The organism is Desulfocastanea catecholica (assembly GCF_054657295.1).
In genome coordinates this window covers 1-115,343 of sequence record NZ_BAAHYZ010000002.1, presented here as the reverse complement: position 1 = coordinate 115,343, position 115,343 = coordinate 1, and the positions used below count along the sequence as shown (strand labels likewise).

Below are 115,343 nucleotides of genomic sequence, written 5' to 3'. Positions count from 1 at the left end.
AGCGACAGCGCCGGTTTACCACTCAGGTTATAGAGATAGGTAGGCAGCAGAAAAGTCTCGACCCGGGTGAAATGATTGACGACGAAGATGGTCGGTCCTGAGGGGATATTTTCCTTGCCATGAACAACGATGGACGCCCGGGACAGCTGAGAAAGGAGTTTGATCGCCAGACCGGTTGTAAAATATGCGGATCGGTTCATTTCCTGCCCCGGGGTTATTTAAATAACTGAAACAGCATAATAACTGTATTGTAGGAGTATTTTTAAACAGGGTCAAGCTAATCAACCGACTGTGTCTGGAACTCATGTTGCTTTTTATCAATATCCCGCCTATACTATCGAAAATTGTATACAATCAGAACAACCACTACAGTGAGGTCGTTTATGAAGCTGGATTTCACCTATTCTCCCCCGGATTTTGAGCAATCCCATCTGAAAAACAGCCCCCCGGCCGCACTGCAACCCTGTCCGGCCGATGGTATTTCTCCAGCAAACTATCACGCGACATCCAACCATCCGGAGTATGTTAAAATAGAGGGAAACCGTTGGCTCCTTGCCCCGGAAAGCCGGATGGATGCGGTCTTTGTCGTCAGAGATAACCGGATCGAAGTGGTTGAAGCGAGAAACCTCAAAAAAGGCGATATGGTGGTTACCGGACGAACCGAAAACGGCGAGGAAGGTATCCTGGTGCATGAAAAAGGGTTTGAACAGCACGCCGCCAATGTCGATAAATTTTCTTTTCGCGCACGGGGTACACGGGAGACGCCCTTTTCTCATTCCTACGACGCGCTGTACGAAATACTCAAGCACGATAGAGACTATGGACATATCGTCTGGGTGCTTGGTCCGGCGGTGGCCTTTGACAAGGATTCCAGAGCATCGATGCAGGGACTCATCGAAAATGGCTTCTGCCATGCCCTGATGGCCGGCAACGCCCTGGCCACCCATGACATCGAAGCGGCAATCTACAACACCGGGCTCGGGCAAAACATCTATACCCAGCTGCTCCAGCCGATGGGCCACTATAACCACCTCGACATTCTCAACGAAGTACGCCAGGCCGGCTCCATCGCCAAGGCCATCGACACCCTGAACATCGACAACGGCATCATGTACGCCTGCGAAAAAAAATCTATCCCCTATGTCCTCGCCGGCTCCATACGTGACGATGGCCCGCTGCCGGAAACCATCGGCAACGTCTATGAATCGCAGGATAAAATGCGAGTGCATGCCCGCCGGGCTACCACGGTGATCACCATGGCTACCCAGCTGCATTCCATTGCCTTTGGCAACATGACCCCGGGCTACAAGGTCCTGGAAGATGGTTCGGTGCGACCGGTCTTTTTCTATGTGGTCGACATGTCGGAGTTCAGCGCCGACAAACTGGCCAACCGCGGTTCCGCCCAGGCGCAGGCCATCCTCACCAACGTGCAGGATTTCATCGTCAATTTATGGAACCATCTTTCTAAAGTGAGCTGACGCCCGCAACCCAAAGGTACTAAGAACGAAGCGCACAATGGTTAAAGCAGAGAAGGCTGAACAGATGAAAAAACCCGTCCGCATCATCGGCGTGCCCATGGACCTCGGCCAAAACCACCGGGGAGTCGACATGGGGCCCAGTGCCATTCGTTACGCAAACCTGGCGCGAAACCTCAGGGCCCTCGGCTACACAACGTGTGATAGTGGCGACATCACCATCCCGGGTCACTATGCCCTGACCAACACCAGCCTGCAGGCGCGACTGCCCTTTATCTGCAAGGCCTGCCTCGGTGCCTATGAACTTGGCAGGAAGGCTATTGCGGCTGGAGAAATCCCCATCTTTCTCGGCGGTGATCATTCCGCATCCATCGGTACGGTCGGCGGCGTGACCCACGACGCCGAGGTCGGCCTGCTGTGGATCGACGCCCATGGCGATTTTAACACGCCGGAAACCTCGGGCAGCCAGAACGTGCACGGCATGGCCCTGGGGGTACTGCTCGGTCTCGGCCCGGATGAGCTGGTGCATCTGGGCAGGCCCGGCCCTAAAGTGAAGGCGGAAAATGTCGTCCTTTTGGGCATCAGGGATCTCGACGATGAGGAGAAGGTCCTGATCAGGGCTTCCGGTTGTACGGTGTATACCATGCGCGATGTGGATGAAATCGGTATTCGCGAAGTGTTGATTCGAACCATGTATAAATTCAGCCACCTGAGCGGCATCCACGTCAGTCTTGATCTCGATGTTATGGATCCCCTGGACGCCCCCGGGGTCGGCACGCCGTCCCAGGGTGGGTTGACGTACCGGGAAGGGCAACTTATCATGGAAATCCTCGCCGATACCGGCAAGCTGCACTCCATCGATATCATGGAAATCAACCCAATCCTTGATATCCAGAACCGGACGGCGCAGATAGGGGTCAATCTCGTCTCCTCGCTCTTTGGCAAGAAAATAATCTGAGCCTGACAAACGAGACACACCGTGCTTTTTTTTGGATTTTACGGTGCCTCAGGTTCTGACACTAAAGTCACCAGAGGCTGATTGTCCTTCTTTATCTCTCTCCAACGTGAATTGTTATAGGATGTTGTCTTCTTTCGATTCGTGTATTACATATGATGTCGTTAAAGGTACATCGACAATCTATTACAGCTAGGCAGGCAGTAGGCAATCCGCCTCGTTTTTTCCTGGGGCAATGAACATTCATTTACCTATTGGAGGAGAATATGAAACCTGTTGGGAAAATCGCCCTTGTACTCGCAGCTTGAATATTGATAGCCTCACCCGCCATTGCAGAGACGAAAAAGGTCCGCTGGAAACTGGCCATGACCTAGTCAAGCACTTTAACTCCGCTCGCCACACCCGCACCAAAACTTACTCAATTGGTCAGCGAAATGACCGGCGGGAACTTTGAAATTCGGGTGGAAGGTGCCGAAAAGCACAAAGCCCTCCTGGGTATTCTCGATATGGTGAAAGGCGGTCAGTTCGAAATGGGACACACCACCTCCTATTACTGGAAAGGCAAAGATATCACCTCGGTCTTTTTCACCACCGTACCCTTCGGCATGACTTCAGACGAGCAGTTCGCCTGGCTCTTCTACGATGACGGCATGAAACTGCAGCAGAAGCTGTATGATAAATTTGATGTCTACTCCTTCCCTGCCGGCAACACCGGGGTGCAGATGGGTGGCTGGTTTCGCAAGGAAATCAAATCACTCGACGACCTGCAGGGGCTGAAGATGCGTATTCCCGGCCTGGCCGGAGAGGTCTTCGCCAAACTCGGCGTCAATGTCACGAATATCGCCCCAGGGGAACTCTACACCTCGCTTGATCGCGGCACCATCGATGCCCTGGAGTGGGTAGGACCCGGCATGGATATCAAAATGGGCTTTCATAAAGTCGCGCCGTTCTATTACGCCGGCTGGCATGAACCTGCCTCGGATATGCAGTTTTTGATCAACAAGCGTGAATTCGACAAGTTGCCAAAGGAATACCAGAAATACTGCATACCGCCATAAAGGCCGTATCCGCTGATATGCTCGGGGATAACTTCGACTCCAGTGCCCGCGCCTGGGCACAAATGAAGGAAGAATTCCCAAATATCAAGGTGATGATCTTCCCGGAGCCGGTCCTCAAAGCGATGAAGAAAGCCACCGACGAAGTTATGGAAGGATATGCCGCGCAGGATGCAGCCTTCAAGGAAGTGTATGAATCACAAAAAGCATATATGGCCAAGGCCCGCGAATGGACGAAGATGTCGACACAATACTACCTGCAGACATCTGAAATGGTGGCGGAATAGCTGCATGTCACCGCAGCAATGCTTCAGCGGTCCACCCTCGAAGGAGAGAGGGTGGACTGCATTTTTTATTTTCATCCAGGGAATAACATTGATTTGCAGCATGGTTTTTCCTGGATTTTATGGCTTTGAGCACAGACTGATTCGCCGGAAGAGATGGCGCAATTGACAGAATCACCAGAAGACGACAGGAATGGCTCAGCTGAAGTGATATTGTTCCCTTCAGCGTGTCCTGAAATACTCCTGAACATAATGGATGTGCGTACGCATGGCCTCAAATGCACCCTGGGATGATCTTTGCTGAATTGCCTCGAAGATGGCCCTGTGGTGAACGATGACATCTTCCAGTGCTGCCCGGTCCATATACATATGGGTCAAATTCTTTTTGATGCCGACAAAAAGAAAATCATAAAAATTGCGCATCAGGTGAATGAGCACCGGGTTCTTTGTCGAAAAGGTTATGGCCATATGAAAAGCGGCATCAGGCTCGGTACCAATTCGATCAGTGGTTTCCAAATCATGTTCCATTTCCTCCAGACACTTCTCGATTGCCTTGAGATCGGTATCGGTGGCCCTTTGCGCCGCCAGCATTGCCGCGTTGCATTCCAAGCCCATCCGCACTTCGAGCAGGTCGGCAAAGGTTGCCTCATCCGTGGCCATGGCTGCGGCCAGCGGATTACCTGACCGATTATCCGGCGAGCTGACAAAGGTCCCCTGCCCCTGTCGATGCTCGAGCAGACCCATGGTGACGAGTTTATTGATGGCGTTTCTTACGGAAGTTCTACTGACCGCCATGGACAAGGCTAATTCCCTTTCCGGCAATATCTGCTGACCGGCTTTAAAATCACCTTTGTAAATCAATTCACGGATCTGCTCAAAGACCTGATCTGAAATACGTTTTGGTTTAATAGGTTTGAGATTCATGAATGTATTTTAAATTATAGAAGTAAAATTAACTTGTCATCCCCTTGTTGCAGAGGGATGAACTCAATACAAAGCTGCTGTGCCTGCGTAGAGTATTTGCTCGCAGTATCTATTTGCTTGGCGCTTGGGGCGCGGTCCAGCCAAAAGGGACAGAGGTTATGAGAAAAACCATAAAAACGCAACGCTAAATCTTGCAAACCTGTGAACATAGGCTTTTCGACAGCGCCTTGTGCCGTAATCCACTGTCTCACCCTTTTTTCCCGCAGACCAATCTCATTCGTACCTGCCGTATGGCCGCATGTGGAAAACGTCCTGATCAGAGGTTTATACATCGGCTATGTATCATACCTGTCTGTCCAATATTGGTACTACCATTGCCTTTCTGTTTCAACATTAGCACCATGGGTGTGTTCGATCGTTTTCCACAAAAACACTGTAATATATTATCTATCAAAGATATTACCACACATCAAGTTTTTTCTTGACACGTTTTTTCTTTATGATAAATAATTGGTACTACCAATTTCCAAGCGAGCCAATTTTGTTTTCATGCATGGAATACAATGCCTGGACCTGAGGCGGGAAGAAGGTCATTTTTTTCCAGCCACATTGGAAACTCTCTTGTGGCACAATAAATGCGTAATTTTTGACAGAAGTAACAGTCTTCTGCGTCCGACATGAAGCTATGCACAATCGGCTTCCTACTGTTCAAAAACATGCAGAAGCATCAATGTGGGGGGATTACCCCCTGGCTTAAACACATAACCTAAGTAGAGGGAGGAAAGAATGAACAAATTCAAGATGTTAATTGGTCTTGCAGTGATCTCGACCTTAACCATGGCGCCGAACGCCTTTTCAGCACGAGAAAAATTTGGTGCCGATAAGCGTCATGATGAGGTGAAAAAAGAGCTGCGTACTATCAAACCTTCCACGGAAGAATTTAAGTGGAAAATGGTCATGCCATGGGCCAAAGGAATGTTGTTTTATGATATGGCCCAGCATTTTGCTGATTCCGTAGCCCTTGCATCCGGCGGTCGTCTTGAAATTAAACTCTTTTCCGCCGGTGAACTGGTCGGTGCGATGGAAAGCTTTGATGCAGTTTCCAAAGGTCAGGCAGATATCGGCCATGACTGGCCAGGGTACTGGAAAGGCAAGAATGAGGCTTTTGTCGCTTTCGCCTCCGTTCCAATGGGACTTGACACGGAAGGCTACAATATCTGGCTCTACGAACGTGGTGGTCTGGAAATGATGCAGGAGCTTTATGGTCGCTATAACCTGTTTGCCCTTCCTGGTGGCAACACCGGACAGGAACTTGGTCTATTCTCCAACAAAAAAGCGACGACCATGGCTGACTTCAAAGGCATGCGTGTTCGTACCGCCGGCTGGTATATGGATATTCTGACGAATCTGGGTGCCAGTGTTACTCCTCTGCCTGGTGGTGAGGTCTATCTCGCTCTTGAGCGTGGCGTCATCGATGCTGCTGAATTCAGTAGCCCGGCTATGAACTACCCGATGGGTTTTGACGAAATCACCAAGTATGTCATTCAACCAGGTGTGCACCAGCCTTCTTGTCAAAGTGCATTTTTCATCAATAAAGATTCCTACGCTAAACTTCCTGCTGACTTGAAGTGGATCGTTGATATCGCCGCCAAGGAAACTCAGCTCTGGTCGACCGCCTGGCAGGAAAACCTCAACGCCCAGGCTATCGCGCTTTTTAAAGAAAAAGTTGAGTTTGTCACCATGGACAAGGAAACCATCAACGAATTTGCAAAGGCCTCCCATACATATCTTGAAGAATTGAAGGGGAAATATCCTGATGTTAAGAAAATCCTCGATTCCCAGGATGAGTTCAAAGCTTTTTTCGCCGACTGGCGGAAAGAACGCGGCGGCATAGCTCCTTGGCCTCATGAGACATTTATCCAGGGTACTCACATGCAGTAACCACTGTCGTGCGGGGACCCGCAACGGTTCCCGCATTTTTACCCCGCATTGCATGAGCCATCATTACGTTTTTAAGAGGTTTTTATGTTTAAGCTAGATAGTGCAATTGACAATCTCAATGAAAAGATAGGGTTTTATTCGTCTTATTTGATTTTGCCGCTGATCGCCGTAGTTGGCTGGGAGGTCATAATGCGCTACGGATTCAACAAGCCGACCTCCTGGGCCTTTGAATTGACTGTTTTCATCTACGGCATTCATTACAGTTTTGCCTTGGCTTTTGCCCACAAACACAACACACACGTCGCTATTGATGTCTTCGAATCCCGGTTGGCGGTAAGGCCACGCACGATTTTACGTATTGTAACCAATATAGCTCTGTTCCTCCCTTCGGTCGGCCTGCTGGCTGCCTACACCAGCCAACTGGCTTTTTTCTCCTGGCAGCAGTGGGAACACGCGTCAAGCTCCTGGGCGCCTGCTCTTTATCCCTACAAGACACTGATGGCCATCGGCTTTATTCTCTTATTTCTGCAAGGGCTGGCCAAACTGATCCAAGATATCCGTGCACTGAAAGAAATCCATTAAAATCTGTTTGATTCTGGAGAAAAGACACCAATGAGCGTAGAAGTCATCACCATCCTCATGTTTCTGTCCCTGATGGGTTCCATTGCCTTGGGACACCCCTTAGCGATAACGCTTGCCGCAGTAGCTACCTTCTTCGGCTTGCTGACTAACGGCTTCGATGTCCCTGCTTTAATGGGTTTATTTGCCAATAATGCCTGGGGAATTTTTCTGAACTATACCCTGGTGGCCATCCCGCTGTTTATTTTTATGGCCCAGATCCTTGATCGATCCAAGGTTTCCGAAGGGCTGTTCGAAGCCCTGTATATCGTTCTCGGTGGACTGCGGGGCGGTCTCGGTATGGCGGTCATTGTTGTTTCCACGGTATTTGCCGCAACGACCGGCATCGTCGGCGCCTCGGTTGTCGCCATGGGTTTGATGGCGGGACCGGCCTTGCTGAAACGCGGCTACGACAGAGCTCTCTCCGCAGGAATTATCTGTTCTTCAGGGACGCTCGGTATCCTCATTCCGCCGTCGATCATGCTCGTTGTGTATGGTGGCCTGACCGGTCAAAAAGAAACGTCCGTTGGCAACCTTTTTGCCGCCGCCATCATTCCGGGTTTGCTGCTGTCGGGCTTATACCTGCTCTATGTCGGCGTGCGCTGCTATCTCAATCCCAAGCTTGGTCCACCTATCCCGGCGGCAGATCGCACGGCAACCGTCATGCAGAAATTCACCATGACGATGAAGAACTTTGTCCCTCCCTTTGGTTTGATTCTCACCGTCATGGGCACAATTCTGGCCGGGGTTGCCACTCCTACAGAGGCAGCAGCTCTCGGCTGTGCCGGTGCATTAGTCCTGGCACTTGTTACCCGTAAGCTCAGCTGGGAGGTCATTACCCAGGCAAGTATCTCGACTGCCCGGACAACAGCGATGATCATGGCCCTGTTCATCGGTGGTAAATTCTTCTCCGTTGTCTTTTTAAGCATGGGTGGCGGTGACGTCGTCGCCGATGTCCTCTTGGGAATGGATGTCAGCCGCTGGGTGGTGTTTTTCATCATGATGGCTGTTGTCTTCTTCATGGGCATGTTCATCGACTGGGCGGCAATCCTGCTTGTCGTGGTGCCGATTTTTACACCGATCGCCATGGACCTGGAATTCGATCCGCTCTGGTTTGGCATGATGGTCTGTATCAACCTGCAGACATCTTTCCTTACTCCGCCTTTTGGCTACTCCCTTTTTTACTTCAAAGGGGTGGCGCCACCGGAATATACCATGGGGGATGTTTATAAAGGAATTCTGCCCTTCGTTGCCATCCAGGTCTTCGGCCTGTCTCTTCTCGCAATCTTCCCGCAGCTTATCTCCTACCTGCCGGATCTTTTCTTCGGCAGATAGTCACTTTGGAAATCCGATAATAAACAAGAAGAGGCATTTGTTTTTGACAAAAACAAATGCCTCTTTTTTCGGTTAAATGTCGTACTGCTGCACATTCCGCCGTTCCGCGAGCGGGCGAATGATATTGTCTGTCCTGGCACGGCATCTGCTGCAGCAAATTGTCGCTGACACGGCGCAGCCACTGGTCGAACTTCACCCCGACTGCCGAGGCCCTGCTGCAGCAGCATCCCTTTATTGCTTCTTGCTTTACATCGGCCCTGTCGCACAAACCGCAGTGTTCCGGCAGAAATGTGTGAATTATAAAATTTCAAGAGCAATAAAAATGCCGAACGAAGAGTAAAAAAGGAAAACAATATCGCCTAACAGGAAGGCCAGGCTTAAGAGAGATGTTGGCGTAGAGTTTGTAATGTTGTCAATTGGCGTAAAGTGTTTAAAGTCAGAAATCAACCTCACCGGGGTGTTTCTCACGGTACGGGAGTGTGTTGAACAAATGATTAACCATGACTGCAAGGGGTTGATCTGTCTCATTTCCTCTACCGGCTCGCTGGGAACCGCCGGGCAGATCAACTCCTCATCGTCCAAGGCGGCCATGTCCGTGTTCCCAAAGGTGTTGACCGCCGAGTTCTTTCGGCGTAATATTGCCGACAAAATTCGCTGCATGGCGGTCGCCCCGGGGTATGTCGGTTCAGCGATGGTGAAAAATATCGATGAGAAAATACTCGGCAAAATCCTTGAGCAGGTACCCATCGGCAGATTGATCGAACCGGAGGAGGTAACGTCCCTGGTCGCCGAGCTCTACAGAAACGAAGCCATGGCCGGCGAGACCGTCTTCATCCACGGCGGCCTGCGCCTGGGTTCTAAAGGTTAATAATTTTATATACGAAGGAGAGATTGATGAAAGATGTGGTAATCATAAACGGCAGCAGAACGGCCATTGGCGCCTATGGCGGAACCCTTAAATCCACCCCGGTGGTGGATCTTGGCGCAGCGGCATTAAAAGGAGCCTTGCTCACCGCCGGACTGCGACCCGGCGCCAGCGAGCAGTGTATCAAATTTGCTGCAGACAGTATCCGCGGTGATGGGCAGATCGAACTTGAGCGCAGATACTACGACTATGACGATACTTTACAGCCGGTGGAGATCGATCAGGTAATAATGGGCAATGTGCTCGGAGCAGGTCAGGGGCAAAATGTTGCCCGGCAGGCAATGATCAAGGCGGGCATCCCCAAGGAAACCAGTGCCACGGCTATCAACAAACTCTGCGCCTCGGGCATGGAGGCGGTGGCTCTTGCGGTTCAGGCCATCCGCTGCGGTGATGCCGATACCATCCTCGCCGGCGGGATGGAAAATATGAGCCTGGTACCCTATGCCCTGCCGGCTGCCCGCTGGGGGCAGCGGATGGGCGACGGCCAGATGATCGACCTTATGGTCTATGACGGACTCTACGAATTCTTCTATGGCTACCACATGGGCATGACCGCGGAAAATATCGCCGTCAAATATGGTATCACCCGTACGGAACAGGACGAAATCGGTGCCCTCAGCCACCAGCGGGCCGTCGCGGCCATCGCCAAGGGCCTGTTCAACAATGAGATTGTGCCGATACAGATACCCCAACGCAAAGGTGATCCGCTGAGTTTTGCTGTCGATGAGCGGCCGATGGAGACCAGCGCCGAGAAGATGGCTAAACTGCGTCCGGCCTTCAAAAAGGATGGTACGGTCACCGCCGGCAACGCTTCCGGCCTCAACGATGCCGCGGCGGCTTTGCTGATTATGTCAGCCGACAGGGCCAAAGAGCTGGGTTTGAAGCCGCTGGTAAAAATCAAGGCCCATTCTTCGGCCGGGCTTGATCCCGCTTATATGGGTCTTGGACCGATTCCGGCGGTTCGCAAAATTCTGCACAGGCATAAGCTGTCCATCAATGACTTTGATTCCATCGAGTTGAATGAGGCCTTTGCCTCGCAGGCCATCGCCTGTATTCGTGAGCTGGGCTGCAATATCGACAAGACCAATACCATGGGAAGCGGTATTTCTCTTGGCCATCCCATCGGCTGCACCGGTGCCCGCATCCTGGTCACCCTGATGAACCAGATGAAACGGGAAAATCAGGCCCTTGGCCTGGCCTCTCTGTGTATCGGCGGTGGCCAGGGCATGGCCATGGTGTTGGAAAATGTTGCCGCATAGGACGGTGCAACTGTAAATCAGCCACCCAGCTGCCGTGTCGGTTAAAGAACGCGGCAGCTCTTTTGAGGACATAATGCCATGAGCGACAGACTACCGAACGTTGATAACCTCTGTACCAACCCGGACAACCATAAGATGCATCTCTGCGAACTGACCAAAGCCGGCAAAATAGCAGAAATCGACAGACTCCAGGAAAATCCCACCTTCATCTGCGGTAATTGCGGCCGGAAGGCCAATACCGAGGGCGCCCTCTGTGCGCCGGGACCATTTCATATCTAAAACTACCAGCGATTCGAACTAAGAAGGAAAAAAATGGCCCATTTCATCGAGCTGTATGACACCACCCTCCGCGACGGAACCCAGGCGGAAAATTTCAACCTCTCTGTTGAGGATAAAATCAGGATCACCCTGGCCCTGGATGACCTCGGTATCGATTTCATCGAGGGGGGATGGCCCGGATCCAACCCTGTTTCTGCCGAGTATTTTGATAGAATGCAAAGCGTTGAGCTAAAGCATGCTCAACTGGCAGCCTTCGGCTCGACGCGACATTTCCGCAATAGACCCGAAAAAGATCCCAACCTGCTCGCACTCCTCAATGCCAAAACCCCGGTCATTACCATCTTCGGCAAGAGCTGGGATATTCACGTGCGAGAGGCGCTGCACATTGAGCTGGAAGACAATCTGCTGCTCATCCAGGATACGCTGACCTTTCTGCGTCCCTACGTACAGCATCTCTTTTATGACGCCGAACACTTCTTTGATGGTTTCAAAAACAACGAGGAGTACGCACTTGAGACCCTGATAAGCGCCGTGGACGGCGGGGCGGAAACGATCATTTTATGCGATACCAACGGCGGCACCCTGCCCCAGGAAATTCCGCTGATCATTAACAGAGTCAAGCATTACCTGGCAGAAAAAAACAGAACCGTCCATCTGGGTATCCATGCGCACAACGACTCGGAGACTGCGGTCGCCAATAGCCTTATCGCCGTCTCGGAAACCCGGATCAGACAGATCCAGGGGACGATGAACGGCTTTGGTGAACGGTGCGGCAATGCCAACCTGACCTCTATCATTCCGGCCCTGGTTTTCAAAATGGGGGCGGAGTGCGAGGTTGGTCAACATATCGACAAACTCTACAGCACCTCCCGTCTTATCAACGAGCTGGCCAACCTGCCGCACAACCGCTACCAGCCCTACGTTGGACAATCCGCCTTTGCCCACAAGGGCGGCATCCATGTCAGTGCCGTAAAACACAACCCGCTGACCTACGAGCATATCGCCCCGGACAAGGTCGGTAACTTTCGGCGAATTCTTATCTCCGACCAGTCCGGACGGGCGAACATTCTCCATAAGGCCAAACAGTGGGGACTGAAACTCGAACCGGACGATCCGGTACTGGCGACCATCATCAGTGAGTTGAAAGAACAGGAAAACCAAGGATTCCAGTACGAAGGGGCGGAAGCAAGTTTTGAGCTGCTCATGCGACGGGCGATGGGGCTGCAGCGGAACTACTTTAAATTTGAGAGTTTCCGGGTCATGAACCACAAATACCACATGGACAAACCCCCGCTTACCGAGGCGACCATCCGGCTGTATATAGGCGGTCGCGAGGTACATACCGCGGCCATGGGTTATGGTCCGGTCAATGCGCTTGACTGCGCCATCCGCAAGGCCCTCCTGCCATTTTACCCCTGCCTGGAAGAAATGGAACTGACCGACTACAAGGTCCGCGTCCTCTCCGGCGAACACGGCACCCAGGCGCGGGTCCGGGTCCTGGTCGACAGCAAGGACCCGCTCTGCAACTGGGGTACGGTCGGGGTTTCAGTCAATATCATCGAGGCGAGCTGGCAGGCCCTTGTGGACAGTATCACCTATAAGCTGATGAAAGAGGATAAGAAGAAACTGGGCTGACAAGAGGCAGGATAAGCCACTTTTTACGAGTTTATCAATTATGAAAGATGACAAGAAATTTCCTGAGATCAACCCGTACGCGCCAATCGTCTCCTCGGAGCATCTCACCTCCCCCGATTCCTGGCCTCTCAGTGAATTCGAGTATGGCATGATTATCGCCCATAATGCGTTTTCCCGCTGGATGATTCGCTGTATGCATGCTGCAGGCTACGCCGATTTCAGCCCCCTCGATGTACTCGTCCTGCACAATGTCAATCACCGAAATCGCCAGAAACGGCTGGTCGATATCTGTTTCGTTCTGCATATCGAGGACCAGCACACCGTCAATTACTCCCTGAAAAAACTGGTCAAAGCAGAACTGGTCGAGCCAGAGAAACATGGCAAGGAGATTTTTTACTGTGCCACGGAGCAGGGCAAGGAGGCCTGTAAACGCTACAGAGAAATACGTGAGACGTGTTTAACCTCGGCCTATCGCAACCTGGATCAGGAGGGCCCGGAGATCAGCCAGGCCGCGTCCCTGCTCCGGCTGATGTCCGGACTCTACGACCAGGCCTCGCGGGCTGCTTCATCTCTTTAACAACCCTCTGTCAGCGCGGAAAAATTCGCCTTCAGCCGCCCATCATATTCGGTAATACCGTAACAATTCCGGGAAACACGACAATCAATACCAAGCCAAACAGCAGCAGCAGAAAAAAAGGTGCGGCGGCAACGGCCACTTTTAAGATATCCATGCCGGTCAAGCCCTGAATGACAAAGAGATTAAACCCCACCGGCGGGGTAATCTGGGCCATCTCAACGACGATGACCACGAAAATACCGAACCAGAGTGGGTCGATTCCCGCCTGTTCGACCATCGGCATAATTATCGAGGTGGTCAACACCACCACGGAGATACCATCAAGAAAACAGCCCATGATGATGAAAAACAAGGTCAGCGCTCCGAGCAATGCGTAGGACGATAGATTCAGATCGCTGATCCACATCGCCAGCATCTTCGGGATACCGGTAAAGCCCATGGCCACCGTGAGAAAGGCTGCACCGGCCAGGATAAAAGCGATCATGCAGGATGTTTTCGTCGCCCCCATCAGACCGTCGAGGAAGCTCTGTCTTGACAGCGACCCGGTATATTTTGACAGCACCAGGGCCAGCAAAACGCCAACCGCTGCCGCATCGGTGGGCGAGGCTATACCGGAGTAGATGGAACCGATCACCCCAACAATCAGTAGACAAACAGGAATAAGACTGCGGGAACGATTCATCTTTTCTTTGAATGACAGTGACGGCTCGCCCGGTGGAATTGCATCAGGATGAAGCAGGGACCAGATCACCACATAGCCAACAAAAAGAGTCGCCAGGAGACAGCCCGGCAACACTCCCGCAATAAAAAGCCGGGCAATAGACTGTTCCGTTGCCACGCCATAGACGATAAGAATGATCGACGGCGGAATAAGCAGTCCCAGGGTGGCTGATCCGGCCAAAGTGCCAACCATCAAATTTACGGGATAGTTTCGCCTGGACAGCTCTGGAATGGACATCTTACCAATCGTTGCCGCAGTAGCAGCAGAAGAACCGGATACGGCAGCAAAAATACCACAGCCGAGAATGTTCACATGGAGAAGCCGACCAGGCAGATGGGTCAGCCACGGGGACAGCCCGGTAAACATATCTTCCGAAAGACGGGAACGAAAGAGAATCTCGCCCATCCAGATAAATAGTGGCAGGGCGGCAAGTGCCCAACCGTTACTTGCGCCCCAGATCGTGGTAGCCATAACCTCCCCCAGAGGGGCATCAGAAAAAAGTGCCATACCGGCCATGCCCACAGCCAAGAGCGAAAAAGCCACCCAGATACCACTGCCCAGCAGAAAAAACAACAGGAGTAATAATACCAGGGTCAAGGTTATTTCAGACATTTTTTTCCTCTTCTTTTCCCTACTCAGTAGCAGAAGATGGCGAATTCGCCTGTCGTTTAACTGTCAAGGAGCTTTTCTCCCTTTCCAGTGTAGCTCGGGTTATATCCACGGCATACAGCAACCAGCTCATCGACGAGAGCCACGGAGAGGACCACAAGACCAACAAGCATAGCAGTCTGGGGTATCCAGATAGGCACCGCAATCATTCCCGATGACAGATCATTGTAGGCATAAGAGTCATAAGTCAGCATGGCAGTATACTTGGTAAAATAGAGGGTTATAACCAATCCAAAACCGATGCACCAGATTTCTACCAGACTGTGAATTTTCTTTGGTAAACGACTGACCAGTAAGACAACCCTGATATGTGCGCCTTCCCGCAAGGTATAGGCCAGGGACAAAAAGGAGGCTGCGGCCAGAAGAAAGCCGGTAAAATCGGAGTAGGAAGGAATAGTAAGACCGATAGCACTACCGGTCAGAAGACTGCTGAGTCGATCAACTAAATTGAGCAAGACCTGGCAGACCACCAGCAAAGAGATCAAAGCGATACAGCCTGCACCAAGCCAGAAACTTGTCTTATAGAGAACGTTCAGAAACCTGCGCATATCCCCCCTTTACCGACCGTCACCGTAGAAAGTTGCAACGGCCGAAGTTCTTCAGCTAACCTGAATTAACCGGAATCAGCCGTGGACCTTACTTTGCCTGATAAGCTTCAAGAAGTGCCGCACCTTCAGGACCGGCATCTTTTTTCCATGGTTCCAAAACCAAGGTGCCAATCTCTTTTAAGCCATCCATAAGTTCAACACTTGGAGTCACTACCGTGATACCATTTTCTTTAAGGATGGCAGTCTGTTCAACGGTCTCTTTTTCACTCATTTCCCAGCCTCGTTCTTCTGCCGCTTTGGCTGCTGTCAGAACGGCCTCCTGGGTTTTCTTATCCAGCTTTCTGAAGGCCTTTTTGTTTACCACCACGATATTTTTCGGCAGCCAGGCCTGGATATCGGTGTAGTGGCTAACGAAGTCCCAAGCCTTGGAATTGGCTCCGGTGGACGGGGAGGTGATCATCGCCTCAACCTGGCTGGTGGCAAATGCCTGGGGAATATCCGGCACTTCAACCTGGGTCGGTGCGGCGCCGATCTTGTTGGCGAAGAGTTCCAGAGTGGCGTTATAGGCCCTGAATTTAATGCCCTTCAGGTCATCAACCGTATTAATGGCTTTTTTGGTATACAGTCCCTGCGGTGGCCAGGGTACGGAAAAAAGCGGCATCAGCCCCTGTTTGTCGAGCAGCGTGGTAATAATCGGCTTCTGGGCATCCCAGAGCTTTTTGGCCTCATCGTAGTTCGTCGCCAGAAACGGCTGGGAATCGGCACCAAAAACCGCCTGTTCATTGGAAAGCAGGGAGACAAAAAACTCGCCGATCGGTACCTGCCCGCCACGTACGGCATTTTTGATTTCGGGATGCTTAAACAAGGAACCGGCGGAATGTATCTTGATTGTCAGTTCCCCGCCCGTTGCCTTGGCAACATCCTCGGCAAAGATAGCGATGTTCTCGGTATGAAAGGTCTTATCCGGATAGGGGGTAGGCATATCCCAGCTGGCGGCCATAGCCCCCACTGACATCCCTAAACCAACTGCAATTCCAGTCAACACGGTCAAAGCATTCTTGCGAACATTCATACCCAAATCCTCCTGATGGTATTTTATAATTTTTAGATACTTCGACTACGCCCCCAACATGCAATGTGACAATAATCTTAAAAAAACATCACCAATGTAAATAATGGTATTGACATTCCATAATAACTTTACAAATACTACAAATTAATAAAATTTTTGTCTACATATAATTATTACACATTACTTCCCTGCTCTATAGTCTTATTTTCATATGTATTTTCTATATGTTAAACAACATGATCAGGGGGTGGAACAAAGACACAATTTCAGATATAAGGTCATCCACATTACGGGTTTTCTGTTTTTTCCAAACGCAATTTTATTGAGGACCAATAGAGCTGAGATTGAACAAACTCTCTCACTCATAGCCTCGAAAGCTGAACACTTGGGATTTTCTTTCCTTTCCCTTTTAAAAAGGAGGGAAGGGTAGGAATACAATTAATATCAACAGGTGAGCGATGATTTCTAAATTGTATGAGAAACCGATTTTTCGAATCGCCGGTGACCAAGGATTGATGATGGAATTCGGTGAAGGGATCTCGCCACATATCCATCAACGGATAAAGGCGATGCTGCTCGTCCTGGAGGGGTTAACAATTAACGGGATCGTGGAATACCTGCCAGCCTATCGATCTATAACATTTATCTACAACCCACTTCTTATCTCGTTCGGACAACTACAGGACAAGCTTGTCGATCTCTATCAAAAGGTTGGAGAATCTTCTTTACCAGCCCCGCAAATCATCGAACTTCCCGTGTGTTACGGTGGTGAATTCGGGCCGGATCTTGCTTATGTGGCAAAAAGTCACAGTCTTTCGGAGAAAGATGTCATCCTATTGCATTCCCAACCCGACTATTTTGTCTATATGCTTGGTTTTTCGCCTGGATTTCCTTTTCTCGGTGGTTTACCGGAGACGTTGCATACTCCCCGGCAGGAATCACCTAGGAAAAAGGTTCCGGCAGGATCGGTGGGTATCGCCAACGGTCAGACCGGAGTGTATCCTGTAGACAGTCCTGGCGGCTGGCAATTAATCGGCCGAACCCCCATGAAGCTGTTCGATGAAAAACGGGACGACCCCTTCCTGCTTGCTGCCGGAAATATACTTAAATTCAAGCCTGTAAGCGAAAAGGAGTATTACAGTATCACGAGGGAAGGTTGAACCGTATGTTTCGAGTGTGATCCGCCCTTTTAAACTGGATTAACTCAACTCATCTGGATGGTACGAAATGGATAAAAAAACGATGGATCTGAACTGTGACCTGGGCGAAAGTTTCGGTGTCTATAAACTAGGAATGGATGAGGCAGTGATGCCATTTATTACCTCTGCAAATATCGCCTGCGGATGGCATGCTGGGGACCCTATCGTGATGAATAATACCGTCCGATTGGCTGCTAAATATGGCATTAATTGCGGGGCTCATCCTGGATACCCAGATCTCCTAGGCTTTGGCAGAAGGGCCATGAAGTTGAACAGGGATGAACTCATGTGTTATCTTATCTATCAGATAGGCGCTCTGGAAGCATTTTGCCGAGCCAACGGTACCTCCCTCACCCATGTCAAGCCGCATGGCAGTTTATACAATACTGCGGTTGAAAGCGAGGAGACCGCTATCGCAGTGGTCGAAGCGATCTCCAAGGTCAACAGCAACCTGATCTTTGTCACCCTGGCCGGGAAGAAAGGGCAAATGATGGCACGAATCGGCCAAGAGTTAGGATTGCGAATTGCCCATGAAGCTTTTCCTGACCGGGCATATACACCGGAAGGAGCCTTGGCACCCCGCCAACAGGAAGGAGCGGTAATCACCGATCCCGATGAGGTGGTCAGAAGAGCTCTTAAAATCGCGACAGAAGGTTGTGTTGAGGCCAACAATGGCGAATCGATTGAGTTGGAAGCGCAGACGCTTTGCGTCCATGGAGACAATCCGCATGCAGTGCAGATGGTAAAGAGAATTCGAACAGGTCTGGAAGAAGAGGGTATTGAACTTTGCCCAATGCACCTGTGAACCTCCCCTCCCGATTGAAGACGAGAACAGAAATGAAGACTACATCGTACACCCTTTTTAAAGTCATCTCTCCCGGGCTATTTACTACAGTCCAGGATAAAGGACGTTTCGGCTATCAGAAATATGGGGTCCCAGTCAACGGGGTGATGGATTCCTTTTCCGCTGCTATAGCAAATATCCTGGTCGGCAATGGGGATGATTCGGCCGTCCTTGAGTGTACCGTAATCGGTCCGACGCTGCTTTGTCTGGACATTGCATATGTGGTAGTCACCGGGGCGAGCATGCCTATTCACCTCAATGGTGAAGAAATGGAAAGCTGGAGGTCATTTAGGGTTAAGGTTGGAGATGTTTTGGAATTAGGGCAGGTACAATCAGGATGCCGTAGCTATCTGGCGGTAACCGGCGGAATAGAGGTTCCCCTGATTATGGGCAGTCGATCCTGTTATGTGGGGGCTGGGTTGGGTGGTTTGCATGGCCGAGCCTTGCAAAAGGGGGACAGTATCCCCCGGGGTGTTGGAAAAATGTTGGATAAACCCAGGAGAATCCCCAGGGAGCTTGTACCAATATACTCCGAGGAGATAATTCTCCGGGCAATCCCTGGGCCCCAGGACGATTATTTCGATGAAGATTTAGATAAATTTTTTAATTCCGAGTTTCATGTAAGCCATGAGGCCAACCGGGCAGGATATCGTCTCAACGGTCCAACCATACGCCAAAAACCAAGCAAACCCGTGAGCATTATCTCCGAATCAAATGTTCCCGGTGGGGTACAAATTCCACCAAACGGCCAACCCATTATCCTCTTGACCGAGCAAACTGTGGGTGGGTATACGAAGATAGCCACTATAATATCGTCCGATCTGGATTTGATCGGACAGGCCATACCTGGCAACATTATACGCTTTCAGCGTACAGATCTTGAAACCGCCTATGCCCTCAAAAAGGGACAAAAGAGAATAGTCGACAATCTAAAGATAATAATAGACTTGATTGATGATGTAAGAGATTTGCAGCATCAATGTGCAGCAGACAACGAGAATATCTCAATTCGGCGCTTTGCTGAGCTCTATCCCGAGTGTGTCGTGAGAATTTGAAATTGATTTTACACCGTTCTTGCCACAATCGTTCAAGCCCATCCATTGAAAATGGATTGCATGGACGATTTCTTATTATTCTCTATTTTCCTTGCTAATTAGCATTGTCGGATATTGATCAATTATGAAGAGGCGATGGGAAAAATCCGGCAACGATGAGGTTTATTTGTCGTCCAATGACATTTTCATCATCAAGACTCCGGGCGGCGGCGGTTACGGCAAGATCACCACTCGAAACAGTTAATTTCTTATATTTCATATCAGCACTACTGATATGAAAATCCTGGCGGATTCGCTCCTTGAACTGGATTCCTGCCGGACATTATGGTATCTTGCCTCTGTTTTGTGCGTAACAAGACGTTTTTGTGGTATAATCCGATACTTTTTGCCAAGGAGAACCAAATGAAAACCCCAGTACGTGTCGCAATCACCGGTGCCGCCGGACAAATCAGCTATTCCCTTATCTTCCGTGTCGCATCGGGTGATATGCTCGGAAAAGACCAGCCGGTCATTCTGCAGCTCCTCGAAATCCCACCGGCGATGGGTGCCCTGGCCGGCGTGGTCATGGAAATCAACGACTGCGCCTTTCCTCTGGTTGCCGGTATCATCCCCACCGACGATCCGAATGTTGCCTTCAAAGACGCCGACTACGCGCTTCTGGTCGGCTCACGACCACGTGGTCCCGGCATGGAGCGCTCAGACCTGCTCAAAGCAAACGGCGCCATCTTCACCGTTCAGGGCAAGGCGCTCAACGACCACGCCAGCCGTAACGTCAAAGTGCTGGTTGTCGGCAACCCCGCCAACACCAATGCCTTCATCGCCATGAAAAATGCCCCGGATCTCAATCCCCGCAATTTCACCTCGATGATGCGTCTTGACCACAACCGTTCTCTGTCGCAGATCGCCACAAAAACCGGCAGCCATTCCACCAAGGTGGAAAAAATGGTCGTCTGGGGCAACCATTCCGCCACCCAGTTTCCTGACATCAGCTATGCAACGGTGGATGGCGTTCCCGTGAAAGACAAAGTGGACAACGACTGGTATGTCAAGGAATTCATTCCGACGGTTCAGCAGCGCGGCGCGGCCATCATCAAGGCTCGCGGCGCCTCCAGTGCCGCTTCCGCGGCGTCTTCCGCCGTCGATCATATGCGTGACTGGGCTCTCGGGTCAAATGGCGACTGGGTCAGCATGGGCGTCTTCAGTGCCGGCAACAGCTACGGCATCAATGAGGACATCATGTACGCTCTGCCCATCACCTGCGAAAACGGCGAATGGAAAGAGATCAAGGGTCTGGAAATCAGCGATTTCTCCCGTAAAATGATGACCGCGACCGAAGCGGAGCTGCTCTCCGAGAAAGAGGCTATTGCCGACCTGCTGTAACACTGCCTGTACCACTGTCACAGTTCAACATATTCAACAACAAAAGGCAGCTTCCCGCTTGACGGGATGCTGCCTTTTTTCTTATAAAGATTACGAGGTCACAGTCTGCTGCCACTCAACCGGCAGCAATAATTGTCTGAATCCTTCTGCCGTACTCTTTTTTAAGGTCGTCAAGATAGGTCTTATCGACCTGCCCTTTCCATGTCTTGACCTGATAAAAACGTTTCGGAATGGAAAAATTATCCGGATTAAAGCCGGTCTGGGCCCGCACCTGCCAGCGCAGGGTGCGAATATGCTCGGCGACCTTACCAATCGATCCGGACAAGGTATCGAAGCCGACAGTCCGCAGACACTCTGCCAGCTGTTCTTCGCTATAGACGGATCGGGCAAAGAGACAGCCGACCATCGAGGTAAGAAACGCCCGGCCCGGCTCATCGGCGAGGAGAAAATCAACCGCGCGCGTCACATCCTGGTCCTTATTCTTTTGGTCATAGCTGTAGGCCCCGGTGTCCAGATGGGAATGCCGGAAACCGAGGGTCTGCGCGGCAAAGAACAGCTCACCGGTGGCGTATCCGGCCATCTCCTGGCCGAGTACACAGGCAAAGTCGCCGCCGCCATACACTGCAGACGCCTTCAGCGTTCCCTGTCCGAGCAGACGATAAAAGTCGTTGCTGCCCCGGCCGAGATGCCTCGCCGCCTGCTGGTAGGCTGCAGCATCGCCAAACGCCAGGGGCACGAGGGTTTCTTTCTCGGAAAGCAACCCCTGTTCGATGGCCTCCGTCGCCCAGCCAAGGGCGACCCCGCCGGACATCGCATCGAGGCCGACCTTTTCCATGACCTCAAGGATGCGCAGCACATCGAAACTATTGGTCACGCCCAGCATGGTCCCGGCGGCAAAGATCGGTTCGTAGTCATAGGCCACCTGGTGATAATGATAGCGGTTGTCCTCGACCATCTTTTCCCGGATAAAGCCAATGTGGATGCAGCCGACCGGACAGCCGGAACAGGCGCCGTTACGCAGAAGCGTCTGGTCGGCAAAGCTGTTGCCGGTAATTGTCGCGATGCCCGGGTCACTGGTCCGCTGCAGATTTCTCCAGGGCAACGATGCTATATCATTGAGCCCCTGCAGATTCGCCGCCGTTCCGAGATTATGATATTTGCGCATCATGTCGGTGGAGGTGACTTTTTTATAGATCTCCTCATACAGGCTGGAATACTCTTTTCCAACTGGAAGGGTAAAATCACTTTCTCCCTGGATGACGATGGCTTTGATGTTTTTAGCGCCCATCGCCGCCCCGCCGCCCATTCGACCGAAATGACGGTAGGTGTCGACATTGATACAGGCCATGGCGGAACCAAGCTCGCCGGAAGGACCGATGCGCATGATCGAACGGTGACCGCTGCCGCCCTTAAACATCCGCCGGATGAGTTTTCCGGAACTTTCCGCGTCCATGCCCCGGAGAAAGGTCGCATCTCTCAGCTGCAGATGATTCGCGCCGATACTCAGACAGCTGAGCTTTTTTGCCCTGCCGACAAGAACCAGGGCATCATAATCAGAGAAACGCAGGGAGAGTGCGGCGCGCCCTCCTGCATGACTTTCGGTGTATTCGCCATGATAATTCGATTTGAACGAACAGACCATCTTGCTCATCAACGGGAATAAACCGGTCAAGGGACCAATGGCAAAGATCAGGGGCTGGGCCGGATCGTTCCAGGGGAGCTCCGGTTGACCGTATTTGACATAGAGCAGGGCCGCAAGGCCGCTCCCTCCGGCCACCTCGTTGCGACCGTCGAGCTGGACGACTTTTCCTTTGCCGACCGTAGTATCTATCAAGAGAATACGAAACTCTTCTCTTATCATACGACCACCTCTTCAATACTGCTGCTTTCAACCATTTCCAGGCAATTCTGCGGGCAGAATGGTACACATCGGCCACAATGGATACAGACATAGACATCACCCATGCGATCCTGGTAAATGGCGTCCACCGGACAGGCATCGACACATTTTCCGCACTGAATGCACAATTTTTTCTTGACGATAACCCCGCCTCCGGGCCGTTTTGTATAGGCACCGGTCGGGCAAACCTCGGCGCAGGGCGGAGGATCACAGGCCAGACACCTGTTGGCGATAAAACCGGTGGACACCCCGCCGGAAGATTGAATGCGAATCCCCGCGGTATTCCAGGAAATCCTTTTGTGCACCAAACGTGCGCAGGCCAGCGAGCATGACTGGCAACCGATGCACTGATCCATACGTGGGGTGGTTAGCTGTTTCATATTCTCTTTGGTTCTCCTGAGGCCAATCAATACCATGGCAATGCAAGCCTCATCATATACAAAAATAAGTGAAAAATAACTACCCAATCACAAAAAACGTAGCCCCACTTCTTGTTAATTTCCAGTTTCTCTTTTTTGCGACCATACCTGAATGGCAAAATGCCAAAAGATATCTTCCATTTTCACTCCAGCTGCCTTACATTCACAAGAGGATTTTCTTAATTGTTACTTAATTTTTCCTCTGTTAAAGCTATCTGCATCCTTTGGCAACAATGACTGACGACATAAAGCAGCGACTGCACCAGTTTTTTCCAGCAGAGACCTTCCCGCTCGCCGAGGTAGAACTGGCACTGGAAAAAGGGGATATCCTCAGCACAAAGGAGGCAATTCTGCCTTTTTTGCAGACCGCCCTGTTCGACGAAAAGGTGCTGGAGATTGAGCTCGACAGCTTACCGCGCACCTATTTTTCCAGGCTGAAAGACGATCTGCCCGACGTAAAGGAAGACGAAGAGGATGCTGAGGAGGGTTCTGTTCTGCCGGAGGAAGACGAGTACAGCCAAGGCAATTATTTAAAGGTAATGCGCCATATTATCACCTTGCCCCTGGAACCAGGGCTCGGTAACCTGCACCTTCGCCATTCCCGCTCCATCGTTTTGCGTATGTTTACCAACACCTACGCCGTGGAACTTGCCACGACCTTTCTGGAGCTGACCACGGTCGGCGATCTTCCTGTGCTGAAACTGGCCTACCCCACACTGGCAAGAAAGGTCTACAATGCCCGGGAGTTTCGGGCAAAAGTCCCGGAAAGCCTGAATTTCATCGTCACTGTTGACCTTGACGAAGAACTCTCGGAGCTGGAAACAAGACCTGTTGATATCAGCAATAAGGGAATGGCCTTTACCGTGAGCAAGGAAGAACAGAAAATGTTTCCCATGGAAAAGACGCTTACCCTGAAACTTTATATCAAGGATGAACTCCAGACAATGCTTGATGGAACGGTCAGACACCTCTCCAAGGTGCGAAAGCGAGGCGGCATCGAATATGTCTGCGGCGTCGAGTTCGACCTGGCAACGCGAACACTGGCTGCGGTGGTCGCATCTCTGGTCGCGTCCGTGCAGCGGGCCCATCTCAACGATCTGGCCAAAAAATCGGATGCCAGCGGCATCAACCTGATAGCCTGAAGCGCATGGGACATGCGACATTACAACACAAACAACTCTGCAGGAGAGAAGGCGATGGTCAGATTCAGCGTGCACAACCTGGGTGAACATACCATAGACAATATGGTCGTCAGCGGCCCCTTTGCAGCAGTCGTCATGGAAATGGCCGAGCTGTTCCTCGCCGCCTATGCCGGACCAGCCGATGGTGATCTTGACTATCACTTTGCCGAGTATATCATTAAGAATGCCTACGGCCAGGGACAAATACTCGAATGGACACCGGCATCTTCCGGGCCAATACATTAAGAAGCTGTCCGAGAATGTCCTTTTGCGCAATCGGCCAGCGCCAGATAGAGCGTGCCAACGGCCAGTTCGGCACAATGGTGATGATCTTCCGGCAAGGTTTCAAGAAACTCGATGACCGCGGCCGGCGTAAGCTCCCAGCCTTGCTCCAATGGTTTTCCTTCGACAAGAACGGCCACGGCATTCGAGCAGGCATTAGTATTGGTACAGCCGTCCAAGATAAAAGTCAGCCGCTCTATGATCCCTTCTTTTACCGACAGATACATGGTGATGGTATCCCCGCAGTCCCCGGTCTTTCTGCCGACACCAGCGGCATTTGCCGTCTCCATCCTCCTGTCCCAGAGATTGGCCATGACCAGGAATTGTTCGGAATGATCCTGCCAGTAATCAAATTTTTTTTCCATTGGTGTATTCCCAGATTTTTACGCGCTGCTTCCTGCTGCCCGTCTTACTTGTCACCTTTTTCCCTGTCTGCGAGCGGGACAACAAACTGGGATTCGGTATCCCAGGGAAAGAGAATCCAGGTATCCTGACTCACCTCGGTGATAAAAGTATCGACAAGAGGACGACCGGCGGGTTTTGCATACACCGTGGCAAAATGGGCCTTCGGCACAATTTCCCGGACTACCTGGGCGGTACGCCCGGTATCAACGAGGTCGTCAAGGAGCAGCCACCCCGCCCCGTCCCCTTCAAAAGTCTTCAAGGTATCCACTTCGCCCTTTCTGTTTTTCCAGTCATAACTGGATAGACAGATGGTATCAATCAAGCGGATATCAAGCTCCCTGGCGATGATCGCGGCCGGAACCATGCCGCCACGAGTGATGGCGATTATTCCCTTGAAATCAGCTAAATGCAACAGTCGCCAGGCCAGCGCCTTGGAATCCCGATGCAGTTGATCCCAGGAAATCGGGTATGTTTTTTTGTATTTTTCCTGTGCCGACATAGTGCTTCCTTCTCTTACAACCTGTGGCTGACGCTTGACAGCAAAGCCTGCATTTAAAGAACCTGTTTCAAGAACAGCTTTGCCCTTTCTTCCTTGGGATTGGTAAAGAAATGCTCAGGAGTTCCCACTTCGACCACCTTGCCTTCATCCATAAAGATAACCCGGTCGGCCACTTCACGGGCAAAACCCATTTCATGGGTAACGACGATCATGGTCATCCCTTCCCGGGCAAGCTGTTTCATGACATCGAGCACCTCGCCGACCATTTCCGGATCAAGGGCCGAGGTTGGCTCATCAAAGAGCATAACCTTCGGATCCATGGCCAGTGCCCTGGCAATCGCCACACGCTGCTGCTGTCCGCCGGAAAGCCGTGATGGATACTCCGAGGCTTTTTCCGGGATACCAACTTTCTTCAACAGTGCCTGGGCCTTTTCCTCGGCCACTTTTTTGCTGCGTTTTCGAACGCGACACTGGGCCAGGGTAAGGTTTTCCAGCACCGTCTTATGGGGAAACAGGTTGAACTGCTGAAAGACCATGCCAACTTCGGCGCGCACTTTATTGATGTTGGTCTTTTTGTCGGCGAGGTCGACACCATCTATTATAATGTGCCCCTCGGTAAAGGTCTCCAGGCCATTTATGCAGCGGAGAAAGGTCGATTTACCGGAGCCGGAGGGACCGATAACGACAACCACCTCCCCTCTTGCCACTTCTGTCGACACCCCGTCGACGGCCCGGACGACACCCGAACGGCCATCAAAAATTTTCACAACGTTTACGGCTTTAATCACTGACGGCAAGCCTCCGTTCCATATAGTAAACAAGTTGTGACAGCACTGAAGTCACCAGGAGATACATCGCCGCGACGACAAGCCAGACTTCGAAGGTGGCAAAGGTCGAGGTAATAATTTCCCGTCCCGATTTTGTCAGATCGGTTATGGCAATAACCGAAACCAATGAAGAATCCTTGATCAGGCTGATAAACTGTCCGGACAACGGCGGCAGGATTTTTTTAAAGGCCTGGGGCAGAATGATATCCCTCATGGTCTGGAAGGCAGTCATGCCAAGCGACCTGGAGGCCTCCATCTGCCCTTTTGGGATACTCTGCACCCCCGCACGAACAATCTCCGCGACATAGGCCCCGGCAAAAAGCGCCAGCGCCCCGATACCACAGACATTGCGGCTGAGATTAAAGACTGTACCGAGGAAAAAATACGCGATAAAAATCTGTACCAGCAGAGGCGTTCCACGGATACATTCCACGTAGATCATCGCCAGGCCGCGGAGGGTAATATTTTTCGAAACCCTGGCAATGCCGGTAAAAAGCCCGAGAAAGAGGGCAAAAAAACTGGAAATAGCCGAAAGCCAGAGCGTCGTCCATAAGCCGACCATAAGGGGACCAAGTCGCCAGTTTTTTTCAAAACCGACGATATCACCTTCGAATAGCTCCTCGCCTTCAGACACCTTCAGGCTGTCCGATACAACTTTGATAATTTTTTCTTCAGATGTCTCGGAGATCAAGGTAACTCGAGCGGTCGCCCCATTCTTGACAACGGACCCCACCTTGCCGTCAAAAGGAATCTTTTGTACATCATCCGCGAGGTAAAAAAAATACTGCGGCACCCGATTCCATCGCCACTTATAATCAATTTTTTTAATTGCACCCCAGGTACCGGCGGCCACCCCAAGCAGGATGGCCACCAGGAGCAGTTTCCAGGGCCATGTCTTATCTCTGGCTTTCAAAATTGCGCTTCCTTTTTTTTACTGGATCTCTTTCAACCAGGCATCATCATGAAACCACTTGTCATAAATCTTGTCATAGACGCCGTCGTATTTGATCTGGCTCATGAAGTTATTTAACCAGTTCAAGAAATCGGGATCTCCGCGGCGAATAGCCCAGGCAAGAGGTTCTTTGGTGAAAGGTTCGTCAAGATGAACAAATTTTCCTTCCCCTTTTTGGGCCTGAGCGATGGCATTGAACGGCAGATCGTAAATAAATGCATCAATCTTGCCGTTGGCGAGTTCCATGACGCCTTCCTGCTCGGTCTCGTAAGAGATATATTTGGCATTAGGAATCATGCGTTTAGTAGCCTGCTCACCGGTGGTACCGAGTTTAGAGGCGATGGTATATTTGGCATTGTTCAGATCACTGTATGATTTGACCTCATCGGCCAGTTCTTTTTTCAGCAGGACCGACTGGCCGATAAGAATATACGGGGTGGCAAAATTGACGGTCAGATTTCTTTCCTGGGTGAGGGTCATCCCGGACATGAGGATATCAAACTTATTGGTCAGCAGAGCCGGAATAATGCCATCCCAGGCAGTAGAAACCAGTTCCAGCTCGACTTTCATGGCTTTGGCCATTCTTTTGGCCATATCGACATCAAAACCTATAATTTCGCCTTTTTTGTTGGTTAACTCAAAAGGCATATAGCCAGGCTCCATTCCGACGCGCAGGGTTCCCCGCTTCTGGATCTCCGCCAGGGTATCTGTTGCAAAGACACTCCCAGTGGAAAGGGTGAGCATCACAGCCAGTGCAACGGCCAAGAATAATGACATTTTTTTCATCTTCATCTCCTTTTTTGTTTATGAAATAGAAGGACATCCCCTGAAATACCCCGTGCACACTAACTAACCAGATATCCACAACTTCCTTGCGTAACAAACTCCAGAACAAATCTCAAGGATATTCTCAGCACTACGCTTATTACCATGATTTCGAACATTTCTATATAAGAAATCTTTATAGCCGCCCTTGCCCGCTTACAATAAAGTCTCTTTTTATCTTCCCTGCCATTCCCTGCGAGATATTTCGGCGCAGATCGTTTAAGTTCAGAAATTTGACATAATTTGTGCTTCTATTTAAATCATATGCCCCTTCTTTCTTCCCGGCAGGCTACCCACCGATGCAAACTGAAAATTCACTTCTGACATACCTGGCTCTGGCAACGGCGGTTCTCTTCTGGGGACTGTCTTTTGTCGTCACCAAGATTGCCCTGCAGAGCTTTTCCCCTTTCTGTCTCATTTTCTTTCGCTTTTTTACCGCGGCGATTTTTTTCATTATCCTGCTCTGGCGTACCGGCTTCCCGACACTTACCCGAAAAACCTGTCAATCCCTCCTGCTGCTGGCCCTCATGCAGCCCGGTCTCTACTTTCTCTTTGAGACTTTTGGCCTGCAGTACACCTCGGCGACGAAGACATCCTTGATCATCGCCACTATTCCCATTGTCGTCCTGATGCTTTCCGCACTCTTTTTAAAAGAACGGCTCCGCCCCATCAATATGCTCGGCATTGTCTGCTCGCTCACCGGAGTGGCGATGCTCGTTTTCGGCGGCCGGGTGCAAACGGCGCTGCACGGCATGATCTTCGGCGATATGCTGATTTTCGGTGCGGTCCTCGCCGCCTCGGTCTATATGATCATGACCCGGAAACTAGGCGAATCACTCTCCTCGCTGCAGATTACCGGCATGCAGATTATTTTCGGTGCCCTGCTTTTCTTCCCCCTCTTTCTCTGGGATCTTCCCCAGCTCAACTGGCGGGCAGTCTCCAGGGAATCCCTCATTGCTCTGATCGTTTTGACGGTTTTTGCCACGATCGGCGCATTTATTTGCTATAATTATGCCCTGACCAGAATTGCCGCGGCGCGGGCCGCCGTCTGCATCAACGGCATCCCGCTGGTAACTGCCTGCGCCGCATGGATATTGCTTGGAGAAACCCTTACAGTCCTGCAACTCATGGGCGGGGCACTCGTCCTGGCGGCAGTTTTTCTGGCCAACCACACGCCAAAAATTGACGCCATTGCCAAAATGGCCCATTGACAATGGGCTTGCTTCGAATAAAACACAATCCACCCACAACCCCAACGCAAGGCTTACCCGATGAAGAACATATTTATCTCCGGCTCACTCGCCTACGATCGTATCATGAATTTTCCCGAGAGCTTTTCCGACCATATCCTGCCGGATAAAATCCATAGTCTCAACGTCTGCTTCCAGGTGGACGGGGTGACGGAAAACTACGGCGGCACTGCCGGCAATATTGCCTATGCCCTCAGGCTGATGGGCAAGAATTCAACCATCACCGCCACCATCGGCAGCGACCACCATAACTATTTTGCCTGGCTGGACAAGCATAATATTTCCCGGGACGGCATTACGGTGATCCCCGAGGAACTGACGGCCGGGGCCTATATAACGACGGATAAAAGCAACAACCAGATTACCGGCTTCAATCCCGGGGCGATGAAATACTCCTCCAACCTCGACATCGAGGGACTCGACGCCAAAGAGACGCTTCTTCTGGTCTCGCCCGGCAACCTGCTCGATATGATCAACTATCCAAAGATCTGCAAGAAAAAGGGTATCAGGTATATTTTCGACCCCGGCCAGGCCCTCCCGGTGCTCCAGGCACAGGATCTGCTGGATGTCATTACCGGCTGCACGCTCCTCATCGTCAACGATTACGAATTCAACCTGATCATGGACAAGACGGGGCTGACGAAAGATGGGCTTCTCGCCCTTGCCGAAAATACCATTATTACCCTGGGCGGTGCCGGTTCAGAGCTCTATGGCCAGGACGGCACATTGTCCATCCCGTCATTCAAGCCCGCCCGGGTGGTTGACCCGACCGGCGCGGGAGATGCCTATCGAGGCGGGCTGCTCAGCGGCTTAATGAGCGGCAGTGATCTGCAAACCAGCGCCATACAAGGCAGCGTCTGTGCCTCCTTTGCCGTTGAATGCAAGGGCACCCAGGTTTATTCGTTCACCCCCGAGGAATTCAACGATCGCCTGCGGGCAAATTAACAGCGCACGGCATACTTAACAGGAGAGGTGCCGGGCATCTCTCCTGTAGTTGTTACTGCAAGTCATTCGATCACTGTCATACCATTTCCTTACTTTTGCGTTGTGCAGCAACTCTCACCCGAGAGTCAGGCGATTTCTGCCCTTGGTTTTACTCTCATACAAAAGGATATCAGCCCTTTTGAGCAGGCTGTCGATGGTATCGGTTTCCGTCGCCATCGTCGCTCCGAGTGAAATATTGACGCTCAGCTTGTGGTTTTCATGAACGATGTAGGAATGCTCGATTAACACCCGCACTCTGTTGCCAAGTAGAGCGAGATCCTCCCCGCCGGTATTGCCGATAAGGCCGATAAATTCTTCCCCACCCCAGCGGCCGTAGAGATCAAAAGGGCGTGAATTAACCGTGAAGGTATTGGCGACAAACTGCAGGATCTTATCGCCGACATCATGGCCGTAGACATCATTGACCTTTTTGAAATGATCGATATCGATAAAAAGAATGCCGAACGGTTCCCTGTACCTTTTTAATTTTTCAAAGCGGGCGTAAAACTCTCTTTCCAGATAATTTCTGTTGGCAAGCCGGGTGAGGGTATCGAGCATGGCAAGTTTTTCAAGTTCCTGCACCCTGGGGCTATTGACCAATATTGTACTCATATCGGTAAACAATTCTAAGCCGCCAAGAACCTTGCCCGCTGAATCGCACAAGGTGCTCACCCGGACAAAAACCGGCACCCGATGACCCTCCTTATGATGCAGATAGACTTCCGCCTCACGCTCCCGGCCATCGGCGATGCTTGCCGCCAGCGGGCAGGATCCAAAACAGAGAGATTTCCCCTCCCCGTCGACATGGCAGAGGATATTGTCGGCGCAGGATCTGCCGACAACCTCGGCTGCGGAAAAGCCGGTTATCCGTTCCGCCCCTTTGTTCCAGTAGGTGATTGTTCGGTTGGTATCGACAAAGTACAAACCGTCATGGAGATTATCCAGAATGCGGGCGTAGGTCTCATGATCAAGCTGCATGGTGTCCTTGTGGGGGGCGAATGTTGCTGTTAAAAACCTGCTCCAGCTAAAACTACCTGAAAAAAATCGATAGCGCGACAATATGTTCTCATCCAAGCACGGCAGACGCTCTTTTGCCAGCGAATAGGGCCGGGGGACGACATTTATCATTGAAATTATACTTCCAGTAGATAACTATGAGGGTTTCGCTCAGCCGACCCGGAACATGGGTTTGCCATTAAAACAAGCTGTCAACAGCCCCACCAAAGGTACTGTCGTGAAATATCTTCCACTGCTGTCTGCTCTTCTCGTTCTGCAAACACTCCTTGCCCTCGGCCATACTGCGGCAGCAGGGCTGCCGGTCATGCGCATCTCGGTCGAAAATACCGCGACGCACGTCGAGACCCAGGCCGTAAGCCGTTTTGCCTCGGCCCTGCAGGAAAAGCTGCAGGACCGCATTGATGTCCAGTTCTACCCAGACGCCCAGTTATTCAGGGATAAGGATGTTGTCCAGGCCCTGGGGCAAGGAAAAATCGAAATGGCGATTCCGGGAACCTGGCATCTGGCGGCACACGAACCGAGTGTCGGTATTTTTCTGCTGCCGTGTTTTTACGGCAGACCGGCCGAAGTGAATTATCATTTCCTCGCCGGAGAGATTGGCCGGGCAATCAACGAACGCATCGAAAAGCGGTTGCCGGTAATAGTGCTCGGGCGGTGGATTGATCTGGGGCACGCACATCTGTTCAGCATGGAGAAAAAAATCCGTCGTCACGAGGATATCCATGGTCTGAGAATCAGGGTCGCCGGAGGCGTGGCAAACGAATTGCGCATCAGCGCCCTGGGTGGGATTCCCGCAAGTATCGCCTGGCCGGACTTGCCGGAATATATGCGTCAAGGAAAGATCGACGCTGTTTTAACCAGTTACGAAACCATTGAAAGCGCAGGGCTGGAAAACAAGGGCATTCGCTATGCGTTTGAAGACAGCCAATATTTCCCGCAATACGTGCCCCTTGTGCGCGGTTCTTTTTGGCGAAAACTTTCCCCGGAAATACAGGATGTTATCCGCCAGACCTGGGAAGCGCAGGTCGATAGTGCCAGAGCCGAGGCGGCAGCAGCGCAAAGTAAGGCCAAAAAAGCACTGTTGGAAAAAGGAATGGAAATTGTTGTGCCCGAGTCAGCTGAGCTTGAAGTCTGGAGAAAAAAACTCTCCGTAACACAGGACGACTTTGTCCGGGCAATGCATATTGATCCCGCACTGGTAGAGAAAATGGTGGATATATGTCAAAGCAATTAGCCGACGACGGGGGTGATTTTCGGCAGACTGGGAGCCCCAAAGGGCTTATCATCCTGCTGACCTTTCTGGTCGGCGCCATTATTCTTGGACTGACCATATCGTCTCTGTACCGGGAAAAAAAGAGTTCTTTGCAGGCAGCGGAAACGAAGACCAGCGCCCAGGCGCAACTGCTTGGGGAAAGTGCGACAAGCACGCTGTACGATGTCGACCTGATCCTGCTGGCCACTAAACATCTGCTCGAAGACGACACTGTCGAGGAAGGGACTTTCCCGCGAAGTATCGAAATGTTCATCCGGGCACAGCTGAATTTTTTGCCTCAGGTGACCGGCATGGCGTATCTTTCGACGACAGGTAAATTACTCTATAGCAGCGGCACATGGGAAGAATCGGCATTGCCTTCGCTGATTGCCCACCGGGACGAGTGGCTGGAGTTGTTCGTCGGCGCCACACAGCAGGGGGATGATGCACGTATTCTTCTCAGCCGTCGGGTGGAAAATCGAGCTGGAGTATTTATCGGCGTGCTTGCCGCTGAAATCGCCCCCAACTTCTTCTACCAAAAATACGAGAACTACCTTGGCATCGATGTTGCTGCCATTGTCCTCTTCAATATTGACGGAACGGTTCTGTCCGGATGGTACAATGATCACCAGGGGCAGCATAGCTTTGCCGGTATCTCCCTGCAGGATGTGCCGCTGTTTTCCTCGCTGGCGAAATCTTTGCCGCTTGCCGGCGGCCTGCAATTGTATGACGACAGCGCAAATGTCATCTCCACCTCGCAGTTGACCGACTTTCCCTTCCATATAGCCGTAGCCGGCAGCAAAGAGCTCGTCCTGGCCAAATGGTTGGCTGCGGCCAGGAAAAATCTGGCGGTTCTTGCAATCAGTGCCTTGCTGGCCGGAGCGACGACGATGCTGGCCTGGTCACACCGGAAAAAGAGGTGGCAGGCGGAAAACCAGCTTCGTCTGCATCAGCTGCACCTCGAGGAGATGGTCGAAGAGCGGACGAAAAAAATCTCATTGATGAACAAGGAATTGCTGCAAAAAAACGAGGATCTGCAGCTGGCCATGACGGAGATCAACACCCTCAGCAGCTTTTTGCCCATCTGTTCGCATTGCAAGAAAATCAGGGACGACAAAGGCTACTGGAGCCAGGTGGAAGAGTATATCGGCTCACGGACCGGCACGCAGTTCAGCCATGGCATCTGCCCCAGGTGCGCCGCCATACATTATCCGGATTTCTATAATCACGACAAGACAGATGATGCCTGACAGCACACCATTGTCTCTGCCGGATGATTGCCATTTCCCATGGCAATCATCCGTGTTGCCCATTAAGGAAAATCCGTCGACCGAGGCAGCTCCTTCTCATCCGTCAGTGCCTTGCGCAGAGGACAGGACAAAGGGATATCCGCCCCCTGGCGATAGCGTTGCAGGAGTTCGATGGATTGCCAGGCCAGCTCTCTGCGCACCTGGCGTCTTTCTCCCTTCACCCGGGCAATGGCCATATGATCATAGCCGGTGGTCTGGTGGCGCATCCAGGCAATGACCGCACTGCGCGCCCTATCCTCCAGAGGAATGCGCTCAGTCCGCGCTACCGTGCCGCTGCCGACCGGGGTGGCCAGCTCGGTGACCGCTCGTGCCAATCGTGCCGCCAGTGACGCATGGCGCGGATGAAACCTCAGAAAATCGAGTACTTCGGTATAAAAATTCTCGGCGTAGGCCTGTTGTTTTTTTTCTCTTCGGACCAGCGCCTTCCGTCGTATTTGTGCATAACCAGGTGCGGAACGTTTCTGCTCCAGCTCCTCTCTGGCAGCGAGAATATGGGCTTCTTTGGCCCAGATGCCCTTGGAGATAAACCTCTTTTTAAACTTTACCTGGACGACCCAGGTAGGCCCCTTCGCTTTGACTATCTTGGTCAGCGGGCCGTCTCCCGGCGGGAGCAGTGCCCAATCCGCCGGCACAGCCAGCTGTTCTCCGGCATCGGTCAGGACACTTCGGTCCGTTCGACCCGGACCGACAATACGATTTTGTTGCGGCATAGCTGGTGTCTCTTATCTGCTGTTCTTTTCTATGGCTGCGAGAACGAGAACGGCCCGCCTCCTTCTTTCGGGAAACGGGCCTGAACGACTTGAAAACCGGTGCTTCTTCCTGTCAGAAGCGGTACGGCTTCAACGATGCACGGAGAGAATTTTCTTTTTGATATCTTCGACCGCCAGACCCTGATGCGGCAGCTGTTCGGCTATGCCGCCATGGCCTATTTTGTGGGTGCCCATGAACGAGTACCGAGGAGCCAGTCCTCTTTCCAGCAGCCAGGTGCCATAGCGTATGCCAAGACCGGTCTTGGTATTCTGACTCTCGACCACCAGCACAAAAGGACTGCTGCCGACCTTGGTCAGCATGTCGTCATCGATGACATTCAAGGTCGGTTTATTGATCAGCCCAACATTCAGGCCTTGGGTTCTCAGCTGCAAAACAGCATCGAGACACCTGTAGGTCATTTCGCCATAGGTAACGACATACCCATCGCTGCCTTCTCGAATAACCTCGTCCTTGCCGGGCTGAAAAACATAACCATCACCAAAGATTTTTCCCCCCTGATCATCGAGCAGCATAGGCGTGGCGGAACGGGTGGAAAAAACAAACCGCAACCCTTGATCATGAAAGATTTTCTTCAGCATCGCCCGCAGCTGCAGGACATCCGCCGGGAAATAAAGCCTCGTGACATCGCCTTCGGCAACCGCGTTATCAGCAAAGAAATTATTGATGCCGAAATGGCAGGTATTATCGGCCATATCGTCAATGCCGGAATGGGAAAAATGGGCGAGGACGTTGGCATTATTGAGCCGGGCCATGGTAATTTCGGAAACGACCATTTCCAGAAAAGCGGCAAAGGTGCCGAATATTCCCTGACGGCCCACTTCGGAGCCAAAACCCGCGGCGACCGAATAGTTATTGCGCTCCATGATCCCCCCGTGCACATAGACCTCGGGGTGGTTCTTGCGGATATGGTGCAGGCCGCAGGACCCCTCGAGATCGGAGTCGATCACCAATACCTTGCTGGCCGGATTGTCCATGTCATCAAGGAGTTCAGACACTACCTTGCCGAAATCGTCACGCACCTTGCCCATTTCCGCAGTACTGCCCAGGTAGGTGATTTTCTCTTTTACCACCGGGAAGTTCTGCAGCATCTCGACGGCTGCGGTCTGTCCCTTTTCGGTGAGATAGTCAACCGCCAGCTTGACCGCGATGACATCATGGCCCTTGGGCGAACCCTCAATACCGGCAACACCTATTGCCATGAGCCGTTTGTTGATGAGGGCGACCGGGCCGTCGGCAACCAGTGCCTTCTGAATGCGGCCAAAGAGCGCGTCGATGTCTTCCCCGTCACCGACATTGGCGACAAGCCCATGCCCTTCAAGGGTTTTCGCGACATCATAGCCCTGCATATACTGGCTTGGATGGCCGGCAATGGTGACATTGTTGTCATCGATGAGGAGTTTGACCTTCAGGTTTCTCGACACCGCATAGCGGGCCGCCTCGGCATTATCGCCCTCCATCTGCGAACCGTCACTGCCGAACATGACAACGGTCTTGCCGGTATCGGCCTCGGCAACCCCGTTAACGTAGCTCCATAAATGACCAAGCCGTCCCGAAGAGAAGAAAACGCCATTTTTTTCATCGCGCTCAGGATGACCATAGTAGCCTTTATCATATTCCCGGTAATGCAGCAGCGATTCCGGCTTTTGATAGCCATTGAGCACCGCCATCATGTACTGAATCGCCACGCGGTGTCCCGCCTCATCGAAATAGACCGGATGGATCGTGTCAGAGCCTTTCATGAAGCCATCAATAATCAATAATTCCGGAACGATATCAAACGCTCCACCGGTATGACCGCCAAGCCCTTTGACGTTGGCCAGGGCGGTAAAAAACACCAGGCTGTCACGAACAATGGCAATGTTACCGAGCAGCGTCTTCCGCTGCTCTTCACTGAGCTGCTCCTGGTTCAGAGCATATTTCTGTGCAACGTACTTACTTAAATCTATTGGGAAATCCATTACTGCCTCCAGTTAAATTCTTTCCTTGGGTAATATTATATTCAGAACCAGCCCCATAATTCCGGCCAGACCGATTTTTTCGATGGCAAAAGAACCTGCGGTGAATTTCATACCGCCGATACCGCAGACCAGAATCACCGCAACAATGATCAGGTTCCTCGGTGTGGTCAGATCCTGACCGGACCGCACCAGGGTATTGATACCGACTACGGTAATCATGCCAAAGAGCAGGATCATAATTCCGCCCATGACCGGCGAGGGAATAGTCGCCAGCATGGCGCCGATCTTCCCGACAAAAGAAAGAAGAATAGCGGTGAGCGCGGCCCAGGTCATGATGGCCGGGTTATAGGCCTTGGTAAGGGCCACCGCTCCGCTCACCTCCGAATAGGTGGTGTTCGGCGGGCCGCCAAGCATTGAGGCGATGGACGTGGCAATACCGTCGCCGAGCATGGTGTTTTCAATCCCTGGATCCCTGACATAATCTTTGCCGGTGATGGAACCAACAGCCAGCACATCACCAAAATGTTCAATGGCCGGGGCAATCGCTACCGGCACAATGAACAGGATTGCCTCCCATTTCCACTCGGGAAGCACAAAGGCCGGCATGAGCAGCCAGGCTTTTTCAGCAATCGGCGTAAAAACAATAAGGGCCGGGGCGGTCCAGTTCTGCAGGCTGCCTGGATCAAAAGCGGCCTGAAAGGAAGCGGAATATCCGGTAACATCAAGGGCCAGGGACGTCAGGTACCCGGCACAGATACCGCTTAAGATCGGGACAAGCCGGAACCATCCTTTGCCGAGCAAGGCTACAAGCACAGTAGTTAGCAGAGAAACACCCGAGATAATCATCGCCGTCTTACCCGGCACAAGCCACGCCGAACCATCGCCCGTTCGGCCCATGGCCATATGCACAGCGACCGGCGCCAGTACCAGACCGATAACCATAATAACCGGTCCGGTAACCACTGCCGGCAGGTATTTATGCAAAATTCCGGCGCCAAAGTAGCGGATGGCAAAACTCATCAGCACATACAGCAGACCGGCTGCCGTCAGCCCACACATTGTCGCCGGAATGCCCCAGGTCTGTACGCCGTAAATAATCGGGGCGATAAAGGCAAAAGACGAGGCGAGAAAGACCGGAACTTTCCCCCTGGTGATCACCTGAAAAACCAACGTGCCGATACCGGCGGTAAACAGGGCGACATTTGCATCAAGCCCGGTCAAAATAGGGACGAGCACCAGAGCTCCGAAAGCGACAAACAGCATCTGGGCCCCCAGAAGACTGTCGGCGAAGCGGAACTGATAGGTAGTATTTGGTGGTACTTCAGACATTACAACGACCTCCTTAACACATTATTTCTCATATTTTTTGTACGCCGCGTAGGCTTGGTCACCAGCCTGTTCTTCCTGGAGGCCTGTCCTAAAAACTCTTTTTCTACTTTGTCGTTGCAATCTCTCTCAAAAAAAAAGTCATTACAGAAACTGTAATGACTCTCGGCTCTATTTCGTGCCGAAGATCTTATCACCGGCATCCCCTAGTCCCGGCAGGATATAGCCGACCTCGTTGAGTCGCTCGTCAACGGCAGCGACATAGATGTCCACGTCGGGATGGGCCTCGGTTATTCTTTTTAATCCCTCGGGAGCGGCGACAAGAAAAAGACCTTTAATCGTCTGGCAGCCGGCCTTTTTCAAGGTTTCAATGGTGGCCATCAGGGTCCCGCCGGTGGCCAGCATGGGATCGAGGATCAACGCCACCCGTTCGTTGATATCGTTTGCCGTTTTGACATAGTATTCCACCGGCTGCAGGGTTTCTTCATTGCGATAATAGCCGACCACACTGACCTTGGCTGAAGGAATGAGATCGATGACACCGGCCATCATGCCAAGACCCGCCCGGAGGATGGGCACAATAGTTATTTTCTTGCCTTTAAGTGAATCGACCTCGACGGGTCCGGCCCATCCTTGTATGGTTTTTCTCTGGGTCTGCAGATCTTTTGTTGCCTCATAGGTAAGGAGACGGGCAACTTCCGACGAGAGGTCGCGGAAATCCTTTGTGGAAATATCATGTTGACGCATAAGACCCAGCTTATGCTTGATGAGCGGGTGATCCGCGACATGTACGGCCATAATTTTCTCCTCGGCATGATTAAATAGATACAACATGGCTTCGGCTGTTATCCGCAGTGCAGAAGCCTCTTGTCTTTTCAGGAAGTGCCACTTTCGGGGAGCAAATTTTCCACGCACATGCTGTTAAAATCTGCTTATTTTCAGTGAAACCTACGTGACCTCCTGTTTTAAGAAAATCTGGAAAAAAAGCAAGCAATTTTCCCTGCATCTTACCACCGGAATCTGTGCCTAAGGTACTATACCATGGAAAAAATTGGCATTTCCGCCAGGAGGTGAAATATCCCTCGCCCTCTCCTGGGAAAAAACCATATTTACATTAGTTTTGTTTGTTTTTATCATAAGATACATTGATCGACGGTGTGCTTCCATGGTAGAGTGTAACAACCAGTCACCTTGGCCGCATCGTAAATGAATTCCTGAGGAGGAACACCCCGGCACGAATCGATGGACAAGAAACAGCCGATGATTACCTGAAAAGGAGGGACGATGAAAGTTAAAGACCTTATGGAACCAATTAAAAACTGGCTGCTCCCGGACATGACCCTGCGTCAAGCGATCCAGGTTATGAAGTCAACCAAACGCGGTCACGGCTTACCGGTAAACGGCATTGTCGTGCTTGATGGCGCCATGAATCTCGTTGGTATGGTTTCCACCATAGATATCATGCGCATCCTCATTCCTTCACATATCTACTTTGACGACCGCTATGATCCCATTTCGTGGGAATCTCTTCGTAAGGAAAAGACCATTGCCATTCAATCGACCAACGTCAGCGCCATCATGACGGAAGATGTCCGGGTTATCTCCGCCGAAGAAAGCCTCCTGCGCTGCGCCGATATGCTGCTAACCGAGCAGATACGACGCCTGCCGGTGACCCGAAGCGACGGCAAGGTGGTGGGGATTATCTATCTACGCGACGTCTACAACGCCATGACCGAGCTGCTGCTCAACTAGAAGCTCTGCCACCTCGAATGTCAGCGTATTCGGGGTTAAGTTCCTTCTGCCGGCACTCTTTCGGGCAAGGGCTATTGGTAGGCCTGCTGTAGGGTTTCAAAGTCGATCGTGTTCCTCTGCATCGGCGCCTTCATGACCCTTGCCGATCTTTCCGTGTCACTGTCCTGCTTACTCCCACTCACTCCCGCCGGGACAAGCTGCCGGGATACGCCGTACCAGCCGGTCAACCAGGCACATCGGCTTTTTTCTCCACCTTCGGAAAGTTTGGGCCAGAACTGGTCTATTTCGGACTGGGCGGTGCAGTTGACGATGAAAGAGATGGCGGGAGTAGTGTGTGATACTGGTGATTTTTGCGTTTTTAAGGGTGCTACATCTGAACCAGCTTTTTGAACCCCCCGTAAACCATCCGTTTGCAATCAAAGGGTTCGGAATCCTGTGCACAAATCTCTTTTATTCGCGGATCGGCCATTACCGCGGCATTGACCTTATCGCGATGTTCACGTGACTCGAAAACGATCCAGGAGAAAACGACGGTTTCCCCTTCACCTGCATCGGCGGCTTTTTTGAACGACACCATATTGCTCACATCGAGGTCGTCTCCATAACACTCCCAGTATTCCAGGGCACCGTGTTCTTTCCAGATCGCGCCAGCTCCTTCGGCGATGCGTTTGTATTGGTCCAGCTTATCTTTCGGTAAGGGAATAACAAATCCGTCTATATATCTTTCCATGGCAGACCTCTCTTGGTTTACTGTCGGATGGAAGAGATGAATGGTAGTTGCTGCCTCCCCATCCGCCTTCATTTCAGGCTAAGGAACGATGCCTTAGCCTGTTGTTGCTCAATAGTCGTTTTCAATGCGGCTATGGGTCCATTAGTCTCTGAATGAAAAATAACCATCCTCCACGGGAGATGGAATACGATAGAGGAATTCTTTGCCGGGGTCGATGAATCTATTTCTTTTCGGCAACGACCAGGAAATGTTTCGGCATATCATCAAAAATATGCACCTTGTGAAATGCAGCGCTCACCAATTGTTCCTTGACCTGTTCCGGTGAATATCTGATATGCAGAGGAGGTCCCTCGGACATTTCTTCCTTTTTCCAATCGACGATAAAGAGTACCCCGTTCTTTTTCAGGATCCTGAAGGCTTCTTCCACTATCGTCTGCGGCTTATCCAGCTCATGGTGCAGATTTATCATAGAGACCAGGTCGGCAATGTTGTCTTCAAGAGGAACAGCGCTCTCCGCCATCTCCAGCGGGATGATATCGGGATACTGCGGACATATATTCGCGGTCATCCATTCGATCATGATAGCGGATGTGTCACAGGCATATATTTTTCCATTTTTCAAATACTTCAGGAAAGGCACACTGAAAAAACCGGTACCGGCACCTATATCGACAAACACTTCCGGCGCAGGCCGTTTAATTTTACTCCAGATGTATTCAACCGGGATATCCACCAGCCTCTGCGGATTATTAAGTTTATGCAGTTTTTTTGGATCAAATTTTTTCTCGTTCATGTCCCTTTCCATGGTGATTTTTTTTTTGCTCTTCCGATGATATCAATGTACTTCAGCGAGAACCGCGAAGTTGTATGATTCCAACCAACACGAGAAGCAAGGGCCACCATTGCTTCAACAGCATCTTCAGCTGCCCCAGGGGAAGGATATTGAGATTGGAGAGAAGGAGCAGTATTCCTAGAATGATGAGGAGAATTGGGCCGGTGTTTTTACGCATTATAATTTCTGTTTAATGGTTTTAAACTTGTAAAAAGTCGGGTTACAAGATGGCTAAGTAAAAAGCTTCATATTGGAGGCGTGCAATTTTTCTATCATTTCGGCGTACTACAGTACGTCGTAATGATAGAAAAATTGTAACAACGAACAAGATGAGGAGTTTTTACGACGCCATCATAGTTGAATATCAAATAAACAGCATGCCCCGACTGTCAAGCCTTTCAAGCCTGCTGGGCAAGGAAGGGAAACGAGTGCTGCAGGTTAGCTGAGCGGACGGGGCCTGCCCAGCCGGGTCATCGGCAGGAGTTCGACGGCGAGGATGCTGCCGAGAATGAGTACCCCGCCGGACAGCTGCAGCGGTGATAACCGCTCTCCGAGGAAGAACATGCCGCAGATGGCGGCGAAGACGGTTTCCGAGCTGAGGATGATGGCCGCATCGGCCGCCGGGGTGTACCGTTGTCCGACCACCTGCAGGGTAAAGGCCATGCCCACGGAAAAAATGCCGACATAACAGATGCCCCATCCGGCACCGGCTATCTGGCCGACACTCGGCGACTCAATGAAAAAGCCAAGCAGAAGACCAAGGCAACCGCTCACCAGAAACTGGGCAGAGGCAACAACCAGGGGAGCCCGGGTCTGCGAGGCGAGAATGCCGACCAGCATGACATGGGTGGCCCAGAAAATCGTGCTTGAAATTATCCACAAGTCGCCGACCACCAGATCAACCTCTTGGGCGCCACTCAATATATAGGTGCCGATAAAACAGCTGATAGCCGCCGGCCAGATAACAAAATGGACTTTTCTCTGCAAGAAAATTAATCCAAGCACCGGCACCAGGGGGACATAGAGGGCGGTCAGGAAGCCCGAATTGGTTACCGTCGTGCGCAGAATTCCATGCTGCTGCAGGGCCGCGGCGATAAAGAGTACTGAACCGGTGGCAAGTATTCCTGACCAGTCCGACGCTTGAAACTTCCGTTCTTCCCGCTCGACCCGCAGGAACTGCCGGACGGCAAAAGGCAGCACAACCAGGGCGCCGACAAGAAATCGGGCGCCGGTAAAGGTGATGGTACCCAGTTCTCCGGTACCAATCTGCTGCACCACGAAACTGCTGCCCCAGATCATTGCCGCCAGGGTCAACAGGAGATTTGCCTGTAATCGATTCATCACTCACCAAAACAAAGAGTACCAATCCCGACATCGACCGCCGACATCACGCGGTTTTCACTTCCGGCTCACGACAAGAGTTATGCGTCGGCAGTATACAGACAAAGCGATATTTTTCAAGTTCGCTGGCATCTTCGCGGCGAAGCCCCTCACTTTTCCCCTGTCATTTTTTCAATGTTCCTTTTCAGCATTTCATTCCCAGCCTTTCCTTCCCACCTTTTCTTTCAAATGAAAGACAAATTGACTTTTCTCAACATCTTATTTCGGTTAATTCATAGTTTCCCTTGCGTTCGAAAGTATTTATCACCACACTTGAAAGAAACCCGAGGAAGGAGTAACCCTCCTTAACCTCCTGCCAGGTCCCGGTTATGAAGACTCCCGTTTTCGATGTAGCGATTATTGGCGGCGGCATCAATGGCTGCGGTATTGCGCGTGACGCTGCCGGACGGGGGCTTGCGGTATTTCTCTGTGAAAAGGATGATCTGGCCGGCGGCACGTCGTCGCGTTCGACGAAACTGATTCACGGCGGTCTGCGCTATCTGGAATATTACCAATTCCGCCTGGTGCGTGAAGCCCTGCGTGAACGAGAAGTCCTGCTCCAGGCCGCACCGCATATCATCTGGCCGCTGCGCTTTATCCTGCCCCATCATCGAGGCCTGCGCCCCGCATGGCTGATACGCCTCGGTTTATTTCTTTACGATCATATCGGCGGCAGAAAGCTCCTCCCCGGCACGAGCAGCATCAATCTCCGCACCGATGTTGCAGGACACGTCCTCAAAAAAGACTTTAGCAGGGGTTTTGAATACTCCGACTGCTGGGTAATGGACAGCCGCCTGGTCGTCCTCAACGCCATGGATGCCAGGGTGAAGGGTGCGGAGATCAGGACCCGCTGCCGCTTACGCGCGGCCACGCGAAGCGGCAAGACCTGGCAATTGACGCTCTTTGACGAACTCGCCAAGAAAGAATTTCCGATCGAGGCCAGAGTACTCATTAACGCCTCGGGCCCGTGGCTTGACGAACTGCAGAGCCATATCACCCACTCGGCGACCAGAGAACATATCCGCATGGTGCAGGGCAGCCATATCATTGTCCGTCAACTGTTTGATCATGGACGGGCCTATATTTTTCAAAACGGTGACGGTCGAATCATCTTCGCCATCCCCTACGAAGGGCAATTCACCCTGATCGGCACCACCGACCGCGATTTTCATGGCGATCCGGACACAGTGCACATTTCCCCGGAAGAGACCGACTATCTGTGTAAGGCGGCATCGGAATATTTTCTCCACCAGATTGTCAAGGAGGATGTGGTCGGCAGCTTTTCCGGTATCCGTCCTCTTTTTGATGACGGCAAAAGTGAAGCGAAAGCCGCCACCCGCGATTATGTGCTGAAACTCGATACCGGCCAAAACGAAGCCCCGCTGCTGTCCATCTATGGCGGCAAGATTACCACCTACCGTAAACTTGCCGAATCGGTGCTGGATAAGCTTCCCCCCTTTCTGCCGGGAATGGGCAGAAAATGGACGGAACCGTGTCCTCTTCCCGGCGGGGATTTTCGCCCGGGCGACTTCGACCTCGAGGTGAAAAAACTCTCGGGCCGGTGTCCGGTGCTGCACCGGCAACTCGCCACCCGTCTCTTTAGAACCTACGGCACCAGGGCCTCTACCATGACCGACAAGATCAAGGAGAAGAGTGATCTGGGGCCACATTTCGGCCATGATCTGTATGGTTTTGAGGTCGATTATCTTCTCGCTGAAGAATGGGCCGGATGTGCGGCAGACATCCTCTGGCGGCGCACCAAATCAGGCCTGTTCCTGTCTGCAGCGGAAACCGAAACCCTCGATGGCTATATCAAAAAGAAAGTATCGGCAGAAACTCATTCAGGGCGAATGCAGAGCGAAAGTTCAGGGAAAGAATTTTTTGAAGATACCTAGGAGATCCGCCATGGCAACGTACATCCTCGCAATCGATCAGGGGACCACCTCCAGCAGAGCGATTATTTTTAATGAGGCGCTCGAAATAGTTGCTGTTGCCCAGCAGGCGTTCGAACAGTTTTTCCCCCAATCGGGATGGGTAGAACACGATCCCGAGGAGATCTGGAGCACGACGCTGGCCACCTGCCGAAAGGCGCTGGAAAAATCGGCTCTCCTGGCCACCGACATCGCCGCGATCGGCATCACCAACCAGCGGGAAACCACCATCCTCTGGGATAAAGATACCGGTATACCGATTCACAAGGCCATCGTCTGGCAGGATAGAAGAACGTCTGACTATTGCAGTCAATTGCACGAGCAAGGGCATGATCCGATGATCACCGCCAAAACCGGGCTGCTGCTCGATTCCTATTTTTCCGGCACCAAAATTAAATGGCTCCTCGATAATGTCCCCGGGGCCAGGGAAAAGGCCTTGAGCGGTTCGCTCCGCTTCGGCACCGTCGATAGTTTTTTACTCTGGCGTCTCACCGGCAGCAAAGAACACAGCACCGATGCCACCAACGCCTCGCGCACCATGCTGTACAATATCCATGACAACTGCTGGGATAGTGACATCCTCGAGCTGCTGGATATTCCGGCCGCGCTTCTGCCCGAGGTGAAGGATTGCTCGGCCGACTTCGGCCTGACTGATCCGGCACTTCTCGGCGCAGCCATCCCCATCGGCGGCATCGCCGGGGATCAACAGGCGGCTCTGGTCGGCCAGGCCTGTTTTCAGCCGGGCATGATCAAATCCACCTACGGCACCGGCTGCTTCGTCGTGCTGAACACCGGCGAGCAGGCGGTCCAGTCGACCAACCGGCTGCTGACCACCATCGGGTATCGTTTGAACAGTAAAAACACCTATGCCCTGGAAGGTTCGATCTTTGTCGCCGGGGCAGCGGTGCAATGGATGCGTGACGCCATGGGACTGATCGAATCCGCCTCGGAAACTGGCAAACTTGCCCGCCAGGCGGACATCAATCAGGATGTCTATCTGGTCCCGGCCTTTACCGGCCTGGGCGCGCCGCACTGGGACGGCGACGCCCGAGGGGCTATTTTCGGCATCACCCGGGCCACCGGCCCCGCCGAACTGTCCAAGGCGGCGCTGGAATCGGTCTGTTTTCAGACCCGCGACCTGCTCGAGGCCATGCGCGGCGACTGGCGGAACATGGGCGAGACGGTGCTGCGCGTCGACGGCGGCATGGTCGCCTCCAACTACACCATGCAGTTTCTCGCCGATATCCTTAACGCCCCGGTCGATCGACCGGTCGTCCTGGAGACCACTGCCCTTGGCGCCGCCTATCTGGCCGGACTGCAGAGGGGTATTTTCCCGCCACCGGAACAGTTCAGCAGCACATGGAAGCGCGATAGACGTTTTACTCCGGCTCTTGATGAAGACATTCGTATCCGTAAATACAACGGCTGGAAGGATGCCGTGCGGCGCACCTTGACGAAATAAGCAGCCTTTCAGGCAACCTACGATTACAACACAACTTTAACCCGTAATACCGGCAGTCTTCTTGATCGAGCGTATTTCCCCGAAGTGATGGCTGGAAAAATATACCTGCCATCAACTTCAAAGAGAAAGCCCTGAAACTGCTACCGAAAGGGGCAAGTTTTGAATCCTGTTAAACCTGCGGACTCGGCTCCCTCCGGCTGTCCTGCCTCCGGCATCGAGAACATGGACCCGAGAAAATTCATTCGCATGGCCATGCTCGGCATGGAGGTGGAATTCAAGCTGGCAAGCCTGATTATGCCTGTCACTCGGCTCCCTCGGTGAGAATGAACAAACCAATCTCAGGCCGGATCTCCTGGCGCTGATTGCCTGACGAGTGTACTGCCAAGGGCTCGACGGACCATTTTCTTCTGCCGAAACAGGCCGCTTTCTTGACTGTTTGATCATGACATAACGCACGATCTGCGCTTTCTTTTCGTCAGCCGGACTATTGTTTTCGACAAATAGTCCTTGACCGCCTCCCGGCTTCTTTGTAATCATATCATCTGGACATACTTTCAGGAACCGTTTCTGGTAACGGAATGATTACCGACACTTGACCTCCTCGTTTTTATTCCGGTTACCTCTACCTTTACCTCGGATGAACGGGATGATCATTGGCTTAGATGTAGGCGGCACCCATACCGACGTCATTCTGCTGCACGGCAGGCAACTTGTCCGCGAAGTCAAGATTGCCACCGATGCGGACAATCTTTTTCAAACCCTGCTCGACGGTCTCAGTGCGGTAATCGAGGGCATTGACCCCAAATCCATTCGACGGGCGGTCCTCAGCACCACATTGGCCACCAATCTCGTTGCCCAGGAGAAACTCCCCGACGTCGGCATGGTCGTCGCCAGTGGTCCGGGCATCGACCCCCGCCACTTTCGTACCAACCCTTTCTACTATACGGTCGATGGCGCACAGGATCATCGCGGCCGGGAAATACAACCCCTTGACGACAAACAGGTGCAGTCCATCGGCGAGGACCTCAAACGCCGGGGGATACGCTATGCCGGGGTGGTGTCGAAGTTTTCGGTGCGCAATCCGGCGCAGGAGGAAAAGATGGCTGCACTGCTGCAACCCTATGTCGAGCAGGTCTTCATGGGCCACCTTTCTTCCGGCAACCTCAATTTCCCCCGTCGCATCGCCACCACCTACCTGAACTGCGCTGTCTATCCTGTGCATAAAATGTTTTTCGAGGCCATGCAAAAAGCGCTGACCCAGAAAGGGTTGACGGTACCCATCCGCATCCTCAGACCCGACGGCGGCAACATGAATATCGAATCGTCGCTAAACCACCCGGCACAGACCATTCTGTCCGGACCGTCGGCCAGTGTCATGGGCGCCATCTCCTCGGCTCCGGCCCAGGGCACCTGTCTGGTGCTGGATATCGGCGGCACGACCACCGACATGGCGGTATTGATCGACGGGGATCCCCTGCTTGCGCCCCTCGGCATCGAGGTCTCGCACTATAAGACCCTGATTCGGGCCCTGCTCACCCAGTCCATCGCCATCGGGGGCGACAGCACGGTCCGGGTCCGGGACGGCAAACTGACCATCGGTCCGGACCGGAGCGGCAGGGCCATGGCCTACGGCGGTTCGGCACCGACCCCGACAGATGCCTTTCATGTACTCGGCAAAGGCGACAGTGGTGATGTGGCCAAATCCAGGGCCGGCCTTGAACCAGTCGCCCTGGCTCTCGGGCTGAGCCTTGAGCAGACTGCTGAATTAATATTTACCACTGCCTGTCGCACTATCCTCGACAGCGCAGCGCAGATGATCGACACCATCAACAGCAAGCCGGTCTACACCGTACACGAACTCTGGGAAGGCAGCCGAATCCACCCCAGCCACATATTGGTTCTCGGCGGTCCTGCCCCGCAGTTTGCCGACCAGCTGCAGACTATGTTTGACGGCACGGTGCAGGTCGTCCCCAATTATCAGGTGGCCAATGCCATCGGCTGCGCCCTGGCCCGGACAACCTCTGAAGTTATCCTGTTCGCCGATACTGCCCTCGGCCGGGCTTCCTCTCCCAGCGAGGGCTTCAGCAAGGCGATATCCGCCGGTTTTAACCTGGGCAACGCCCGAGACCTGGCCGACGAACTCCTGCGAAAAAAGGCCCTCCGGCGTGGAGCCAACCTCGAGGATATCGAAACGGAGGTTCTTGAGGAAAGTCAGTTCAACATGATCCGCGGCTTTCAAACTATCGGCAAGAACATTCGGGTCCGCATGCAGCTGAAACCTGGTCTTATTAGAAAAGAATGATGACTTACATGATGAATCGCCCTATGCAGCGGCATGGGCACTGCGCCTCGCATTAACCAGACCGACCAAGACAGTACTGAACGAAAAACTCTCAATAACCAGGAACCAGCACTATGCTACAAGCCAAGAAAAAAACAGGCCTGGTCTTCTTTCCGGCCTTTGACTGGGCCATCTCCCCCGCTCACCCGGAGCGAGAAGAACGGCTCCTCTATACCCAGGATCAGGTGTTTGAAGAGGGACTGCTGGATATAGACGGTATTTTCGAGTTCAAGCCGGATCTGGTAACCATAAACGATGTGCAGAGGGTGCACTTCTGTGTTCCCGATCCCTGGGCGGTGATGACTGAATCCCATTTTATCAGCGCCGGCGGCGCCAAGACCATCGGCATGGCGGTGATGGACGGCACCGTAGAGCGCGGTTTTGCTCTGGTCCGCCCACCCGGCCACCATGCCTGCCGCGTTGTCCATGGCACCCGCGGTTTCTGCAACGTCAATATCGAAGCGATCATGATCGAGTATCTGCGCCGGGCTTACGGCGTGGAGCGAGTGGCGATTGTCGATACCGACTGCCACCACGGCGACGGCACCCAGGACATCTACTGGCATGACCCCAATACCTTGTTTATTTCCATGCATCAGGATGGCCGGACCCTCTATCCCGGTACCGGCTTTCTCCAGGAAATGGGCGGCCCCAATGCCATCGGCACCACCATCAACATCCCCCTGCCGCCAAATACCTCAGATGAAGGCTATCTCTATGCGACCAGGGAAATTGTCCTGCCGATCCTTGCCGACTTCAAACCCCAGCTGATCATCAATTCGGCCGGTCAGGACAATCATTACTCCGACCCAATCACCAACATGAACATCTCCGCCCAAGGATACGCAGCACTGACCACTCTGCTCCAAGCGGATATCGCCGTACTCGAAGGCGGTTACGCCATCGAAGGGGCACTGCCTTACATCAACACCGGTATTATCCTGGCGATGGCCGGACTGGACTATGACCGCCTGAAGGAACCGGACTTTAATGCCGATCGCTACCGACAGAGCAGGGAAATCACCGAACATATCGAACTGCTTGGAGAAAAGGTTCTGAAAATCTGGCATCAGCGGGAGCAGCTTACTGAACTGGCCCGCGCCAAGAGTTACCCGGACCAGCGCAACCGAAATATCTACTATGATCAGGACGGGATCCATGAACGACAGAAAGAGATGATCCGCATCTGTGATGACTGTGGCGGTGCGCTGAGAATAGAATCGACAGCCGGCCAGCCAAAACCGATCCTGGCCGTCCATATTCCGGTCAACGCCTGTCCGGCCTGCCTGGACCAGGGCCATCAGTGGTATGACACCGCCGACCGTGATGAATTTGCCAATATTTTTCTGCAGGACCGGACGACGGATCGATATCTTTCAGTGCGTAAAAAATAACAGCGGCAGAGCCTCTTTGCTCAAGGCCAGGCGAGCAGATTTCGAATATCTTCACGCTTTTCCTGCATGGTGCCGATGGACGTCATGACGGTTTCGATGCTATCCGGAGTCATCATACCACGCCGAAGGATCTCGCTGGTCTTATGTTTGCATCTGTTTTCAGCGCTCTCGTAAAATTCGACCATCTTTTTCATCTCCACCACTCCGATATGTTCAGGTTACACAGCGGCGCGTACGGAAAATATCATTGAAATGATTGCCTGAACACGGTAGCATCGCCAAATTGTAATATACAGTATTGTTGAAGTGCTTGTGCACCATGAGCGATTGCTCCCTGAATCCTTTGAAGCGTTTTCCTGTTGATACATATATTGCTTGCTCTCTACAATCTTGCCTGGCGCCTGGCCCTGCCATTTTTGCAACGCTCCCCGCGGATGGGACTCGGCTGGCGACAGCGAACCCTGCAGGACCTGACAGAAGGCCCGTTTGACCTGTGGATCCAGGCGGCATCCGGCGGCGAATCAATGCTCACCACCATGATTCTGGATAGCCTCGTCACCTCCCTGCCAAAGAATAAACAATGGCGCGTTCTGGCCACCTCCGGGACCAAACAGGGCATCGACAGCCTGATGAAAGGGCGGAAAAACCTGCCCTCGGACAACAACATTTTCGACATCACTGTCGCCTACTTTCCCTTTGACGCCCCATATCTCATGGAGAAGGCCTTTCGCCGCTTCACTCCAAAACTGGCGATTATCCTGGAAACCGAGCTCTGGCCGGCCTTTCTGATCCAGGCAAAAAGGAACAATGTCCCGGTTCTGCTGGTTAACGGCAGGATGTCGGTGAAGAGTTTCGCCTCGTATAAATATTTCAGCAGATTTTTTCATAAATATGGTCCGGAAAAAGTCCTGGCCATCTCCCCGACTGATGCTGAACGCTTTGCCCGGATAGTCGGTCCGGAAAAAGTCAGCCTGATAAACAACATCAAATTTGATCGGATAGAACCGGTGCAGGACGTGCCCGAAAACAATCCCATCGCCCTTCTTTTGCCCAAGGACAGTCCCTTCCTGCTGCTTGGCTCCATCCGCAAAGAAGAAGAACATAAAATTCTTCAGGCGATCGTGCACCTTCTCGCCACGCGCCCCAAAAGTACCATCGGTCTCTTTCCCAAGCATATCGAGCGGGCGGATCACTGGCTTCAGCTGCTGAAAAGAGAAAATATTTTTGCCGTGAAACGCTCGGAAATCGACGTTCGCCAGTCTCCCGGATCGGTTATTGTCTGGGACGTCTTTGGTGAACTTGCCGGGGCCTATGCGCTGGCCGATGCAACTTTTGTCGGCGGCTCCCTGGAAAATTTGGGTGGCCAGAATTTTCTTGAACCGTTAGTATTCGGACGCAAACCGATCATCGGTCCCTATTGGAAAAATTTTGCCTGGGTTGGCCGGGAAATCATTGATTGCGAACTGGTGCAGGAGGTAGCTGACGAGAAAGAGCTGGTAAGCTGCCTGCTCAGGGCAATCGACACCGATCTTTCTAAAGACGCAGTGATAAAAGAGGTTCAGGCTTTTTTTGAACCGCGTAAAGGGGGCACACACCAGGTGTGTCAGCAGATTATCGATTCATTGGCTGTTCTGGAACAAAAATAGTATGCACACTTTACCACCTTGTTACGGCATTATTCCGGCGAGATATCAATCCCACCGTTTCCCCGGAAAACCCCTGGCCGATATTCTCGGCAAGCCGATGTTCTACTGGGTTTACGAACGTGCGGCCAGCTGCCCGCTGCTGCAAAAAGTCTGCCTGGCCACCGACGACCAGCGCATTTATGATGCGGCGAGAAATCTGCATGTGCCGGTGGTCATGACCGACCCCGGCCATCCCAGCGGTTCGGACAGAATCATGGAGGCGGCGGAGATTCTCGGCCTGGAAGACGAGGCGGTGGTGGTCAACATCCAGGGCGACGAACCGGCTCTCGACCCGGAAATGCTGCGAAAACTGGTCGAACCCTTTGTTGATTCGAACATTCAGGTTACCACCCTGGCCCGGTTGATCGATGCCAAACAGGCAGAAAATACCGATCGAGTGAAAGTTGTCCGCTCGGCAAAAGGCTTTGCCCTCTATTTTTCCAGAGCAAAAATACCCCACATCCGTGATATCGACCAGACCGATACCGATTACCTGCTGCATATCGGGTTATACGCCTACCGGCTTGCCGCCCTGAAGACCTTTACCTCTCTCCCGCCAAGCCCTCTGGAACAGATAGAAAAATTAGAACAACTCCGCTTTCTTGAAGCCGGTATCAGCATCTACGTCGTGCTGACCGACTACCTTGGCTTTGGGGTCGACCGACCGGAAGATCTCCAATTGATCACCCATCAGCTCCAGGACAACCAAAGGTAAAGGTAACTTCGATCATAGTCCCGCAACCCATCATCTCCGGATCTGATTTCCATCGAATTGACATAGCCCCGAAAATACCTAGAGTTGATTATGGTTATGACGGAAATACAACCGTATGGAGGTGGGACGCATGATAGACGCTCAACACCGGCACCAGACACAGAACGAACATTCTCACGGGCAGAAGATGAGCTTTACCGACCCTGTGTGCGGCATGTCAACCGACCGGGAGGATGAGTTCAGCCGTTTTGACCACGATGGCAAAGCCTACTATTTCTGCAGTGCACATTGCCTGACTCAATTCAAAAGCAATCCCGGCAGATTTCTGGCGAAAGAGGTCGATATCCCGGCTGCGGCAAAAGAGGAAAAATCGGTTCCGGGCAAGCAGTATACCTGCCCGATGCATCCGGAAATTCTCCGGGATAGGCCTGGCAGCTGTCCCAAATGCGGCATGGCCCTTGAACCACGCACGGTCAGTCTTGAAGAGGAGGAAAATCCCGAGTACGACTCCATGCGCAGACGATTCATCTTCGCGGCGATTCTTTCCGTGCCGTTGATGGTCATTGCCATGCGGGGCATGCTGCCGGGCGGCGCTCTCCTCGAAAACCAGGCCTCGCCCCGGACTCTCGGCTGGCTGGAGCTGATACTGGCGACGCCGGTGGTGCTCTGGGCTGGCTGGGTTTTTCATGTGCGGGCCGGGCAATCGCTGCTCAACCGAAGCCTCAACATGTTCACCCTGATCGGCCTGGGGGTGTCCGTTGCCTATCTCTACAGCCTGGTCGCCGTCTTTTTTCCGGAGATCTTTCCGGCTGCCATGCGCGGCCATGATGGCACCGTAGAGGTGTATTTCGAGGCGGCGGCGATGATCGTCACCTTGATTCTGCTTGGTCAGGTCTTGGAACTGCGGGCCCGCAGCCAGACCGGCGCGGCGATCAAGGCTCTTCTGGGCTTGGCCCCGAAAACGGCGCGAAAGATCAATGAAGACGGCAGCGAGGTCGATATAGCCCTGGAACAGGTCGAGGTCGGCGACCTCCTCAGGATCCGCCCGGGCGAAAAGGTGCCGGTGGACGGAAAGGTCGTCGACGGCACCAGCTCGGTGGACGAATCGATGATCTCCGGTGAGCCGATCCCGGTCAAAAAACAGCAGGATGACAAGGTGATCGGCGCCACGGTCAACAGTACCGGCTCGCTCACCATGCGGGCCGAAAAGGTGGGAAGCGACACACTGCTCGCCCAGATTGTCCAGATGGTCGCTGAGGCCCAGCGCTCACGGGCGCCGATCCAGAAACTGGCCGACATCGTCTCCGGCTATTTTGTGCCGGTGGTGATCGCTATCGCCCTGGTCGCCTTTGGCATCTGGTATTATTTCGGCCCGGACCCGCGCCTGGCCCATGCGCTGATTGCGGCGATATCGGTGCTGATCATCGCCTGCCCGTGTGCCCTGGGACTCGCCACCCCGCTGTCCATCATGGTGGCCACCGGCAAGGGCGCGACCATGGGAGTGTTGTTCAAAAACGCCGAGGCCATTGAAACCATGCGCAAGGTCACCACCCTGGTGGTGGACAAGACCGGCACCCTGACCCTCGGCAAGCCGAAGTTGACCGAGGTGGTGACGGCAGACGACATGACCGAGGAAAGGCTCCTGCTGCTTTCGGCAAGCCTGGAAAAGGCCAGTGAACACCCCCTGGCTGCGGCCATCGTCGCAGGAGCAGGGGAGCGGCAGGTTGCGGCGGTCGATGCCGTTGATTTCGATTCACATACCGGCAAGGGCGTCTCCGGCACCGTCGAGGGCGTCAAGGTCCTCCTCGGCAATCAGAGATTGATGGAGGATTTTGGCGTTGACACCGCAGCGCTGGCCAATCGTGCCGAAGAGATGCGCAAGGAGGCGCAAACGGTTATGTTCGTTGCCGCCGACGGCAACCTCGCCGGCTTGCTGGCTGTATCCGATCCGATCAAGGAAAGCACACCGATCGCCATCCGTCAGTTGCACGAGGAAGGATTGCAGGTGGTGATGCTGACCGGCGATAACTGGGCCACGGCCAAGGCCGTAGCCGCAAGACTGGCAATCGACGAGGTGGTGGCCGAGGTGCTGCCCGATCAAAAGGCGGCGATCGTGAAAAAATTCCAGGACGAAGGCCGCATTGTCGCCATGGCCGGCGACGGCATCAACGACGCGCCGGCCCTGGCCCAGGCCCAGGTAGGCATCGCCATGGGCACCGGCACCGACGTGGCCATGGAATCGGCCGGCGTTACCCTGGTCAAGGGCGATCTGACCGGTATAGTCCGGGCCAGGAAACTGTCCAGGGCGACGATGGCCAATATCAAGCAGAACCTCTTCTTCGCCTTTTTCTATAACTCGCTGGGCGTGCCGGTGGCGGCCGGACTGCTCTTTCCCTTCCTGGGCATCCTGCTGTCGCCGATGATTGCGGCTGCGGCCATGAGTCTCTCCTCCGTCTCGGTAATCGGCAATGCCCTCCGCTTACGGCAAATAAAGATTTCCTGAGGTGGATCTGAAATACCCCGGATTTCTCAAGCGTTTGATAAGACGGTCTCCACCAACTGAAAACTTTCAACATCGACCAACCCCAAATCAGTCAGCTTTAATTCTGGAATGACCGGTAGAGAAAGAAAGGCCAGGGTCATAAACGGATCGACCGTCTGACTCATTCCCAGACTATGTGCCCGCTCGTGCAACTCACCAAGTGTTGCAGCAACCGCCTCAGCGTCTTGATCAGACATGAGGCCGGCAATCGGTAATGCAAGCTTGCCGATCACCTGCTCTCCATCCACCAGGCAGAGACCACCACCCATTTCTGCACAGGTCAAAAGGGCAAGATTCATTTCTTCATCGCTCATACCCACGACCACCAGGTTGTGCGAATCATGGGCCACCGTCGAAGCGATGGCCCCTTTTTTCAAACCCAGTCCCTCAACGAATCCAACGCCCACGTTCCCTGTCTCGTGATGCCGCTCGAGCACCGCCAGCTTGCCAATTCCTTGGCTCGGGTCTCTGTGCACAAGTCCATCCCTCACCGGAAGTTCTCTTATCAAGCCGGACGTGACCAGTGAATGCCCCTGAACGCCAATCACCCGAACGCGGGCGACATGAGATGACTCTGTTTCCTTATTGGCAAACACTCTGAGTTTTGTTGGCGACCATGTCCCGAGATGTACGCTCCCGGTGAGTCCCTGGTTGCCAAGACGCTGAAACCGTGGGCGTTCTCCTCTTTTGCTTTGTCTTTCACCTCGCCAGTAAACTTCGTCAATATTGAACTGGTCAAGGTCGTTTAAAATAACAAAATCCGCTTGATACCCAGGAGCCACTGCGCCCAAACGGGGGAGTCCGATGGCCCGCGCCGCATTAATCGTTGCCATTTGAATCACCTGTATTGGATCCATTCCTGCCCCAATCGCCAGGCGGACAAGATGATCAATACTCCCGTCCTGAAGCAGGTCAATGGTATGACGGTCATCGGTGACCAGCAGGCATTGTCCCGAATTTCCAGCAGTGACCGCCGGCAGAAGATCCAAGAGATTTTTAGCAGCGCTCCCTTCGCGAAGCATCACATGAAAACCCCGTCGTAGACGTTCTCTGACCTCTTCCATCGTAGAACACTCATGTTCAGTGTGAATTCCCGCGAGAAAATACGCATTCAGATCCTGCGGAGATATTCCGGGAGCATGTCCATCAAAGAAGGAAACCGGGAGCTCTAACTTTTCCACCATCCCCGGCTTTGCTTGTATGACTCCCTGGAAATCCATAACCTCTCCTAATCCGATCACCTTGGGATGAGCAATAAATGCAGCTAAGTCTTTCGCCCCCAAGCGAGCCCCGGAGGTCTCTAAATCTGTTGCCGGAACGCAGGAAGGAAGGGCAACAAAGGTATTAAAGGGTAACTTCTCCACGCTGTCGAGAATATACTGAATTCCTTTACTGCCAAAGACGTTGGCTATTTCATGAGGATCAACAACAGCCGTAGTAACGCCGTGAGAAAGAAGAACCGAACAAAATTCTTCCGGACAGAGATGCGAGCTTTCAATATGGACATGTCCGTCAATCAGCCCGGGAACAACAAAGTTCCCACACAAATCAACTTCCTTCTCCGCATCCGGGAAAGATCCAATCCCGACGAAGTATCCTTGATGAATTCCTATGTCCGTTTCATGGATTTCTGCCGAGAAAACATTAACCAACCTGGCGTTTCTCAGAACCAAATCAATTGTAACAAGCCCCCGAGCCTCATCCATCCTCTGCTTAAAACTCGACATACCTCTCCCTCCCTAAGACAAAGTTCCGCTAAAGCAGGCCGACCCTGTTCATGACTCGACTCAGACTCTCCGTCGAACTCGCTTTAAGTCTCGGAACATCAATGGTCAAAAGCTGCCGGTCTCTCATCACGATTTGCCCATCCACCATGGTAAGATGGACATCGGAGGCAGTTGCCTGATAAACCAGCTGCGAATAAACATCCACATGTTCGTTGGGCCACGTGTGTAATCCTTGCAGACTAACGACTGCTAGATCCGCTTTTTTCCCGACTTCCAAACTTCCCAGATCGTCTTGATGCCCAATGGCCCGAGCTCCGCCGAGGGTAGCCAGTTCAAACACGCTTTGTGCCGGCATAACCGTAGGCCCATGTAACGGCTTTTGCATCAAGGCCGCATGGCGCATTTCTCTGAATCCGTCCAGGTTATTATTGCAAGGTGCCCCATCTGCACCCAGGGAAATCTCTGCGCCGCGTTGCATCATTTCATGAATCGGTGCAATCCCCGAGGCCAATTTCAAGTTTGATGAGGGGCAATGGGCAATTCGCGTCCTGGTCTGAATCAAGATGTCCTTTTCTGCTTCATCCAGCCAAATGCAGTGAGCGAGGATGAGCTTCGGGCCCGTTAAACCGGCCTTATCTAGATACATGATATTGCGCATTCCCCGCGCGCGCTCGACAAGCTGTATTTCTGTCAGGTTTTCTGAAGCGTGGGTATGCACAAAGGCATTTTTTTCTCGAGCAAGCCGTGCAACCTCTCTTAATAAGGTATCGGTACAGGAAATAACGAAACGCGGTGTGAACGCCACTTCCAGGCGTCCATTCCCTTTACCGTGATATTTCTCATATAAATCGACGCTTTCCTGGATGGACGCCTCGGTCGTCTCCCGTAAAGTACCTGGAATATCCTTGCTGCAGTCATCCATCATGACCTTGCCTGATAAGGCTCTCAAACCAGTAGAGAGAATCGCCTCAAAAGCGTGTTCCGTATGATGGACGGTTTCCATATCGACAATCGTTGTTGTTCCCCCAAGGAACAATTCGCCAATGCCAAGTAAGGCGGAATCATAAAGGGATTCGGGATCATGCCCACCTTCAAGTGGCCAAATTTTCAATTTAAGCCAATCCAAGAGTGCTAAATCATCCGCCTGTCCCCGAAACAAGGTCTGACAAAGATGAATATGGCTTTGAATCAAGCCGGGTATCAGCAAATCCCCCTGGAGATCGATCACTTGATCGGCAGGTTCTTCAATGTCCCCTCCAACCGCCACGATGCGCGATCCATCAACCAGCAGATCACCTTGAACAAGCTCACGCAGTGCATTCATGGTTACTATCTTGGCATTCTTAAAAAGAATACGCATACCTAATCCCACCCATTGCCTCTATGTAAATGGCTCTCTCCTCCGGCTGAAGAAGACATCGCCTTGCCTACGTGCAATACACGACATTCGCTAAAAAGCTTCCTTGCTGCTTTCAGAATCACCTCGTTGGAGGCGGGCAGCTCAAAATCGGGTTCAAGGATGTGCTCTGCAATGGAGGCAAGGGCATCCTTAATGGCCAGCCAAACGGAGAAGGCCAGCATGAACGGCGGCTCGCCAACGGCCTTACTCTGCTTAATGGTATTGGGATTGGCAGCATCCTCAAGCAGGTTCACCCGGAAATCAGCGGGTATATCCTGTACCGAAGGAATTTTGTAGGTGTCGGGACTATGGTTGAGAAGATGGCCCTGGGGAGTCCACTTCATCACCTCGGTGGTACACCAGCCCACGCCTTGAATAAATGCGCCCTCAACCTGTCCAAGGTCAATCTGCCTATTCATCGATTTTCCGGCGTCGTGCAGAATATCAGTGCGAATATTCCGGTAGTGCCCTGTGAGCATATCCACCTCAACCTCGGCCACGGCCATACCAAAGGCAAAGTAGTGGAAAGGTTTTCCCCGGCCCTGGTCTTTGTCGAAATGAATATCGGGGGTTTTGTAGAAACCCGAGGCGCTCAGGCTGATCTGGTTGAGGTATGCCGAGGAGATCAGCTGGGTAAAAGCGATACTGCTCCCAGGGTAATTCCTGTGAAACACCCTATCGTGCTGGAACACAATATCTTCTTCCCTGACGTCGTTGCCAACCTGTTGCGATACCAGCTTTGCCGCCAACGGTACAAGCCTTGTCCTCAACTTCTCTATGGCGTTCTTAACGGCCATCCCATTCAAATCGCTGCCCGATGAGGCCGCTGTTGCTGAGGCATTGGGCACCTTGGATGTGTTAGTGGCACTCACCTTGATGTATTTGGGCGATACGCCCAGCTCGCTGGCGGCCACCTGCAGCATCTTGGTATGTAACCCCTGCCCCATCTCGGTTCCACCGTGATTAACCAGCACGGTTCCATCCTGGTAAATGTTAAGCAACGCGCCGGCTTGATTGAGAAAGCTGGTGGTAAACGCTATGCCAAACTTAATCGGCGTTAACGCCAAACCGCGCTTAACGTATGTGTTTTTGCGGTTAAACTCATTCACGGCTTCTCGTCGCTGGAAGTAGCCCGAGGATTTTACCAATTGGTCATAAATGGTAAGTAGCCTATTTTTTTCAACCTTCTGCTCGTAGTGCGTGGTATTTCGATTTTCGAGCCCATAGAAATTGACATACCGGATTTCGGCGGAGTCCTTCTTAAGGTATCGTGCAATGCGGTCGATGGCATTTTCAATAACCGCCATTCCCTGCGGTCCTCCAAAACCGCGAAATGCGGTATTGGGTGGCATATTGGTTTTCCAAGCCTTACCAACCACCGAGATATTGGCAATGTAGTAGGCGTTATCGGCGTGAAAAACGGCTCTGTCCAGAATGGCCATCGACAGGTCGGTGGCTGCGCCGGCATTGGCGTTTAGCCGCAAATCGTAGGCCAGAATCCGCCCATCATCATCAAAACCTATCTCATAGGTCGACATAAAGGGATGGCGTTTACCGGTCATTATCTGGTCGTCGTCGCGGAAAAGATGTATCTTTACGGCATGCTGCGTATACCTTGCCAGTATTGCCGCCCAGGCAGCCACGTGGGTGGCCTGGGTTTCCTTGCCGCCAAAAGCACCGCCTATTCGGCGGGTTTCCACAACTACCTCGTTGCTGGCCACACCCAGCACCTTGGCCACAATGGCCTGCGTTTCGGATGGGTGCTGCGTTGAGCTGAACACATTCATCTCGTTTTGCTCTCCCGGAACGCAAAGACAGCTCTGGGTCTCGAGATACCAGTGCTCCTGCGCTCCCGTACGGAGCGTTCCTTTTAAGCGGTGTGTCGATTGTGCTAAACCCTTCAGGACATCACCTCTGTTGATAATCCGGACCGTTCCAAGCATCGCACCCTGTTCAATGGCCTGCTCAAGGGTGGTGATTGCGGGTAACTCCTCAAATTCAATGTCAATAAGTTTTGCCGCTTGCTGGGCAATCTCTCTACTCTTCGCTGCGATAAGCGCAATGGCTTGCCCGACAAAGATTACCTCGCTATCGGCCAGGCAAAGCTCATCATGCACCACGGGTCCCATCTGATTTTGTCCAGGAATGTCCTTGGCCGTTAGTACGGCACAAACCCCTTCCAACCCTTCCGCGTTGGAGGTATCGATTGAGAGAATACGCGCGTGCGCAAACCTGCTGTAGAGGATATAGCCGTGCAGCGTATTGCTGCCGTCATCCATATCGTTGACGAAGATGGATTCACCGCTTACGTGCTTCTCGGCACTATCGTGATGGATTTCGTGGGGATTCATGCTCGTGGGTTTCGTCAAAGAACTTGAGCAGGAGGTTTGAGGCGGCAATCCTGCGCGATTGTGCATCGGAACGTGCATCGGAAAGGGGTTGGAAATCATGTTCAACCATGCCCATGGCCTTTTCAATATTCTCGATGCTCCAGGTTTTACCTTGCAGATAATCTTCGGCCTGCCATGCCCTTTGGGTCTTTGCGGCCATTCCTCCATATGCCAGTTTGATGCTGTTCACAGTTTCTTGGGCATCCTTTATCAGGGCAAAGGCTGCGCTGACGGTTGAAATATCCACATCCTTTCGCCTCGACACCTTATATGATTTCACAACTAAACCGCTTGCAGGTTTTGGGATGGTAACGCTATAGATCAGCTCATTGGGTTGGAGTGCGGTTTTGCGATATCCGGTGATGAAATCCTCAATGGGGAGTGTTCGGGTAGATGTATCGGCATGAATCAAATTAACGGAGGCGTTGTAGGCAAAGAGCAGCGGCAAGGTATCGCCAATGGGCGAGGCGGAGCCAATATTTCCGCCCAGGGTTGCCCTGTTTCGGATTTGCAGGGAGCCAAAAACCGACAGCATGCTATAGAGGGCGGGTAATCTGTCCTGAGCAAGACTTTTGATGCGCTCCATACAGAGTCCGGCTCCAAAAGTGAACTGCTTTTCATCCTCGCAGAATTGGTGCAGCGGCTGCACTGCCGAAATATCGATAATCAGGGGAAAATGTTCGCCTTTCTTGGTTTGGCGAAGGGCCACATCGGTAGCCCCCGAGACGATGAGCGCATCGGGATACACCTTTCGGAGTGTTAGCGCGCTTTCGAGGCTTGATGGAAGAAAGTATTTTTGCCCCTTACCCGTCAGCTCAATATCGGCATCATCACGAGTAATATCGATGAGAAGAGAGTGAACCTCCTTTTCATTCGTGGTGAATTGATCGTCGACTCGATGCTCACAGGCCTCCTCGGCGGCGTGCACAATGGACTTATACCCAGTGCAACGACAAAGATTTCCTGTAAGGGCATCGACAACAACCTCGCGCGAGGGCTTAACATGATTCTTGAACAGCGCAAAGGTTGACATGGCAAACCCGGGGGTGCAGTAACCGCACTGTGTTCCGTTGTGGGACACAATGGCCTGTTGTACCGGATGGAGTATCTTGTTACGGTTGTCTCCTCGGCTGAGGTTTTCAACGGTAATCAGCTGCCTGCCGTGAATCGAAGGCAAAAACAGCAGACACGAATCGATGGCCTGATAGGTGAGCCTGCCATTCTCGTCTGGGCTGGCCACAACAACCGTACAGGCACCGCAGTCGCCCTCGGCGCACCCCTCCTTAACGCCCTTGTGGGTATCGAGCGAACGTAGGTAGTTGAGCACGGTTGTGCTGGGTTTCAGGCATGAATCGCTGGTGAAATCTATCCGCTGCCTCTGTCCATCAAGCAGGAATTCGATGTAACTGGAACCACTCATACTTTCTGTTTTTTATTGCGCACATCAATAAGCTTGGCCAGAATGCTCACAGCAATTTCCTCGGGGGTTTCAGCAGCCATCTCGAGGCCGATGGGCGTGTCGAAGCGGTTGAACTCCTCCTCGGTGAAATGCCCCTCCTTCAGGAAGATATCACGCACCTTGGCCACCTTGCCCCTGCTGCCAATCATCCCCAGGTAGGTGCAGGGCTTTTTACCTAGCCGCTTGAGCAGCTCAAAGTCCTGCTCGTGGTTGGGGGTCATAATGGCAACGTAGGTGTTCTCGCCGTACTCAAGGGTTTCAAGCAATTCGTAGTAGTCGCCCTGCAGAAAACGGAAGGTTGCCTTTTCTTCATCCGATACTATAGGTCTGAAATCGATCAGGGTAACATCAAAATCAACCCTGTGGGCAAAACCAGCTAGAGCCTTGCCCACGTGACCCGCACCAAAAATGTACAGTTTTGCACGGTTGCCCAGCGGTTCGATGTAAACCTCCACACTTCCACCGCATTGCATACTCAGGTCGGCCTCGAGCTGGAAAATCTTCTTCTTCGCCTTGCTGCTCCGGCCAATCTCCTTTGCCTCCTCAATAACCTGCCGCTCAATGGCTCCACCGCCAATGGTGCCGTAGGTGCAGCCAGTAGGGCTTACCAGCATTTTAGAGCCAATTTTACGAGGAGTTGAACCTTTTGTGTCGGTAACTATGCAGAGCGCGGCAACTTTATGCTTTGCTAAAAAATCGTCGATTTGCTGGTAGAAACTCATATCAAAGGTATTTAAGGACGAGGTTAGGATGAAACATGTTTTTTGTCAACACTCTCCAAAATGAAACAATTCATTGAAATGAAACCCTAACTATCATAAAAAAGCACCATAATTATCACCATAAAAGAGATGCAGCTACACTCATCCCATAAGTACTGCTTTGTTTTTTCTAATTTTACTTATAGCAAAATCCAATCCGTCAGCATTGCAGTATACATATTACCTATTTGTTTTTTAAGGTGGTAAGGGGTACAGGTTTAACGACTTTGCAGCAGCGTTTATTTCGTTTGCAGAGAGGCTTTAAAAAACGACAGAAACACCACTATGCGGTGAAAGATGTGCTCTGTCCATTAAGTAGAGGGAGTAGAGGGGGAAAATGCACGATAAATCGATTCGCCTGACAAGCTGCGTGAAAGGTGGCGGCTGAGCCTCGAAACTTGCTCCAGGGGACCTGGAACAAGCACTCAGCGGCATTACATTTCCGACTAATGAAAACGTTCTGGTCGGTATGGCCACCTCGGATGATGCCGGGGTCTATCGCGTATCGGAGGAGCTGGCCCTGATCCAGACCCTGGATTTTTTCACGCCAATCGTAGACAACCCGTACGATTTCGGGCGTATTGCCGCTGCCAATGCCCTCTCCGACGTCTATGCGATGGGCGGCATCCCGAAAACAGCGATGAATATCGTCGCCTATCCGATGGGCAGCATGGGTCGGGAACCCTTGCGGGAAATGCTCGCCGGTGGTGCGGCGACATTGGCAGAAGCGGACACGGTTCTGCTCGGGGGACACAGTGTCGAAGATGAGGAATTGAAATATGGCCTGTCGGTCACCGGCTTTGTCCATCCGCTAAAAATTCTCACCAACCAGGGCCTTCGTGCCGGAGATTGTCTGGTGCTGACCAAACCACTCGGCACAGGGATACTTAACACGGCAATCAAAGGCGGTCTGGCGTCGCAGGCGACCATCCGCCAGGTAACCGAGGTGATGGCCACCCTGAACCGCAAGGCGTCCGACATTCTCACCGAGTTTACCGTGTCAGCCTGCACCGACATCACCGGCTTTGGCCTGCTCGGCCACATAGCCGAGATGATCGCTAGCACCGACATAGGAGTGATCATTGACGCGAACAAGGTACCGGTGCTGGCCGAGGCCTATGCATTCGCCGCAATGGGCTTTGTGCCGGTCGGCGCCCATAGGAACCGGGAATTCAGAAAGAACATGGTGCTGGCAGCTGCCGATTTTGACCCTGTTCTTCGTGACATCCTGTATGACCCGCAGACGTCCGGCGGGCTGCTGATTGGTTGTACGGAAAAAGATGCCCCTGCCCTGGTGCGCAGGCTGCACAATGAAGGAATCGAAACGGCGGCGGTGATCGGTTTTGTCACCGAACGCCTGAAAAATACCATACAACTTCAATGATTGAGAAAACGGCCATGAAAAAAACAATTGATGCCTGCGGTTTGACCTGTCCCGCACCGGTTTTACTGGTCAAAGACGCCGTGGAGCAGACCAATGCGCAGGAACTGACAGAAGGATTGACAGTATTGGTGGACAATGCTGCCTCCCTTGAAAATGTACGCCGTTTTTTAGGTTCCAGGGGATATTCGGTGACCGATAGCCACGAAGGCGGCGTGTACAGACTCGAAGCGCGATGCGACGGGAACAGTCCAGCTGTTCCTGCGGAAAAAACCGCCGTACATGCAGAAAAAGCGGCGGAGCAAAAGGTTCTCGTCCTGATCACCAGTGACTGTCTCGGCTCCGGTGATGACGTACTCGGCGGGAAATTGATGGTCAGTTACCTGAAGACAATCAAGGAGATGGGCACGGAACTGTGGCAGCTTATCTTTGTTAATAGCGGCGTCAAACTGACCATTGCCTCCTCGCCCGTTCTCCCTGAATTACAGGAGTATGAGAAATCCGGGGTGATCATTTTTGCCTGCGGCACCTGCCTGGAGCATTTTGGCCTCACCGCTGAAAAACAGGTTGGCGGCTCGACCAATATGCTCGATATCGTCACCGCCACCCAGCTCGCCGACAAGGTTATCACCATCAGCTGACCAACCTGGGTCACCTCTCTGGTTATGACGCCGAATCAAATTCTTGTTGTTATTATCTATGAGTCGATATATTTTTATGAAATTCCTGAGATTTTTTTGTCTTGGATAATTACATATTGGTGACAAGCATGATCTTTATCCACACGATGAAGAGCAGGCACCACAAACTGCATCTCTGATGCGCTTCGTTTCAATGAGGAATACTGCATTATGTCAAATAAATACAAAACGATCCTTTTTACATCAAATCTATCGGCGGCCAGTCGTGCTGCTTTCAAACAAGCCGTCATGCTGGCGACTCAGTTTGACGCCAAGCTTGTTTTGCTTCATGTCATGGAAGGACCTTCCAGCAGCTATGAAGGCTATATGGCTAGTGTCTTTGGTCAGGATAAATGGCAGCAAATATTAAAAAACAACAGGGAAGAAGCCAAGCATGCCCTTATCGGCAAGGTGACTCCCAGACAAATTGTGCGGACAGCCCTCAGTGAATTCTACAAGGACAAAAAAGAAGATGAAAACTACGCCATCCCCAACTATGAGATTGTGGTCAAAGATGGCGATGTGATCGAAGTAATCCTTCAGCAAGCGGCTGAATGTCAGTGTGATCTGATTGTCATGGGTGCCAGCGAGGGATTATTGTCCGGGATTTCCGTTGGCCATCACATAAAATCAGTACTGAAAAAATCAAAAGTCCCGGTCCTGGTTGTACCTGCGAACCTTGGTTAAAGAACAGAGTCGGGCAAACAAAAAAGGCAGGAGTCAATTTACTCAATGACTTCTGCCTCTTTTTGATTATACAAGGGGTGTTTCCCGCTGAGTGGAAAACGGGAATACTTTGGAATAATATGGAGTGATTACAGTGTCTTTCTGCACGTTAAAGCGTCCGTGCCGGTGGTTCCGCAGGTTTCTGGTGATCCCGTTCGAGATGAAAGTTAATCCATGAAGAGGTGTCCTTCAGTTCCCAGAGCCGGGGCGGGACAAAGGCGCAGGTGAGTTTTTCCGCCTCGCCATGTTGTTTCATCCGCCGGTAGGCCCGCACCCAGACACAGAGCTTATCACTGTTCACCTCACAGAAACCATCCTTGCTGCCCCCACAGGCGCCATTTCGCGTATGCTTTGGGCAACCCGACTCGGGGCAGAGAAATCCCACGTGCTGGATGCCGCAATCGCCGCAGCTCTTGCAGGAGAGCATCAGCTTTTTAAATGGGTCCTCAAGAAACACCTTCAACAGCCAGGAGGCCTTGTTTTTCTCCAGAGAGCTGGAAATCTTTTTATACATCGGGGCAAGAGAGGCGCCCTTATCGAAGAAGAGATCGTGAGCGGCACGCAGGAAAAGATAGTGGCAGCTTTCGCTGAACTTGACCTTTATGGCATCCTTGCCGGGCAGAACCGATTGTGCAGTTGTCTGTTGTTGTGTTGGTTGCTGTGTCGGTTGTTTATACAGGTAAAAACGGTTCGGTTCGTTCTCGCGAAACTCTTCGATATAGTCCTGCCAGTTATGTTCAATCACCGCCATCCGGTCGAGAATCCTCCCGACGGTCTCAAAGTTGTCATGGATGCCGCCAAGGTGAATACCTTTATAGCCGAGTCCTTTTAAAACCACACCCAGCCGCGCCGTCCGCTCTATCGCCTGGGGCATGCCTCCGCCATCCTGATCCCATTCCTGCATCACCGTATTGCAGAGCCTGTCGGTGACATGAACACCGGGAACTCTGCCGGCGTGCATCGCCCGAGCCGATCGTTTATCAAGCAGATAGAGCGAGGCAAGAACCGGCGTATCGATGTTCTTGTCCCTGTTATACTGCAGTAATTCGTCATATTTATCGATATCGTAGCCTAGCTGGGTGATGGCAAAAGAAGCCCCCGCCTCAATTTTCCGTTCCATTTTCTTGTACTGGACCCAGGCCTCGGCTTCGGTATACTTAAATGGCGAGACGGCACAGCCGGTGACAAATATACTGGAATGTCCTGACTTAATCAGTCGTTTATTGAGGTCTTTCAGCATCGAGGTAAGAATGACCGAATCAAAGTCAAAAACCGGTAGACCAGCCCCGCCGAATCCCTTGCCGGAGTAGTCACCGGTCAGGGCGAGGATATTTTTCATGCCCATATGGGCAAGCTGCAGCGCCCGGCTTTCCATGCCGACCCGATTGGTGTCCCGACAGGTGAAATGGACAATGACATCCATGCCATTCCCCAGGATCTCATGGCCAAGGGCATCGGGGCTCAGTGCCGGATTGCCGCCGGGGTTATCCGTTATCGACACTGCGGTGATTCTGCCATCCGCGGATGCATCTTTGGAAATTCCGGTAATAGTGTCGATGGTTCTGCCACTCGATTCACGACCGGGAACCAGTTCGAGAGTTACGACAAATTTATCTGGAGTTGAAATATCATCATTGAAATTGCGAATCACGGAAACATCTCCTTGTTGCCCGACAGGTGCGGTAAAGCCCCGCATTGCTGCCGGTAATCATGCATATCCTGCCTCCGAATATGTCGGCAAGGATGCCATAAATCCTATCACATTGTTTCATCCGACATATCCGGTGCGCTTTCCATCTTTCGAGTGAGAATAAGCAATAATAATTCCCAACCTTGTCTTACAATATACATTGTATGTCACGAAAGTACAGAGATTTACAAGAAATTAAGAAAAATAAACTATACTAAATTTTTTATAATTCAGTTCATCACATTTGATGAGAAAGCGACGCAGAGAGAAGTTTAAAGGGTTACGGTATATTACAATGTGGTATTTTTCAACAAGGGACCAAAACCTGGCGCAAAAAAGAGCCGCCCTCTTCTCCAAACAGGGAAAGAAGTGGGCGTGTTAAAAATTTTCATACCCTTGCGCATAGAGGAGAGCAGTCAGATCGCCATGAATAATATTGTTTGCCACCCGCTCCCTGAGATAAGGTTTCGGATGATAGCCGACACCCAGCCCCGCGGCGTTTATCATGGCCAGATCATTGGCCCCGTCGCCAATAGCCAGGGTCTCTGCGACATCCAGGCCATATTTTTCCCGGTAATAGTGGAGAAAAGACAGCTTGGAGTGGTGATCAAGGATCGGCTCGCACACCTTACCGGTCAAGCGGCCTGCCCGGATTTCAAGAGTGTTGCCGTGACTGACCTGAAAACCGAGTTTTGCTGCGACCGCTTGGGTAAAACAGCTAAATCCGCCGGATGCGAGCACACACCGGGCTCCATGGCGGCGCATTATGGTGACGAGAAGTTCCGCACCGGGCATAGGCTGTATGGCTGCAAGAGTGATTCGCAATGCCTCTTCCGGCAGGTTTGCCAGCATCGCCACCCGGCGTCGCAAGGCTGTCTGGAAATCGAGCTCTCCCCGCATGGCCTGGTCGGTAATTGCGGCGATCTGTTCTTTTAAACCGCATTGCGCGGCAAGCTCATCGATGGTTTCCCCGACGACCATGGTATTATCCATGTCCGCAACAAGGAGCATCTTTCGCCTGGTCTGGTTATCAGGAACAATGAAGAAATCAAGCCGATCTTCAGCGAAAAGCGATTCCAGCTGCAGACGTACGCCACGGTCCGGCCATGCTGACAGGTGGACATCCGCGGCCTTGCCGGGCGACAGCCAGTGAATCCGGCGAACCTTCATGGGAAGACATTGTTCAACTTCCAGCAAGTGGTTGCTCAAAAGCGGTCTTTCTTTGTCGGAAGAGACCAGGGTAAGAATACAGTCCATATCGGATAACTTATCGTTTGTATTTAGTTTTTATGATGCTTCGCATCAAGGGCAATATCGGTTTCGCACAAAAAAACTTCCGCAACGTTTCATCGCCAGAATTGTCTCAGCCATTTCCAGGGGAACAGCATCGATACCCGCCGGCGATACCGGCGATACCTGTCACCATATTGGGCGACAATTTTTCTTTCCTCAAGCATTGTACCGATGACCAGGTAGATACTCAGGATACAGGCGACAAGAAAGACCGGCTGCGGATACTCCGGCAAGATTGTCCAGAGCAAAATCAGCGAGCCAAAATACCACGGATGCCGCGTAATAGCGAAGACTCCCGTTTCAGTAAATTGTTCCGTGTCGCTCAACAGAAGATGCTCTTCCCCCGTCTGCAGCTGTCTCAGGCCCAGGAGATAGTGTATATCATACTTCTCGGCGCCTCCCTTAAACAGCAAAAATACCAGCACGAGGAGAAAAATACGTACAGGCATGCCATACCCTTGCCAGGCGATTATCACCGGCCCGTCCGCCGTTCGGGTGACAATGATCAAGGGAACGACAGTGACCAGAGAAAGTCCGTTATAAAGAAGACGATAGTAACGCGTCAGACCGGGTATGCGGCCTTTGAGGAACCCGGCAACAGAGGTATCAATCAACATGGAATGCATGATACACCAGCATATCCAGAGGACACAGAGTAAACCGACGTTCATGAAATTTTCTCCCGAGAGTGACATGTTGCATATGTAATTAAATTTTATACGGAGCAGCCCTGGTTCACAGCAGGTTCTCTCTGCTCTCTGTTGTTTGCAAAGTATAAACTATCCCCAAGTTCTTCCCGTTCAGCGGTAGTAGGTTCTAAACTTAGATCGTCTCAGAAAAACCCGCGGTCAATAATCAGCATCCAGCCGATTGCGAACAAGTCGGCAAATATTCTATCTTTAGAGCCACTGAAACTGGCCCCTTCGCCCGGTGGCTGATGGGTGAAAAGATACACATACCATGCAAAAGGAGAATGCCGTGAGATACGCCAAGACATACAATAGCAAGTTGATGACGTCCAGTGAAGCAGTGCAGACAATTAAATCCGGCGACTGGGTCGATTACGCCTGTTTTCTCGCCACTCCTATTACGCTCGACAAGGAACTTGCCAAAAGAGCCGGAGAGGTTGAGAATGTCAAGATCCGCGCGCTCGGGTTTCCTGGTCTCGCCGCAGTAGCCAAGGCGGATCCGGAAGGTCAAAGTTTCAGCTACAATAGCTGGCATTTCACCGGGGCCGACCGCAAACTCCATGACTCAAAGGTCTGTAACTATATCCCGCTGCTCTACCATGAAGGGCCGGGCTATTACGAAAAAAACGATATTTCCACCGATGTCATGCTGCTTCGCACCACGCCCATGGACAGCAAGGGAAATTTCAATTTTGGCGTTTCCAACTCTTTTACCAGGGCACAGATCAAGGCGGCAAAAAAGGTCATCGTCGAGGTCAACGAGAACATGCCCTATTGCTACGGCGGCAATGAGGAGCAGGTGCATATCTCCGAGATTGATGCCATTGTCGAAAGTGATAATGAGGATTTATTCTGCCTGCCCGAGCCGACTATCACCGATATTGACCAGCAGATCGCCGAAATCGTCGTTTCTCAGATCGAAAACGGCTCCTGTCTGCAGCTTGGCATCGGAGCCATGCCCAATGCCATCGGCAAGTTGATCGCCGCCTCGTCATTGCGCGACCTCGGGGTGCACACGGAAATGCTCTGCGACAGCTTTGTCGATATCTACGATGCCGGCTGCATTTCTAATCGCAAAAAGAAAAACGACGCCGGGAAATTTGTCTATACCTTTGCCCTCGGTTCAAAAAAACTCTATGATTTTCTCGACCACAATTCGTCCTGCTGCAGCTTTCCAGTAGACTATACCAACGAGCTGGGAAAAATCTCCGCCAATGACAAGGCCATTGCCATCAATAACGCCCTGGAAATCGACTTGTTCGGCCAGGTTTCTTCAGAATCGTGCGGTACCAGGCATATCTCCGGAACCGGCGGGCAACTGGACTATACCTACGGCTGTTACCACTCCCGCGGCGGCAAGGCCTTCATCTGTCTTTCGTCCTCGGTGGTGGAGAAAGACGGCACCAGGCGGTCACGGATCAGACCCTTCCTCGATCCGGGAACCATCACTACCCTGCCGCGGGTCATGGTCAATTACGTCGTCACCGAATACGGCTTGATCAATCTCAAAGGAAAGTCGACCATTGAACGGGCCAAGGCACTGATCTCCATCGCCCATCCTGATTTCCGTGACGAGCTTAACGAACATGCCAAAAGAATGAATATTCAGATGTAGGCGGTGTTTCCGCGCCCCGGTTAAGGAAACCGGGGCGTTCCAGGTTTTCTCTCGCTTGACCATTAAGAAAATCCATACAGGCAAGCAGCGGTCATCCGGCACGGAAAACCTTTTGACGACAGTAAGTGACGAATTCTTTTACCGGCCTCCGTTTTCTGTTAAGTTCTTTCCTTGTTTACAGATAATAATTCCCTTTCGAGAACAGGATACGGAAGATATGTTTTCTTTGACACGGATTCGCCATAAACTCCTTTTCTACTATACCCTTCTTTACGCGCTTTCCCTCTCCATTGGTTTTGCTACCATCTATGTCATACTCCGCGACTCCCTGGAAAAAAATATAGAGAGTGAACTGCAAAACACCACAACGGCAATCTACAATCTGGTGCAGACCTCCGCTAACGTATCGATTAAAAATTACCTCCGGGCGGTGGCCGAAAAAAATGTCGAAATCATCGACCAAATGTACCGGGACAGCCTGAATGGCCTGCAGACCGATGCACAGGCCAGGGAGAAAGCGGTGTCCGTCCTGTTAAGCCAGACCATTGGCGAGTCCGGCTATATTTACTGTCTCAACAGTAAAGGAAGGGTTGTGGTCCATCCGCAACGTGCTCTGCTCGGCACGGACGTTTCAGACTATCCTTTCGTCGGCGACGTCTTTGAACGAAAAAAAGGCTATCTCGAGTATGACTGGAAAAATCCCGATGAACAGATCGCCAGACCAAAGGCATTGTATATGCTCCATTTCGAGCCATGGGACTGGATCATTGCCGTCTCCTCCTATCGCGAAGAATTCAAGGATCTGGTCAACGTCGACGACTTCAAGCAGAGTGTCCTGGACCTCAAATTCGGCAAAACAGGATATGCCTTTGTGGTCAACACCGAAGGTAAGGCGATCATTCATCCCAAACTGGAGGATGTCAATATCCTCTCGGTGGATGGCCAGTCGAACGAATATCTCGCCGAGATCATGAAAAGGAAAAACGGCCAGATCACCTATCCCTGGCAAAATCCCGGCGAGCAGAAGTCCAGGCAAAAGTTATGTCTTTTTAACATGATAGAAGAGTACGATTGGATTGTCGCTACAGCGAGTTATCTGGACGAATTTTATCAACCGCTGCGGACCATCGGCACCCTGGTGCTGGTCACCTTCCTGTGCACCATGCTGCTGGTCCTGTCACTCTCCTATAAGATCAGTAACTCAATCACCAACCCGCTGCATAAGTTGATGGGCTACCTGGACAATGCCGGCAAGGGGGATTTCAGCCTGCGGATGGCGGTAACATCGAGCGATGAAATAAGCAAGCTTGCCCGGTTTTTTAACCGCTTTATGGAGCAGCTCGGCCAGTACCACAACGATCTGAAGCAACAGATACAGGTGAGGCAGGAGACGGAAAACAGCCTCAGGCAAAGTGAACAGCGCTATCGCTCGGTCATGGCCTCTGCTGCCGATCCGATTATCACCTATGATACGGCAGGCCGGGTAACCTATTTCAACCCAGCATTTCATCAGGTCTTCGGCTGGAGCCTTGCCGAGTGTCTCGGGCGGAAAATGGACCATTTCGTGCCCCAGGAAAACTGGCCGGAAACCAAGGAGATGATTGCTGCCATAAAAGACGGCGGGGTTCTGTCGGCTACCGAGACGAAACGCTTCACCAAGTCAGGAGGTATCCGTCACGTCAGTATCAGCGGCGGAGCTCTCAAGGATCATAACCAGCAGCTTTCCGGCAGTGTGGTTATTCTTCGCGATATAACCGAGACCAAAAAATTGACCAAACAACTGATGGATATCGGCGATAACGTTCGTCAGACCATTGGCCAGGATCTCCACGATGATCTTTGTCCTCATCTCATCGGTATTGGTGGTCTCGCCTCGGTGCTGCACGCAACCCTGAAAGAAAACAACAGCGAAGGTGCCGCCCTGGCGGAAAAAATCGTCAGCCTGATTGATGATGCGGCGAAGAAGGCCCGTGGGCTTTCGCGGGGCCTCTGCCCTGTGCACCTTGTCGCCTACGGCCTGCATTCGGCACTTAACCAGATTGCCGAGCACACCGAGATGACGGCGGGGATCCGCTGCACCTTCAGCGGAGATGATGCCCTGAATATCACCGATAATACCCTCGCCACTCACCTCTACTATATCGTGCAGGAAGCGGTAAACAACGCAGTGAAACATTCCGGGGCCTCGGCCATCGACATTTCCCTTGGCGAACGAGACGATTATCTTCACCTGTTGATCACCGACGACGGTCGTGGTATTGATGAACAACAGAGCGGCAAAGGCATGGGCATACAGATCATGAAATACCGGGCGCTGGTCATCGGCGCCTTTCTCGAAGTCATCAGCACTGAGACAAAAGGGACTACTGTTCATATATTTATGAAAAAGTCGGACATGATCCAATACCAAGAGTGATAAGAACGACCCTGGGGGAGAACCGATGGTTCCACGAAAAAAATACAAAGTGCTGATTATCGATGATCATCCCATTTTCTGTCTCGGCATGAGCGAGCTGATCAACAAGGAGCCCGACCTCACAGTGTGCGGCGCCATCGAGTCGATGCGAATGGCCAGTGCGGCAATAGTCGAAATGACACCCGACCTGGTCATCATCGATATCTCCCTGAAGGATGGTAATGGCCTGGATCTCGTGCAGGAGATCAAAAAAGAGTATGAGGGTCTGCCGACCCTGGTGTTGTCCATGTATGACGAATCGCTCTATGCCGAGCGTGCACTGCTCGCCGGGGCCTACGGCTATATCATGAAACAGGAGGCGATACCCAAGGTCGTCGAGGCAATACGCTATGTCCTGAAGGGCGAGATCTACGCCAGCAATACTGTCAAGGAAAAGGTGTTCAAACGGCTGATGAACCCGCAGAGCGCGAACAGCAAATCCCCCCTCGACATCCTCACCAATCGCGAGCTCGAGGTCCTGCGGCTGATCGGCCAGGGCTACTCTACCAAGGAGATAGCCGACCGGCTCCATCTCAGCATCAAGACCATCGGCACGTATCGTGAGAATCTGAAAGAAAAGCTGGAACTCAAACACTTTACCGGGCTGGTTAAATTCGCCGTACACTGGTCTGACAAGATCCTGCTGTAATATCGAAAGACAGCCTGTTGACCAAGGCATCCTTATCCTCGCATCCATTGCATCCATTACGAACGGGATCGATTGGTTTCCTCCAGCTCCTTCCTTTTTTCCATCTAGGTTCTAAGCCTATCCCGGATCAGGTTTTTCTGCAGAGAGAAATAGGCTTTATGCCGATTGTTCACCACCCTGCCATACATTACTATCCCGGTTACATAAAGTGTAGCCTGAAGAGCCGGGATACTCCCCTGCCCTTCAGATTGTTGCAATATCCATTCGAGTTACCCTTGCAAGGAGCGCTGATCGATGTGCAGGCCAGAAGTTAATCGCGATATACTCAGTCCGGTTTCATTTCTCAACCGCAGTGCCGGTGTCTATCCGGAGAAGATCGCCGTGGTCTATGGTGACAGACGTTTTACCTATCGTCAGTTTCAGAACAGAGTCCACCAGTTGGCCAACGCCCTGCTGGCCAGAGGAATAGAGCGAGGTGACAAGGTGGTCTTCATCTGTCCCAATACTCCTCCCATGCTCGAAGCCCATTTTGCCATTCCGATGATCGGCGCTGTGCTGGTGTGCGTCAACACCCAGCTGTCCAGCCGGGAATACCGATATATTATCGATCATTCCGATGCGAAGGCAGTTTTTGTCGACAATGGGTTTGCCGGCCAACTCCAGGCGATCGCCGGGAAATTGCAGAATGTTTCGTTTTTTATAAATATCTGTGACGGTAGCTGCGCACCGCTGTTGCAGGGAGCTGAATATGAGTCCTTTCTGGCAGGTGCCCCGGCAACGACGCCGGAGATAACCCAAACCTGGGATGAAAACAGTGTTATCGCCATCAACTACACTTCGGGCACCACCGGCAGACCAAAGGGGGTGATGTACAGCCATCGAGCCACCTGTCTGCAGACCCTGGGCGAAATCATTGAATCGGCTCTCCGGCCCGAATCCATCTATCTCTGGACGCTGCCGATGTTCCATTGCAACGGCTGGAGTTTCCCCTGGGCAGTGACGGCCGTCGGGGCAACCCATGTATGCCTGCGGCACTGTATGCCAAAAGAGATTTTTCATCTCATCGAGAGGGAAAACGTATCGCATCTCTGCGCATCGCCCAGTGTACTGTTGATGATGATCTGTTTTCCAAAGGCGACTGCGGTGAAATTACGCCGTCCCCTGCAGGTGCTCACCGCGGGAGCCTCACCTTCCCCGGTTGTCATAAAGGGCATGGAAGATATCGGTGCCGATGTTACCCATGTCTACGGTCTCACTGAACTGCATGGACCATACAGCATCTGTGCCTGGCAAGCCCCCTGGGTCGAGCTCGATCCGGAAACCGTTGCCAGAATGAAAGCACGCCAGGGGGTAGCTTCCATTACCAGTCTGCATCTGGCGGTTATCGATCCTGAGACCATGCAGCCGGTACCGCATGACGGCCGGACCGTGGGCGAGGTGGTGATGCGCGGACACAATGTCATGCTCGGGTACTATAAGGATAAGGAGGCAACCGATTTTGCCTTTCGCGATGGCTGGTTCCACAGCGGCGACCTGGGGGTTTTGCATCCCGACGGCTATCTGCAGATAACCGATCGGGCCGACGATGTCATCGTCAGAGGAGGGGACAAGATTTCCTCGATCGAAATCGAGGAGATAATTTATCAGCACCCGGATGTCCTGGAGGTGGCGGTTGTATCAACCCCTGATCCGGTCTGGGGGGAAGTCCCGAAGGCCTTTGTCGTACCTAAACGGGGCAAGACACCGACGGCCGAAGAGATTATCGAGTTCTGCCGCAGCCACCACGCCCAGTTTAAGGCCCCGAAAACCGTAGAATTCGGTCAATTGCCCAAAACCGCGACCGGTAAAACCATCAAGGCCAAGCTGCGCAATCGCGAATGGCTCGGCCTGGAGCGGAAAGTAAGTTGAAGCGCACCGGGCACAGAGAAATCCATCCAAGGTAAAAAAGGAGTGAATGCAAAATGAATAAGGTTGTCATTGTCAGTGGATGCAGAACGGCGGTGGGGGCGTTTGGCGGTGCCCTGAAGGATGTTCCGGTGGTTGACCTGGGGGCGACGGTGCTCCGGCAGACCCTACAGAAGGTTGGCCTGCGGCCGGTCCGGGGAAAGAACTTTCAGGACAATGTCCCAGCGAAACTGGCCGGACAGGCAGAGCTGGATCTGGAGAAAAAATACGCGACGTGGTCCGGTGATGCCAGAGAGCTGGCCATCGACGAAGTGATCATGGGCAACGTCCTGCAGGCCGGCCAGGGGCAAAACCCAGCCCGCCAGGCGATGATTCGCGCCGGTCTCTGCAAGGAGACTCCGGCATTTACAATCAACAAGGTCTGCGGTTCCGGCCTCAAGGCGATTGCCCTGGGTGCCCAGTCGATCATGACCGGCCAGGCCGAGGTGATCCTTGCCGGTGGCCAGGAAAATATGAGTCAGGTGCCCATGGCACTGATGAAAGGACGCTGGGGCTACCGCATGGAAGTGACCGGCGTAGGCGAGATCCACGACCTGATGGTCTACGACGCGTTGTACGAGATTTTTTACGGCTACCACATGGGCGTTACCGCCGAGAACATCGCCAAGATGTACAATATCAGTCGCGAGGATCAGGACCGTCTTGCCTGTATGAGCCACAGCCGGGCTATCGAGGCTATGGAAAAAGGCTATCTTGCCGAGGAAATCGTGCCGATCAAGGTGACTTCACGCCGGGAAGAGTTAACAGTCGACCGGGACGAGCGGCCCATGGTCACCAGTCTGGAAAAACTTGCCCGGCTTCGTCCTGTCTTCGCCAAGGACGGCACGGTTACCGCCGGCAACGCTTCCGGCATCAACGACGGGGCGGCAGCGGTGCTGCTGATGAGCGAGGAAAAGGCCCGGCAGCTTGATCTCAAACCGCTGCTCACCATCGAGAGTTTTGCCTCGGGCGGCCTTGACCCGGCCTACATGGGTCTTGGGCCGGTACCGGCTATCCGGCAGGCTCTGCACCAGGCAAAGATGACGCTCGCCGATATCGATTTGATCGAATTGAATGAGGCTTTTGCCTCCCAGGCCATCGGCTGCATGCTGGAGCTTGGCATCGAGATCGACAAACCAAATCAACAGGGCAGCGCCATCTCCATGGGCCATCCCGTCGGCTGTACCGGCGCGCGGCAGATGATCACCACCATCAACCAGATGCAGCGCGGCAACTTCGGCACCGGTCTGATCAGCATGTGCATCGGCGGCGGTATGGGCATGGCCATGGTGGTCAGCAACAAAAGCAAATAATAAGGGAGAGCAGCATGCAAGAAAAAACAACAACCTTTGGCGTCATCGGCGCCGGGCAGATGGGTGCGGGTATTGCCCAGGTCGCCGCGGCAAGCGGCATGAAGGTCATTCTTCACGATATTTCCATAGACTTTGTTGAACGGGGTCTGTCAACCATCGCCAAAAACCTGCAACGCAGTGTCGACAAGGGGAAGCTGACAGAAGAAGCAAAACAGGCGATCATTGGCCGGATCACGCCCAGCACGGATATCGTCAACATGGGCTCCACCGATTTTGTCGTCGAGGCCGCCTCCGAGATCGAGGAAATCAAATTCAAAATTTTCGCCCAGCTTGACGAGATCTGCCCGCCCCATACCATCCTCTCGTCGAACACCTCCTCCATTCCAATCGGCCGTATCGCCTCGCGAACCAAAAGACCGGACAAGGTGATCGGCATGCATTTCATGAATCCGGTGCCGGTAATGCAACTGGTCGAGGTGATCCGCGGCCTGCCGACCTCCGAGGAGACCTATCAGCTCACCGTGGCGCTCGCCGAAAAGATGGGGAAAACCCCGGCGGTGGCCGCCGATTTTCCCGGATTCATCGCCAATCGAATTCTTCTGCCGATGATCAATGAGGCGATCTTCTGCCTCTACCAGAGCGTCGGCGACTGCGAAGCTATCGATAACGTTATGAAACTGGGCATGAACCATCCCATGGGGCCGCTGGCCCTGGCCGATCTTATTGGTCTCGATACCTGTCTGGCCATTTTAAACACCCTGCATCAGGGCCTTGGCGACCCGAAATACCGCCCCTGTCCCCTTCTTCGCCAGTATGTCGAAGCGGGCTGGCTGGGCCGAAAGACCGGCAAGGGATTTTACAGCTACTCAGCAGTATAAAATCGTCAAAAATCGGATTTCAAGATCGAACACCAACAGATGAGGGAAAAATGAGCGAAACGGCGATCCAGGATCTCTACCGCGAAGAATACGCCCACTGCTACGGCTGCGGACGAAACAATCAGCACGGCCTGCACCTGAAAAGCTACTGGGATGGCGACGAATGTGTCTGCCGCCATACCCCGGGACCGGATTACACCGGAGGGGTGCCGGGATTTCTCTATGGCGGAATGATTGCCTCGCTGATCGACTGCCACGGTGCGGCAACTGCGGCGGCAGCCAAGGCACAGGAGAGCGGCGAACCTGTGGGACGGTTTGTCACCGCTTCCCTGGCGGTTGATTTTGCCAGGCCTACCCCTTTGGGGATAGAGCTTGAAATCCGCGGTAAGGTGGCCGAAATCAAAGGACGCAAGGTGACCGTCAATCTGCAGGTGCTGGCAGGGGAAACCCTCTGTGCCACCGGCCGGGTCATTATGGTTCAGATCCCTGACGCGGCATAATTACTAACTAACGATATTCCTCCGATCCGTACAGGGTCGATGGCTGAATTACGTTTCTCTTTCAAAATATAACAATTGGAGCAATACCATGAACTTCGAACTGACAGAAGAGCAAAATCTTATTCGCGAAATGGTCCGAGGCTTTGCCGAGACCGAGGTTGCACCGTCGGCCACCCAACGTGATGAGGATGAACATTTTGACCGTGACCTGATGTTTGCAAGGCTTGCCGATCTCGGCCTGACCGGTATCGTTTTTCCCGAGGAATACGGCGGCGCCGGCGCTGACTACCTGAGCTATGCAATCGCCGTCGAAGAGTTGTCACGGGTCTGTGCCTCAACCGGCGTCACCCTCTCCGCCCATCTTTCCCTGGGCTCCAACCCGATCTATCTCTTTGGCACCGAGCAGCAGAAAAAACAGTTCCTCACCCCGCTGGCCCAGGGCGAGGCCATGGGCGCCTTCGGCCTTACCGAGCCCTCAGCCGGTTCCGATGCCGGCGGGACCAGGACCGTTGCGGTACGGGACGGCAATGAGTGGATCGTCAACGGCAGCAAAATATTCATTACCAACGCTGGGGAAGCGGAAATTTACGTCATTTTCGCCAGGACGGACAAGGCAGCGGAAAAACATCATGGTATCAGCGCCTTTATTGTCGAGAAAGGTACCCCCGGATTCACCTTCGGCAAAAAAGAAAAGAAGATGGGCATCCGCTCCTCTCCGACCATGGAGCTGGTCTTCGAGAATTGCCGCATACCGCATGAAAATATGCTCGGTGAGGAGGGCAAAGGGTTCAAGGTGGCCATGAAAACCCTGGATGGGGGGCGAATCGGCATCGCCTCCCAGGCCTTAGGGATCGCCCAGGGTGCACTTGACGCAACCACGACCTATGTCAAGGAACGCCAGCAGTTCAACAAGCCGTTAAACGCCTTCCAGGGCGTGCAGTTCCAACTGGCGGATATGGCCACCCAGGTCGAGGCGGCCCGGCTGCTCGTCTATAATGCTGCCTTTCGGGCCAGTGCCGGACGTTCCTACTCACAGGAATCAGCCATGGCGAAACTGTTTGCCAGCGAGACGGCGATGCGGGTGACCACCCAGGCGGTCCAGCTGCACGGCGGCTACGGTTATACCCGGGAATTCCCGGTGGAAAGAATGATGCGCGATGCCAAGATCACCGAGATCTACGAGGGGACCAGTGAGATCCAGCGTGTTGTCATCGGTGCGGCGCTGACCCGGTAGAGTCCGAGAAAAGGATGTATCCCGTGTTTCGGGGATAGACAAAAGGGGAACTCCCCACCCCCATTTTTCCGGCGGGGGATGGTCACTGAGCTGCCGTCTCCCGCTGTTTTTATCTGTAAGCTGCATATTTTTTCCGGTAATAAATGGAGACCGCGATGGAATTTACCCGTGAAATATACTGGAATGTCGGCCATGGACCGGCAACACTGGTGCCGATGTATCTGTTCGCCGCCCTGGCCCTGGCCGTTGCTGTCTTTGGCTTTGTCAGGCGACTGAAAATATATCGGCTGGGCCGACCCCTTCTGCGGACAGACCAGCCATTAGCCCGGTTCGGGCAGATGATGCGCACCATGCTGCTGCAGACGAAGGTCCTGCGGGTCAGAGGACCGGGCCTGGCCCATGCCATGTTCTTCTGGGGTTTTTTCGTGCTCTTTCTCGGCACCGGACTGATAGTCATCCAGGCGGATTTTACCGACCTGTTCTTTGACTATGTTTTTTTGAAGGGCGCCGTTTACCAGGTATTCAGCATAAGCCTCGATCTCGCCGGGTTGGTGGCGATCATCATGCTTTTCGGCCTGCTTGTCCGGCGCTGGCTGGTACGACCCGAGGGGCTGGAGACGAAAGTGGACGATGCCATCATGCATGGGCTGCTGCTGGCCATCCTTGTCACCGGTTTCGTGATCGAAGGTGCGCGGATGACGGTCACCGAGCTGGGTACCCCGCTTGCGCAGTGGTCGCCTGTGGGCCTGGTTATCGCCCGGGGATTTTCAGGCACGGACCCGGAGCTGCTTCTTGCCCTGCACAGAGGATTATGGTGGTTTCATCTGGCCCTGGCCATGGTGTTTATCGGCCTGATCCCGTTCACCAAATTTCGTCACATCCTGACCACCGGCGCCAACGCTTTTTTTGCCGACCGGGGGCCGACAGGCAAACTCGTTACTGTCGACCTGGAAAACGAAGAGACCGAGAGTTTCGGTGCGGCTAAAATAACCGATCTCAGCTGGAAGGATCTGTTCGATGCCGACGCCTGCACCCTGTGCAAACGTTGTCAGGACAGATGCCCGGCTTATGCGACCAACAAACCTCTGTCGCCGATGCAGGTCGTGCAGCGGATCGGCCAAGTTGCCGCGGAAAACCCGGATACAGCGCTGATTGATGCCGTCGGCCGGGATGCTGTCTGGTCCTGCACCACCTGCCGGGCCTGCGAGGACATCTGTCCCGCATCCATTGGCCATGTCGGCAAGATCATCGAATTACGCCGCAATCTGGTATTGATGGAAGGAGAATTTCCGGGCGAAGAGGTCATGACCGCCATGGAGCAGCTGGAAGTCAATGGTAATCCCCTGGGCATGGGTTATGCCGCACGGGGCGATTGGGCAGAGGGATTGGGTGTTCGGCTGCCGGCCGAAAACGAGGAAATCGATATCCTTTATTTTGTCGGCTGTTACGCCAGTTTCGACAAGCGCAATATTGCCGTCGCCAGGAGTTTTCTCACCCTCTGCAAAGCCGCCGGAGTCAGGGTCGGCATCCTCGGCAAAGAGGAAAAATGCTGCGGTGAGCCGGCGCGGAAGATGGGTAACGAGTATCTCTACCAGACGCTGGCCACGGGAAATATCGCAACATTTACCCGTTACGGTGTAAAAAAGATCGTCACCACCTGCCCGCATTGCTTCAACACCCTCAGCAAGGACTACCGCGATCTCGGCCTCGACTGCCAAATCCAGTCCCATCCGGAGTTTCTTGCCGACCTTATTACCCAGGGCAGGCTGGCCGTAGGTGGCGAGCCGTTTGGCTGTACCTACCATGATTCCTGCTATCTCGGGCGCCATAACGGGATCTACGACCCGCCGCGTCAGTTGATCAAGGCGGCGGGTGGAAAGATGGTCGAGATGACCAGAAACCGTGCGCAGGCATTCTGCTGCAGCGCCGGCGGCGGGCGGATTCTCGCTGAAGAAAAACTCGGCACGAGGATCAATATCAAACGGGTGGAAATGGCCGTGGCAACCGGGACCAACCAGCTGCTCGCCAACTGCCCCTTCTGCCTGACCATGTTCGAAGACGGCGTCAAGGGTGCCAATGTCGAAGAGAGCATGCGGCCACGTGATATCGCCGAAGTGCTGGCGGAACGGCTCCATTAAAAAATATTTTTTCGAGGGAGAAAGACAAATGAAACTTCTGGTATGCATAAAACAGGTTCCGGACATGGAATCAAAATTCAAGGTCGAAGCCGAAGGTCTCTGGTATGACCGCCACGATCTCGCCTGGCGGATGAACGAGTATGATGAATACGGCGTCGAACAGGCGGTTCAGCTCAAGGAACAGACCGGGGCCGATCTCACCGTGCTCTGTATCGGCCCGGAACAGGTGAAAGAGACCATGAAGAAGGCCCTGGCCATGGGCTGTGACCGCGGCGTCCATCTCCTCGACGACCAGGCCCACCTGAAAGATCCCTTTGAAATCGCCTCGATGATCGCCGAATTTGCCGGGGATAAAGGCTTTGACTTGATTTTCACCGGCATGCAGTCCCAGGACCGCGGCAGCGCGCAGGTCGGAGTAATGGTTGCCGAGCTGCTGGCCATCCCCGCAGTGACGACTGTTGTCGATTTCGCTTTCGCCGACGGCCAGGTCACCGTCAAACGCGAAATGGAGGGCGGTGTCAAGGCAAAGGTTGTCAGCAACCTGCCGCTGCTGGTCACCTGTCAATTGGGACTGAACAGTCCGCGCTATCCGACTCTGCCGAATATCATGAAGGCGAAAAAGAAAGAAATGCTCAGTCTGGCCGCAGCCGACCTGCACAAGGCCGGGGCCTTGCAGAAGACGGTGAAAATCGAGTTTCCGGCAAAACGGAGCGGGGGCCTGTTCCTCGAAGGCGAGGTGGCCAGCATTGCCGACCGCCTGATCAGCATACTCAAAGATAAAACCGCCGTGCTGGCGTAGTCCGGCACAAGGCAAGGTACCAAGGAGAATATCATGAAGATGTTATTGGTTGCGGAATACAGGCAGGGACAATTGCTGGACAGTTATACCGAGCTGCTGGCCTTTGCAGGAATCATGGGCGCGGAAAGTACCATGTTCCTTACCGCTGACGCGGCGGGAGAGCTGCCGAAATTTTCCGGCAGGCTCTATCTGGCCGAGGTCGCCGAATGCGGAGAATACAACCCGGATGTCCATAAACAACTGCTCCTTGAGGTGGTGGAGAAGGAACAACCGGACATGATCGTCTTCTCGCACAGCTCCTACGGCTGGGATCTTGCCCCGCGTCTTGCCGTAAGCCTCAAGGCGGGGCAGATCTCCGAGGTGGTTGCCGTGCAGGATGGCGCCCTGGTCACCCCGGTCTGTAACGGCAAGCTGCGCCGGACCATGAGAAGTCGTGGCGGCATGACGGTTGTCACCCTCCAGGCCGGGGCCTTTGGGCTTGCCGATCCTGCCGCTGGCGTGCCGACCGTTATCCCGGTCGCAGGTAAGGCCAAGGGGAAAATCGACCTTCTCGGGTATGAGATGGCCGAACACGGCGGCGTCGACCTGAGCAAGGCCGAAATCATCGTCAGCGCCGGACGCGGAGTGGGAAAACCGGAAAACATCGCCTTGGTGGCTGATCTGGCCAAGGCCCTTGGCGGCGAATATGGGGCCAGTCGGCCGGTGGTTGATTCGCTCTGGGTGGAACACAACCGCCAGGTCGGCACTACCGGATTGACCGTCTCGCCGAAACTCTATGTCGCCTGCGGCATTTCCGGCGCGGTGCAGCACCTGGCCGGGATGAAAAAATCCGAGTTCGTGGTGGCCATCAATACCGATAAAGATGCCCCGATCGGCGACGTGGCCGACGTCTTTGCCGTGGCGGACCTCAAGCAGCTCCTGCCGGTCCTGACCGAAAAGCTGCAGGCGCTGTAAAAAAATCTCCTCATCTGGCCGGCGGGCGCAGAGATACAGCTCTTCTCGCCCGCCGGTCGATTTTTTTCAGTTTACCTTCCGCTCACGTCCCCTGCCATTCGATATCCCGAAGGGAGAATTTGATTATCTTGCCGGTTGCCGTTTTCGGCAGTTCACAGATGGATAAATTCTTTGGCTTTCTAGACAAAGGTCAGGCCCTGGTCGATCCGTGCCAATACCTTGTCCTTGTCACCAGGAAACTGATATCCTTCATATTCATGGGTAAAGACCAATTCGCCGTTGGGGGTGCGCCAGTAGTTGCCCATATGGTCAAAGCAGACCTTTGAGGTGACCTCCAGGGCAGATATCATGAGTTTGAGTTCCACAAGCTGTTCTTTTGGGGTGAGCAGAGTGAATTCCCCTGCCCGAACCTCATCATACATCGGGGTACCGGGAATGGGTCTAAAGGGTCGGGACCGAATATAGTGGGGATTGACCTCATTGAGCACCCGGGCCGTATTGAGGGCATGCTGTTCAGACATCCGTTTTCCGCCCAGCCCCGGCATCCAGTATTCTGAAACCTGGAATCCTGCTGCCATGGCTTTTTGGCCTCCGCTTATGTGCCCTTGTGCATCTACTCCTTTTTTGATCTTCTTGAGCAGCTCGTCATCCCCGGTTTCCAGGCCAAGATGGACCCGATCCAGTCCGGCGGCTCTGATGGCTTTCAGATTTTCCGGCGACCTCTGAGCAATGGTCCTTGCCCGGGCATAGGTGGTAATCCTGGTGATGGAGGGGAAGGTGGTTTTCAAATGGGTCAGGGCCTGAATCAGCTCCCGGGGGTTCATGATCAAGGAGTTGCCGTCCTGAATAAAGGCGGTTTTCCCACCGGAAAGCAGCCATTGGATGAGCATGTCAATCCCCTGATGATAGTTGAGGTCAGGGGAGCGGGCAATCAGGGCCAGAAGGGCCTCCCGGGTAATCTGACCGTTCCAACCCAGGCGGATGGATTCTGATTTCAGGTCATTGATTAGGGCTGCCATGGCATTGATATCTGATTTGATCTCATCCAGGGGCCGCAGCTGAAACTTTTCTGTTTTGTACATGGCGCAGAAGGTGCAATAGTTCCAGGGGCAGTTGCGGGTAAACCGGACAAGAAGAGAAGCGCTTCCTCCTTCGCTGGGAGGACGATAAACTCCTGTTTCAAAATAATAATTGTTGGTTGTCATGAGCTCTCTCTTTGACATTTAATAAAATGATCTGCATTGAAGATTGTAGCCAGTTTGATCTGACAATGGAACTGTTAATCACCAATGGCTATGGCATTGTAACAGATGTGGTTGGAATACGCATGAATTCAGCAAGGCAAATAGACAGATCGCGCCATCTTGGCCATTCCCTACAAAAGGACCGAGGAGCGTCGTGGCCAGGTCAATAGTCGCGGTAGGAATACAGGTTACCGTGTTTAAAGCCAACCAGATCAAGCATTTCATTGATCATGTACTTTTCCATCAATGTGGAAACCGGTGTTCCATGAGATATCAGCCTTTTGCATCAAAGAAATATCTGCCGACCATTTAATAACGTTATTCCGTGCTGTTAAGTTGCCAGTCGTAACCAAGAAACCTGATGGCTACATTGCCGGCAGCCAACTTTCCGGCCTCGGCATCGTCAAGCCCAAGGCTGTCCTTATACAGTGCCAGAAACTGTCGCAGGGTGGCCGCACCGCGCCAGCCCCGTTCAAAATCTTCCCGATACCATTTAAACATGATTTATCTCCTTTTCCAGGTATGGTACTTCTCCAGCAAGGCCAAAAGTTTTTTTGGTGCATGAGCGCGCTTCCATTCACCCGCCATGTATTTGTTGGCCTCGGCAAGGGTCGGGTAGGTATGGATGGTGGTCAGGATTTTGCTCAGGCCGAGACCATGTTTCATGGCCAGCACGAATTCCGCCAGCAGATCACCTGCGTGCTCACCGACGATGGTGACACCCAGGATGCGATCTTTCCCGGGTACGGTCAGTACCTTGACAAAACCGCGGGCCGAACTGTCGGCAATGGCCCGGTCAGGATCGTCAATGCCGTAGCGGGTCACCTCGACGGCGATATTCCGCTCGTGTGCCTCCTGTTCATTCAGGCCGACTCGCGCCACCTCGGGATCGATAAACGTCGACCAGGGAATCACCGAGTAATCCGCCCTGAATTTCCTGAATTCCCCGAACAGCGCATTGACCGCGGAATACCAGGCCTGATGGGCGGCGGTGTGGGTAAACTGATAGGGGCCAGCCACGTCGCCCGCGGCAAAAATATTGGGATACAGGGTCTGCAGATATTCGTTAGTCACCACCGTTCATTCGGTGGCAATGCCCAGCTTCTCCAAGCCGTAACCCTGCAGCCTGGCGATCCGGCCGACCGCGCAGATGAGGGCGTCAAATTCGAGGCGAAGTTCCCGGCCTTCGTGTTCGGCGACGATGAATTTCTGCTCGCCGTCCCGTTCGCAGCGCAGCGCCTTGTGTCCGGTCAGGACATGAATCCCGTCTTTCGTCAAGGATGCCTCGGCGATCTCCGAAACCTCCTCGTCTTCGCGGAATAATATCCTCGTAACCTCATCAAGATCGTCGAACACTTCCTGCCGCTATGCGTCAATACCTGCAGTTCCGCCCTCCCCCCCCTACCCACCTCGACTTTGTCGACTTTCAGGATCTACAGTGAAGAACGTTACGACCATCCACGGGGACATCCGCTCGGGGCAATTCAAGGAGGACAGGACACGTCGAAAGCATCTTCATGGTGGAAACAAATCCGTCTCTTTTACTCTTTCTCAAAAAATACCGAAGAGCCATTTGCTCTCGGGACTCCTTGCGTCCGCATTGACAGCGCTTTTTCAAACCTTATTTTTTCACAGAAGGGAAAGATAATAGAGCTGTACCGAAGGGTAGTTCAAGCGTGCTGTTATTGATCCTTTACTTGAAAAGAGCAGAAAAATCCCAGACGAATGAGCGTTAATTACAAACGGTTCGCAAATAAGAGGTATAAGAGAGTGAAATGCGGGGAGGTGAAAAGTATGCCTGAGCTAAGATGCCCCGAGTGTGGGAATGAGTTGTTGCCGTCAAAACCTCAAGACGCGGTAAATGCCTGTGTATGTCAAAGATGTGGCAGAAACGTCTATCCGTGGTCAAAAGCTGAGGTGAGTGTCACGTGTCCGAAATGCGGCAAGAATAACAAAACAACCGTGATAAGATAGTAAAAATGTGTATATTTTAAAGATAAATTCAATCCGTGGAGAGGTATCAAATGATATTCAACGATACTTTGCAAAAACACAGGGAATGCCTGATACAATGTGAAATTGAACGCGACGCTTGTGAGCTTGAGCAAGAAATTGATAGACCATGCGACATCGAAATGAAGACCTGCGAACGAGATTGTGATTTCGACTACGGCCCATAAGTGCAGTGATTCTATATAATCAAATTCAAGGAACCAGGATTTTTGCTTAAGTTTCGACCTTCATCTTTAACGGGGAGAAGCAGGGCAGATGAATGGTACATCGACAAGTTTTGACAATGTCCGCTACCTGGAGGACATCTGGCGGAGCTATCAGGAGGACACCGCATCGGTGTCTTCCCAATGGCGCGCCTATTTCGCGGAACTTGAAGCTGAAGGGCAGCCCCCGGCTGATATTTCTTCACGAATTGCCATGGGGCATGAACAGCTCCATCAAGGTTTTGGCCCGGGCGGCAAGATCTGCGCCGGCTGCGGCCGCGCCGAGGCCATGTCGTTTCTGCAGTACAATGTCAGTCTTCTGGTCAGGAATTATCGGGTCCGGGGACATCTCCTGGCCAAATTCAATCCGCTCGGCAACCCGCGCACCTTTCTGCCGGAACTTGACCCCAAATATTACGGCATGTCCGACGAGGATCTCGACCTGCTGTTCAATTTTGGTCATATTTCCGGACAACAGGCGATGCCGCTACGAGAAATCCTTCAGATACTCCAGGAGACCTATACCGGATTTATCGGCGTTCAATTCATGCATATCGATGCCCTGCACGAACGGGAATGGCTGCAGCAGCGGATGGAATCGAGCAGAAACAGGAGTAAACTTTCTAAAAAACAGCAGGTCAGGATACTGGAGCGGCTGACCGATGCAGTGGTCTTTGAAAGCTTTATCCAGAAGAAATTCATCGGGGCCAAATCGTTTTCGCTGGAGGGCGCCGAAACTCTCATCCCTCTTCTCGATCAGGCGATCGAAAAGGCGGTTGACCAGGGGGTGAGTCATATCGTTATCGGCATGGCTCATCGAGGCCGGCTCAATGTGCTTGCCAATATCATGGACAAACACCCTCGGACCATTTTCGAAGAGTTCCAGGATACAGATGCCGAAACCAACGTCGGTCGCGGCGATGTGAAATACCACAAGGGATATCATCGGGATTACCGCACCAGGGATGGCAAGAAGGTCATTCTGGATCTCTCCTTTAATCCCAGTCATCTCGAATTCGTCGGGCCGGTGGCCCAGGGAGCCCTGAAGGCAAGTCAGGTCAAGCGGGCGGAGCAAGACCTCGTCAAAGGCCTGTTGATTCTCATCCATGGAGACGCCTCGATGGCTGGGGAAGGCATCGTCCAGGAAACCCTCAATTTAAGCGGGTTACCCGGCTTTTCGGTTGGCGGGACCCTGCATCTGGTGGTCAACAATCAGATCGGTTTCACTACCCTGCCGGCCGAAGGACGATCGACTACCTATGCAAGCGATGTGGCGAAAATGCTCCAGCCCCCTATCTTTCACGTGAATGGCGAGGTGCCCCATGCGGTGGCGCAGTGTCTTGAGCTGGCGCTCGATTTTCGCCGGCAATTTCAACGTGACGTGGTTCTCGATATGTACTGTTATCGCCGGCGGGGACATAACGAGGGGGACGAACCCAGGTTTACCCAGCCGGTTATGTATAATGCGATAGAAAAACGGCCGACGGTTCGGGTGAGTTATATGGAACATCTGGTCTCGCTTGGCGAACTACGGGAAGAGGAGGCGGAGGCCATCCGGAACACTCGTGAACAGTATTTAGAGGAGGAATACGGCAAGGTTGGGGATTCGGTGTCGGATGGCTGGGCTCCCTCGAGTCTGTTCACCCCTCCCCATGGGCCCTATGTCGGTGGTGTCGATGCGCTGGTCGAGGAGGTGGAGACCAAAGTATCTCTGGCAACGCTGCGGAAACTGGGAGAAAAATTGGTCAGGATTCCTCCTGATTTTAACGTTCATCGTAAGATTGGTAAGTTACTCAAGTCACGGGGAGAGATGTATGCGGACAAGACCCCGCTGGACTGGGGCGCAGCCGAAGCCCTGGCCTTTGCCACGCTGATCGCGGAACAGGTGCCGGTACGCCTTTGCGGGCAGGACAGTCAACGGGGGACCTTCAGCCACCGGCACAGCGTTCTCCATGATATTGAAAACGGCTCGATCTACATGCCTCTTACCGCAAGCCTTGCCCCATTAGATTCACCACAGGCGAGAATCGACATAATCAACAGTCCGCTGACCGAGGGAGCCGTTCTGGGATTTGAGTATGGCTACTCGACTGCCTTTCCGGAATCACTGGTCATCTGGGAAGCGCAGTTCGGCGATTTTGCCAATGCGGCCCAGGTTTACATCGACCAGTTCATCAGCTCCGGCGAGACCAAATGGAACCTGCTGTCCGGCCTGGTACTACTCCTGCCCCACGGCCTGGAAGGAACCGGGCCGGAGCATGCCAGTGCCCGGCTGGAACGCTATCTTGCCAATGCCGCGACGGATAATTATCAGGTGGTGAACCCAACCGAGCCGGCCCAGATCTTCCATCTCTTGCGACGGCAGGTGCTGCGCCGCATACGAAAACCGCTTATTGTCATGTCGCCCAAAAGCCTGCTGCGGCATGCCGAGGCGGTGTCGCCGTTAATCAGTCTCGCCGAAGGCTCTTTCAGAAAGATCATTGCCGATGAGACGGTGGTGGCCGGCGATGTCGAACGGATTCTTCTGTGCACCGGTAAAATCTATTATGATCTCGTCAGAGAGCGAAAGGAGAGGAAACTCACTTCTGTTGCCATCGTGCGGATCGAACAGCTCTATCCCCTGGCCGAAGAGACCCTGGCGTTGGCCCTGGCGAAATATCCGAGGAATATCCCTCTGCACTGGGTTCAGGAGGAGCCGCTCAATATGGGCGCCTATCCCTTTATCCGCCTCCGTTTTGGCGATTTTCTCAGTCGCTACTGGTCGTTTGACAAGGTGGGACGACCGATCTCCGCAACACCGGCCACAGGATCGGCATCCAGCCATAAGCTGGAACAGGCAAGGTTGTTCAAAGCGGTTTTTGATCAATCGGCGTAACTTTTTCTCAACCTGAAGAACTCTTAACCGGGAGACATGATGATTGTTGAAATTAAGGTGCCCGAGCTCGGGGAGTCGATTAACGAAGTTGAAATCGGCGAATGGCTTGTCGAGGTCGGCGATCGGGTGCGCGCCGACGATGAGATCGTTGCCCTGGAGTCGGAGAAGGCGACGGTGGAGGTTCCCGCTCCAGCGGGAGGATCCCTGGTGAAGATCCTCAAGCAGCAGGGAGAATCGGCGGCCATCGGCGAGATCATCGGCCATATCGAAACGGCCGGGGACGGAGACGAGGAGGCTGCGCCGACAGCGAAGCCGGACGAAAAAGATGATGCTGTTACGGGAGATTCCGACGCGGAACAAAGAGAGCCCAGGGAACGGTTGCGGGAAGATGCCCCGGCCGACTCCGGTGAAAAAGGAGAAGAGGCATCCGCAGAGGAAACACCGAAAGTCATGCCTGCCGCCGCCAGGGTGCTGGCCCAGCACGATATCGCGCCGGAGACGGTACAGCCAACCGGCCCGGGTGGACGGATACTCAAGGAGGATGCCCTGCGGGCGGTGGACGACAGAGCCTCCGCCGGGAAAAAAGGCGAAAAACAACCACCGTCCGGCCGTCAGCCGGAAGGAGAGGCGGCCGGACAACGGGAGCACCGGGTTGCCATGACGCCGATTCGCCGAACCATTGCCGCCAGGCTTGTCGATGCCCAGCAGAATATGGCCCTGCTCACCACCTTCAATGAAGCGGACATGACCGAGGTGAAAAGCACCAGGACTGTTTTTGGTCGGGAATTTGAGGCGAAACACGGTGTGAAACTGGGGTTCATGTCGTTTTTTGTTAAAGCGGCGGTCGCCGCCCTGAACGATTTTCCTCTGGTCAATGCCAGGATAGACGGCAAGGATATTGTCTATCACGACAATTGTGATATCGGTGTTGCCATCGGTGGGGGTAAGGGACTGGTCGTACCGATACTGCGCCGGGCCGAGCGGATGAGCTTTGCCGGGATCGAAAAAAAAATCGGCGAGTTGGCGGAGAAGGCCAAAGAGAACAGCCTGACCATGGATGAGCTCCAGGGCGGCACCTTCACCATCAGCAATGGCGGAATTTACGGGTCGATGCTGTCGACGCCGATAGTCAATCCTCCGCAAAGCGCCATTCTGGGACTCCATGCGATAACCGACCGACCGGTGGCGATCGACGGGGAAATACGGATCAGGCCGATAATGTACCTGGCACTGTCCTACGATCATCGAATAATCGACGGCCGGGAGGCGGTCAGCTTTCTAAAGAGCATCAAAGCGCGGATCGAAGAGCCGCGTAAACTTCTGCTGGAGATCTGATTATGGCAGCGGACAACCATGCTATCTATGACCTGGTGGTAATCGGTGCCGGCCCTGGTGGTTATGCCGCCGCCATTCGAGCGGCCCAGCTGGGCCTTCGGGTCGCCTGTGTGGAAAAGGGCGACACCCTTGGCGGGACCTGCCTGAATATGGGGTGCATCCCCAGCAAGGCGCTGCTCGAGTCGACCTGGAAGTATCACCAGTGTAAATTCACCATGCAGGCCCATGGCATTATTTTACCGGATGTCTCTTTTGATCTGGGGGCGATGATGCAGCGGAAGGATAAGGTCGTCGCCACCCTCACCGGAGGGCTGGAGCATCTTTTTAAGAAAAACAAGATTACCAGATTGTCGGGATCGGCCAGGCTGCTCGAAAACCACCGCGTCGAAGTGAGCGGAAAAAAGACCGAGACCGTGCAGGGCAAGGCAATTCTCATTGCTACCGGCAGCAGAGCAGCGGAGATTCCGGGAGTAAAAATCGATGGGGTCAAAGTCATTTCCAGTACCGAGGCGCTGTCTCTGACCGAGGTGCCTCGACAGCTGGTGGTGATTGGTGCCGGCGCCATCGGCCTGGAACTCGGCTCGGTGTGGCTTCGCCTGGGTGCCGAGGTGACGGTGGTCGAATCTTTAGATCGACTGCTTCCCACCATTGACCAGGCGATTGCCAAACAGGGCTTACGGTTGTTCAAAAAACAGGGGATGAAATTTCACTTCGGGGCAAAGGTGGAGGGCGTTGAGCAGAGCGATGTCGGCTGCCGGATCGCCATTGGTGATCATGAGCCTTTGATGGCGGATAAAGTACTCCTCGCCGTTGGTCGAAAGCCTTGCGTCGAAGGCCTGGGCCTGGAAGAACTGGGAATTGTAACTGGAAAAGGAGGCTTTATCGAGGTTGACTCCCACTGGCAAACCTCGCTCAAAGGGATATACGCCATCGGCGATGTGATCGGTGGCGCCATGCTGGCGCATAAGGCCTCGGAAGAAGGGATCGCCTGCGTCGAGCACCTTGTCTCCGGCTATGGTCAGGTCAATTACCGGACAATTCCCAGCATCGTCTATACTCACCCGGAAATTGCATCGGTCGGGAGGACAGAAGAATCGCTGGAAGATGAGGACGTTCCGTTCAAGTCCGGGCTCTGTTATTTCAAAGGTAACGGGCGGGCACTGGCCATCGACGATGCCGACGGCATGGTCAAGGTAATTGCCCATAAGGAGACCGACCGGATCCTCGGGGTGCATATTATCGGGCCGCAAGCGGGCGATCTGCTCGCCGAAGCGGTAGCCGCCATGGAGTTTGCCGCCAGCAGCGAGGATCTTCGCCGTACCTGCCACGCTCACCCGACCTTGTCGGAGGCGGTGCGCGAGGCAGCTCTCAATGTTGCAAACATTGCTCTTCACGGTTGATATTGTCGTAACCGCCGTTTCTTGGATGATCCGTCGCCCCCGGAGAATTCACATTTCCACATCCTCTTGAGCTGCAATCACGACTCGAACCAGTAAGAGATGGATTTATAAAGAGATGGATTTATAAATAGAAATTATTTTTTGACAAACTCTATTAATTCCGTCTATTAATTCCGTTCCTTACTCGATTTTAGTTGGATTACAGAGATGTTCAGCATCAGCAGATACACTGCCACATGTATCACAGGAGTATTGCATGGTTGAGAGTTTGCCGTCGCAAATCTCCACCGTCGGGATACCGCAGAATCTGCTGTCGAGTTTCTCGCTGGTTGGGTTGCAAAGGTCACTGTACTTATCCGCGGTCACGCCGCAGTTCTGACATGTATAAGTCATTGCCTGCCTCCTCTTATTATGCCGCATAATACACGGAAATTTTTCATTTTATTTCGGATTCCGCATCGAAACCCGCCCTTTAGCCTGGTACACGTATTTCTGTGTCGTGTACGCCGCGATGATCGGTATGTGTCCGCCCTCTTCTATAAAAAGAATAGTAATCATTCTTTCTTACTCTGCACAGCTTTCACCGAGGGGTTTTACAAAAGAGAAACATTGACCCACTCCCAGTTCATGGCAGGCGAGGCGGGATTCGAACCCGCGACCTTCGGCTTCGGGGGGATTACCTCTATAGTTTCGCGACCTCATAAATGGCGACCTGTGATGAGAATATATGTCACTGATCAGCCTCCGGCTCCTCGGCAAACTTGGCCTCCAGGTAGATCATCGTGCCTTGGGAAACCGCCTTTACCTCATAATTGAGGCTATTGAAAAGTTTGACCATCCGTTTGTTCTCTTTTGCCGTATAGGCAGTAAGACCCTTCATGCCGTTTCTCTTGGCCGCCTCGGCCAGTTTTTGAATAAGGATTGACGACAAGCCCTTTCCTTGCCAGTCCTTTTCAACGGAAAAGGCAATCTCGGCCATCTCGGTTTCCGGGTTGAGGTAGTACTCGCCGACGGCGAGGATCCGCTCATAACCGGACTGTCCCTCGACGGCGACGATGGTCATATCCTTGTGGTAATCGATGATAAAGGTGCGCTCGATCTGTTTACTGACAAAACTCTTTTTCTCGTGGAAAAACCTGGAGATAACATCAGTACTGTCCAGTCGGTAGTAATGCTCCTGGATGCCTCGCTCATCGGTCAGCTTCACCGGTCTGAAAGTGATCTTCTTGCGATCAACGATTCTTGTTTCCTCAAGCCCTAGAGGATAGACTGAGCGCATTTCCTCGCGCAGGGTTCGCTCCGGCCCGAGCAAGCCGAGTGACTTTGCCTCGTCGAATAACTGGTCGCGGAAATCGGGGTGGGCGATGGTGATCAGGGACAGGGCCCTTTCCTGGATACTCTTGCCGAAGAGATTGACCGAGCCGAACTCCGTCACCACGTACTGCACCTCGCTACGCGGCACGACCACCGCCTTGTTCTGCAGCATCGGCACGATACGGCTCTCTTTACCGTCATCTCTTGTCGAGGTGAGCATGAGGATCGACTTGCCCTTTTTCGACATCGCCGCCCCGCGGAAAAAATCGAGGATACCGGTGACGCCGGAAAAGTAGTTAAAGGGCAGTGCATCGGCGGCCACCTGGCCGGTCAGATCGATCTCCCGGGCGGTATTCATTGCCACCATTCTTCTGTTTTTGGCTATTTTCCGAGGATCATTGACATACTTGGAAGGATGAAATTCGATGGCGGTGTTGTGATCGAGCAGATCGTACAGATCCTGATTGCCGATGGCATTGCTGCAGATAATCTTGCCGTTGTTAAAGCCTTTTTTTCGGTTGGTCACCACGCCCATGGCCATAAGCTTCATGATCGTGTTCGTCACATACTGGGTATGAATGCCCAGATCGTTTTTGCCCAGCAACGCCTCGATATTGGCCTCGGACGTTCCCCCGAGCGACATCTGCATCGTTGACCCATCATCCACCAGCCGGGAGACATAACGGGCGATCTTTCCGGCGGATTTCACATCCGGATAGTGGCCGATCTCGATCAGGTTTTCATCATGCTCGACAAAATAATCGATATCATTGACATGGATCGAGCTCCTGCCCAGCACCCGCGGCATCTTGCTGTTCACCTGGGCGATAACCAGATCCGCGTCAGCCGCCGCCGATGCGGTTACATCAACGGAGATACCCAGGCTCATCCAGCCGAAATCATCCGGGGGAGAAACCTGGATGAGGGCAACCTGAATGGGCAGCATCTTCGATTTGATCAGCTTGTGGACATCGGAAAGATTGATGGGGGTGATAAAACGCAGATCGCCTTTGAAACTGTTCGAGTTGGCCGAGCCCAGATAAAAGGAGCGAATATTCAGATTCTGGGATTTCGATTTTTCGGCAATCTTCGACAGCGAGGTACTTTCCCCGCTGAACATTCGTACGATCTCGAGATCCGTGAAGGTAAGGCTGGCATCGGCCAGCCCTTTTACCAGCCTTTGCGGTTCACCGCACGACGAGCCGATAAAGATTCGCTGTCCTGAATGAATCTTGGCAATGGCGTCTTCAACAGACAGTTTGTTTCTCTGATAGTTATCCGCCCAATATCCTGACTCGCGCATCACATCACCCCTTTTCGAGATTTATATACCACTTGTCCCAGCCTGAAAGATGTCTCGGACAGGTTCCTAGGAAACAGTGAGTAAACTGTATTGGTTCCGGGGCCTTTAATCAAGCCTGCCTCCCTTCATCCTTTTCTATCGTAGTCTTTGCAAAATCGCACATTTCCTGCTTATTTCCTACATATTTCCATACACTCGGATAAAAACCATTTGCCTGCAGCATATTTATTCTGATAGGTTGCAGGAGACAACTCCCCCTCTCGGAAAAGGGTACAAGCGTGAAGACTCCCTTGGAAACAATACTGTTGTTCGGTCTGTCTGCTGCCGAAAAGACCCTTGTCAAACGGCTGGTGTCGTCATTTGCAATTGACCTGGTGCCGCTGTCCATCCGCACCATTCGTCATTTCGTCCACCACTTTCCCGAGAAAAAAATCTGCCTGATAATCATGCATGTCGATGCCAAACATCCTCGACCGGACCGGGTCATTCGACTGATCCGCGATTTTGTCGGCCCTTTCGTCCCCTTTCTCGTTCTGGTGCCGGAAGCAAAGGAGAAAGAGATCAAAAAATACCTCGATGCCGGTGCCGACGATTTCATGGAAATCCCCTTCAATGAGGATAGATTCGCCATAAGTTTCCTGATCCTGCTCGAGATGGGCCAGGCCGAAACCCGGCCACAGGCAAGAGCGCCGAGAGTACCCGGCGACGACGCGCAAGCCGACCGTGATGTCCTTGACCGGCAGGTGGGCTTCAACCGGCTGGTCGGTTATTTCCAGGAGGGTTTGAGCTACTTTGCCCCGAAATCTCTTATCAAGAGGGTGCGCACCGAAAAAATCTCCGACCGGTGGGAGCGGGTGCAACTCCTTGGCTCCGGCGGCTTCGGCGTGGTCTGGCTGGTGAAAGAAATCGGCAGCGGCAGGCTGGCGGTGGCAAAGACCCCCCACTCGGCGCAGATGAACATCAGGGTCCTGCGCTCGGCTGCCATCCTCAAGAGACTGGTGCACCACCCGAATATCGTCCAGTTGCTGGAAATCGTCAAGGACGGCGGTAAGTTTATTATGATTCAGGAATATGTCGAAGGTCCGACACTGCACCAGTTACTGGAACAGGGTATTTCCCCCCTGGACCGTGAGGCCATCTTCCTGCAGCTCGTCTCGGTCATTTCCTATGCCCATAAACATAAAATCCTGCACCGGGACATCAAACCGGAAAACATCATCATCAGCAAAAGCGGACGGCTCAAGCTGCTTGATTTCGGTATCGCCCGGGACCTTTCGTGGCAGAGTCCAGGCACGGGCTCCGAAGGCACCGTCAATTTTATGCCGCCGGAACAGTTCGAAGGACGAAGCTGCATCGCCAGCGACGTCTGGGCCCTGGGCGTCATACTGTACATCTTTGCCACCAATGCCGTGCCCTATTTCCAGCAGAACGACAAGTACCCTCTGGATATCGACACCACCGTTGAAAGCAGGGCGCCGCGCAAGATCAACCCCCAGCTCGATCCCAATCTTGAGCGCATCATCATGCGCTGCCTGCAAAAGAATCTGGAGCAGCGCTACCAGGATGCAACGGAACTGCTGGAAGATCTGCGGACCTCAGTGCCGCTGTTTGGTCGGGGGGAATTGCTGCCGAAGTAGGGATTTTTCGTCGCGGAACAGATCGAATCCGGCACGGCTGCCGGGCGTACTATTGCCCGGGAATGCCAAGCGCCTGAATTGCCATGGCATTTCTTCCTTCTTCATAGGCCAGCAGCCGGCCTTCTTTACGATCAATGCGAAAGGCCAGGGCATAGGAGAGGACGCGTATCGGGTAATCACGGGGAAGCCGCAGCAGGTAGGGCTGGATGGTGGTAAAATCCGTTACCCCATACTGCTGCATGATAAAGCGCAGGCCGCCGTTGGCCGGTCCGATATTATAGGCGAGAAGGCCGAGGAACAGGTCATTGTTCATCTCGGCAAGATAATGTCGCAGAGTGGCCGCACCGAGAAAGGCATTATAGCGAGGATCGGCCATTTCCCGGCTGCCTGTCGGAAAAAGTTTGTTAACATCCTTTATGACCACAGCCGGCACCCTGGTTATCTGGAAGAGACCATGACCGCCATCCTTACTTTTTCGCGGCATATAGGAAGATTCGGCGGCGGCAAGGCCCTTGAGCAGGTCGATGTCAATATCAAAGGCCGCTGCCGCCTCTTCGATGGCCTTGGCGTACTGTTCGGCCCGGCTGATCATTTTGCCTACCTGCGCAGTGTCATAACGACGATAGGCGGCATAGACCTGGTGGGCGAGGACGACACGACCAGCTTCTTCCTTGCCGCCAACCAGGGTGCGGTAAGAGCCGTAGGCACGAGTGAAAAGTCCCTGAGGAATAACACTGCTCACCAGGATGGTCAGGACGAGAACAATGGCCGGCGGAAGCAGCAGAGATCGGCTCTGCAGCCACCTGCGCAGTCTCTTCCAGACGAGCAGCAGGAACGAACCAACGACTATCAGGCCAAGTATTCCTCCGGCAAACGGCAGGAGGCTATTGAGAAAGTCGGTGCCGGAAAACCGGTTGGCGCAATAGCCCAGAAGCGCAATGGTGGCAGCCATGCCGATTAATGTCAGACCGAGACACTCCAGACTGAACAGCAAAAAATCTCGCAGCAGGGTGCTCTGCTGTTTTTTCTTTTTCTTACCACCGTTCTTTTTCCTCGAACTGGCCGGAGAGGCTTTCGCGCGGTTCGAGGGGGGGCGCCGTTTCGTTTTCGGCTTTGGCGATACTGATGGTTGGGCCATTCGACCAGGGAAATAGAGATTGTCACTTTAAGACAAACCGGCAGAAGGAATTCTGAAAAACCAGGCGGTTGGTCGGTAGCTGTTCAAGCCTTTCTTTTTTTATATTGAGCTGTCCTGAAGGCTCAGCAACCTTATTCGACGATGCTTTGATGGTCAATTACAATCTTTTCCGGAAGTGACTTTGGTTGAGGGAAATCGGCCGCATGTACCTCTTTTTCCATGACACGTTTGAGGGGAAGGGACATTCTGAAGTGTCAGCCTTGACAGGGCAGCCGGAGAATACTCCGGCTATCGGATCGACCGCGAGTCAGATGCTGATCTCCATGCCCGAATGTCCTTGGACGCAGTTAAACTCCGCCATCAGATGCGCATAGGCGCGGTCTCCCGTACAGTGGCAGGCAATGATTTTGTTGATATCAAACTGTTTCAGCTCGGTAATGACCTTTGTCAACTGCTCTTCCTGGGCATTGAGGAGATGCAGGCCACCGATCACGGTGTGTATCCTTTTCTCCCCAGTCAGCTCGGTAATATAGTGCAGCGTGTTGATGATGCCGGCATGGCAGCAGCCGATACAGACGACGAGCCCCTGTCCTGTCATGATCCAGAAGGCCATGTCGTCCCTGATCGGATCAGCCCTTTTCCCGTCCTGGTCAAAATAGAAGGCCCCGCCGGTTGTCTCAAAGTTGTTGGTCCGGGGGATTTCTCCGGTTATGCCGATACGATCGGTAATCTGTATCGGTTTAGTCACCCAATGGACCTTGTCCTCGGGAAGGCTGTTCACGCTGATCATCGCCTGAGGCACCATTTTCACCGGTTTGGCAATCCCTTCCCTGATGCTGTAGCGCGGCAGGAAGGCGGCAGCATGGCAATAGAGATGGATATGGTGTGGCGGGCGTAGAACGTCCGGCAGGCCGCCGGTATGATCATAATGGCCGTGGCTGAGGATCAACAGCTCGGTTTTGTCGAGCTCAACATGCATTGCCTGGGCATTATGCAGAAGCGCTGGACCCTGGCCGGTATCAAAGAGAATCTTTTTATTGTCGGCTTCAACCCACAGGGAAAAGCCGTGTTCCGCCAAAAGACCCGGGGCTGCGGCATTATCAACCAATATTTTCATTGTTACTTCAGGAATAGTCATGGCTTACACGGTATGATTCAGGTTTTGGTTTTGCAGGTTATTTAGCTTTGATTGCGTCGACCACCCTTACCACCGCCACCTCGGCCTTTGCCACCGCCGCTGCCATCTCGTCGGCCGACTCCCCCACCTCGCCCGAGCCCTCTACCGCCACCGCATCCGGCATTGTTGTTTTGATTTTCTGGTTGCTGATCTTGCCTGCAGTTATCGGGATTGGTGCACTTTCCTCTGCTGTCATTTTCTTGCGGCATGTTTCTTCCTCCAACAATTATTTTTTACTGCTTTGCCCGTTATATTGCAAACCTGAAAAAAGGCAATGTGTTGCCGATCACCACACTTGTTTTAAGTATATACACATAATCTGTGGCAAAATAAAGGGCGTAACAAATATAATTATCGAGAAAACAACCACGCCTCGGCCTGGCTCGCCTCATGTATCACCGTGGTGCCCTCGGGGATCTCAATCAGTCCATTCGCCGCGGCCATAGCCTCAAGTCTTCCCATACGGCGCAAGGGTACGGCGGTAACCACACCGTCTTCGCAGCTTACTCTGCCATACACCAACTGCGTCCAGTTTTCCTGGCCGATAAGTTCTTCCGTCACCAGCACCCGTCTTTTTTCCGGCAGGAAATCGCTCCATCCCATTAATCGACGGACTCCGGACAGGGCGAGCAAGAGCAGCGCCACATGGTTCGATGGCGGGCCGCCCGGCAGGTTAAAGATTATCGTCTTGCCGACCCGTCCCATACAGGCGCCCTTGCCGGGGCCTATGCGGACTCGATGAAAAATCTTCTCCATGCCGATCTGCTCCATGGCCCGCATGGTCAGGTCCTTGTCGCCGTCAAGGACGCCGCCACAGGTAATCAACAAATCAACCTGCCGCACCAGGTTCCCGAACTGCTCCTGCAGATGATCAAAGTTGTCACGCAGAATTATGGTCGAGGCAACTATCCCCAGCGCCCGCAGTTCCGCGGCCGCCGTTACCATATTACTCGCCGCCACCTTCCCTGGGGTGACAGGTTCACCGGGCCACACCAGCTCGCTGCCCGTTGCCGCTACGGCAATCTTAGGTCGTGTATAACAGGAAACCTCACGCAGGCCCGCTGCAGCCAGCAGACCAAGATGGGCAGGACCGAGCATACTGTCTTTGGCAAGTAATCTCTGGTCCTGCATAATATCACTGCTTTGGCGCAAGATATTCCTGCCGGGCCGGGCATCGGCACTGATCGTCACCGTATCGCCATTGACCTCTGCAAATTCCGAGGCCAGCACCGATGTTGCCCCACGGGGGAGAGGAGCGCCGGTCATAATACGAACTGCTGTTCCTGATGTAACGCGAAATATATCCACATCATCCCCAGCCGAAACGGCACCGATAACCTTGAGTGTCACACTGTTGCCCGGCGACGCATCGGTGATGTCCTCGGCAACAACGGCAAAACCATCCTTGAGCGAGGAATCAACGCTGGGGCAGTTTGCGGCAGCATGAACGTTTTCAGCACAAACCAGGCCAAGAGCTTGGTCAAGGGGAAGACGAACCGGCGGCAGCGGGTGAAGCTTGCCGATTAACGTATGTGCCTGGTGCAGAGAAATCATGACAGTACCATTATCGCCAAATACTGGCTTTATATATTGTTTTCATTGAAAATAATTTCTTTAATTATCCTTCTTACACTACCCCTATCCTGCAAGCCATGATGTACCCTCCGACCTTCATCGTCATATTGATAGGCATTATAAGCCAATCGCCGACGGAATACTACCCGTGCGACTGAAGGTAGTAGAAATTTCATGCCTCAGCAGCAGGAGATACGGTATTTCAAAGGGACAACGGAGATGACATGGAATTGCAGAAATATGATCAAGATCTCTAAGGATTATTTTAGGCATTGAGCTTGTTGATTGCGCGTGCGGCTCTTATTTTGATAACAACGGCGAAGCAACAGCAACAGGTTGAGCAAGATTATGCCCGAGGATAAACCGAAGGCAAATCATGACCACAAGTATCTTGGAAATCGATGCAGCGTCGGATGACACTCTTCAATTGACACTGGCCGGAGAATGGAGGCTGGGAAATGTGCAGCCATCAGCCCAGGGCCTCCTGGATCAGCTCAAGGAACAGAAGGTAAATCGTGTTACCTTCGACACCAACAGACTTGATGCTTGGGACAGCATGCTGCTGGTATTCATCGCCAGGATTTCCGCTGCCTGCAGTCGCCATAATGTTTCCATGGACCAGTCCGGATTGCCGGCAGGAGTCCGCCGACTTATGGAGCTGTCTTCCCCGCGGAACCAGCGTACCGGGATAACGCATGGCGCGGTAATGGCCGGAGTGATCATAGCGGGCCGGACCGGTGCGGCCTATGCCGCACAAATCGGCACCATGCAGGTCAACGAGGAGGTGGATGCCCTCGAAACTCTCGGCTTGTCACCTATTGAGTTCTCCTCGTGCTGCCGCGGGTGTTGGCCCTGACGCTGATGATGCCCTTGCTCTGTGTCTATGCCGATCTTATGGGAGTCCTGGGCGGGATGATGGTGGGGGTTGGAATGCTCAATCTGGCAGCTGTGGAATATATCAACCAGACAAAATCCGCAATCACCCTTACTCATTTCAACGTCGGGCTGTTCCATAGTTTTGTTTTTGGGATTCTCATTGCTGTCTCGGGGTGCCTGCGCGGCATTAAATGCGCGGAGAGCGCTTCCGCCGTGGGCTCTGCCACCACCTCGGCGGTGGTTACGGCCATTGTCGCCATGGTGGTGGCGACCTTGATAATCACCCTGTCCTGCCAGCTCCTGGGGATATAAGGATGTAAATATGAAGCCGGCGGAGTCGAATGGCCGACAGGATGTTGTTATTGAGGTTCGGGATCTGGAGATTTCCTACGGCAGTTTTGTGTTGATTCCACGAAATGAGCATACCCTCTGGCAATCAGGGTCATGCCGGTCGAGATCCCCGACTACCTGAACCGGCCCGAAATTATGACCAGAAAAGGGAGGAATACAGTGGAACTTGCAGAATTTAATCGCTGGGCGGGCTCGTTTAAAGAGAGCATCACCGCTGTACTTGCGGAAAACCTTGGCCTGCTTCTGGGTTCCGATCTGGTTTATGTACCCCCCCTTAGACATCAGGGAAGTTGATTATCGGCTGGCAATGACGATTATGAAACATTGGCGGCCGGCATAAGCCAGGCTCTGGAGCAGGTAAGCCGCAAAAGCAATAGAACAGGATTACCATAAGATTTGAGGCATGCCGGATAATTGGTATGAGTGGTTTTTCACAAAGGTTCATTGACTCATTTGATAACCAGGAAATGCATGCATATTGTTTATCTTATATCCATAAAAAATAAAAATCTGCAGTTGCTTCAATTGTAATCGCAATAAGACATGGATCAAAAATAACTTTTTTGATCTCGTTTGTACCTGCAGATTTTTCAGTATCTTACAGATAGTTTTTCTGTTTCCTGTGCAAGAAAACTATCTTTCTAAAGGTCCTTATACCCCTCCCTCAAGGGGGTAATGAAAAGAGTCCAGCTCAACTGGATGAGATACTCAACAAAAGGGGGATATGCGATGTCGGTAAAACGATTAGAAGTAAACCAAGTTTTTCACTCCTGCGATCTTGATAAATTCACCTTCAATACCACGGCAGATCTTGAGCCTATCGAAGCACTGAGCGATGCGCTCGGCCAGCCCAGGGCCGTCGAGTCCCTTCGATTTGGCACGGGGATGCAGCATCATGGTTATAATATTTTTGCTCTGGGCCAGCCGGGCACTGGTCGTCATTCCATGGTCGAGCAGGTTCTCAATCGTCAATTTAAAGACGCTCCCCCTCCTGACGACTGGTGCTATGTGAATAACTTCGAAGACCATTCCCGGCCCAAAAATCTTCGCCTTCCTTCGGGTAAAGGTGCTGGTTTTGCCAAAGATATGGAAAAAATGATCAAGGATGCGAGGAATGCCTTGAAAGCGGCCTTCGAAAGCGAGGAGTATCAGAACCGTGTGCAATCAGTGGAGGAGGAATTAAAAGAAAAGCAGCATAAAGCCTTCGAGGAAATAAACAACCGGGCAAAGGAAAAAGGGCTGACAATCGTACGCACCCCGGCCGGTATAGGCTTTGCTCCGATCAAGGACAACGGTGAGGTCATGCCGCCCGACGAATATCAACAACTGCCCGAAGATGCCCGCCACCGCTATGAACAGAACATGGAAAATCTTCAAATTGAATCACAGAAAATTTTCCAGAAAATTCCGCAGTGGCAAAAGGAAATCAGAGAACAAATTGAAAAGCTCAATAAGGAAGTCACTGAATATTCCCTTTCAGAACTCATCAATGGTCTGAATTCTGAATACGGTGAAATAGCCGGTATATCCGAGCACCTGGAATCTCTAAAAAAAGATATCATAGAGAACCTCCAGACATTTCTCACAGGAGGGAAGCAACAACAGATGGGCCAGCTTGCCGGATTACTGCAGCAGCAACAGCAGAATTTCTCTGGAAACGAAACTGATATGAATACTCCAACGATGAGACGCTACAAGGTCAACCTCATCGTCGACAACAGTAAACAGAAAAGTGCACCGATCATATTCGAAGACAATCCCTCCTATGCCAATCTGGTTGGCAAAGTTGAGCATATTTCGCAGATGGGAGCATTGATCACGGATTTTAACCTGATTAAATCAGGATCACTACACCGGGCCAATGGCGGGGCATTGGTCATCGACGCCCGTAAGGCTCTGACTCATCCGGGTGCCTGGGAAGGCCTGAAGCGTGCACTCAAATCCGATTGTATAAAAATAGAATCGCTGGCGGAAATGTACAGTCTGCTCAGCACGGTTATGCTTGAACCTGAACCGATTCCCTTGAATGTGAAGGTGGTCATTATAGGCGAACCTTTCATTTACTATATCATTCAGCAGATCGATCCGGAATTTTCCGAACTCTTCAAGGTGGCAGCCGATTTTGACATCCAGATGGAAAGAAATGACACCAATCAGGATGCCTATGCCCGCCTGCTGGGAAATATCGTCTCCGACAAGAAGCTGCTCCACTTCGATAAAAGCGCTATCGGACGTGTTATTGAGCAAAGCTCCCGGATGATGGAAGACGGAGAACGCTTGAACATTAAAATCAGAGACATAGATGATCTGATGATGGAGGCCGATTACTGGGCCAGGCAAAATGGCGGCGATATAGTGAAAAGAGATGATGTCCAGAAGGCGATCGATTCTAAAGTCCATCGTTCCGACCGGCTACGCCAGCGCATTCATGAAGAAATTCACCGCGGCACTCTGCATATAGAGACGGAAGGGGCCACTGTCGGACAGGTCAATGCTCTTTCCGTGCTGATGCTCGGTGATTTTGCCTTCGGACGTCCCAGCCGAATCAGCGGCAGAGTGCAGATAGGCAAAGGACAGGTTGTCAATATCGAGCGTGAGGCAAAATTGAGCGGGCCGCTCCATTCCAAGGGCGTCCTGATCCTCTCGGGATTTCTGGGTGCACGTTATGCCCGGGAAAAACCGCTGTCGTTAAATGCTTCGCTTGTTTTTGAACAGTCTTATGGAGGAGTGGACGGAGACAGTGCATCTTCGACTGAACTTTATGCCCTCTTATCCGCTATCTCGGAGATTCCCATTAAACAGCAATTTGCGGTCACCGGATCGGTGGATCAATACGGCCGCATCCAGGCCATCGGCGGGGTCAACGAAAAGATCGAAGGCTTCTTTGATGTCTGTAGCAAAAAAGGACTGAGTGGAGATCAGGGAGTATTGATACCGGCCACAAATGTCAAAAACCTGATGCTCAGGAAAGATGTGGTGGATGCCATTGGGAATAATAATTTCCATATCTATCCCATAGAAACCATTGATCAGGGGATTGAACTCCTGACCGGCATGCCGGCCGGAGAACCGGACGAACAGGGCAACTACCCTAAAGATTCAGTAAATGGACGTGTGCAGACAAAACTTCAGGAATTTGCCGATAATATGCGTAAATTCGGCAAAGAGATGGAAGACAATGAGCAGGGAGGTAAAAGTGAATCCTGAAAACCGCAAAGTCATTATTAGGAGGATACTTGTTCCCATTGATGAATCGACACACAGCCGAACAGCTCTGGAGGCAGCGGTTACCATGGCCGCAGCCCTGCAGGCCGAGATCAGCGCACTCTTTGTCGAAGATGTAGACGTGCTGGAAATTGCGCGGCATCCTTTTTTTCGGGAAGTCCGCACCTATGAGTTCGGCCGGAGGGGAATCGCTGAGATAGAGAGGGACCTCAGGCTCCAGGCGGAGCGTATCCGCAAATGGATAGCCCGGTCGGCCGGAAGTACGGCGGTTACCTGGAAGTTTGAGGTCATACGCGGCGGAGTGAAAACCATTGTTTTGGAACAGGCGGCAACTGCCGACCTTACTATTATGGGCAGATTCGGCCGCACGGTATTCAAGTCAACCATGGGGTCTACGGCCAGGCATCTCATCCTGCACGGCCGGGGATTGACCATGCTTATTGATGACAGATTCCGGCTGATACCACCAGTTCTGTCGATATTTACCGGCTCAGTAATCAGTGAAAGAGCACTCGAGATTGGAGCGAATGTGGCGCGGCTCATTCGAAGCCCTCTGGAAGTACTGATTCCGGCGGAAGATCATGCACATTTTTTGAAATTGAAGAAAAAGGCGGAAACAGATGTTACGAACATTGACCTACGCATAAAATATCATCCGGTTCACGCCCCTGCATCTCTCGGGTTAACGGCAGCCCTGCAAACCAGGCGCCGGCAGTTGCTGGTTCTCCCCAGTGATGTTGCAGATCATCATCCTGAAGACCTGGTGAAACTTGTCAACCGGATCAGTAATCCTGTATTGCTGGTGTGCTGATTTTTCTCAGCGCATTGTTAACTTATGTTTTATTTTGATCTTTTTGATGTAACACCGTATCCTGCAATGGTATCTTTTTGTAGAGTTGGGGATCAACTCACTGCCCCCAGCAAAAGAGCTTCGCTTGCTGCCTCGATGTGAACCCTTGCAGGTACTGTATGAAAACGCCGGTTAATAAATTCAGTGATGCTGTTTTCCTCATCATAGCTGAGCAATCCTGCCCCCTGTATAATGCGGGTGAAGAGCTCAAAGTAGAAAACTTCAGCCTGTCGGTGTCCTCCTATAAACCCGGTTGCCTCTATCTGGCCAAAAAAATTGCCGACATCGTCTCGACAAAAGAGAGCATCAGTGGATTTGCCCAGACAGGTGGTGGTCGAACTACTCGCTTTGACTGCGGGGGTTGCGAAGGCATGATTCACTTTGAATATAAAAAGGAGAAGGAATTTGCCACGCTGCAGATGAAATTGCTCCAAGAGACGGAACAACGGCGTCGCAGGGCGCGTCTTGATAAATTTTTCGGCCAACTGCGGCAACTGACACTCTTTAAACCACTTGACGACCAATCCCTCGGCGATCTGACCATGCTGCTCGAGGTAAAAACCTTCCTCGCTGATAAGATAATTATCAAGAAAGGTGTTCCTGGCAGCCATCTGTATATCCTCTTGAAGGGGTTGGTGGCGGTCATTGCCGAGGATGGTTCAAAAATGGCCGAGATTGGACCAGATGAGATCTTCGGTGAAATGAGCTTTCTCACCAGCGAACCTGTGGCCAATTCCATCCACACGCTGGAAGGCACGCAAGTGGCAATGCTCAGTGTGAAGAATTTCCGCGATGCCCTGAAAAAATACCCGATATTGCAGATGTTTCTACTGCGGGTGCTCGTCGATCGAGCGCAAAAGATGGCCCTGCGATCAGGAAATATTGCCTCCGGCATGACCGGGGAACTGGCAGAAATACATGCCGTCGATCTCTTCCAGCTTCTCAATTCCTCACAGAAAACGGGGGTGATCGAACTCACCCTGCAACAGGGCAAGGCCATTGTTTTTTTCAAGGAAGGGGAAATCATCTATGCCCGCTTCCTCAAGTTTCGGCAAAAAGAAGCGGTCTATGCCCTTCTCGGTGCGAAAAAGGGTCGTTTCAGTTACACGAGGGGGATTCCCGAGGAGGCCGAAAGGTTGCCGCCCATCGGTGGCTTTATGGGATTGATGATGGAGGGCGTCCAGAGGATCGATGAACTGCCGGGCTGATGGTGCTGCAAAGCTATAAGCCGTTCGCCAGCCTCCGGGCATAGATCTCCGGCAATCCAGCCGCGAGAATCTTCTTTCCGGCCCGATCGAAATCGTAGGCTACCCGGTAAAACTCGATACATTTTTTTTGGGTGTCATAGATAAGATACGAGGCCCGCGGGTCTCCGTCTCTGGGTTGCCCGACGCTGCCGGTGTTGAAAATCTGGCGGTTAAGCACTGCGGCGGGCACCACCATGCTATGCCGGGGCGACCTGATGTAAATGCAGAAGAAGTTTTTACGGGTTATGGCAATCGGCACATGGGTGTGGCCGACAAAGAGAATCTTCGCCTTCGAGCGGGCAAACGAACTGGAGATATAGGTTTTCTCCGAGACATAATACCAGTTGCGCGGTTTATACGGATTGGAATGGCAGAAGGAAATATTGCCCCATTTGATGAGATCTTCCATTGTCCGCAGGAACAGCATACTTTTCTCGGTGAGGATCTCCCGGGTCCAGACAATGACCCGCCGGGCATCCTGCTGCATATTGTTGGGAATGCCCAGAACAGCGGCGTCGTGATTGCCAAGCAGGCAGGAAAAGTCAGGCAGGGACTGCAGCAGCGCAATACACTCATTGGGATTTGCTCCATAACCGACCACATCACCCAGGCAGACATACCTGTCAACCGTCTGCCGAAAGGCATGGTCGAGCACCGCCTCTAACGCTTCCAGGTTGGCGTGAATATCCGAAAAAACAGCAATTCTCATTCGTTCCTCTTTTGCTGCCGACGGCGGGGAAAAATTCCCCTGCCGTCACAAGTAATGTACCTTTGCGCGCAGTGTAAAGATATAAGCCAGTTTACGCCGACCCCGGTATACGGGAAATAAGCCGGGATAAGTACCTTGGGTACAGATTGTTTTCTTTCAAAAAAAAGAAAATAATCTGTAAGGTACTAAATAGCAAATATAGGGCAAATTTCCCTTTTCTTCAGCTCGTTTTTCCGCTATTTGTGTGGGTACCCTCTTCCATAAACCTCTACAACTCATACAATCAATAGGACCAAGCAAACCAATGTTGACGGCTACAGAAAAGAAAAACCTGAAAAATCTCCTGGCGATGGCCGAGGACCCCGATAATACCTTCAGTTATGATGAATTACTCGGCTATATCTTCGGCCTGGCCATGACCCCTGCTCCTCTTGTGCCCAGTGAATGGATGCCGACGATCTTTGGCGGCGAATTGCCGACATTCACTACGCTAGAGCAAATGCAGCAGATGACCGGGGCTCTGATGGAGGTGTACAACAACTTCGTCGCCGCTTTCCATAACAACGAACTCCAATTGCCGTTTAACATAGAGAAACTGAAAGATAATCAGTTCGAAGCTCTTTACGAGTGGATCTCCGGTTTCGAAGAAGCGATTGCCCTGCGCGAAGAGGTGTGGGATCCGGAGGAGTTTCCTGAATTAAGTGAGCGGAAAAAAGAGGAACTGTACCACAGCCTGATGACCATTCAGGGACTGGTCGATCCGGTGGAGGTCATGGATTATTTTGAAGAACTGCCCGATGAGATGTTCCAGGAAGCCTTTGCCGGGATGGATACGGAACTTGGCGATCGGGAGCTGCAGATCCAGGTCTTTCTTATGGCCTCCCTGCCGCTGGCAATCGACACCTTCCAGAAACATGCCCGTACAGTCGATAAAATACGGCAGAGAAGAATAAACGGCGCCGACACTCCCACACCGATTCGACCCATCAAGGTCAAGCAGAACGACCCGTGCAGCTGCGACGGCGGCACATGTTGCGGCGGCAGTGCCCCTGTAAAGAAGGCCCCCTCCACCACGTCTAAAAAAGGCACAAATGTTATCAAGGTGGATTTCCCGCAGCATGGCAAAAAGCAGACAAGTCCTGCCCCCGTCTATCAGCTGAAGGTGACACTGCAGGGCGCTAAGCCGCCGATCTGGAGAAGGATTCAGGTTCCGGGGAATTTCACCCTGGAACAGCTGCACGCGGTGATTCAGCTGTGCATGGGCTGGACCGACAGCCACCTGCATCAGTTCCTTATCGACCGGACCTGCTATTGCCTGCCGGACGAGAATGATTTATGGCAGACCAGCAGGCCGAAAAATGAAGCAAAATACACCCTGCACAGCCTTGCCAGGAAAATTCAGCCGCAGTTCCAGTATATCTACGACTTCGGTGATGACTGGATGCATCAGATAACCGTGGAGAAAGTTCTCTCCCCGCAGAAAGGAGCATCTGTGCCGGTCCTCATCACCGGTCGACGCGCCTGTCCTCCGGAAGATATCGGCGGTATTTACGGCTACATGCACCTCATCGAGGTTCTTGGTAATCCGGAACATGAGGAATACGAAGCGATGGCCGATCTGCTCGATGTCGATTTTTTTGACCCGGCGCAGTTCAGCAAGGAAGATATCGCGGTGATCAATGCTAGCCTCGAGGAACTTTTTCGACAACTGAAATGATGAATTCTGATAATCCTGAACTCCAGCTTGCCGATGAATTTGTCCGGGACACCGGCTGCAATGTTTACCTGACGGGGAAAGCCGGTACCGGAAAGACGACCTTTCTGCACAATCTCAAGAAGGACAGCCCGAAACGAATGGTCGTCACCGCGCCCACCGGGGTGGCCGCCATCAATGCGGGCGGGGTGACCTTGCATTCCTTTTTCCAGATGCCGTTCGGGCCTTTCGTGCCGGGCAGTGAAACGACGTTCAGGCAGAGATTCAACAAGGAGAAGATCAACCTCATCAAAAGCCTCGATCTTTTGGTGATCGATGAGATCAGTATGGTCCGAGCCGATCTCCTCGACGGCATCGACAGCGTTCTCTGCCGCTACCGTCGCAGCAGCCTGCCTTTCGGCGGCGTGCAGCTGCTGCTGATCGGCGACCTGCATCAGCTTTCCCCGGTGGTCAAGGACGTCGACTGGCGTATCTTGAATCAATATTACGATTCGCCCTATTTTTTCAGCAGCAACGCCTTACGCAAAACGGAACTGCTCACCATCGAACTGCAGCATATCTATCGCCAGGAAGACGACCACTTTATCTCGCTTCTGAACAAAGTCCGTGACAACAACCTGGATCAGGCCACCCTGGCGAGCTTGAACGCCCGCTATATCAAGGGCTTTGCTGATGGTGACCACGAGGGTGCAGGGTATATAACCCTGTGTACCCACAACAGCAGCGCCGACACAATCAACTTCTCGAGGCTGAAGACACTGACCCGGAACATGCATCGCTTCGATGCCGAGATTGAGGGGGAATTTCCCGAACACTCCTTTCCAACAGCGCTGACACTCGAGGTAAAACCACAGGCCCAGGTGATGTTCGTGCGTAACGATTCGTCAGCTGAAAAACGCTTTTTCAACGGAAAAATCGGTACCATCACTCGCATTTCCGACGGCAAGATCTGGATACAATGTCCCGATGATACGGATGAAATCATGGTCGAACCGGCCACCTGGGAGAATATCGAATACGCCCTCGACCCGGACACCATGGAGATTACCGAGAATAAAATCGGCGCCTTCAGCCAATATCCCCTCAAACTGGCCTGGGCCATCACCATCCACAAAAGCCAGGGGCTGACCTTTGACCGGGCCATCATCGATGCCCAGGCAGCATTTGCCCACGGGCAGGTGTACGTCGCCCTCAGCCGCTGCCGGACCCTGGACGGAATGGTCCTCAGCTCACAACTTTCGCCAAGGGCGGTCAAGACCGACAGCGCCGTGCTCCGCTTCGTCGAACAAGCCGGAAAAAGCAGGCCGACCGCGGCACAACTGGCGATGGCCAAGATCCGCTACCAGCAGCGACTGCTCCTGGAATGCTTTGACTTTCAGCAGCTGCAGGGGATTTTCGGCCGCCTGCTGTCCATCGTTGACCGGAATCCGGGGCTGCTGCGGATCCTCGGCGCAGGGGATCTCCAGGCATTACGGCAAAAGACCGTCAGTGAAATCTGTACAGTCGGTGTCAATTTCCGGCGTGAATTACAGGGGCTCTTTACGGATAACGTTTTCCCGGCGGAAGATGCGGCGGTTCTTGAACGTATAGGCAAAGCTTCGGCCTATTTCCAGGAAAAAATCGATACGGGTCTTGGTGCCCACGTCGACCTGCTGCAGGTGGATACCGATAACAAGGAGCTGCGCAAAAAGGCCAAAAACCTGTGCAAGTTACTGCAGGAAGAGACTGCCGTCAAAATGGCGGCGGTCAGATGCTGCACGAACGGATTCAGCTCATCCGCATATCTTCGGGCAATTTCAACCGCGGCGATCGAGACCGCACCGAAAGCCGACCGGGAAAAAAAGAGGGGGGCGAAAACCACGCCCACCTACTCCGAGGCCGACATTGATCATCCGGAACTCTTTCAGACCCTGCGCGAATGGCGGGCGGCAAAGGCCAAAGAAGCCGATGTCCCCCATTTTCATATCCTGCATCAAAAGACCCTTATCCAGATTGTCGTCAACCTGCCCGACTCCATTGACGCCTTGATGGACATAAAGGGCATCGGCAAGAAACTGACGGAGAGGTACGGCGTGGAGCTGGTTGCCATGGTTGTCGATTACCGCGAAAAACACCATATCGTCGATGTCATCCTGCCCAGCAAAACGGATGCTCCACCGCAGGCGCCCAGAACAAATACCGCAGCAGATACCAAACAGCTCAGCCTCGACCTTTTCGAACAGGGCTTGCCCCTCGCCCGGATAGCCAAGGAACGTGACCTGGTTCTCTCGACCATCGAAGGCCATCTAACGCATTTTGTGGCAAAGGGAGAGCTGGCCGTCGACAGGCTGCTCTCCCATGAAAAACTGCTGGCAATCAAAGAAAAACTGCAGGAGATGCCGGACAAGAAATACAGTGAAGTAAAAATGGCGCTTGGCGACGACGTCAGCTACGGCGAAATCAAGATGGTCCAGGCGCATCTGCACCACCTGGCAGCCAAAGATTGATGGCGTCTATCCGAAGGTATCTGTAAACGTTCACCAGTGCTTCAGATGTGCACAAGCAGACCGACGGGCTAGAGTTGGCCTCTGCACGCCGGTCTGCTCGTGTGCAGATGGGGTGCTGGTGAACGTTTATCCGACGACGCGTATTTCCCGGCTCATGGTGCTCAGCGACTCGGCCCCATCCACCGTCACCAGCACATCGTCTTCAATACGCACGCCGTTACGGCCGGCAAGATAGATGCCCGGTTCAACGGTATAGGCCATGCCCACCTGCAGCAACTGCTCATTATCTCCACGCATATACGGTTCTTCATGGCATTCCATGCCGATGCCATGGCCGGTCCGGTGGGTAAAAAACCGGCCGTAGCCCGCCTCGTCGATGACCTTTCGCGCCGCCCTGTCGACCGCGGCACAGGGTACTCCCGGTCGTCCCGCCGCCCGGCCGGCTGCATTTGCCTGCTGGACGATGTTGTGGATTTTTTCCGCCTCGCCATCAATCTCGCCGACGGCAAAGGTTCGGGTGATATCAGAGAAATAGCCGGCAGAACTTGCCCCCCAGTCGATGACCAGCAGATCACCGGCAACAAGTTGCCGCCCGGAAGGCAGCGCATGGGGATTGGCACCGTTTGGTCCGCTGGAGACAATGGGTGAAAAAGGCAGGGAGGTATCGGAGCCGTGACGAATAAGCTGCAGGAAGAGTTCCCCGGCGATATCTTTTTCGGCCACGCCGATTTTCATCGCCTTCAGGGTCGCCTCGAGGGCGGCCTCGGCGATCAGCACCGCCTGTCGCATGGCGGCAATTTCTTTATCATCTTTGACCGATCTGAGCGCCGAAAAGATTGCCGAGCCGTCGGTGAAATCGGTATCTTTGCAGGCGGAACGCAGATAATTATACTCGAGCAAACGCAATTGACCGGGTTCCACGCCGATCTTCCCCGTCGAAAGGTCAAGATTTTGCAGCGCATCGCCAAAGGTTTTGGACCATTCGGCCGGACTTTCGCCGTAGGCATAAACGCGGGCGGGAAAAGGCAGCCGGTCGAGCTTGGCCTGCTCAAGTTCCGGCAAAATGATGGTCGGTTCCTCCGCCAGGGTAAAAACGATGACCACCGGCCGTTCCATCAGGTGAAAATGCAAACCGGTCAGATAGGTAAGGCTCGGGCCGGCATTGACCGCAACGGCGGAAAATCCCTTTTCTTCCATGTACCCTTTCAAACGATGCAGGCGTGTGGCAAACATAAAATTCTCCAGCAATAAGAATTGGTAAACGGTTACAAAGCAATCTTCGCCCCCAGTTTTTCGACAAATTTGGCCAGCCAGGCCGGATGGGCGGGCCAGGCGGGGGCGGTGACCAGATTACCCTGCACATGGGCGCTGTCCATCTCGACCGCTACATACGTCCCACCGGCAAGATTGACTTCCACGGAACAGGCCGGATAGGCGGAACATTCCCGACCCTGCAGGACATTTGCCGCGGAGAGCAGCTGCGCCCCGTGACAGATGGCGGCAATCGGTTTTTCCGCCTTGGCAAAGTATCTGACAATGTCCAGCACCTTGTCGTTGAGCCGCAGATATTCCGGGGCCCGACCACCGGGAATGAGCAGTCCGACATACTCCTCCTGCTTTACGGTGTCAAAGTCGGCATTGAGGGTGAAATTGTGCCCACGCTTTTCGCTGTAGGTCTGGTCCCCTTCAAAATCATGGATCGAGGTCCGGACAAAGTCTCCGGCTTTTTTGTCCGGACAAATTGCATCCACCTGATAGCCGAGCATCAGCAGTGACTGAAACGGCACCATGACCTCGTAATCCTCTACATAATCCCCAACGAGCATAAGAATTTTTTTCGCAGCCATACACTTCCTCCTGTGTTTATTTTATTATTGAGCCGCCGTTTGTCCACTTCCCCGCACTGTCCTTTTGGACTTCTGTCGAAAACCAGCTCAAGAAACAACAGAATCCGGGTTTTCACTAATCCCCATGACTTTACCAACCATTCCTGTATAATGCTCATGAACCATGTTTAAATCCGCTTTTTTACAGGATTACCATCATTGCTGCTGCTTTTTTATTGTAGGCAATATGTATGAAATACCTTATTAATTTCCGATTACCCTTCGACACATGAACGAACAACAAGCCAAAGACCCGCTGCACGGCATCACCCTGGAACAAATAATGAACCTTCTGGTTGCCGATTATGGCTGGGAAAAATTGGCCAGGTATATCAAAATCCGCTGTTTCACCAGCAACCCCTCCGTGCCGTCGAGCCTTAAATTTTTGCGCAAGACCCCCTGGGCAAGAGAGAAAGTTGAAAAACTCTATATCGCCAGTCAAAAACGCACACAAAAACGTAAATAAACGAAAAATAAATACAGCCATATACGTTATAGCGGAGGCGTAATATCGGAGTCTACGTGTAAGCGGCCCGCAATGATAAACGTTCGGAACCGCAATAATGATTAAACTGGGCCCACACTAAGTGATAATCTTGAAAGTCGGATAAAGCGTACACTATTTGGTATCCACTCCCAAGTACTTCAAAAGCAGCCTGTCTCTGGCCACTGATTCGGTGGACCATCGATAGCTGCCCCTGACAGTCTGTACCTTTGTGGTTTCAATGCAGTCGAACCAATCCAGGATCTGAGCGAGAGATCGTTGCGCAAGCCAGTTTTCCAGTTTCTTTTCGAGCTTGATAAGTGATTTGGTTTTTCCGGGTTCTTTTTTCCTGAGCTTGGCCTGTACTTCCTTTATTTTTTTCGTCAGGAAACAATGATAGCCCAGCGAGACAAATTGTGTGAATTGTCTTCCACGCAGATTGTCTGGGTACCATGTGCGCGGTCGAGCACCGTCGAGCCTCCCTTTCTGCACGGCAAAGAGTTCTTCGATTTTTTCACGCAGCCGATAATTTTCAAGTGCTGTAAATGTGTCCATAGCCTGATTGCTGACAAGGGCGAAATAGCCAAAGTACTTCTTTGCTTCGGTAATGGCTTTGTCGTTGAATGCCACCTTCAGCTGCCCCCCACGCCCCTTTCTGGAACAGGTCAGGTATTTGTCTGTTTTCTTTTGCGCTGATTCCGTGAACTCGGTTTTTCCTCCTTCTATTTGCGCTTTCAGTTCAAGCAGGTCCTTACGGAAAGCGAGTTCTTTCTTGGCTTCATTGTCGGGTGAATAGTAAACATGCACATACAGACGGCGCGAGATCGTTTCTTTTTCACCGGAGACCTTGCCGTTGCGTGATCGCTGGCGTGCCCGGGTGAACTGGTGCATTCTGGGTGAAGTTGCTCCGCAGATTGACGGATCGAACGGACACGTGCTGGACATACCCGCCAGC

105 protein-coding genes and 1 pseudogene (1 of these 106 running past the window's edge) are annotated in these 115,343 nt (G+C 52.7%); 60 read left to right on the top strand and 46 right to left on the bottom strand.

Going from position 1 to position 115,343, the window contains the following annotated elements:
• Positions 1–200: the start of an alpha/beta fold hydrolase gene (locus ACYQ8U_RS02230; protein WP_459943883.1), read on the bottom strand. The gene continues 1,969 nt to the left of window position 1, outside the view; only the first 200 of its 2,169 coding nucleotides appear in the window; the start codon lies at positions 198–200; its stop codon lies beyond the left edge, outside the window.
• A 183-nt stretch (positions 201–383) separates the two neighbouring features.
• Between ACYQ8U_RS02230 and ACYQ8U_RS02225 the strand changes: the two genes are divergently transcribed.
• From ACYQ8U_RS02225 to ACYQ8U_RS02210, 4 genes are all read left to right on the top strand, one after another.
• The gene (locus ACYQ8U_RS02225; protein ID WP_459943882.1) at positions 384–1,478 is read left to right on the top strand and encodes a putative NPN-dependent ornithine cyclodeaminase; all 1,095 of its coding nucleotides are present in this window, start codon (positions 384–386) and stop codon (positions 1,476–1,478) included.
• A 64-nt stretch (positions 1,479–1,542) separates the two neighbouring features.
• Positions 1,543–2,433 (top strand): arginase, encoded by an 891-nt coding sequence (gene rocF, locus ACYQ8U_RS02220; protein WP_459943881.1) that lies wholly within the window; start codon positions 1,543–1,545, stop codon positions 2,431–2,433.
• A gap of 431 nt (positions 2,434–2,864) precedes the next feature.
• Positions 2,865–3,488, top strand: coding sequence for a TRAP transporter substrate-binding protein (locus ACYQ8U_RS02215; RefSeq protein WP_459943880.1), 624 nt, complete (start codon positions 2,865–2,867; stop codon positions 3,486–3,488).
• 17 nt (positions 3,489–3,505) lie between these two features.
• Positions 3,506–3,772, top strand: a complete 267-nt coding sequence (locus ACYQ8U_RS02210; protein WP_459943879.1) for a hypothetical protein — start codon at positions 3,506–3,508, stop codon at positions 3,770–3,772.
• 219 nt (positions 3,773–3,991) lie between these two features.
• Here the strand turns inward: ACYQ8U_RS02210 and ACYQ8U_RS02205 are convergent, their stop codons facing one another.
• Positions 3,992–4,693, bottom strand: a complete 702-nt coding sequence (locus ACYQ8U_RS02205) for a FadR/GntR family transcriptional regulator (protein WP_459943878.1) — start codon at positions 4,691–4,693, stop codon at positions 3,992–3,994.
• A 14-nt stretch (positions 4,694–4,707) separates the two neighbouring features.
• On the bottom strand, positions 4,708–5,025 hold the full coding sequence (locus tag ACYQ8U_RS02200) for a hypothetical protein (protein WP_459943877.1): 318 nt from the start codon (positions 5,023–5,025) through the stop codon (positions 4,708–4,710).
• Between the two features lie 454 nt (positions 5,026–5,479).
• On the opposite strand from ACYQ8U_RS02200, the gene ACYQ8U_RS02195 reads away from it, so the two are divergent.
• The 9 genes from ACYQ8U_RS02195 (at position 5,480) to ACYQ8U_RS02155 (ending at position 13,262) form a co-directional block, all read left to right on the top strand.
• Positions 5,480–6,634 (top strand): TRAP transporter substrate-binding protein, encoded by a 1,155-nt coding sequence (locus ACYQ8U_RS02195; protein WP_459943876.1) that lies wholly within the window; start codon positions 5,480–5,482, stop codon positions 6,632–6,634.
• Between the two features lie 84 nt (positions 6,635–6,718).
• Positions 6,719–7,216: a TRAP transporter small permease subunit gene (locus ACYQ8U_RS02190; RefSeq protein ID WP_459943875.1), complete on the top strand. Its 498-nt coding sequence runs from the start codon at positions 6,719–6,721 to the stop codon at positions 7,214–7,216.
• A gap of 30 nt (positions 7,217–7,246) precedes the next feature.
• Entirely contained in the window at positions 7,247–8,587 is a 1,341-nt protein-coding gene (locus ACYQ8U_RS02185; protein ID WP_459943874.1) for a TRAP transporter large permease, read from the top strand.
• A gap of 158 nt (positions 8,588–8,745) precedes the next feature.
• The gene (locus tag ACYQ8U_RS02180) at positions 8,746–8,883 is read left to right on the top strand and encodes a hypothetical protein (protein WP_459943873.1); all 138 of its coding nucleotides are present in this window, start codon (positions 8,746–8,748) and stop codon (positions 8,881–8,883) included.
• A 110-nt stretch (positions 8,884–8,993) separates the two neighbouring features.
• Positions 8,994–9,455, top strand: coding sequence for an SDR family oxidoreductase (locus tag ACYQ8U_RS02175; protein ID WP_459943872.1), 462 nt, complete (start codon positions 8,994–8,996; stop codon positions 9,453–9,455).
• 26 nt (positions 9,456–9,481) lie between these two features.
• Complete coding sequence (locus ACYQ8U_RS02170) at positions 9,482–10,771, top strand: acetyl-CoA C-acetyltransferase (protein WP_459943871.1); 1,290 nt, start codon at positions 9,482–9,484, stop codon at positions 10,769–10,771.
• 78 nt (positions 10,772–10,849) lie between these two features.
• Positions 10,850–11,050 carry a hypothetical protein gene (locus ACYQ8U_RS02165; RefSeq protein WP_459943870.1) on the top strand — a complete coding sequence of 67 codons (201 nt, stop codon included), beginning with the start codon at positions 10,850–10,852 and terminating at the stop codon, positions 11,048–11,050.
• A 33-nt stretch (positions 11,051–11,083) separates the two neighbouring features.
• Positions 11,084–12,685 (top strand): citramalate synthase, encoded by a 1,602-nt coding sequence (cimA, locus tag ACYQ8U_RS02160; RefSeq protein WP_459943869.1) that lies wholly within the window; start codon positions 11,084–11,086, stop codon positions 12,683–12,685.
• 40 nt (positions 12,686–12,725) lie between these two features.
• Entirely contained in the window at positions 12,726–13,262 is a 537-nt protein-coding gene (locus ACYQ8U_RS02155; RefSeq protein ID WP_459943868.1) for a winged helix DNA-binding protein, read from the top strand.
• A 31-nt stretch (positions 13,263–13,293) separates the two neighbouring features.
• Here ACYQ8U_RS02155 and ACYQ8U_RS02150 read toward each other — a convergent pair whose 3' ends face one another.
• The 3 genes from ACYQ8U_RS02150 to ACYQ8U_RS02140 all read right to left on the bottom strand — a co-directional run bounded on the left by ACYQ8U_RS02150 (position 13,294) and on the right by ACYQ8U_RS02140 (position 16,272).
• Entirely contained in the window at positions 13,294–14,595 is a 1,302-nt protein-coding gene (locus ACYQ8U_RS02150; protein WP_459943867.1) for a TRAP transporter large permease, read from the bottom strand.
• Positions 14,596–14,651: 56 nt separating this feature from the next.
• On the bottom strand, positions 14,652–15,200 hold the full coding sequence (locus ACYQ8U_RS02145; protein ID WP_459943866.1) for a TRAP transporter small permease: 549 nt from the start codon (positions 15,198–15,200) through the stop codon (positions 14,652–14,654).
• Positions 15,201–15,288: 88 nt separating this feature from the next.
• The gene (locus ACYQ8U_RS02140; protein ID WP_459943865.1) at positions 15,289–16,272 is read right to left on the bottom strand and encodes a TRAP transporter substrate-binding protein; all 984 of its coding nucleotides are present in this window, start codon (positions 16,270–16,272) and stop codon (positions 15,289–15,291) included.
• 458 nt (positions 16,273–16,730) lie between these two features.
• Between ACYQ8U_RS02140 and pxpB the strand changes: the two genes are divergently transcribed.
• From pxpB to ACYQ8U_RS02125, 3 genes are all read left to right on the top strand, one after another.
• Positions 16,731–17,432 carry a 5-oxoprolinase subunit PxpB gene (pxpB, locus tag ACYQ8U_RS02135; RefSeq protein WP_459943864.1) on the top strand — a complete coding sequence of 234 codons (702 nt, stop codon included), beginning with the start codon at positions 16,731–16,733 and terminating at the stop codon, positions 17,430–17,432.
• A 67-nt stretch (positions 17,433–17,499) separates the two neighbouring features.
• On the top strand, positions 17,500–18,276 hold the full coding sequence (locus ACYQ8U_RS02130) for a LamB/YcsF family protein (protein WP_459943863.1): 777 nt from the start codon (positions 17,500–17,502) through the stop codon (positions 18,274–18,276).
• Positions 18,277–18,308: 32 nt separating this feature from the next.
• A complete protein-coding gene (locus tag ACYQ8U_RS02125; protein ID WP_459943862.1) occupies positions 18,309–19,370 on the top strand; it encodes a 5-oxoprolinase subunit C family protein in 1,062 nt (353 codons plus the stop codon).
• A gap of 118 nt (positions 19,371–19,488) precedes the next feature.
• Here ACYQ8U_RS02125 and ACYQ8U_RS02120 read toward each other — a convergent pair whose 3' ends face one another.
• Complete coding sequence (locus ACYQ8U_RS02120; protein ID WP_459943861.1) at positions 19,489–19,629, bottom strand: hypothetical protein; 141 nt, start codon at positions 19,627–19,629, stop codon at positions 19,489–19,491.
• Positions 19,630–19,772: 143 nt separating this feature from the next.
• Between ACYQ8U_RS02120 and ACYQ8U_RS02115 the strand changes: the two genes are divergently transcribed.
• The gene (locus tag ACYQ8U_RS02115; protein ID WP_459943860.1) at positions 19,773–20,750 is read left to right on the top strand and encodes a malate dehydrogenase; all 978 of its coding nucleotides are present in this window, start codon (positions 19,773–19,775) and stop codon (positions 20,748–20,750) included.
• A 115-nt stretch (positions 20,751–20,865) separates the two neighbouring features.
• On the opposite strand, the gene ACYQ8U_RS02110 is transcribed toward ACYQ8U_RS02115, so the two are convergent.
• Positions 20,866–22,611, bottom strand: coding sequence for an aldehyde ferredoxin oxidoreductase N-terminal domain-containing protein (locus tag ACYQ8U_RS02110; protein ID WP_459943859.1), 1,746 nt, complete (start codon positions 22,609–22,611; stop codon positions 20,866–20,868).
• The gene (locus ACYQ8U_RS02105) at positions 22,608–23,030 is read right to left on the bottom strand and encodes a 4Fe-4S dicluster domain-containing protein (RefSeq protein WP_459943858.1); all 423 of its coding nucleotides are present in this window, start codon (positions 23,028–23,030) and stop codon (positions 22,608–22,610) included. The genes ACYQ8U_RS02110 and ACYQ8U_RS02105 overlap by 4 nt, the downstream gene beginning before the upstream one ends.
• Before the next feature lie 272 nt (positions 23,031–23,302).
• Here ACYQ8U_RS02105 and ACYQ8U_RS02100 point away from each other — a divergent pair, with 272 nt between their 5' ends.
• Positions 23,303–24,211: a PilZ domain-containing protein gene (locus ACYQ8U_RS02100; protein WP_459943857.1), complete on the top strand. Its 909-nt coding sequence runs from the start codon at positions 23,303–23,305 to the stop codon at positions 24,209–24,211.
• A 54-nt stretch (positions 24,212–24,265) separates the two neighbouring features.
• Positions 24,266–24,496 (top strand): hypothetical protein, encoded by a 231-nt coding sequence (locus tag ACYQ8U_RS02095; RefSeq protein WP_459943856.1) that lies wholly within the window; start codon positions 24,266–24,268, stop codon positions 24,494–24,496.
• Here the strand turns inward: ACYQ8U_RS02095 and ACYQ8U_RS02090 are convergent.
• Genes ACYQ8U_RS02090 through ACYQ8U_RS02070 form a run of 5 tightly spaced genes read right to left on the bottom strand, consistent with a single transcriptional unit; the run spans position 24,493 to position 28,001 of the window.
• Positions 24,493–24,897 (bottom strand): iron-sulfur cluster assembly scaffold protein, encoded by a 405-nt coding sequence (locus tag ACYQ8U_RS02090; RefSeq protein WP_459943855.1) that lies wholly within the window; start codon positions 24,895–24,897, stop codon positions 24,493–24,495. The genes ACYQ8U_RS02095 and ACYQ8U_RS02090 overlap by 4 nt on opposite strands.
• A 44-nt stretch (positions 24,898–24,941) precedes the next feature.
• A complete protein-coding gene (gene gpt / locus ACYQ8U_RS02085) occupies positions 24,942–25,436 on the bottom strand; it encodes a xanthine phosphoribosyltransferase (protein WP_459943854.1) in 495 nt (164 codons plus the stop codon).
• A 53-nt stretch (positions 25,437–25,489) separates the two neighbouring features.
• Complete coding sequence (locus ACYQ8U_RS02080; RefSeq protein WP_459943853.1) at positions 25,490–26,224, bottom strand: amino acid ABC transporter ATP-binding protein; 735 nt, start codon at positions 26,222–26,224, stop codon at positions 25,490–25,492.
• Positions 26,217–27,179: an amino acid ABC transporter permease gene (locus tag ACYQ8U_RS02075; protein WP_459944093.1), complete on the bottom strand. Its 963-nt coding sequence runs from the start codon at positions 27,177–27,179 to the stop codon at positions 26,217–26,219. Before ACYQ8U_RS02075 ends, ACYQ8U_RS02080 begins: the two co-directional genes overlap by 8 nt.
• A 15-nt stretch (positions 27,180–27,194) precedes the next feature.
• Positions 27,195–28,001, bottom strand: a complete 807-nt coding sequence (locus ACYQ8U_RS02070) for a transporter substrate-binding domain-containing protein (RefSeq protein WP_459943852.1) — start codon at positions 27,999–28,001, stop codon at positions 27,195–27,197.
• A 338-nt stretch (positions 28,002–28,339) separates the two neighbouring features.
• Here ACYQ8U_RS02070 and ACYQ8U_RS02065 point away from each other — a divergent pair, with 338 nt between their 5' ends.
• Together ACYQ8U_RS02065 and ACYQ8U_RS02060 are read left to right on the top strand one after the other, a co-directional pair.
• Positions 28,340–29,251: a DMT family transporter gene (locus tag ACYQ8U_RS02065; protein WP_459943851.1), complete on the top strand. Its 912-nt coding sequence runs from the start codon at positions 28,340–28,342 to the stop codon at positions 29,249–29,251.
• A gap of 60 nt (positions 29,252–29,311) precedes the next feature.
• Positions 29,312–30,235 (top strand): carbohydrate kinase family protein, encoded by a 924-nt coding sequence (locus ACYQ8U_RS02060; protein WP_459943850.1) that lies wholly within the window; start codon positions 29,312–29,314, stop codon positions 30,233–30,235.
• A 114-nt stretch (positions 30,236–30,349) separates the two neighbouring features.
• Here the strand turns inward: ACYQ8U_RS02060 and ACYQ8U_RS02055 are convergent, their stop codons facing one another.
• Positions 30,350–31,402 carry a sensor domain-containing diguanylate cyclase gene (locus ACYQ8U_RS02055; protein ID WP_459943849.1) on the bottom strand — a complete coding sequence of 351 codons (1,053 nt, stop codon included), beginning with the start codon at positions 31,400–31,402 and terminating at the stop codon, positions 30,350–30,352.
• A gap of 106 nt (positions 31,403–31,508) precedes the next feature.
• Between ACYQ8U_RS02055 and dctP the strand changes: the two genes are divergently transcribed.
• Both dctP and ACYQ8U_RS02045 read left to right on the top strand, forming a co-directional pair.
• Complete coding sequence (dctP, locus tag ACYQ8U_RS02050) at positions 31,509–32,525, top strand: TRAP transporter substrate-binding protein DctP (RefSeq protein ID WP_459943848.1); 1,017 nt, start codon at positions 31,509–31,511, stop codon at positions 32,523–32,525.
• Positions 32,510–33,793, top strand: a complete 1,284-nt coding sequence (locus ACYQ8U_RS02045; RefSeq protein ID WP_459943847.1) for a PDC sensor domain-containing protein — start codon at positions 32,510–32,512, stop codon at positions 33,791–33,793. Before dctP ends, ACYQ8U_RS02045 begins: the two co-directional genes overlap by 16 nt.
• 62 nt (positions 33,794–33,855) lie before the next feature.
• On the opposite strand, the gene ACYQ8U_RS02040 is transcribed toward ACYQ8U_RS02045, so the two are convergent.
• The 4 genes from ACYQ8U_RS02040 to upp form a co-directional block, all read right to left on the bottom strand.
• Positions 33,856–34,563 carry a DUF2293 domain-containing protein gene (locus ACYQ8U_RS02040; protein ID WP_459943846.1) on the bottom strand — a complete coding sequence of 236 codons (708 nt, stop codon included), beginning with the start codon at positions 34,561–34,563 and terminating at the stop codon, positions 33,856–33,858.
• A gap of 129 nt (positions 34,564–34,692) precedes the next feature.
• Positions 34,693–36,582: a transketolase C-terminal domain-containing protein gene (locus tag ACYQ8U_RS02035; protein WP_459943845.1), complete on the bottom strand. Its 1,890-nt coding sequence runs from the start codon at positions 36,580–36,582 to the stop codon at positions 34,693–34,695.
• Positions 36,583–36,594: 12 nt separating this feature from the next.
• Positions 36,595–37,911: a uracil-xanthine permease family protein gene (locus tag ACYQ8U_RS02030; protein ID WP_459943844.1), complete on the bottom strand. Its 1,317-nt coding sequence runs from the start codon at positions 37,909–37,911 to the stop codon at positions 36,595–36,597.
• Between the two features lie 168 nt (positions 37,912–38,079).
• Positions 38,080–38,706, bottom strand: a complete 627-nt coding sequence (gene upp / locus ACYQ8U_RS02025; protein ID WP_459943843.1) for a uracil phosphoribosyltransferase — start codon at positions 38,704–38,706, stop codon at positions 38,080–38,082.
• A gap of 486 nt (positions 38,707–39,192) precedes the next feature.
• Between upp and ACYQ8U_RS02020 the strand changes: the two genes are divergently transcribed.
• Positions 39,193–39,660 carry a CBS domain-containing protein gene (locus ACYQ8U_RS02020; RefSeq protein WP_459943842.1) on the top strand — a complete coding sequence of 156 codons (468 nt, stop codon included), beginning with the start codon at positions 39,193–39,195 and terminating at the stop codon, positions 39,658–39,660.
• Positions 39,661–39,731: 71 nt separating this feature from the next.
• Here the strand turns inward: ACYQ8U_RS02020 and ACYQ8U_RS02015 are convergent, their stop codons facing one another.
• The 5 genes from ACYQ8U_RS02015 to ACYQ8U_RS01995 all read right to left on the bottom strand — a co-directional run bounded on the left by ACYQ8U_RS02015 (position 39,732) and on the right by ACYQ8U_RS01995 (position 42,563).
• The gene (locus ACYQ8U_RS02015) at positions 39,732–40,076 is read right to left on the bottom strand and encodes a VOC family protein (protein WP_459943841.1); all 345 of its coding nucleotides are present in this window, start codon (positions 40,074–40,076) and stop codon (positions 39,732–39,734) included.
• A complete protein-coding gene (locus tag ACYQ8U_RS02010) occupies positions 40,028–40,390 on the bottom strand; it encodes a DUF1428 domain-containing protein (protein ID WP_459943840.1) in 363 nt (120 codons plus the stop codon). The genes ACYQ8U_RS02015 and ACYQ8U_RS02010 overlap by 49 nt, the downstream gene beginning before the upstream one ends.
• A gap of 220 nt (positions 40,391–40,610) precedes the next feature.
• Positions 40,611–41,183 carry a class I SAM-dependent methyltransferase gene (locus ACYQ8U_RS02005; protein WP_459943839.1) on the bottom strand — a complete coding sequence of 191 codons (573 nt, stop codon included), beginning with the start codon at positions 41,181–41,183 and terminating at the stop codon, positions 40,611–40,613.
• A gap of 52 nt (positions 41,184–41,235) precedes the next feature.
• The gene (locus ACYQ8U_RS02000) at positions 41,236–41,400 is read right to left on the bottom strand and encodes a LiaI-LiaF-like domain-containing protein (protein ID WP_459943838.1); all 165 of its coding nucleotides are present in this window, start codon (positions 41,398–41,400) and stop codon (positions 41,236–41,238) included.
• Positions 41,401–41,660: 260 nt separating this feature from the next.
• A complete protein-coding gene (locus tag ACYQ8U_RS01995) occupies positions 41,661–42,563 on the bottom strand; it encodes a DMT family transporter (protein ID WP_459943837.1) in 903 nt (300 codons plus the stop codon).
• A gap of 368 nt (positions 42,564–42,931) precedes the next feature.
• On the opposite strand from ACYQ8U_RS01995, the gene glpD reads away from it, so the two are divergent.
• The 5 genes from glpD to ACYQ8U_RS01970 all read left to right on the top strand — a co-directional run bounded on the left by glpD (position 42,932) and on the right by ACYQ8U_RS01970 (position 49,730).
• On the top strand, positions 42,932–44,497 hold the full coding sequence (gene glpD, locus ACYQ8U_RS01990; protein WP_459943836.1) for a glycerol-3-phosphate dehydrogenase: 1,566 nt from the start codon (positions 42,932–42,934) through the stop codon (positions 44,495–44,497).
• Positions 44,498–44,507: 10 nt separating this feature from the next.
• Positions 44,508–45,995, top strand: a complete 1,488-nt coding sequence (gene glpK / locus ACYQ8U_RS01985; RefSeq protein ID WP_459943835.1) for a glycerol kinase GlpK — start codon at positions 44,508–44,510, stop codon at positions 45,993–45,995.
• Positions 45,996–46,154: 159 nt separating this feature from the next.
• Positions 46,155–46,316, top strand: coding sequence for a hypothetical protein (locus tag ACYQ8U_RS01980; RefSeq protein WP_459943834.1), 162 nt, complete (start codon positions 46,155–46,157; stop codon positions 46,314–46,316).
• A gap of 325 nt (positions 46,317–46,641) precedes the next feature.
• Positions 46,642–48,297 carry a hydantoinase/oxoprolinase family protein gene (locus ACYQ8U_RS01975; protein ID WP_459943833.1) on the top strand — a complete coding sequence of 552 codons (1,656 nt, stop codon included), beginning with the start codon at positions 46,642–46,644 and terminating at the stop codon, positions 48,295–48,297.
• 113 nt (positions 48,298–48,410) lie between these two features.
• Positions 48,411–49,730 (top strand): histone deacetylase family protein, encoded by a 1,320-nt coding sequence (locus ACYQ8U_RS01970; protein WP_459943832.1) that lies wholly within the window; start codon positions 48,411–48,413, stop codon positions 49,728–49,730.
• A gap of 20 nt (positions 49,731–49,750) precedes the next feature.
• Here ACYQ8U_RS01970 and ACYQ8U_RS01965 read toward each other — a convergent pair whose 3' ends face one another.
• Positions 49,751–49,924, bottom strand: a complete 174-nt coding sequence (locus ACYQ8U_RS01965) for a hypothetical protein (RefSeq protein ID WP_459943831.1) — start codon at positions 49,922–49,924, stop codon at positions 49,751–49,753.
• A 165-nt stretch (positions 49,925–50,089) separates the two neighbouring features.
• Here ACYQ8U_RS01965 and ACYQ8U_RS01960 point away from each other — a divergent pair, with 165 nt between their 5' ends.
• The 3 genes from ACYQ8U_RS01960 (at position 50,090) to ACYQ8U_RS01950 (ending at position 54,633) form a co-directional block, all read left to right on the top strand.
• Complete coding sequence (locus ACYQ8U_RS01960) at positions 50,090–51,376, top strand: 3-deoxy-D-manno-octulosonic acid transferase (protein ID WP_459943830.1); 1,287 nt, start codon at positions 50,090–50,092, stop codon at positions 51,374–51,376.
• 1 nt (position 51,377) lies between these two features.
• Entirely contained in the window at positions 51,378–52,130 is a 753-nt protein-coding gene (gene kdsB, locus ACYQ8U_RS01955) for a 3-deoxy-manno-octulosonate cytidylyltransferase (protein WP_459943829.1), read from the top strand.
• 130 nt (positions 52,131–52,260) lie between these two features.
• Entirely contained in the window at positions 52,261–54,633 is a 2,373-nt protein-coding gene (locus ACYQ8U_RS01950) for a heavy metal translocating P-type ATPase (RefSeq protein WP_459943828.1), read from the top strand.
• A gap of 26 nt (positions 54,634–54,659) precedes the next feature.
• Here ACYQ8U_RS01950 and ade read toward each other — a convergent pair whose 3' ends face one another.
• Genes ade through ACYQ8U_RS01925 form a run of 5 tightly spaced genes read right to left on the bottom strand, consistent with a single transcriptional unit; the run spans position 54,660 to position 62,369 of the window.
• Positions 54,660–56,399, bottom strand: a complete 1,740-nt coding sequence (gene ade, locus ACYQ8U_RS01945; protein ID WP_459943827.1) for an adenine deaminase — start codon at positions 56,397–56,399, stop codon at positions 54,660–54,662.
• A gap of 28 nt (positions 56,400–56,427) precedes the next feature.
• The gene (locus tag ACYQ8U_RS01940) at positions 56,428–57,759 is read right to left on the bottom strand and encodes a 5'-deoxyadenosine deaminase (RefSeq protein WP_459943826.1); all 1,332 of its coding nucleotides are present in this window, start codon (positions 57,757–57,759) and stop codon (positions 56,428–56,430) included.
• Positions 57,760–57,761: 2 nt separating this feature from the next.
• Positions 57,762–60,167: a xanthine dehydrogenase molybdopterin binding subunit gene (xdhB, locus tag ACYQ8U_RS01935; RefSeq protein WP_459943825.1), complete on the bottom strand. Its 2,406-nt coding sequence runs from the start codon at positions 60,165–60,167 to the stop codon at positions 57,762–57,764.
• The gene (gene xdhA, locus ACYQ8U_RS01930) at positions 60,121–61,608 is read right to left on the bottom strand and encodes a xanthine dehydrogenase small subunit (RefSeq protein ID WP_459943824.1); all 1,488 of its coding nucleotides are present in this window, start codon (positions 61,606–61,608) and stop codon (positions 60,121–60,123) included. Before xdhA ends, xdhB begins: the two co-directional genes overlap by 47 nt.
• Positions 61,605–62,369: an XdhC family protein gene (locus tag ACYQ8U_RS01925; protein WP_459943823.1), complete on the bottom strand. Its 765-nt coding sequence runs from the start codon at positions 62,367–62,369 to the stop codon at positions 61,605–61,607. The genes xdhA and ACYQ8U_RS01925 overlap by 4 nt, the downstream gene beginning before the upstream one ends.
• A 376-nt stretch (positions 62,370–62,745) precedes the next feature.
• Between ACYQ8U_RS01925 and selD the strand changes: the two genes are divergently transcribed.
• The 3 genes from selD to ACYQ8U_RS01910 all read left to right on the top strand — a co-directional run bounded on the left by selD (position 62,746) and on the right by ACYQ8U_RS01910 (position 65,156).
• The gene (gene selD / locus ACYQ8U_RS01920) at positions 62,746–63,792 is read left to right on the top strand and encodes a selenide, water dikinase SelD (RefSeq protein ID WP_459943822.1); all 1,047 of its coding nucleotides are present in this window, start codon (positions 62,746–62,748) and stop codon (positions 63,790–63,792) included.
• Positions 63,793–63,806: 14 nt separating this feature from the next.
• The gene (gene yedF / locus ACYQ8U_RS01915; protein ID WP_459943821.1) at positions 63,807–64,430 is read left to right on the top strand and encodes a sulfurtransferase-like selenium metabolism protein YedF; all 624 of its coding nucleotides are present in this window, start codon (positions 63,807–63,809) and stop codon (positions 64,428–64,430) included.
• A 210-nt stretch (positions 64,431–64,640) separates the two neighbouring features.
• A complete protein-coding gene (locus ACYQ8U_RS01910) occupies positions 64,641–65,156 on the top strand; it encodes a universal stress protein (protein WP_459943820.1) in 516 nt (171 codons plus the stop codon).
• Positions 65,157–65,304: 148 nt separating this feature from the next.
• Here the strand turns inward: ACYQ8U_RS01910 and ACYQ8U_RS01905 are convergent, their stop codons facing one another.
• The 3 genes from ACYQ8U_RS01905 to ACYQ8U_RS01895 form a co-directional block, all read right to left on the bottom strand.
• Positions 65,305–66,846: a methylenetetrahydrofolate reductase C-terminal domain-containing protein gene (locus ACYQ8U_RS01905; RefSeq protein ID WP_459943819.1), complete on the bottom strand. Its 1,542-nt coding sequence runs from the start codon at positions 66,844–66,846 to the stop codon at positions 65,305–65,307.
• 417 nt (positions 66,847–67,263) lie between these two features.
• A complete protein-coding gene (gene serB, locus ACYQ8U_RS01900) occupies positions 67,264–68,142 on the bottom strand; it encodes a phosphoserine phosphatase SerB (protein WP_459943818.1) in 879 nt (292 codons plus the stop codon).
• Positions 68,143–68,231: 89 nt separating this feature from the next.
• Complete coding sequence (locus ACYQ8U_RS01895) at positions 68,232–68,849, bottom strand: DUF1295 domain-containing protein (protein ID WP_459943817.1); 618 nt, start codon at positions 68,847–68,849, stop codon at positions 68,232–68,234.
• A 307-nt stretch (positions 68,850–69,156) separates the two neighbouring features.
• Here ACYQ8U_RS01895 and ACYQ8U_RS01890 point away from each other — a divergent pair, with 307 nt between their 5' ends.
• The 11 genes from ACYQ8U_RS01890 (at position 69,157) to ACYQ8U_RS01840 (ending at position 83,346) form a co-directional block, all read left to right on the top strand.
• Entirely contained in the window at positions 69,157–70,482 is a 1,326-nt protein-coding gene (locus ACYQ8U_RS01890; RefSeq protein WP_459943816.1) for an acetyl-CoA hydrolase/transferase family protein, read from the top strand.
• Between the two features lie 217 nt (positions 70,483–70,699).
• Positions 70,700–72,898, top strand: coding sequence for a cache domain-containing protein (locus tag ACYQ8U_RS01885; protein WP_459943815.1), 2,199 nt, complete (start codon positions 70,700–70,702; stop codon positions 72,896–72,898).
• 25 nt (positions 72,899–72,923) lie between these two features.
• Positions 72,924–73,586: a response regulator gene (locus tag ACYQ8U_RS01880; RefSeq protein WP_459943814.1), complete on the top strand. Its 663-nt coding sequence runs from the start codon at positions 72,924–72,926 to the stop codon at positions 73,584–73,586.
• 294 nt (positions 73,587–73,880) lie between these two features.
• Positions 73,881–75,494 (top strand): AMP-binding protein, encoded by a 1,614-nt coding sequence (locus ACYQ8U_RS01875; protein WP_459943813.1) that lies wholly within the window; start codon positions 73,881–73,883, stop codon positions 75,492–75,494.
• A gap of 53 nt (positions 75,495–75,547) precedes the next feature.
• Positions 75,548–76,843: a thiolase family protein gene (locus ACYQ8U_RS01870; protein ID WP_459943812.1), complete on the top strand. Its 1,296-nt coding sequence runs from the start codon at positions 75,548–75,550 to the stop codon at positions 76,841–76,843.
• 14 nt (positions 76,844–76,857) lie between these two features.
• On the top strand, positions 76,858–77,721 hold the full coding sequence (locus ACYQ8U_RS01865) for a 3-hydroxybutyryl-CoA dehydrogenase (RefSeq protein WP_459943811.1): 864 nt from the start codon (positions 76,858–76,860) through the stop codon (positions 77,719–77,721).
• Positions 77,722–77,771: 50 nt separating this feature from the next.
• Complete coding sequence (locus tag ACYQ8U_RS01860) at positions 77,772–78,221, top strand: PaaI family thioesterase (RefSeq protein ID WP_459943810.1); 450 nt, start codon at positions 77,772–77,774, stop codon at positions 78,219–78,221.
• A gap of 88 nt (positions 78,222–78,309) precedes the next feature.
• A complete protein-coding gene (locus ACYQ8U_RS01855) occupies positions 78,310–79,455 on the top strand; it encodes an acyl-CoA dehydrogenase (protein WP_459943809.1) in 1,146 nt (381 codons plus the stop codon).
• Positions 79,456–79,610: 155 nt separating this feature from the next.
• On the top strand, positions 79,611–81,593 hold the full coding sequence (locus ACYQ8U_RS01850) for a heterodisulfide reductase-related iron-sulfur binding cluster (protein WP_459943808.1): 1,983 nt from the start codon (positions 79,611–79,613) through the stop codon (positions 81,591–81,593).
• Between the two features lie 28 nt (positions 81,594–81,621).
• Positions 81,622–82,392, top strand: coding sequence for an electron transfer flavoprotein subunit beta/FixA family protein (locus tag ACYQ8U_RS01845; RefSeq protein WP_459943807.1), 771 nt, complete (start codon positions 81,622–81,624; stop codon positions 82,390–82,392).
• A 33-nt stretch (positions 82,393–82,425) separates the two neighbouring features.
• Positions 82,426–83,346, top strand: coding sequence for an electron transfer flavoprotein subunit alpha/FixB family protein (locus ACYQ8U_RS01840; protein ID WP_459943806.1), 921 nt, complete (start codon positions 82,426–82,428; stop codon positions 83,344–83,346).
• 179 nt (positions 83,347–83,525) lie between these two features.
• Here ACYQ8U_RS01840 and ACYQ8U_RS01835 read toward each other — a convergent pair whose 3' ends face one another.
• The 3 genes and pseudogenes from ACYQ8U_RS01835 to ACYQ8U_RS01825 all read right to left on the bottom strand — a co-directional run.
• Complete coding sequence (locus ACYQ8U_RS01835) at positions 83,526–84,551, bottom strand: radical SAM protein (RefSeq protein ID WP_459943805.1); 1,026 nt, start codon at positions 84,549–84,551, stop codon at positions 83,526–83,528.
• Between the two features lie 357 nt (positions 84,552–84,908).
• A complete protein-coding gene (locus ACYQ8U_RS01830; RefSeq protein ID WP_459943804.1) occupies positions 84,909–85,091 on the bottom strand; it encodes a hypothetical protein in 183 nt (60 codons plus the stop codon).
• 3 nt (positions 85,092–85,094) lie between these two features.
• Positions 85,095–85,919 (bottom strand): annotated as a pseudogene (locus tag ACYQ8U_RS01825) (FAD-dependent oxidoreductase); the annotation flags it as partial.
• A 939-nt stretch (positions 85,920–86,858) separates the two neighbouring features.
• Here ACYQ8U_RS01825 and ACYQ8U_RS01820 point away from each other — a divergent pair.
• Genes ACYQ8U_RS01820 through lpdA form a run of 3 tightly spaced genes read left to right on the top strand, consistent with a single transcriptional unit; the run spans position 86,859 to position 92,416 of the window.
• Positions 86,859–89,681: a 2-oxoglutarate dehydrogenase E1 component gene (locus ACYQ8U_RS01820; RefSeq protein ID WP_459943803.1), complete on the top strand. Its 2,823-nt coding sequence runs from the start codon at positions 86,859–86,861 to the stop codon at positions 89,679–89,681.
• A gap of 36 nt (positions 89,682–89,717) precedes the next feature.
• A complete protein-coding gene (odhB, locus tag ACYQ8U_RS01815) occupies positions 89,718–91,016 on the top strand; it encodes a 2-oxoglutarate dehydrogenase complex dihydrolipoyllysine-residue succinyltransferase (protein WP_459943802.1) in 1,299 nt (432 codons plus the stop codon).
• A gap of 2 nt (positions 91,017–91,018) precedes the next feature.
• On the top strand, positions 91,019–92,416 hold the full coding sequence (lpdA, locus tag ACYQ8U_RS01810) for a dihydrolipoyl dehydrogenase (RefSeq protein ID WP_459943801.1): 1,398 nt from the start codon (positions 91,019–91,021) through the stop codon (positions 92,414–92,416).
• Positions 92,417–92,596: 180 nt separating this feature from the next.
• On the opposite strand, the gene ACYQ8U_RS01805 is transcribed toward lpdA, so the two are convergent.
• Positions 92,597–92,809, bottom strand: a complete 213-nt coding sequence (locus ACYQ8U_RS01805) for a hypothetical protein (RefSeq protein WP_459943800.1) — start codon at positions 92,807–92,809, stop codon at positions 92,597–92,599.
• Between the two features lie 337 nt (positions 92,810–93,146).
• Positions 93,147–95,033, bottom strand: coding sequence for a GNAT family N-acetyltransferase (locus ACYQ8U_RS01800; protein WP_459943799.1), 1,887 nt, complete (start codon positions 95,031–95,033; stop codon positions 93,147–93,149).
• Between the two features lie 278 nt (positions 95,034–95,311).
• Here ACYQ8U_RS01800 and ACYQ8U_RS01795 point away from each other — a divergent pair, with 278 nt between their 5' ends.
• Positions 95,312–96,670 carry a serine/threonine protein kinase gene (locus ACYQ8U_RS01795; RefSeq protein ID WP_459943798.1) on the top strand — a complete coding sequence of 453 codons (1,359 nt, stop codon included), beginning with the start codon at positions 95,312–95,314 and terminating at the stop codon, positions 96,668–96,670.
• Positions 96,671–96,719: 49 nt separating this feature from the next.
• Here the strand turns inward: ACYQ8U_RS01795 and ACYQ8U_RS01790 are convergent, their stop codons facing one another.
• The 4 genes from ACYQ8U_RS01790 to ACYQ8U_RS01775 form a co-directional block, all read right to left on the bottom strand.
• Entirely contained in the window at positions 96,720–97,808 is a 1,089-nt protein-coding gene (locus ACYQ8U_RS01790; RefSeq protein ID WP_459943797.1) for a transglycosylase SLT domain-containing protein, read from the bottom strand.
• Positions 97,809–98,115: 307 nt separating this feature from the next.
• Positions 98,116–98,925, bottom strand: a complete 810-nt coding sequence (locus ACYQ8U_RS01785; protein WP_459943796.1) for an MBL fold metallo-hydrolase — start codon at positions 98,923–98,925, stop codon at positions 98,116–98,118.
• Between the two features lie 58 nt (positions 98,926–98,983).
• The gene (locus ACYQ8U_RS01780; protein WP_459943795.1) at positions 98,984–99,181 is read right to left on the bottom strand and encodes a hypothetical protein; all 198 of its coding nucleotides are present in this window, start codon (positions 99,179–99,181) and stop codon (positions 98,984–98,986) included.
• A gap of 155 nt (positions 99,182–99,336) precedes the next feature.
• Complete coding sequence (locus ACYQ8U_RS01775) at positions 99,337–100,539, bottom strand: molybdopterin molybdotransferase MoeA (protein ID WP_459943794.1); 1,203 nt, start codon at positions 100,537–100,539, stop codon at positions 99,337–99,339.
• Positions 100,540–100,936: 397 nt separating this feature from the next.
• Here ACYQ8U_RS01775 and ACYQ8U_RS01770 point away from each other — a divergent pair, with 397 nt between their 5' ends.
• From ACYQ8U_RS01770 to ACYQ8U_RS01740, 7 genes are all read left to right on the top strand, one after another.
• On the top strand, positions 100,937–101,416 hold the full coding sequence (locus ACYQ8U_RS01770; protein ID WP_459943793.1) for an ABC transporter permease: 480 nt from the start codon (positions 100,937–100,939) through the stop codon (positions 101,414–101,416).
• The gene (locus tag ACYQ8U_RS01765; protein WP_459943792.1) at positions 101,392–101,748 is read left to right on the top strand and encodes an MlaE family ABC transporter permease; all 357 of its coding nucleotides are present in this window, start codon (positions 101,392–101,394) and stop codon (positions 101,746–101,748) included. The genes ACYQ8U_RS01770 and ACYQ8U_RS01765 overlap by 25 nt, the downstream gene beginning before the upstream one ends.
• Before the next feature lie 10 nt (positions 101,749–101,758).
• Positions 101,759–101,908 (top strand): hypothetical protein, encoded by a 150-nt coding sequence (locus ACYQ8U_RS01760; protein WP_459944098.1) that lies wholly within the window; start codon positions 101,759–101,761, stop codon positions 101,906–101,908.
• Positions 101,881–102,081, top strand: coding sequence for a PqiC family protein (locus ACYQ8U_RS01755; protein ID WP_459943791.1), 201 nt, complete (start codon positions 101,881–101,883; stop codon positions 102,079–102,081). Before ACYQ8U_RS01760 ends, ACYQ8U_RS01755 begins: the two co-directional genes overlap by 28 nt.
• A gap of 435 nt (positions 102,082–102,516) precedes the next feature.
• A complete protein-coding gene (locus tag ACYQ8U_RS01750) occupies positions 102,517–104,994 on the top strand; it encodes a Lon protease family protein (RefSeq protein ID WP_459943790.1) in 2,478 nt (825 codons plus the stop codon).
• Positions 104,984–105,823, top strand: coding sequence for a universal stress protein (locus ACYQ8U_RS01745; RefSeq protein ID WP_459943789.1), 840 nt, complete (start codon positions 104,984–104,986; stop codon positions 105,821–105,823). Before ACYQ8U_RS01750 ends, ACYQ8U_RS01745 begins: the two co-directional genes overlap by 11 nt.
• 158 nt (positions 105,824–105,981) lie before the next feature.
• Positions 105,982–107,070 carry a DUF4388 domain-containing protein gene (locus tag ACYQ8U_RS01740; protein WP_459943788.1) on the top strand — a complete coding sequence of 363 codons (1,089 nt, stop codon included), beginning with the start codon at positions 105,982–105,984 and terminating at the stop codon, positions 107,068–107,070.
• A 13-nt stretch (positions 107,071–107,083) separates the two neighbouring features.
• Here the strand turns inward: ACYQ8U_RS01740 and ACYQ8U_RS01735 are convergent, their stop codons facing one another.
• Positions 107,084–107,818: a metallophosphoesterase family protein gene (locus ACYQ8U_RS01735; protein ID WP_459943787.1), complete on the bottom strand. Its 735-nt coding sequence runs from the start codon at positions 107,816–107,818 to the stop codon at positions 107,084–107,086.
• Positions 107,819–108,122: 304 nt separating this feature from the next.
• Here ACYQ8U_RS01735 and ACYQ8U_RS01730 point away from each other — a divergent pair, with 304 nt between their 5' ends.
• Together ACYQ8U_RS01730 and ACYQ8U_RS01725 are read left to right on the top strand one after the other, a co-directional pair.
• A complete protein-coding gene (locus ACYQ8U_RS01730; RefSeq protein ID WP_459943786.1) occupies positions 108,123–109,535 on the top strand; it encodes a UPF0149 family protein in 1,413 nt (470 codons plus the stop codon).
• The gene (locus ACYQ8U_RS01725; protein ID WP_459943785.1) at positions 109,532–112,018 is read left to right on the top strand and encodes a helix-turn-helix domain-containing protein; all 2,487 of its coding nucleotides are present in this window, start codon (positions 109,532–109,534) and stop codon (positions 112,016–112,018) included. Before ACYQ8U_RS01730 ends, ACYQ8U_RS01725 begins: the two co-directional genes overlap by 4 nt.
• Before the next feature lie 126 nt (positions 112,019–112,144).
• On the opposite strand, the gene ACYQ8U_RS01720 is transcribed toward ACYQ8U_RS01725, so the two are convergent.
• Both ACYQ8U_RS01720 and ACYQ8U_RS01715 read right to left on the bottom strand, forming a co-directional pair.
• On the bottom strand, positions 112,145–113,251 hold the full coding sequence (locus ACYQ8U_RS01720; protein WP_459943784.1) for a M24 family metallopeptidase: 1,107 nt from the start codon (positions 113,249–113,251) through the stop codon (positions 112,145–112,147).
• A 32-nt stretch (positions 113,252–113,283) separates the two neighbouring features.
• Positions 113,284–113,865: a DJ-1/PfpI family protein gene (locus tag ACYQ8U_RS01715; protein ID WP_459943783.1), complete on the bottom strand. Its 582-nt coding sequence runs from the start codon at positions 113,863–113,865 to the stop codon at positions 113,284–113,286.
• A gap of 268 nt (positions 113,866–114,133) precedes the next feature.
• Between ACYQ8U_RS01715 and ACYQ8U_RS01710 the strand changes: the two genes are divergently transcribed.
• On the top strand, positions 114,134–114,370 hold the full coding sequence (locus ACYQ8U_RS01710; RefSeq protein ID WP_459943782.1) for a VF530 family protein: 237 nt from the start codon (positions 114,134–114,136) through the stop codon (positions 114,368–114,370).
• 153 nt (positions 114,371–114,523) lie between these two features.
• Here ACYQ8U_RS01710 and ACYQ8U_RS01705 read toward each other — a convergent pair.
• The coding region (locus ACYQ8U_RS01705; RefSeq protein WP_459943781.1) for an IS1634 family transposase at positions 114,524–115,343 on the bottom strand (820 nt) is incomplete at its 5' end.

Bases quoted from the DNA above. Each gene is read 5' to 3' on its own strand.
- ACYQ8U_RS02225 (WP_459943882.1), top strand. From the start codon at position 384: ATGAAGCTGGATTTCACCTATTCTCCCCCGGATTTTGAGCAATCCCAT.
- rocF (WP_459943881.1), top strand. From the start codon at position 1,543: ATGAAAAAACCCGTCCGCATCATCGGCGTGCCCATGGACCTCGGCCAA.
- ACYQ8U_RS02215 (WP_459943880.1), top strand. From the start codon at position 2,865: ATGACCGGCGGGAACTTTGAAATTCGGGTGGAAGGTGCCGAAAAGCAC.
- ACYQ8U_RS02210 (WP_459943879.1), top strand. From the start codon at position 3,506: ATGCTCGGGGATAACTTCGACTCCAGTGCCCGCGCCTGGGCACAAATG.
- ACYQ8U_RS02205 (WP_459943878.1), bottom strand. From the start codon at position 4,693: ATGAATCTCAAACCTATTAAACCAAAACGTATTTCAGATCAGGTCTTT.
- ACYQ8U_RS02200 (WP_459943877.1), bottom strand. From the start codon at position 5,025: ATGTATAAACCTCTGATCAGGACGTTTTCCACATGCGGCCATACGGCA.
- ACYQ8U_RS02195 (WP_459943876.1), top strand. From the start codon at position 5,480: ATGAACAAATTCAAGATGTTAATTGGTCTTGCAGTGATCTCGACCTTA.
- ACYQ8U_RS02190 (WP_459943875.1), top strand. From the start codon at position 6,719: ATGTTTAAGCTAGATAGTGCAATTGACAATCTCAATGAAAAGATAGGG.
- ACYQ8U_RS02185 (WP_459943874.1), top strand. From the start codon at position 7,247: ATGAGCGTAGAAGTCATCACCATCCTCATGTTTCTGTCCCTGATGGGT.
- ACYQ8U_RS02175 (WP_459943872.1), top strand. From the start codon at position 8,994: ATGTTGTCAATTGGCGTAAAGTGTTTAAAGTCAGAAATCAACCTCACC.
- ACYQ8U_RS02170 (WP_459943871.1), top strand. From the start codon at position 9,482: ATGAAAGATGTGGTAATCATAAACGGCAGCAGAACGGCCATTGGCGCC.
- ACYQ8U_RS02165 (WP_459943870.1), top strand. From the start codon at position 10,850: ATGAGCGACAGACTACCGAACGTTGATAACCTCTGTACCAACCCGGAC.
- cimA (WP_459943869.1), top strand. From the start codon at position 11,084: ATGGCCCATTTCATCGAGCTGTATGACACCACCCTCCGCGACGGAACC.
- ACYQ8U_RS02155 (WP_459943868.1), top strand. From the start codon at position 12,726: ATGAAAGATGACAAGAAATTTCCTGAGATCAACCCGTACGCGCCAATC.
- ACYQ8U_RS02150 (WP_459943867.1), bottom strand. From the start codon at position 14,595: ATGTCTGAAATAACCTTGACCCTGGTATTATTACTCCTGTTGTTTTTT.
- ACYQ8U_RS02145 (WP_459943866.1), bottom strand. From the start codon at position 15,200: ATGCGCAGGTTTCTGAACGTTCTCTATAAGACAAGTTTCTGGCTTGGT.
- ACYQ8U_RS02140 (WP_459943865.1), bottom strand. From the start codon at position 16,272: ATGAATGTTCGCAAGAATGCTTTGACCGTGTTGACTGGAATTGCAGTT.
- pxpB (WP_459943864.1), top strand. From the start codon at position 16,731: ATGATTTCTAAATTGTATGAGAAACCGATTTTTCGAATCGCCGGTGAC.
- ACYQ8U_RS02130 (WP_459943863.1), top strand. From the start codon at position 17,500: ATGGATAAAAAAACGATGGATCTGAACTGTGACCTGGGCGAAAGTTTC.
- ACYQ8U_RS02125 (WP_459943862.1), top strand. From the start codon at position 18,309: ATGAAGACTACATCGTACACCCTTTTTAAAGTCATCTCTCCCGGGCTA.
- ACYQ8U_RS02120 (WP_459943861.1), bottom strand. From the start codon at position 19,629: ATGAAATATAAGAAATTAACTGTTTCGAGTGGTGATCTTGCCGTAACC.
- ACYQ8U_RS02115 (WP_459943860.1), top strand. From the start codon at position 19,773: ATGAAAACCCCAGTACGTGTCGCAATCACCGGTGCCGCCGGACAAATC.
- ACYQ8U_RS02110 (WP_459943859.1), bottom strand. From the start codon at position 22,611: ATGATAAGAGAAGAGTTTCGTATTCTCTTGATAGATACTACGGTCGGC.
- ACYQ8U_RS02105 (WP_459943858.1), bottom strand. From the start codon at position 23,030: ATGAAACAGCTAACCACCCCACGTATGGATCAGTGCATCGGTTGCCAG.
- ACYQ8U_RS02100 (WP_459943857.1), top strand. From the start codon at position 23,303: ATGACTGACGACATAAAGCAGCGACTGCACCAGTTTTTTCCAGCAGAG.
- ACYQ8U_RS02095 (WP_459943856.1), top strand. From the start codon at position 24,266: ATGGTCAGATTCAGCGTGCACAACCTGGGTGAACATACCATAGACAAT.
- ACYQ8U_RS02090 (WP_459943855.1), bottom strand. From the start codon at position 24,897: ATGGAAAAAAAATTTGATTACTGGCAGGATCATTCCGAACAATTCCTG.
- gpt (WP_459943854.1), bottom strand. From the start codon at position 25,436: ATGTCGGCACAGGAAAAATACAAAAAAACATACCCGATTTCCTGGGAT.
- ACYQ8U_RS02070 (WP_459943852.1), bottom strand. From the start codon at position 28,001: ATGAAAAAAATGTCATTATTCTTGGCCGTTGCACTGGCTGTGATGCTC.
- ACYQ8U_RS02065 (WP_459943851.1), top strand. From the start codon at position 28,340: ATGCAAACTGAAAATTCACTTCTGACATACCTGGCTCTGGCAACGGCG.
- ACYQ8U_RS02060 (WP_459943850.1), top strand. From the start codon at position 29,312: ATGAAGAACATATTTATCTCCGGCTCACTCGCCTACGATCGTATCATG.
- ACYQ8U_RS02055 (WP_459943849.1), bottom strand. From the start codon at position 31,402: ATGATAAATGTCGTCCCCCGGCCCTATTCGCTGGCAAAAGAGCGTCTG.
- ACYQ8U_RS02045 (WP_459943847.1), top strand. From the start codon at position 32,510: ATGTCAAAGCAATTAGCCGACGACGGGGGTGATTTTCGGCAGACTGGG.
- ACYQ8U_RS02040 (WP_459943846.1), bottom strand. From the start codon at position 34,563: ATGCCGCAACAAAATCGTATTGTCGGTCCGGGTCGAACGGACCGAAGT.
- ACYQ8U_RS02035 (WP_459943845.1), bottom strand. From the start codon at position 36,582: ATGGATTTCCCAATAGATTTAAGTAAGTACGTTGCACAGAAATATGCT.
- ACYQ8U_RS02030 (WP_459943844.1), bottom strand. From the start codon at position 37,911: ATGTCTGAAGTACCACCAAATACTACCTATCAGTTCCGCTTCGCCGAC.
- upp (WP_459943843.1), bottom strand. From the start codon at position 38,706: ATGGCCGTACATGTCGCGGATCACCCGCTCATCAAGCATAAGCTGGGT.
- ACYQ8U_RS02020 (WP_459943842.1), top strand. From the start codon at position 39,193: ATGAAAGTTAAAGACCTTATGGAACCAATTAAAAACTGGCTGCTCCCG.
- ACYQ8U_RS02010 (WP_459943840.1), bottom strand. From the start codon at position 40,390: ATGGAAAGATATATAGACGGATTTGTTATTCCCTTACCGAAAGATAAG.
- ACYQ8U_RS02005 (WP_459943839.1), bottom strand. From the start codon at position 41,183: ATGAACGAGAAAAAATTTGATCCAAAAAAACTGCATAAACTTAATAAT.
- ACYQ8U_RS02000 (WP_459943838.1), bottom strand. From the start codon at position 41,400: ATGCGTAAAAACACCGGCCCAATTCTCCTCATCATTCTAGGAATACTG.
- ACYQ8U_RS01995 (WP_459943837.1), bottom strand. From the start codon at position 42,563: ATGAATCGATTACAGGCAAATCTCCTGTTGACCCTGGCGGCAATGATC.
- glpD (WP_459943836.1), top strand. From the start codon at position 42,932: ATGAAGACTCCCGTTTTCGATGTAGCGATTATTGGCGGCGGCATCAAT.
- glpK (WP_459943835.1), top strand. From the start codon at position 44,508: ATGGCAACGTACATCCTCGCAATCGATCAGGGGACCACCTCCAGCAGA.
- ACYQ8U_RS01975 (WP_459943833.1), top strand. From the start codon at position 46,642: ATGATCATTGGCTTAGATGTAGGCGGCACCCATACCGACGTCATTCTG.
- ACYQ8U_RS01970 (WP_459943832.1), top strand. From the start codon at position 48,411: ATGCTACAAGCCAAGAAAAAAACAGGCCTGGTCTTCTTTCCGGCCTTT.
- ACYQ8U_RS01965 (WP_459943831.1), bottom strand. From the start codon at position 49,924: ATGAAAAAGATGGTCGAATTTTACGAGAGCGCTGAAAACAGATGCAAA.
- kdsB (WP_459943829.1), top strand. From the start codon at position 51,378: ATGCACACTTTACCACCTTGTTACGGCATTATTCCGGCGAGATATCAA.
- ACYQ8U_RS01950 (WP_459943828.1), top strand. From the start codon at position 52,261: ATGATAGACGCTCAACACCGGCACCAGACACAGAACGAACATTCTCAC.
- ade (WP_459943827.1), bottom strand. From the start codon at position 56,399: ATGTCGAGTTTTAAGCAGAGGATGGATGAGGCTCGGGGGCTTGTTACA.
- ACYQ8U_RS01940 (WP_459943826.1), bottom strand. From the start codon at position 57,759: ATGCGTATTCTTTTTAAGAATGCCAAGATAGTAACCATGAATGCACTG.
- xdhA (WP_459943824.1), bottom strand. From the start codon at position 61,608: ATGAGTGGTTCCAGTTACATCGAATTCCTGCTTGATGGACAGAGGCAG.
- ACYQ8U_RS01925 (WP_459943823.1), bottom strand. From the start codon at position 62,369: ATGAGTTTCTACCAGCAAATCGACGATTTTTTAGCAAAGCATAAAGTT.
- yedF (WP_459943821.1), top strand. From the start codon at position 63,807: ATGAAAAAAACAATTGATGCCTGCGGTTTGACCTGTCCCGCACCGGTT.
- ACYQ8U_RS01910 (WP_459943820.1), top strand. From the start codon at position 64,641: ATGTCAAATAAATACAAAACGATCCTTTTTACATCAAATCTATCGGCG.
- serB (WP_459943818.1), bottom strand. From the start codon at position 68,142: ATGGACTGTATTCTTACCCTGGTCTCTTCCGACAAAGAAAGACCGCTT.
- ACYQ8U_RS01895 (WP_459943817.1), bottom strand. From the start codon at position 68,849: ATGAACGTCGGTTTACTCTGTGTCCTCTGGATATGCTGGTGTATCATG.
- ACYQ8U_RS01885 (WP_459943815.1), top strand. From the start codon at position 70,700: ATGTTTTCTTTGACACGGATTCGCCATAAACTCCTTTTCTACTATACC.
- ACYQ8U_RS01880 (WP_459943814.1), top strand. From the start codon at position 72,924: ATGGTTCCACGAAAAAAATACAAAGTGCTGATTATCGATGATCATCCC.
- ACYQ8U_RS01875 (WP_459943813.1), top strand. From the start codon at position 73,881: ATGTGCAGGCCAGAAGTTAATCGCGATATACTCAGTCCGGTTTCATTT.
- ACYQ8U_RS01870 (WP_459943812.1), top strand. From the start codon at position 75,548: ATGAATAAGGTTGTCATTGTCAGTGGATGCAGAACGGCGGTGGGGGCG.
- ACYQ8U_RS01865 (WP_459943811.1), top strand. From the start codon at position 76,858: ATGCAAGAAAAAACAACAACCTTTGGCGTCATCGGCGCCGGGCAGATG.
- ACYQ8U_RS01860 (WP_459943810.1), top strand. From the start codon at position 77,772: ATGAGCGAAACGGCGATCCAGGATCTCTACCGCGAAGAATACGCCCAC.
- ACYQ8U_RS01855 (WP_459943809.1), top strand. From the start codon at position 78,310: ATGAACTTCGAACTGACAGAAGAGCAAAATCTTATTCGCGAAATGGTC.
- ACYQ8U_RS01850 (WP_459943808.1), top strand. From the start codon at position 79,611: ATGGAATTTACCCGTGAAATATACTGGAATGTCGGCCATGGACCGGCA.
- ACYQ8U_RS01845 (WP_459943807.1), top strand. From the start codon at position 81,622: ATGAAACTTCTGGTATGCATAAAACAGGTTCCGGACATGGAATCAAAA.
- ACYQ8U_RS01840 (WP_459943806.1), top strand. From the start codon at position 82,426: ATGAAGATGTTATTGGTTGCGGAATACAGGCAGGGACAATTGCTGGAC.
- ACYQ8U_RS01835 (WP_459943805.1), bottom strand. From the start codon at position 84,551: ATGACAACCAACAATTATTATTTTGAAACAGGAGTTTATCGTCCTCCC.
- ACYQ8U_RS01830 (WP_459943804.1), bottom strand. From the start codon at position 85,091: ATGTTTAAATGGTATCGGGAAGATTTTGAACGGGGCTGGCGCGGTGCG.
- ACYQ8U_RS01820 (WP_459943803.1), top strand. From the start codon at position 86,859: ATGAATGGTACATCGACAAGTTTTGACAATGTCCGCTACCTGGAGGAC.
- odhB (WP_459943802.1), top strand. From the start codon at position 89,718: ATGATGATTGTTGAAATTAAGGTGCCCGAGCTCGGGGAGTCGATTAAC.
- lpdA (WP_459943801.1), top strand. From the start codon at position 91,019: ATGGCAGCGGACAACCATGCTATCTATGACCTGGTGGTAATCGGTGCC.
- ACYQ8U_RS01805 (WP_459943800.1), bottom strand. From the start codon at position 92,809: ATGACTTATACATGTCAGAACTGCGGCGTGACCGCGGATAAGTACAGT.
- ACYQ8U_RS01800 (WP_459943799.1), bottom strand. From the start codon at position 95,033: ATGCGCGAGTCAGGATATTGGGCGGATAACTATCAGAGAAACAAACTG.
- ACYQ8U_RS01790 (WP_459943797.1), bottom strand. From the start codon at position 97,808: ATGGCCCAACCATCAGTATCGCCAAAGCCGAAAACGAAACGGCGCCCC.
- ACYQ8U_RS01785 (WP_459943796.1), bottom strand. From the start codon at position 98,925: ATGAAAATATTGGTTGATAATGCCGCAGCCCCGGGTCTTTTGGCGGAA.
- ACYQ8U_RS01780 (WP_459943795.1), bottom strand. From the start codon at position 99,181: ATGACAGCAGAGGAAAGTGCACCAATCCCGATAACTGCAGGCAAGATC.
- ACYQ8U_RS01775 (WP_459943794.1), bottom strand. From the start codon at position 100,539: ATGATTTCTCTGCACCAGGCACATACGTTAATCGGCAAGCTTCACCCG.
- ACYQ8U_RS01770 (WP_459943793.1), top strand. From the start codon at position 100,937: ATGACCACAAGTATCTTGGAAATCGATGCAGCGTCGGATGACACTCTT.
- ACYQ8U_RS01760 (WP_459944098.1), top strand. From the start codon at position 101,759: ATGAAGCCGGCGGAGTCGAATGGCCGACAGGATGTTGTTATTGAGGTT.
- ACYQ8U_RS01755 (WP_459943791.1), top strand. From the start codon at position 101,881: ATGCCGGTCGAGATCCCCGACTACCTGAACCGGCCCGAAATTATGACC.
- ACYQ8U_RS01750 (WP_459943790.1), top strand. From the start codon at position 102,517: ATGTCGGTAAAACGATTAGAAGTAAACCAAGTTTTTCACTCCTGCGAT.
- ACYQ8U_RS01740 (WP_459943788.1), top strand. From the start codon at position 105,982: ATGAAAACGCCGGTTAATAAATTCAGTGATGCTGTTTTCCTCATCATA.
- ACYQ8U_RS01735 (WP_459943787.1), bottom strand. From the start codon at position 107,818: ATGAGAATTGCTGTTTTTTCGGATATTCACGCCAACCTGGAAGCGTTA.
- ACYQ8U_RS01730 (WP_459943786.1), top strand. From the start codon at position 108,123: ATGTTGACGGCTACAGAAAAGAAAAACCTGAAAAATCTCCTGGCGATG.
- ACYQ8U_RS01725 (WP_459943785.1), top strand. From the start codon at position 109,532: ATGATGAATTCTGATAATCCTGAACTCCAGCTTGCCGATGAATTTGTC.
- ACYQ8U_RS01720 (WP_459943784.1), bottom strand. From the start codon at position 113,251: ATGTTTGCCACACGCCTGCATCGTTTGAAAGGGTACATGGAAGAAAAG.
- ACYQ8U_RS01715 (WP_459943783.1), bottom strand. From the start codon at position 113,865: ATGGCTGCGAAAAAAATTCTTATGCTCGTTGGGGATTATGTAGAGGAT.
- ACYQ8U_RS01710 (WP_459943782.1), top strand. From the start codon at position 114,134: ATGAACGAACAACAAGCCAAAGACCCGCTGCACGGCATCACCCTGGAA.